This is a genomic window from Metabacillus sp. cB07, assembly GCF_016839225.1.
Taxonomy (GTDB): domain Bacteria; phylum Bacillota; class Bacilli; order Bacillales; family Bacillaceae; genus Bacillus_P; species Bacillus_P indicus.
Genome location: NZ_CP069296.1, coordinates 858,169 through 973,511 on the forward strand (window position 1 = coordinate 858,169; position 115,343 = coordinate 973,511).

General features: G+C 45.6%; 93 protein-coding genes and 2 riboswitches (2 of these 95 only partly in view). Of the genes, 58 read left to right on the forward strand and 35 right to left on the reverse strand.

Translation table 11 applies throughout. From position 1 onward, the window contains the following. From JOJ89_RS04380 to JOJ89_RS04390, 3 genes are all read right to left on the reverse strand, one after another. Positions 1–42 carry the start of a tryptophan transporter gene (locus JOJ89_RS04380; RefSeq protein WP_029283695.1) on the reverse strand. 480 nt of this gene lie to the left of the window's left edge, so only the first 42 of its 522 coding nucleotides appear in the window; its start codon is at positions 40–42; the stop codon falls past the left edge of the window. A gap of 116 nt (positions 43–158) precedes the next feature. After that, positions 159–1,235 carry a 3-phosphoserine/phosphohydroxythreonine transaminase gene (serC, locus tag JOJ89_RS04385; RefSeq protein WP_203289681.1) on the reverse strand — a complete coding sequence of 359 codons (1,077 nt, stop codon included), beginning with the start codon at positions 1,233–1,235 and terminating at the stop codon, positions 159–161. A 138-nt stretch (positions 1,236–1,373) separates the two neighbouring features. Continuing rightward, a complete protein-coding gene (locus JOJ89_RS04390; RefSeq protein ID WP_029567313.1) occupies positions 1,374–1,796 on the reverse strand; it encodes an HIT family protein in 423 nt (140 codons plus the stop codon). 1,082 nt (positions 1,797–2,878) lie between these two features. On the opposite strand from JOJ89_RS04390, the gene JOJ89_RS04395 reads away from it, so the two are divergent. Genes JOJ89_RS04395 through JOJ89_RS04405 form a run of 3 tightly spaced genes read left to right on the forward strand, consistent with a single transcriptional unit; the run spans position 2,879 to position 5,573 of the window. Then, positions 2,879–3,616, forward strand: coding sequence for an ABC transporter ATP-binding protein (locus JOJ89_RS04395; RefSeq protein ID WP_203289682.1), 738 nt, complete (start codon positions 2,879–2,881; stop codon positions 3,614–3,616). Then, positions 3,613–4,842: an ABC transporter permease gene (locus JOJ89_RS04400; RefSeq protein ID WP_203289683.1), complete on the forward strand. Its 1,230-nt coding sequence runs from the start codon at positions 3,613–3,615 to the stop codon at positions 4,840–4,842. The genes JOJ89_RS04395 and JOJ89_RS04400 overlap by 4 nt, the downstream gene beginning before the upstream one ends. Positions 4,843–4,862: 20 nt before the next feature. Then, positions 4,863–5,573, forward strand: a complete 711-nt coding sequence (locus tag JOJ89_RS04405; protein WP_203289684.1) for an EcsC family protein — start codon at positions 4,863–4,865, stop codon at positions 5,571–5,573. A gap of 102 nt (positions 5,574–5,675) precedes the next feature. Here JOJ89_RS04405 and JOJ89_RS04410 read toward each other — a convergent pair whose 3' ends face one another. Continuing rightward, positions 5,676–6,875 carry a M20 family metallopeptidase gene (locus JOJ89_RS04410; RefSeq protein WP_277987854.1) on the reverse strand — a complete coding sequence of 400 codons (1,200 nt, stop codon included), beginning with the start codon at positions 6,873–6,875 and terminating at the stop codon, positions 5,676–5,678. A gap of 135 nt (positions 6,876–7,010) precedes the next feature. Between JOJ89_RS04410 and JOJ89_RS04415 the strand changes: the two genes are divergently transcribed. Beyond that, a complete protein-coding gene (locus JOJ89_RS04415) occupies positions 7,011–7,661 on the forward strand; it encodes a phosphatase PAP2 family protein (RefSeq protein WP_203289685.1) in 651 nt (216 codons plus the stop codon). A 159-nt stretch (positions 7,662–7,820) separates the two neighbouring features. On the opposite strand, the gene JOJ89_RS04420 is transcribed toward JOJ89_RS04415, so the two are convergent. Further along, complete coding sequence (locus tag JOJ89_RS04420; RefSeq protein WP_029283710.1) at positions 7,821–8,327, reverse strand: antibiotic biosynthesis monooxygenase family protein; 507 nt, start codon at positions 8,325–8,327, stop codon at positions 7,821–7,823. A 134-nt stretch (positions 8,328–8,461) separates the two neighbouring features. Between JOJ89_RS04420 and JOJ89_RS04425 the strand changes: the two genes are divergently transcribed. The 9 genes from JOJ89_RS04425 (at position 8,462) to JOJ89_RS04465 (ending at position 21,565) form a co-directional block, all read left to right on the forward strand. Further along, positions 8,462–10,603 (forward strand): transglycosylase domain-containing protein, encoded by a 2,142-nt coding sequence (locus JOJ89_RS04425; RefSeq protein WP_203289686.1) that lies wholly within the window; start codon positions 8,462–8,464, stop codon positions 10,601–10,603. Positions 10,604–10,790: 187 nt separating this feature from the next. Next, positions 10,791–11,849: a uroporphyrinogen decarboxylase gene (gene hemE / locus JOJ89_RS04430; protein WP_203289687.1), complete on the forward strand. Its 1,059-nt coding sequence runs from the start codon at positions 10,791–10,793 to the stop codon at positions 11,847–11,849. A 66-nt stretch (positions 11,850–11,915) separates the two neighbouring features. Further along, positions 11,916–12,854: a ferrochelatase gene (hemH, locus tag JOJ89_RS04435; protein ID WP_203289688.1), complete on the forward strand. Its 939-nt coding sequence runs from the start codon at positions 11,916–11,918 to the stop codon at positions 12,852–12,854. An 81-nt stretch (positions 12,855–12,935) separates the two neighbouring features. Next, on the forward strand, positions 12,936–14,357 hold the full coding sequence (gene hemY, locus JOJ89_RS04440) for a protoporphyrinogen oxidase (protein WP_029567319.1): 1,422 nt from the start codon (positions 12,936–12,938) through the stop codon (positions 14,355–14,357). Positions 14,358–14,414: 57 nt separating this feature from the next. Then, positions 14,415–14,930, forward strand: a complete 516-nt coding sequence (locus JOJ89_RS04445; protein ID WP_029283719.1) for a GrpB family protein — start codon at positions 14,415–14,417, stop codon at positions 14,928–14,930. 287 nt (positions 14,931–15,217) lie between these two features. Next, the gene (locus tag JOJ89_RS04450) at positions 15,218–15,790 is read left to right on the forward strand and encodes a TetR/AcrR family transcriptional regulator (RefSeq protein WP_029283721.1); all 573 of its coding nucleotides are present in this window, start codon (positions 15,218–15,220) and stop codon (positions 15,788–15,790) included. A gap of 75 nt (positions 15,791–15,865) precedes the next feature. Continuing rightward, positions 15,866–18,217 (forward strand): YhgE/Pip family protein, encoded by a 2,352-nt coding sequence (locus JOJ89_RS04455; RefSeq protein ID WP_029283723.1) that lies wholly within the window; start codon positions 15,866–15,868, stop codon positions 18,215–18,217. 157 nt (positions 18,218–18,374) lie between these two features. Further along, the gene (locus JOJ89_RS04460) at positions 18,375–19,388 is read left to right on the forward strand and encodes a LacI family DNA-binding transcriptional regulator (protein ID WP_029283725.1); all 1,014 of its coding nucleotides are present in this window, start codon (positions 18,375–18,377) and stop codon (positions 19,386–19,388) included. A 122-nt stretch (positions 19,389–19,510) separates the two neighbouring features. Further along, positions 19,511–21,565 carry a catalase gene (locus JOJ89_RS04465; protein WP_481825265.1) on the forward strand — a complete coding sequence of 685 codons (2,055 nt, stop codon included), beginning with the start codon at positions 19,511–19,513 and terminating at the stop codon, positions 21,563–21,565. A 315-nt stretch (positions 21,566–21,880) separates the two neighbouring features. Here JOJ89_RS04465 and yhfH read toward each other — a convergent pair whose 3' ends face one another. After that, entirely contained in the window at positions 21,881–22,015 is a 135-nt protein-coding gene (gene yhfH, locus JOJ89_RS04470; RefSeq protein WP_081870260.1) for a protein YhfH, read from the reverse strand. Positions 22,016–22,207: 192 nt separating this feature from the next. Between yhfH and JOJ89_RS04475 the strand changes: the two genes are divergently transcribed. The 10 genes from JOJ89_RS04475 (at position 22,208) to JOJ89_RS04520 (ending at position 35,005) form a co-directional block, all read left to right on the forward strand. Next, positions 22,208–22,948, forward strand: a complete 741-nt coding sequence (locus JOJ89_RS04475; protein WP_203289689.1) for an MBL fold metallo-hydrolase — start codon at positions 22,208–22,210, stop codon at positions 22,946–22,948. 12 nt (positions 22,949–22,960) lie between these two features. Continuing rightward, positions 22,961–23,950, forward strand: coding sequence for a lipoate--protein ligase (gene lplA / locus JOJ89_RS04480; RefSeq protein ID WP_029283731.1), 990 nt, complete (start codon positions 22,961–22,963; stop codon positions 23,948–23,950). 613 nt (positions 23,951–24,563) lie between these two features. Beyond that, positions 24,564–26,120, forward strand: coding sequence for a fatty acid--CoA ligase family protein (locus JOJ89_RS04485; RefSeq protein WP_203289690.1), 1,557 nt, complete (start codon positions 24,564–24,566; stop codon positions 26,118–26,120). A 17-nt stretch (positions 26,121–26,137) separates the two neighbouring features. After that, entirely contained in the window at positions 26,138–26,908 is a 771-nt protein-coding gene (locus JOJ89_RS04490) for an enoyl-CoA hydratase-related protein (RefSeq protein WP_203289691.1), read from the forward strand. Positions 26,909–27,190: 282 nt separating this feature from the next. Further along, positions 27,191–27,742 (forward strand): helix-turn-helix domain-containing protein, encoded by a 552-nt coding sequence (locus tag JOJ89_RS04495; RefSeq protein WP_203289692.1) that lies wholly within the window; start codon positions 27,191–27,193, stop codon positions 27,740–27,742. Between the two features lie 17 nt (positions 27,743–27,759). Next, positions 27,760–28,479, forward strand: coding sequence for an AzlC family ABC transporter permease (locus tag JOJ89_RS04500; protein WP_203289693.1), 720 nt, complete (start codon positions 27,760–27,762; stop codon positions 28,477–28,479). Further along, the gene (locus JOJ89_RS04505; RefSeq protein WP_203289694.1) at positions 28,469–28,774 is read left to right on the forward strand and encodes an AzlD domain-containing protein; all 306 of its coding nucleotides are present in this window, start codon (positions 28,469–28,471) and stop codon (positions 28,772–28,774) included. Before JOJ89_RS04500 ends, JOJ89_RS04505 begins: the two co-directional genes overlap by 11 nt. A 77-nt stretch (positions 28,775–28,851) precedes the next feature. After that, positions 28,852–30,117 carry a M48 family metallopeptidase gene (locus tag JOJ89_RS04510; protein ID WP_029567324.1) on the forward strand — a complete coding sequence of 422 codons (1,266 nt, stop codon included), beginning with the start codon at positions 28,852–28,854 and terminating at the stop codon, positions 30,115–30,117. Positions 30,118–30,410: 293 nt separating this feature from the next. After that, positions 30,411–31,694 carry an isocitrate lyase gene (gene aceA, locus JOJ89_RS04515; protein WP_203289695.1) on the forward strand — a complete coding sequence of 428 codons (1,284 nt, stop codon included), beginning with the start codon at positions 30,411–30,413 and terminating at the stop codon, positions 31,692–31,694. 122 nt (positions 31,695–31,816) lie between these two features. Beyond that, the gene (locus tag JOJ89_RS04520; protein ID WP_203289696.1) at positions 31,817–35,005 is read left to right on the forward strand and encodes a DEAD/DEAH box helicase; all 3,189 of its coding nucleotides are present in this window, start codon (positions 31,817–31,819) and stop codon (positions 35,003–35,005) included. A 106-nt stretch (positions 35,006–35,111) separates the two neighbouring features. On the opposite strand, the gene JOJ89_RS04525 is transcribed toward JOJ89_RS04520, so the two are convergent. Together JOJ89_RS04525 and JOJ89_RS04530 are read right to left on the reverse strand one after the other, a co-directional pair. Beyond that, entirely contained in the window at positions 35,112–35,948 is an 837-nt protein-coding gene (locus JOJ89_RS04525; RefSeq protein ID WP_203289697.1) for an alpha/beta fold hydrolase, read from the reverse strand. 284 nt (positions 35,949–36,232) lie between these two features. Further along, entirely contained in the window at positions 36,233–36,466 is a 234-nt protein-coding gene (locus JOJ89_RS04530; protein WP_203289698.1) for an IDEAL domain-containing protein, read from the reverse strand. Positions 36,467–36,716: 250 nt separating this feature from the next. On the opposite strand from JOJ89_RS04530, the gene JOJ89_RS04535 reads away from it, so the two are divergent. Then, positions 36,717–37,280: a competence protein ComK gene (locus JOJ89_RS04535; protein ID WP_203289699.1), complete on the forward strand. Its 564-nt coding sequence runs from the start codon at positions 36,717–36,719 to the stop codon at positions 37,278–37,280. Here the strand turns inward: JOJ89_RS04535 and JOJ89_RS04540 are convergent, their stop codons facing one another. Further along, positions 37,281–37,643 (reverse strand): YhjD family protein, encoded by a 363-nt coding sequence (locus JOJ89_RS04540; RefSeq protein WP_029283756.1) that lies wholly within the window; start codon positions 37,641–37,643, stop codon positions 37,281–37,283. A 180-nt stretch (positions 37,644–37,823) separates the two neighbouring features. On the opposite strand from JOJ89_RS04540, the gene JOJ89_RS04545 reads away from it, so the two are divergent. After that, complete coding sequence (locus tag JOJ89_RS04545) at positions 37,824–38,441, forward strand: TVP38/TMEM64 family protein (protein WP_203289700.1); 618 nt, start codon at positions 37,824–37,826, stop codon at positions 38,439–38,441. A gap of 21 nt (positions 38,442–38,462) precedes the next feature. Beyond that, the gene (lepB, locus tag JOJ89_RS04550; protein WP_203289701.1) at positions 38,463–38,969 is read left to right on the forward strand and encodes a signal peptidase I; all 507 of its coding nucleotides are present in this window, start codon (positions 38,463–38,465) and stop codon (positions 38,967–38,969) included. A 75-nt stretch (positions 38,970–39,044) separates the two neighbouring features. On the opposite strand, the gene JOJ89_RS04555 is transcribed toward lepB, so the two are convergent. Further along, positions 39,045–40,280, reverse strand: a complete 1,236-nt coding sequence (locus JOJ89_RS04555) for an MFS transporter (protein WP_203289702.1) — start codon at positions 40,278–40,280, stop codon at positions 39,045–39,047. 99 nt (positions 40,281–40,379) lie between these two features. On the opposite strand from JOJ89_RS04555, the gene JOJ89_RS04560 reads away from it, so the two are divergent. Beyond that, entirely contained in the window at positions 40,380–41,273 is an 894-nt protein-coding gene (locus JOJ89_RS04560; protein ID WP_029567326.1) for a LysR family transcriptional regulator, read from the forward strand. Between the two features lie 26 nt (positions 41,274–41,299). Here JOJ89_RS04560 and JOJ89_RS04565 read toward each other — a convergent pair whose 3' ends face one another. Further along, positions 41,300–42,424, reverse strand: a complete 1,125-nt coding sequence (locus JOJ89_RS04565; protein ID WP_051865818.1) for an MFS transporter — start codon at positions 42,422–42,424, stop codon at positions 41,300–41,302. Between the two features lie 199 nt (positions 42,425–42,623). Between JOJ89_RS04565 and addB the strand changes: the two genes are divergently transcribed. The 5 genes from addB to JOJ89_RS04590 all read left to right on the forward strand — a co-directional run bounded on the left by addB (position 42,624) and on the right by JOJ89_RS04590 (position 54,739). Then, the gene (gene addB / locus JOJ89_RS04570) at positions 42,624–46,121 is read left to right on the forward strand and encodes a helicase-exonuclease AddAB subunit AddB (protein ID WP_203289703.1); all 3,498 of its coding nucleotides are present in this window, start codon (positions 42,624–42,626) and stop codon (positions 46,119–46,121) included. Further along, positions 46,118–49,825 carry a helicase-exonuclease AddAB subunit AddA gene (gene addA, locus JOJ89_RS04575; RefSeq protein ID WP_029283771.1) on the forward strand — a complete coding sequence of 1,236 codons (3,708 nt, stop codon included), beginning with the start codon at positions 46,118–46,120 and terminating at the stop codon, positions 49,823–49,825. Before addB ends, addA begins: the two co-directional genes overlap by 4 nt. A 72-nt stretch (positions 49,826–49,897) precedes the next feature. After that, positions 49,898–51,079 (forward strand): exonuclease SbcCD subunit D, encoded by a 1,182-nt coding sequence (locus JOJ89_RS04580; protein WP_029283773.1) that lies wholly within the window; start codon positions 49,898–49,900, stop codon positions 51,077–51,079. Beyond that, a complete protein-coding gene (locus tag JOJ89_RS04585) occupies positions 51,076–54,420 on the forward strand; it encodes an SbcC/MukB-like Walker B domain-containing protein (protein WP_203289704.1) in 3,345 nt (1,114 codons plus the stop codon). Before JOJ89_RS04580 ends, JOJ89_RS04585 begins: the two co-directional genes overlap by 4 nt. 16 nt (positions 54,421–54,436) lie before the next feature. Further along, complete coding sequence (locus tag JOJ89_RS04590) at positions 54,437–54,739, forward strand: hypothetical protein (protein ID WP_029283776.1); 303 nt, start codon at positions 54,437–54,439, stop codon at positions 54,737–54,739. A 34-nt stretch (positions 54,740–54,773) separates the two neighbouring features. On the opposite strand, the gene JOJ89_RS04595 is transcribed toward JOJ89_RS04590, so the two are convergent. The 6 genes from JOJ89_RS04595 to JOJ89_RS04620 form a co-directional block, all read right to left on the reverse strand. Continuing rightward, positions 54,774–54,992, reverse strand: a complete 219-nt coding sequence (locus JOJ89_RS04595) for a spore germination protein (RefSeq protein WP_029283778.1) — start codon at positions 54,990–54,992, stop codon at positions 54,774–54,776. Between the two features lie 44 nt (positions 54,993–55,036). Then, entirely contained in the window at positions 55,037–55,426 is a 390-nt protein-coding gene (locus JOJ89_RS04600; protein WP_029283780.1) for a spore germination protein GerPE, read from the reverse strand. Then, complete coding sequence (locus JOJ89_RS04605; protein ID WP_029283783.1) at positions 55,423–55,599, reverse strand: hypothetical protein; 177 nt, start codon at positions 55,597–55,599, stop codon at positions 55,423–55,425. Before JOJ89_RS04605 ends, JOJ89_RS04600 begins: the two co-directional genes overlap by 4 nt. Next, entirely contained in the window at positions 55,596–56,219 is a 624-nt protein-coding gene (gerPC, locus tag JOJ89_RS04610) for a spore germination protein GerPC (RefSeq protein ID WP_051827424.1), read from the reverse strand. The genes JOJ89_RS04605 and gerPC overlap by 4 nt, the downstream gene beginning before the upstream one ends. 88 nt (positions 56,220–56,307) lie before the next feature. After that, the gene (locus tag JOJ89_RS04615) at positions 56,308–56,520 is read right to left on the reverse strand and encodes a spore germination protein GerPB (RefSeq protein ID WP_029283787.1); all 213 of its coding nucleotides are present in this window, start codon (positions 56,518–56,520) and stop codon (positions 56,308–56,310) included. A gap of 13 nt (positions 56,521–56,533) precedes the next feature. Then, positions 56,534–56,755, reverse strand: a complete 222-nt coding sequence (locus JOJ89_RS04620; protein ID WP_029283789.1) for a spore germination protein — start codon at positions 56,753–56,755, stop codon at positions 56,534–56,536. 261 nt (positions 56,756–57,016) lie between these two features. Between JOJ89_RS04620 and JOJ89_RS04625 the strand changes: the two genes are divergently transcribed. Both JOJ89_RS04625 and JOJ89_RS04630 read left to right on the forward strand, forming a co-directional pair. After that, the gene (locus JOJ89_RS04625; RefSeq protein WP_203289705.1) at positions 57,017–59,140 is read left to right on the forward strand and encodes a type IA DNA topoisomerase; all 2,124 of its coding nucleotides are present in this window, start codon (positions 57,017–57,019) and stop codon (positions 59,138–59,140) included. 397 nt (positions 59,141–59,537) lie between these two features. Next, positions 59,538–60,692 carry a DUF418 domain-containing protein gene (locus JOJ89_RS04630; protein ID WP_203289706.1) on the forward strand — a complete coding sequence of 385 codons (1,155 nt, stop codon included), beginning with the start codon at positions 59,538–59,540 and terminating at the stop codon, positions 60,690–60,692. Here JOJ89_RS04630 and JOJ89_RS04635 read toward each other — a convergent pair. After that, positions 60,689–60,856, reverse strand: coding sequence for an aspartyl-phosphate phosphatase Spo0E family protein (locus JOJ89_RS04635; protein ID WP_081414267.1), 168 nt, complete (start codon positions 60,854–60,856; stop codon positions 60,689–60,691). The two genes, JOJ89_RS04630 and JOJ89_RS04635, sit on opposite strands and share 4 nt — an antisense overlap. 311 nt (positions 60,857–61,167) lie before the next feature. On the opposite strand from JOJ89_RS04635, the gene JOJ89_RS04640 reads away from it, so the two are divergent. After that, on the forward strand, positions 61,168–62,073 hold the full coding sequence (locus JOJ89_RS04640) for a fumarylacetoacetate hydrolase family protein (RefSeq protein ID WP_203289707.1): 906 nt from the start codon (positions 61,168–61,170) through the stop codon (positions 62,071–62,073). A 47-nt stretch (positions 62,074–62,120) separates the two neighbouring features. Here the strand turns inward: JOJ89_RS04640 and JOJ89_RS04645 are convergent, their stop codons facing one another. After that, positions 62,121–63,311, reverse strand: coding sequence for an ornithine--oxo-acid transaminase (locus JOJ89_RS04645; RefSeq protein ID WP_029283797.1), 1,191 nt, complete (start codon positions 63,309–63,311; stop codon positions 62,121–62,123). A gap of 182 nt (positions 63,312–63,493) precedes the next feature. Between JOJ89_RS04645 and JOJ89_RS04650 the strand changes: the two genes are divergently transcribed. Continuing rightward, positions 63,494–63,850, forward strand: a complete 357-nt coding sequence (locus JOJ89_RS04650) for a YisL family protein (protein ID WP_029283799.1) — start codon at positions 63,494–63,496, stop codon at positions 63,848–63,850. Positions 63,851–63,885: 35 nt separating this feature from the next. On the opposite strand, the gene JOJ89_RS04655 is transcribed toward JOJ89_RS04650, so the two are convergent. Next, positions 63,886–64,452 (reverse strand): DUF2777 family protein, encoded by a 567-nt coding sequence (locus JOJ89_RS04655; RefSeq protein ID WP_203289708.1) that lies wholly within the window; start codon positions 64,450–64,452, stop codon positions 63,886–63,888. A 194-nt stretch (positions 64,453–64,646) separates the two neighbouring features. Between JOJ89_RS04655 and asnB the strand changes: the two genes are divergently transcribed. The 7 genes from asnB to JOJ89_RS04690 all read left to right on the forward strand — a co-directional run bounded on the left by asnB (position 64,647) and on the right by JOJ89_RS04690 (position 74,156). After that, positions 64,647–66,497, forward strand: a complete 1,851-nt coding sequence (asnB, locus tag JOJ89_RS04660) for an asparagine synthase (glutamine-hydrolyzing) (RefSeq protein WP_029283803.1) — start codon at positions 64,647–64,649, stop codon at positions 66,495–66,497. 80 nt (positions 66,498–66,577) lie between these two features. Beyond that, entirely contained in the window at positions 66,578–67,459 is an 882-nt protein-coding gene (locus tag JOJ89_RS04665) for a hypothetical protein (protein ID WP_029283805.1), read from the forward strand. 157 nt (positions 67,460–67,616) lie between these two features. After that, positions 67,617–69,140, forward strand: a complete 1,524-nt coding sequence (locus JOJ89_RS04670) for a phytoene desaturase family protein (RefSeq protein WP_029567334.1) — start codon at positions 67,617–67,619, stop codon at positions 69,138–69,140. Continuing rightward, positions 69,137–70,612: a phytoene desaturase family protein gene (locus JOJ89_RS04675; protein ID WP_203289709.1), complete on the forward strand. Its 1,476-nt coding sequence runs from the start codon at positions 69,137–69,139 to the stop codon at positions 70,610–70,612. The genes JOJ89_RS04670 and JOJ89_RS04675 overlap by 4 nt, the downstream gene beginning before the upstream one ends. Next, the gene (locus JOJ89_RS04680) at positions 70,605–71,438 is read left to right on the forward strand and encodes a phytoene/squalene synthase family protein (RefSeq protein WP_029283810.1); all 834 of its coding nucleotides are present in this window, start codon (positions 70,605–70,607) and stop codon (positions 71,436–71,438) included. Before JOJ89_RS04675 ends, JOJ89_RS04680 begins: the two co-directional genes overlap by 8 nt. 145 nt (positions 71,439–71,583) lie before the next feature. After that, positions 71,584–71,690: riboswitch (SAM riboswitch) on the forward strand. 68 nt (positions 71,691–71,758) lie between these two features. Then, positions 71,759–72,574, forward strand: a complete 816-nt coding sequence (locus JOJ89_RS04685) for a MetQ/NlpA family ABC transporter substrate-binding protein (RefSeq protein WP_203289710.1) — start codon at positions 71,759–71,761, stop codon at positions 72,572–72,574. Between the two features lie 127 nt (positions 72,575–72,701). After that, positions 72,702–74,156: a protein adenylyltransferase SelO gene (locus tag JOJ89_RS04690; RefSeq protein ID WP_203289711.1), complete on the forward strand. Its 1,455-nt coding sequence runs from the start codon at positions 72,702–72,704 to the stop codon at positions 74,154–74,156. Positions 74,157–74,216: 60 nt separating this feature from the next. On the opposite strand, the gene JOJ89_RS04695 is transcribed toward JOJ89_RS04690, so the two are convergent. From JOJ89_RS04695 to JOJ89_RS04715, 5 genes are all read right to left on the reverse strand, one after another. After that, positions 74,217–75,695, reverse strand: coding sequence for a phytoene desaturase family protein (locus JOJ89_RS04695; protein WP_203289712.1), 1,479 nt, complete (start codon positions 75,693–75,695; stop codon positions 74,217–74,219). Positions 75,696–75,713: 18 nt separating this feature from the next. Further along, positions 75,714–76,373, reverse strand: coding sequence for a lysophospholipid acyltransferase family protein (locus JOJ89_RS04700; protein WP_203289713.1), 660 nt, complete (start codon positions 76,371–76,373; stop codon positions 75,714–75,716). Continuing rightward, positions 76,366–77,127 (reverse strand): carotenoid biosynthesis protein, encoded by a 762-nt coding sequence (locus JOJ89_RS04705; protein ID WP_203289714.1) that lies wholly within the window; start codon positions 77,125–77,127, stop codon positions 76,366–76,368. The genes JOJ89_RS04700 and JOJ89_RS04705 overlap by 8 nt, the downstream gene beginning before the upstream one ends. A gap of 142 nt (positions 77,128–77,269) precedes the next feature. Beyond that, positions 77,270–78,553, reverse strand: a complete 1,284-nt coding sequence (locus tag JOJ89_RS04710) for an ammonium transporter (protein WP_203289715.1) — start codon at positions 78,551–78,553, stop codon at positions 77,270–77,272. A 230-nt stretch (positions 78,554–78,783) separates the two neighbouring features. Further along, positions 78,784–80,136 (reverse strand): MATE family efflux transporter, encoded by a 1,353-nt coding sequence (locus JOJ89_RS04715; protein ID WP_203290257.1) that lies wholly within the window; start codon positions 80,134–80,136, stop codon positions 78,784–78,786. Positions 80,137–80,267: 131 nt separating this feature from the next. Here JOJ89_RS04715 and JOJ89_RS04720 point away from each other — a divergent pair, with 131 nt between their 5' ends. Continuing rightward, positions 80,268–81,131, forward strand: a complete 864-nt coding sequence (locus JOJ89_RS04720) for a helix-turn-helix domain-containing protein (RefSeq protein ID WP_203289716.1) — start codon at positions 80,268–80,270, stop codon at positions 81,129–81,131. Positions 81,132–81,730: 599 nt separating this feature from the next. Next, positions 81,731–82,051 carry a 2Fe-2S iron-sulfur cluster-binding protein gene (locus JOJ89_RS04725; RefSeq protein WP_029283830.1) on the forward strand — a complete coding sequence of 107 codons (321 nt, stop codon included), beginning with the start codon at positions 81,731–81,733 and terminating at the stop codon, positions 82,049–82,051. A gap of 107 nt (positions 82,052–82,158) precedes the next feature. On the opposite strand, the gene JOJ89_RS04730 is transcribed toward JOJ89_RS04725, so the two are convergent. Beyond that, on the reverse strand, positions 82,159–83,928 hold the full coding sequence (locus tag JOJ89_RS04730; protein WP_203289717.1) for an alpha-glycosidase: 1,770 nt from the start codon (positions 83,926–83,928) through the stop codon (positions 82,159–82,161). A gap of 391 nt (positions 83,929–84,319) precedes the next feature. Here JOJ89_RS04730 and JOJ89_RS04735 point away from each other — a divergent pair, with 391 nt between their 5' ends. The 5 genes from JOJ89_RS04735 (at position 84,320) to JOJ89_RS04755 (ending at position 90,774) form a co-directional block, all read left to right on the forward strand. Next, positions 84,320–85,624: a sugar ABC transporter substrate-binding protein gene (locus JOJ89_RS04735; RefSeq protein WP_203289718.1), complete on the forward strand. Its 1,305-nt coding sequence runs from the start codon at positions 84,320–84,322 to the stop codon at positions 85,622–85,624. A 210-nt stretch (positions 85,625–85,834) separates the two neighbouring features. After that, positions 85,835–87,136, forward strand: a complete 1,302-nt coding sequence (locus JOJ89_RS04740; RefSeq protein ID WP_029283836.1) for a carbohydrate ABC transporter permease — start codon at positions 85,835–85,837, stop codon at positions 87,134–87,136. Further along, entirely contained in the window at positions 87,136–87,972 is an 837-nt protein-coding gene (locus JOJ89_RS04745) for a sugar ABC transporter permease (protein WP_029283838.1), read from the forward strand. Before JOJ89_RS04740 ends, JOJ89_RS04745 begins: the two co-directional genes overlap by 1 nt. 104 nt (positions 87,973–88,076) lie before the next feature. Continuing rightward, a complete protein-coding gene (locus JOJ89_RS04750; protein ID WP_203289719.1) occupies positions 88,077–89,612 on the forward strand; it encodes an alpha-amylase family glycosyl hydrolase in 1,536 nt (511 codons plus the stop codon). 115 nt (positions 89,613–89,727) lie between these two features. Continuing rightward, positions 89,728–90,774, forward strand: coding sequence for a LacI family DNA-binding transcriptional regulator (locus JOJ89_RS04755; RefSeq protein WP_203290258.1), 1,047 nt, complete (start codon positions 89,728–89,730; stop codon positions 90,772–90,774). A 43-nt stretch (positions 90,775–90,817) separates the two neighbouring features. Here JOJ89_RS04755 and JOJ89_RS04760 read toward each other — a convergent pair whose 3' ends face one another. Then, positions 90,818–93,202, reverse strand: coding sequence for a penicillin acylase family protein (locus JOJ89_RS04760; RefSeq protein ID WP_203289720.1), 2,385 nt, complete (start codon positions 93,200–93,202; stop codon positions 90,818–90,820). A gap of 133 nt (positions 93,203–93,335) precedes the next feature. Between JOJ89_RS04760 and JOJ89_RS04765 the strand changes: the two genes are divergently transcribed. From JOJ89_RS04765 to JOJ89_RS04775, 3 genes are all read left to right on the forward strand, one after another. Then, entirely contained in the window at positions 93,336–94,271 is a 936-nt protein-coding gene (locus JOJ89_RS04765; RefSeq protein WP_203289721.1) for a nucleoside hydrolase, read from the forward strand. 125 nt (positions 94,272–94,396) lie between these two features. Beyond that, positions 94,397–98,626, forward strand: a complete 4,230-nt coding sequence (locus JOJ89_RS04770; RefSeq protein ID WP_203289722.1) for a tetratricopeptide repeat protein — start codon at positions 94,397–94,399, stop codon at positions 98,624–98,626. Between the two features lie 309 nt (positions 98,627–98,935). Further along, positions 98,936–99,871: a manganese-dependent inorganic pyrophosphatase gene (locus JOJ89_RS04775; RefSeq protein ID WP_203289723.1), complete on the forward strand. Its 936-nt coding sequence runs from the start codon at positions 98,936–98,938 to the stop codon at positions 99,869–99,871. A 98-nt stretch (positions 99,872–99,969) separates the two neighbouring features. On the opposite strand, the gene JOJ89_RS04780 is transcribed toward JOJ89_RS04775, so the two are convergent. From JOJ89_RS04780 to JOJ89_RS04805, 6 genes are all read right to left on the reverse strand, one after another. After that, positions 99,970–100,107 (reverse strand): YjcZ family sporulation protein, encoded by a 138-nt coding sequence (locus JOJ89_RS04780; protein WP_081414020.1) that lies wholly within the window; start codon positions 100,105–100,107, stop codon positions 99,970–99,972. A gap of 189 nt (positions 100,108–100,296) precedes the next feature. After that, on the reverse strand, positions 100,297–100,485 hold the full coding sequence (locus tag JOJ89_RS04785; RefSeq protein ID WP_342824565.1) for a hypothetical protein: 189 nt from the start codon (positions 100,483–100,485) through the stop codon (positions 100,297–100,299). A 436-nt stretch (positions 100,486–100,921) separates the two neighbouring features. Next, positions 100,922–101,791, reverse strand: a complete 870-nt coding sequence (locus JOJ89_RS04790) for an SDR family oxidoreductase (RefSeq protein ID WP_029282714.1) — start codon at positions 101,789–101,791, stop codon at positions 100,922–100,924. A 136-nt stretch (positions 101,792–101,927) separates the two neighbouring features. Then, positions 101,928–105,341, reverse strand: coding sequence for a methionine synthase (gene metH, locus JOJ89_RS04795; RefSeq protein ID WP_203289724.1), 3,414 nt, complete (start codon positions 105,339–105,341; stop codon positions 101,928–101,930). Further along, positions 105,334–107,187: a bifunctional homocysteine S-methyltransferase/methylenetetrahydrofolate reductase gene (locus JOJ89_RS04800; RefSeq protein WP_203289725.1), complete on the reverse strand. Its 1,854-nt coding sequence runs from the start codon at positions 107,185–107,187 to the stop codon at positions 105,334–105,336. The genes metH and JOJ89_RS04800 overlap by 8 nt, the downstream gene beginning before the upstream one ends. An 85-nt stretch (positions 107,188–107,272) precedes the next feature. Further along, positions 107,273–107,373, reverse strand: a riboswitch (SAM riboswitch). 160 nt (positions 107,374–107,533) lie between these two features. After that, the gene (locus tag JOJ89_RS04805) at positions 107,534–108,025 is read right to left on the reverse strand and encodes a YajQ family cyclic di-GMP-binding protein (RefSeq protein WP_029282708.1); all 492 of its coding nucleotides are present in this window, start codon (positions 108,023–108,025) and stop codon (positions 107,534–107,536) included. 99 nt (positions 108,026–108,124) lie between these two features. Between JOJ89_RS04805 and JOJ89_RS04810 the strand changes: the two genes are divergently transcribed. The 4 genes from JOJ89_RS04810 (at position 108,125) to JOJ89_RS04825 (ending at position 113,408) form a co-directional block, all read left to right on the forward strand. Beyond that, complete coding sequence (locus tag JOJ89_RS04810) at positions 108,125–108,982, forward strand: CvfB family protein (RefSeq protein ID WP_203289726.1); 858 nt, start codon at positions 108,125–108,127, stop codon at positions 108,980–108,982. A 143-nt stretch (positions 108,983–109,125) separates the two neighbouring features. Beyond that, on the forward strand, positions 109,126–110,031 hold the full coding sequence (locus tag JOJ89_RS04815; protein WP_203289727.1) for a nuclease-related domain-containing protein: 906 nt from the start codon (positions 109,126–109,128) through the stop codon (positions 110,029–110,031). Positions 110,032–110,785: 754 nt separating this feature from the next. Continuing rightward, a complete protein-coding gene (locus JOJ89_RS04820) occupies positions 110,786–111,745 on the forward strand; it encodes a BMP family lipoprotein (RefSeq protein ID WP_203289728.1) in 960 nt (319 codons plus the stop codon). Positions 111,746–111,755: 10 nt separating this feature from the next. Next, positions 111,756–113,408 (forward strand): methyl-accepting chemotaxis protein, encoded by a 1,653-nt coding sequence (locus tag JOJ89_RS04825; RefSeq protein WP_203289729.1) that lies wholly within the window; start codon positions 111,756–111,758, stop codon positions 113,406–113,408. Positions 113,409–113,452: 44 nt separating this feature from the next. On the opposite strand, the gene JOJ89_RS04830 is transcribed toward JOJ89_RS04825, so the two are convergent. Continuing rightward, on the reverse strand, positions 113,453–113,584 hold the full coding sequence (locus JOJ89_RS04830) for a DUF3941 domain-containing protein (protein ID WP_203290259.1): 132 nt from the start codon (positions 113,582–113,584) through the stop codon (positions 113,453–113,455). Positions 113,585–113,639: 55 nt separating this feature from the next. Next, positions 113,640–114,500 carry a DegV family protein gene (locus tag JOJ89_RS04835; RefSeq protein WP_203289730.1) on the reverse strand — a complete coding sequence of 287 codons (861 nt, stop codon included), beginning with the start codon at positions 114,498–114,500 and terminating at the stop codon, positions 113,640–113,642. A gap of 204 nt (positions 114,501–114,704) precedes the next feature. Here JOJ89_RS04835 and JOJ89_RS04840 point away from each other — a divergent pair, with 204 nt between their 5' ends. Further along, a protein-coding gene (locus JOJ89_RS04840; RefSeq protein ID WP_029282694.1) for a YitT family protein crosses the window boundary here: on the forward strand, positions 114,705–115,343 show its 5' portion. 204 nt of this gene lie beyond the right edge of the window; the window shows 639 of its 843 coding nt (coding positions 1–639); its start codon is at positions 114,705–114,707; the stop codon falls past the right edge of the window.

Consider the following 115,343-nt stretch of genomic DNA (forward strand, 5'->3'; position numbering starts at 1 on the left):
TGCGACAAATAAAGATAACACCACTAAAACTCTTGTATTCATTTCTCAACTCTCCTCAGTCTAAGCTCTTTTTTTCGGCCTCCCCAATAATGACCTCTGTCTTATTGCGGGAGAACTTAAAAACAGTATAACAGGTATTTCTTCCCTTGTAAAAAAGATTATCTGTGTTTTTTCTGGAATTCCGTCATGAATTCTGCAAGCGCTTCGCAGGCTTCAAGCGGTACGGCGTTATAAGCGGAAGCACGGCATCCTCCAATGGAGCGGTGCCCGTTTAAACCGGAAAATCCTCTTTCTTTTGATTCCTTAAGAAACGCTTTTGTTAATTCTTCATTTTCCAAAGTAAACGTAATGTTCATGTTCGAGCGGCTTTCTTTTTTCGCATGGCCCCTATAAAATCCTCCGCTTTTGTCAATGCATGAATAGATGATTTGCGCTTTACGCTCGTTCAGCTCTTCAATGGCTGCAAGGCCGCCTTGTTCTTTCATCCACTCAAGCACTAATGAAAGCATGTAAATGGCAAAAGTGGGAGGTGTATTATAAAGCGAATTCTGCTTCGAGTGAGTCGCATATTTCAAAATGGAAGGGATCTCTTGATTGGCATTCTCAAGCATCTCTTTTTTCACGATCACAACTGTGACGCCTGAAGGACCGAGGTTTTTTTGCGCCCCTGCATAGATAAGGGAAAATTGGCTGACATCGATTTTCCTGCTCATAATGTCGCTTGACATATCCGCTATTAAAGGAAGTTTTGTTTTCGGAAAGCTCTTCCACTGTGTGCCGTAAATCGTATTATTGGATGTGAGGTGGACGTAGCTTCCTTCAGAAGGATCCTCAAATTTTTCAGGCACAAAGGTATAACGGTCGTCTTTTGAAGAGCCGATAACAGCTGTTTCTCCCAGCTTTGCCGCTTCTGCAAGGGCCTTTTCAGACCAGACGCCGCTCATCACAAAGTGAGCCGGTGAACCGCTTTTTAAAAAATTCATCGGAATCATCGCAAATTGAAGGCTCGCTCCGCCCTGCAGGAACAGAACTTCGTATTCTTCAGGAATGTCCATTAGCTCCCGCATCAGTTGGGAAGCTTTGTTATGTACATCTTCATACGGTTTGCTCCTGTGGCTGAGTTCCATGACCGACATGCCTGTACCTTTAAAATCAATAAGTTCGCTTTGGGCTTTTTCCAGAACTGCAAGCGGGATGGCAGCAGGTCCGGCATTAAAATTGTGCGTTCGTTTCATGAAAAATGTCACTCCTCACTTTGTCGCGGTGCATGATTAAAAATTCTATTTTTATATCCTAACATGAAATACGAAAGACGAGTCGGAATTTTTAAAAAATATTTCAGGGCGTGAAAAAACCCGCTGCATAAGCGGGTTTTATAGAAGACCTTCCTGAATAGCAGAAGCAATTTGCTTCAAGTCATCAGGCGTATAATCTTCCGTATGGGTTTTCCAGACCGCTCCAAAACCGTCGCCTTTTCCGTAGCGCGGAATCAGATGAATGTGATAGTGAAAAACGGACTGTCCGGCTTTTTCGCCGTTGTTGTTCAGGATGTTCATGCCAACAGGCTGAAACTGCTCTTTAATGGCATTCGCAATTTTAGGAACGGTTTCAAACACATTGCGGGCAATATCTGGCGTTAGTTCATAAATGTTTTCCTTATGTACTTTCGGAATGACCAAAGTATGGCCTTTTGTAACCTGGCTGATGTCGAGAAACGCAACAACATGTTCATTTTCAAAAACTTTTGCACTAGGAATTTCCCCGTTTACGATCTTGCAGAAAATACATCCGCTCATTCCATTCATCCTTTCGTGGGTACGGTTTGCTTATCCATATAGTACCATAGCTGGCTGCGCGGATTCAAAAAAAGAGAGGGGATTCTAAATTGCTTTTGCCGCACAAATTCTGGTGGGAGAAGAAAGGAAAGTGTTCTATAGAGTGTTTAGCTGCACAAACTCAGGCTGAAGAAGGGAGGAAAGTGTTCTAAAAAGTGGTTAGCAGCACAAACTTCGGTTGGAGAATAGCGAAAAGTGTTCTAAAAAGGGTATAGCAACATTAACCCTGGCTGGAGAAGATAGGAAAGTGTTCTAAAAAGGGTTTAGAAACATTAACCCTGGCTGGAGAAGAGAGGAAAGTGTTCTAAAAAGGGTTTAGAAACATTAACCCTGGCTGGAGAAGAGAGGAAAGTGTTCTAAAAAGGGTTTAGCAACATTAACCCTGGTTGGAGAAGAGAGGAAAGTGTTCTAAAAAGGGTTTAGAAACATTAACCCTGGCTGGAGAAGAGAGGAAAGTGTTCTAAAAAAGGTTAAGCCGCACAAACCCTGGTTGGAGAAGAAAGGAAAGTGTTCTAAAGGTGGCAATGAAGCAAAAACCTCAAAAAAGAAACAGGATGATCGCAATGATCACCCTGCTCTGCAGAGGAGGAAGAGCCGGCGCAGCTTAATGGCAAGACTCGCAGATCCCTTTGTCATCTCCCTCATTTGCTTGGAAATGAAGGATAAAAAAGAGTGAATTTGTTAAACATGGTTCAAAGCAACCATCTCCCAGTTAAGAGTATCAGTAATGAGTCTTAACTAATCAATAACTGTCTTTGACGAACACCTCATTCGGAAAATGAATTTATACAGAGCATCTATTACTGAAAGTAACGGCCCGCAAACACCTCATCTCGAAATGGAAATATTCATGATGTTAACTAGCTCATGGATTCCTTCACTAAACTGTCTTTAACAAACACCTCATTTGAATGAATGTCTGTGACAGCTCCTCACCTCTACATCCATTATGATGTCCAGGTAAATCACAATTATGCATGCGAAATTAGCAAAATGTCCGGCGGATTTGGTAAGATAAAAGAAAACGGCGAAGGGACGAAACGATGAGCTTATTACAAGTAAACCAGCTAACGGGAGGCTACACGCGAAACCCCGTTTTAAAAGATATATCGTTTGAAATTGACAAGCAATCCATTGTGGGCCTGATTGGGTTAAACGGTGCCGGAAAGAGCACGACGATCCGACATGTGATCGGGCTTATGGAGCCTCATAAAGGGGAGATTTCCATCAATGGCATTTCGTTTCAGGATGAGCCTGAGGCTTACCGCAGCCAGTTTTCATTTATTCCTGAAACCCCGATTCTATATGAAGAATTAACCCTTTACGAACATCTTGAACTGACGGCCATGGCATATGGATTAAGCCGCGAGACATTCAAAAAACGTCTTGATCCGCTTCTTAAGGAATTCAGAATGGAAAAAAGGCTGAAATGGTTTCCAAGCCACTTTTCAAAAGGGATGAAGCAAAAAGTCATGATTATGTGCGCTTTTTTAGTTGAGCCTGAACTGTACATCATTGACGAACCGTTTGTAGGCTTAGATCCTCTTGCCATCAATGCGCTTCTCGAAATGATGAACAAGGCTAAACAGGAAGGAGCCGGCATTCTGATGTCAACGCACATCCTGGCTACAGCAGAAAGATACTGTGATTCCTTCATCATTTTACATAACGGCAAAATCCGTGCAAAAGGCACCCTTTCAGAGCTTCAGAATGAATTCGGGATGAAGGGTGCATCGCTTGATGACTTATATATTCAGCTGACAAAGGAAGATCAGCAATGAAAAATCTCGACCAGATATGGAAAACCCGGCTTGAGGCTCATGTAAAAGAAGTGCAGTCTTATACTAAATATATGTTTAATGACCATCTCATTTTTGTCCTGGTTTTTTTAGGTGCAGGAGGGGCGCTGTCCTACCAGGAATGGCTTAAGACCATGCCGGAAGATTTTCCGGCCCTGCTGATTTTGACCGTTGTGTTTGCACTGATTATCACAGCTTCCAGCGTCCGAACGCTGTTGAAGGAAGCAGATCTCGTTTTTTTACTGCCGCTTGAAGTGAAAATGGCGGACTACTTCAGAAAAGCGACGGTTTACAGCTTTTTCAGCCAGCTGTACATCTTTTTTATTGCAGCGATTGTATTCGCTCCGATGATTTTCCGGGCAGAAAATTTTACAGGAACAGACTACCTGTTCATGTGCCTGCTGATTCTTCTTGCAAAAGCATGGAATTTGCTGATGAGTTTCAGAATATCTTTTTATACTGAACAGTCTGCAAAAGCAGCGGATCTTGCCGTTCGTTTTGCTTTGAATGCAGCAGCCGTCTATTTCATCCTGTCTAAAGCTTATTTATATGCGATCGTTGTCTTTGCGGTCATGGCCGTTCTCTATCTGTATTTTAAAAAAGCAACAGCAGCAAAGGGCATCAAATGGGAAGCGCTTATTGACCGCGAGCTTGAGAAGAAGCAATCCTTTTACCGGATTGCCAACCTCTTTACAGATGTGCCGAAGCTTAAGAAAAAGGCCAAGCGGAGAAAGATGCTTGACGGCCTGCTTACGCTGATTAAATACAAACAGGAAAACATGTATGCCTACCTTTATACACGCGCCTTTTTAAGGTCGGGTGACTTTCTGGGCATCTTTTTGAGGCTGACTGTCATCGGAAGCATCATTTTGTTTATCATTCCGACGAATCAGTTCAGTGTCCTTGCGATTGCTATTTTGGTCCTGTACTTAACAGGTATCCAGATTCTCGGTTTGTATAAGCATTTTGATATGCTGTCGCTGCCGGACCTGTATCCCGTCAGCAGGCAGCATAAAAAAGGGAAGTTCCTGAAACTCCTCTTCAGCATCGTTTTATTCCAGCATCTCATTCTGACGGTGGTGTCACTGACTTCCGGTAAATGGATGCCTTCCATTATCCTTTTAGGAGCGGGCATCGCGTTTGCTTACCTTTTTGTATATCTGTATGTAAAACCGAGGCTGGCTAAAATGGATGCCAGCGTATATTAAAGCAAAGGCAGCTGATAAACATGCTTTATGAACAGCAGCTTGAAGAGGATCTCTTTCAATGGAAAAAGAAATTGTTGAGAAAGTCCTCCAGGTTTGAGCGGCTTTCAAAAAAAACGCAAACCAAAATCAACGCGCATATTCCTGCAAAAATACACACGATTATTACAGAAAGCATTAAAAAAATGGTCGGAGCAACGCTTGCCGGATCCAATTTGACAACGACAGAAAAAAAGCTTGAAGGCATCTCGCTTGAAGAGCGGGAAAATAAGGTGCGCCAAACCATCTCTGCCTTTCAGAAGGCGGCGGCTGTTGAAGGAGCGGGGACAGGTGCAGGCGGACTGCTTGCTTCTGCAGCCGATTTTCCTTTGCTGCTGGGGATTAAAATGAAGTGTCTGTTTGAAATTGCCACACTTTATGGATATGACCCAAAGCAGGTTGAAGAGAGGATCTTTCTGCTTTATGTTTTCCAGCTTGCCTATTCAAGCGATGATCACCGCAGAAAAACATTCGATCTGATTGAGAACTGGGAAGAGCGGAAGGAAACGGTTAAGGACATCGACTGGCAAACCTTCCAGCAGGAATACAGAGATCACATCGATCTTGTCAAACTGCTGCAGGTCATGCCCGGAATCGGAGCGGTAGTCGGAGGCGTTGCCAATTATCATCTTGTCAGGCACCTCGGGGAGACTGCCATGAATTGCTACAGACTGAGAAGACTCGGCACAATCTAAATGGATTGTGCTTTTTTTTATGGAATAGCAGGGCATTCGGTCTTTCGCCGAAGACGGTTTCGGGCATATAAAAAACGGCGCCGAAGCACCGTTTCAATTACTTTATTTCCCAGCCGCAACAGGAGCTTGTTCTGCCTGATATTGAAGGATGGCAAGGCTGAAGGTTTTGGCAGCAATCAGCATCGCTTTTTCATCGATATCAAATTTTGGATGGTGATGCGGATAGGCTGTATCTGAATACGTCGGCTTTGCGCCTGTGAAGAAGAAGGTTCCTTTTACGTGTTGAAGGAAGTAGGCAAAGTCTTCTCCGCCCATTTGCATCGGGCTTTCTTCTACAACCCCCACGCCAGGGACGTTTCCTGCGAGGTTTGCCAGGAATTCTGTTTCCTCGCGGTGGTTCACAACGGCAGGATAGCCTCTGTCAAAAGTATACTCATAGGCAGCATCATATAGGTCACAGGAAGCTTTCACCGTCCGTTTAATTTCCTGCTCGATCTGAGTGCGGATTTCTTCATTAAACGTTCTGACCGTTCCGATTAATTCAGCCGAATCGGCAATAACGTTAAATGGATTTTCTGCGATAAATGAACCGACAGAAACGACGGCTGATTCTACAGGATCGACTTTCCGGCTCACGATTTGCTGGAGGTTCAGCACGAGCTGGGAGCCAATGACAACAGCATCCTTCGTTTTTTGCGGCTGTGCTCCGTGTCCCCCTTTTCCCTGCACCTTAATCTGGAAGCGGTCTGCAGCTGCCATAATCGGTCCGGTCCGGTACTGAATTTTGCCAGCAGGCTCGCTTGCCCATAGATGGGTGCCAAAAATGACATCGACGCCATCAAGGCATCCGTCCTCAATCATCGCTTTTGCACCGCCGGGAGCGTACTCCTCAGCATGCTGGTGAATAAACACCACATTTCCTTCAAGATTCTCTTTGTGCTTATGCAGCACTTTTGCCAAAACAAGCAGTGTCGCTGTATGGCCGTCATGTCCGCAGGCGTGGGTGACACCGGGAACCGTTGATTTGTAGGAGACATCCTTTTCATCCTGGATCGGCAGGGCATCAAAGTCTGCGCGGAGGGCAATTGTTTTCCCAGGCAGTCCGCCTTTTACCACCGCTACAACGCCGTTTCCTCCCACTCCGGTTCTGGGCTCAATGCCGAGCTTCTGGTAATATTCTGCTATGTAGGCTGCTGTCTTGAATTCCATAAACGAAACCTCGGGATGCATATGGAGGTAGCGTCTGATTTCAACCATTTCCTCATAGGCTGCATCGAGTTCTGAACAAATCTCCTGAAACAAATCACTTCATCCTTTCTTTTTTGAAAAATATATATTCGCCAAATGATTCATAAGATAAAATAAATTCTGATATTAGGTCAATTTTAGGGAAGTTGTTTGAAAATTACAAGATTAAAATCTGAAAGGTGTGAAAAGGTGAAAAAGATTTCGATTATGGGAGGATGTCTTCTGGCAGCTCTCATTCTGTACGGACTTATCCACACGGCTTTTATAAAACCTGCAGATGACGGAGCCTCGCAATTTGCACAATACATTCAGCAGTCAGAAGGCATTCTTGCTTTTTTTGAGAGAATAGGCTATCTTGCTTCAAAGCCTGGCATCATCAGTCTGCTTGCAATAGCTATTGTTGTTCTTTCTCTTTTATTCAGACATTATCTTCAACCGCTCATGTTTGGTTTGGCGGTGTACCTTGGAGATGTTTTAAACAAATTTCTTAAAAGCGTGACGGCAAGAGAACGTCCGCCAGAGCCCCTTCATCTTGAAGAAGGGTTCAGCTTTCCGAGCGGCCATGCCATGGTAGGCGTCATCTTTTATGGTCTTTTTGCCTATATGATTATTGAAAAAATCAATTCTCCTGCTCTTAAAAAAGGAATCTGGGCAGCGGTTGTTTTGTTAATGGCCTTGATTGGGATCAGCCGCGTCATCACCAACTCGCATTATGCCACAGATGTGATTGGCGGGTACTGCATCGGCCTCGTTTTTCTCCTTGGGACCATTCTCATTTATGAATGGGCAAAGAATCTGCTTGCTGCTGCAAAAAAGAAAAAAGGCGGCGTTTCTGTATAAAAAAACAGGCATTCTCACGTTGGGAATGCCTGTTTTTTTATTTTTGATTGTTATCGGAAAATGAAAGAAGGGTAAAGGAATTGTGTCATTTCCAAGGAAATAGTGTCGCAATTTAGGCATGAAAAACTCCTCCATACATAGGTCGGAGGAGCGGTTCTTTTAGTGTTCTTTTACAACCTGATAGGTCGTCACGTAAGAAGGTCTCGGGAAAATCGGCTTTTGATCCACGCCCTCGCTTGTTCCGCGCTTTTTATGGGCTTTTGCGTAGGACTGGGACTGCTGCCAGTTTTTAAACGATTCTTCTTTATCCCATAGAGTTAAGATGACGTATGTGTCATCTTGAACAGGTCTCAGGACGCGGATGGCCGCAAATCCCGGTTCGTTTTCGATCATGCGGGCACGTTCTTTGAAGCGCTGTTCAAAAAGCGGTCTGCCTTCGTCTGTGACAGGAATATTGTTCAAAACGGCATAGCTGCCGGTCTTGAAATCTCCCACTCCATCAAGCACTTCGTATTTTTTAGGCTCTTTAAAAAGGGAATCTGATTCGCTTTCATGAAGAAGGATGCCCTTATCCTCATTCTGCATCAGCAGCATGTTTTCATCTGTGTGTTCTGCTGCGGTTTTTGCCAAGTATTCCGGAGTTCCAAATGTGACATAAAAGTTCATTTTACATACACCTCTTTTTGTTTCATTATAACAATGACTGGACAAAGAAGGCTATTATGAGCCTCTGCTTACATATTCAACCCTTTTTTTAACAATACTAAACATGTATAAATCTACGGAACGCAGGTGACAGCATGCGAAAAAAAGTCATTCTTTCTGCTCTGGCAGCTCTGCTGACAGCTATTATTGCTCTGGCAGTTTATCTCCTCATCCTTGTCATTGGAGATTATTCCATTGATGAAAAAAAGCTTGTGATGGATTCTACGACTACACTTGTTGATCCTGAAGGCAGCAAGGTGGCGGAACTGTATTTGCAGAACAGGGAGCCTGTCTCGGTCAAAGACATTCCCGTTCATGTCCGCGAAGCGTTTATAGCTGTTGAGGATAAACGGTTTTACGAACATAACGGAATAGATTTAAAAGCCATTTCAAGGGCTTTGTACAGGGATTTTCTTGCCGGCGGGAAAGTGGAGGGCGGAAGCACCATTACCCAGCAGCTTGCAAAAAACACATTTTTGACTTCTGAAAAATCTGTGCTCAGGAAAGTCAAAGAAGCCGCCATTGCCATGAGCCTTGAGAATAAATACAGCAAAAGCAAGCTACTTGAGCTGTATTTAAATCAGGTTTATTTTGGCCACGGTGCATACGGTATCCAGAGTGCTTCGCTTTACTATTTTAATAAAGAAGTGAAGGATCTGACGGTTGAAGAAGGAGCGATGCTGGCAGGAATTCCAAAAGCACCTTCCAATTATTCTCCTGTCCTTCATCCGGATAGAAGCAAAGAACGGAGGGACACAATCCTTTCTTTAATGGGTGATCAGGGTTATCTGACGGCTGAGGAAGTTGTCAGATCACAGGGGAGAACGCTCGGCCTTTCGATTTCTGAGGAATCTGAGACTCCATGGCTTATCTCATATATCGACATGGTAATGGATGAAGCAGAAGAAAGATACAACCTCTCAAATGAAGAACTGATGCGGGGTGGATATACAGTCACAGTGCCGCTTGATGCAGGCATGCAAAAGACCGCCTACGAACTGTTCCAGAAAGATGCGTATTTTCCAGGAACGACAAAAGGCGCAGAGGGAGCATTTGTCCTGATTGACAACAAGACCGGCGGTGTGAAGGCTGCCATTGGCGGCCGAAACTACGTGCAAAAAGGGTATAACCGCGTAACGACAAAGCGTCAGCCCGGGTCTACGTTCAAGCCGATTGCCGTTTATGCTCCTGCCATGGAGGAAGAAGAATTCGGTCCATACTCCCTGCTTGAAGACAAGCCCGTCTCATATGATGGCTATCAGCCAAAAAATAACGACCGCAAGTATGATGAAGAGGTTACGATGTACGATGCGATTACAGCCTCCAAAAATGCTCCGGCTGTGTGGACATTAAATGAAATGGGTGTCTCAACCAGCAAGAAGTATTTGGAAAAATCCGGCCTGCCCATCGAGGACAACGGCCTCTCCATTGCGCTTGGCGGACTTAAAAACGGTGTAACCCCTCTTCAGATGGCAAACGCGTACAGAGCTTTTGCGCAATACGGTGTATACAGTGAGCCGTATTTTATCCAAAAGATTACAGACCGAGATGCTAAAGAAGTTTCGGCACCAGAGCACCTAAAGAAGCGGATTTTTTCCGCACAGACCGCCTGGAACATGACGAGAATGCTTGAGGAGGTAGTAAACGAAGGGACAGCAAGCATCGGAACTTATGACGGTGTACTTGCAGGAAAAACAGGCACAACTTCATTTACCGATGTAGATGGTGCTGTAAAGGATGCATGGTTTGTCGGATATACTCCGTCTGTATCCGGAGCTCTCTGGATGGGATATGACCGCACGGACAGCAAACAGTACCTAAAGCAGGGCAGCTCCTATCCTACACGTCTCTTCAAAGAAATCCTGAGTGAGTCCGGCAAAGACCTGAAAACGGCATTCCAGATGCCTGACGGCGTTGAAGATCTTGAAGAGCCGATCAGACTGAAGAATCTGGGTGAAGTAAAGGCAGGGTACACGTTTAAAGCGCTTGGCCTTTTCACCGTGACATTGAAATGGGATGCGCAGAAGGATGACCGCGTCATCTACAGAATCTATGAGACAAGCGGAAGCAAAGACAAGCTCGTAGGGTTCGTCAAGGGTGAGGATTCGTATGAGATTCCTTATTCCAATCTCTTTTCAAACGCAGTGTATAAAGTCGTTCCATACAACGAGCAGACAGACCAGGAAGGCGAAGGGTCAGATCCTGTCAAACCCGAGCTTTTTACATCAGGTCTATGAGCAGCATGCAGATTCCGCATGCTGCTTGATTACGTCAATTTTTTGACATTTAATTGTGAAATCTATACAACAAGGTGTGAAACAGTTATAGTGTAAGAAGCAAAAACATAGGGAAGGCGCGGTTTGCCTGCGCAGCGCTGTTTCTATTTGGGGAACAGCTTACATAGAAAGGTGGATTTGAGGATTTATGACGGATTTGCAGTTTAATGATACATTCCTTAAGGCGTGCAGAGGGGAAAAAACAGATCACGTTCCGGTATGGTATATGAGACAGGCAGGTCGTTCGCAGCCTGAATACCGTGCGATTAAAGAGAAATACAGTCTGTTTGAAATCACGCATCAGCCTGAGCTGTGTGCCTATGTGACCAGATTGCCGGTGGAGCAGTACGGCGTAGATGCAGCGATTTTATATAAGGATATCATGACACCGCTTCCATCAATAGGGGTAGATGTTGAAATCAAGTCCGGCATCGGACCGGTCATTGACAATCCGATCCGCTCTTTCGCAGATGTTGAAAAGCTTGGAGAAATTGATCCTGAAAGCGATATTCCATACGTACTTGATACGATCAAGCTTCTGACGCAGGAGCAGCTGAACGTGCCGCTGATCGGATTTGCGGGAGCTCCCTTCACGATGGCAAGCTACATGATCGAGGGCGGACCGTCAAAAAGCTACAATAAAACAAAAGCATTTATGTATGCAGAGCCAAAGGCATGGTTTGCTTTAATGGACAAGCTTGCAGAAATGACGATTGTCTACTTAAAGGCTCAAATTAAGGCCGGGGCAAAAGCGTTTCAAATTTTCGATTCGTGGGTAGGAGCGTTAAATGAAGCAGACTACCGCTATTATATAAAACCTGTGATGGAGCGCATTTTTTCCGCAATGAAGGAAGAAAATGTGCCAATGATCATGTTCGGAGTAGGGGCAAGCCATCTTGCACGCGACTGGCATGACCTTCCGCTTGACGTTGTCGGACTGGACTGGAGACTTCAGGTCGATCAGGCAAGAGAAATGGGTCTGACGAAAACGCTGATGGGGAACCTTGATCCGGCTATTCTTCTTGCACCATGGAACGTCATTGAAGAGCGCGCCAAGCATATTCTTGACCAGGGAATGAAGCAGGACGGTTATATTTTCAACCTCGGACACGGTGTTTTCCCGTCTGTTAATCCGGACGTTTTAAAAAGACTGACAGCTTTCATTCATGACTATACAAAAAATGCCAAGAGTGCGCGGAGCATCTAATTTGGAAACCTGACCTCAGGAATGGCAAAATAAGAATCAGAACGAATCCAAAAGAGGTGTATGAAAATGACAAAGAAAACAATGGGTCTTCTTGTAATGGCATACGGAACGCCATATAAAGAAGAAGACATTGAACGCTATTACACACATATCAGACACGGCCGCACGCCTGCTCCTGAGATGCTGCAGGATTTAAAAGACCGCTACGAGGCAATCGGCGGCATTTCGCCGCTTGCTAAAATCACGCTTGATCAGGCCAAATCACTGGAAGAGCATTTAAATGCCGTTCAGGACGAAGTTGAATTCAAAATGTACCTTGGACTGAAGCACATCGAACCATTCGTTGAAGACGCGGTGAAACAAATGAAAGAAGACGGCATTGAAGAAGCTGTCAGCATTGTTCTTGCGCCACACTTCTCAACATTCAGCGTCAAGTCCTACAATGGACGGGCAAAGCAGGAAGCCGAAAATCTCGGAGGACCGGCTATTACGTCTGTTGAAAGCTGGTACCAAGAGCCTAAGTTTATTGATTACTGGGCGAAAAAAGTAAAAGAAACCTATGCGCAGATGACAGAAGACGAACGCGAAAAGGCTGTTCTGATTGTATCTGCCCACAGCCTTCCTGAAAAGATTATCGCTGCAGGCGATCCATACCCTGAACAGCTGCAGGAGACGGCAGACCTAATTGCAAAAGCAGCCGGCATCACGAATTATGAGACTGGATGGCAGAGTGCAGGCAATACGCCTGAGCCATGGCTTGGACCTGATGTTCAGGATCTGACAAGAGACCTTTTTGAACAGAAAGGGTACCGGACATTCGTATACATTCCAGTTGGATTTGTAGCAGATCACCTTGAGGTTCTGTATGACAACGACTATGAATGCAAAATTATTACAGATGAACTGGGTGCAAATTATTACCGCCCTGAAATGCCGAATGCGAAGAAAGAGTTTATTGACTGTCTTTCAACCGTCGTTCTTAAAGAACTCGGCATGAAAAAGTAGAAATGAAGCGGAGTTTCAGCAAGTGAAGCTCCGCTCAAATATGTGATGCACAAAAGTAAACAAAAAAGAAGGCGATAAACAATGACTGGCAAAAAGAAAAAAGTTGTCATCATTGGCGGGGGAATCACAGGATTATCCGCGGCATTTTACATGCAAAAAGAGATACGCGAACAAAACCTGCAGGCTGAGACGGTTCTTATTGAATCAAGTCCCCGGCTTGGCGGAAAAATTCAGACGGTTCATAAGGACGGCTTTATTATTGAGCGCGGACCGGATTCTTTTCTTGAGCGAAAAACAAGCGGACCTCAGTTTGTAAAAGACGTAGGACTGGGTTCAGAGCTTGTCAATAACGCAACGGGGAGATCATACGTACTTGTAGGAGACCGGCTTCATCCGATTCCGGCCGGTGCTGTTATGGGCATTCCCACACAAATTATGCCGTTTGTCACAACAGGCCTTTTTTCCGTTCTTGGAAAAGCACGGGCTGCAGGCGACTTTATCATGCCTGCCGGCAGAGAGCAGGGCGACCAGTCATTGGGTCACTTTTTCAGAAGGCGCCTTGGAAATGAAGTGGTTGAGAATCTGATTGAACCGCTGCTTTCAGGGATTTATGCCGGAGATATAGACAAGCTGAGCCTCCTGTCGACCTTCCCGCAATTCCATAAAGTAGAGCAGGATCACAGAAGCCTCATACTGGGAATGAAAAAAGGGCTTCCTGCATCAAACCAAAAGCATGAGCCTTCCAGAAAGAAAGGCATTTTCCAGACCGTCAAAGGCGGACTTCAAAGCTTGGTCGACGCTGCCGAAAGCAAGCTGACAGATACGCGGATACTAAAAGGAATCAAAGTCGAGGCCATTGAAAAATCAGGTGCCCAGTATTCCTTAAAGCTAAGCAGCGGCGAGAGGATGGAAGCTGACGCTTTAATTGTGACCACGCCTCATCAGCACACTGCAGGCATGCTTCCGGACAAGGAAAACTTTCAGTACATGCAGGAAATGCCTTCTACTTCTGTTGCAACAGTAGCCATGGCTTTCCCCGAGGATGCTGTCTCGATTGAAGGAAACGGCACGGGATTTGTCATTTCCAGAAACGGCGATTATACCATCACAGCCTGCACCTGGACCCACCGCAAGTGGCCGCATACCGTTCCGAAGGGAAAAGCCCTTATCCGTGCTTACGTAGGAAAAGCAGGCGACCAGGCGATCGTTGAACAGCCGGACCACGAAATCATCTCAGCTGTCCTGGAAGATTTGAATAAAATCATGAAATTGGATCAAAAACCTGACTTCACCGTCGTTTCAAGATGGAAACAGGCCATGCCCCAGTACAACGTGGGCCACCAGGAAGAAGTCCATAAAATGAAAGAAAAAATCATGAACAACTACCCGGGCATGTTCCTGGCCGGTGCCTCCTATGCAGGAGTCGGCATCCCCGACTGCATCGACCAGGGAAAATCAGCCGTCTCGCACGCATTGGATTATTTGAAAAAGGCAACTCTTTAAAAAGGGTTGTTTTTTTATATGCACTATTACTGGATTAGCTCAATCAAGGAGAAAAACGTGGATAAAGAAATTATTATAGAAGAATACAGCATGAATTGGTCGAGGCAATTCGAACAAGAAAAGAAAAAGCTTAACGATATTCTAAGGGACAGGGTTCAATCCATTGAACATATAGGAAGTACAGCCGTTGAGGGCCTTGGAGCCAAACCTGTCATAGATATTGCTGCTGGAGTAAATAATCTGGAGACAGTTAGTGAATTTATCAAACCTTTAAAACAATTAGAGTATGAATTTGTTTACCATAAAGAGTTTCCAGAACGACGTTTTTTTAGAAAAGGCCGGCGGAGAGCAGGTACACACCACTTGCACTTTTATGAATTTGAAGGAGAGCACTGGAATAATCAGCTTTTGTTTAGAAATTACTTAAGGGGAAATCCTGATGATGCAAGAAAATATTATTACCTTAAAATGTACCTGGCAGAAAAGTACCGATTTGACAGAGTTGCTTATACGGAGAATAAAGCTTCTTTTATCCAAAATATATTGCAAAAAGCGAGGCCCTCAGAGATATAGCAAAGCACAAAACTCCAGTGGACTGCAGCGGAGGGCACTTGACTCCTGCGGGAAATAGAGGGCACTGAAGATCCCGCAAGCGCAGCGAGGAAGCTTCAGGCACTCCCCGCGGAAAGCAAGTGACCGGAGCGGAAGGGAACGGGTATAATTTCTAACACATGAAGCATGAAAATATTGACTCGAATTTCTCTGTAACAGCAGTTGCTTCTTTAAAAAATGTATGATATATTTCTTTTTGTACTAAATGACCAAAAATGTCATTCGGTCATTTTTAGGAGGTGAGAGGGTTGAGCGTGGACCGCAAACAGCTTATTTTAGAAGCAGCAACAAGATCATTTACCCACTATGGCTATAAGGCAACGACAATGGATTCTGTTGCAAAGCTCGCAAATGTGGGAAAAGGAACGATCTATACCTTCTTTAAAAACAAGGAAGAGCTGTTTGATGAGATTGTCTCATCTTTGCTGACGGAAATGCGGGTTGCTGCTGAAGAGGCAATGGATGAAGATCTTCCATTTTTTGAAAATGTTCATCGTGCCCTGTACAATCTGCTTGAATTTCGAAAAAAGCATCAATTCACGATTAAAATTTTTCAGGAAAGCACTGATGTCGGCACACCTGCCGTTCAGGAAGTCGTTCAGAGGCTTGAAAAAATGATCCTGCAGTTTATCGCTGCCAAAATAGAAGCAGCTGTAAATAAAGGAGAACTCCGGGAGTGCAATCCTGAAGTAACAGCATTCGTGATGCTGAAACTATATATTTCTCTCATTTTTGACTGGGAAAAGCACCATGAACCGCTTGAGAAAGAAGAAATTGCGCATTTATTTGAATTATACTTACTCAAAGGATTATCAACATAGATGGTCCTATCTTTTTGGGAAAAAGTGACCAATTGAACAAATTGGTCAATATGTATTAAATTAGGAGGAAATGCAATGAGTTTAATGGCTAAAGAGTGGAAAGCGTTAGTTTCCAACAAAAAAGTGCTGATTCCGGTCCTTGCTGTTTTATTTATCCCGCTCATGTATGCAGGGATGTTCCTTTGGGCGTTCTGGGATCCGTATGAGCAGCTAGATCAGCTTCCTGTCGCCGTAGTCAACGAAGATACTGGAGCTGATTATGAAGGAACAGAGCTTCAAATTGGATCTGAGCTTGTTGATAATTTGAAAGCAAATCCAAAGTTCAAGTGGGAATTTGTTTCAAAGGATGAGGCTGTGAGAGGCCTTGAAAACGAGCAGTACTATATGATGATTGAAATACCCGAGAATTTTTCAGAAAATGCGACAACACTGATGGACGAGGATCCTCAGTCACTTGAGCTGAAATATGTTCCGAATGAAGGCTTTAACTTCTTGTCAGGGCAAATTGGCGGAACAGCCGTTGCTCAAATTAAAGAAGAAGTCTCAAATACCATTACGAAAACCTATGCGGAAAGCATCTTTGAAAACATTGACAAACTTGCAGACGGACTTGGCGATGCAAGTGAGGGAGCAGGCAAGATTGATGAGGGTGTCATCGACCTGAAAGGCGGTTCAGCTGAACTGAAAGAAAAGCTTGAGCTGCTTGCAGGAAAATCGATTACGTTTAAGGACGGATTGAATGACGCTTCTGCCGGAGCAAAGAAACTGGCAGACGGCGCCCAAAAGCTAGACAGCGGTCTGGGACAGCTTCAGGACGGGAGCGGGAAGCTTTACAGCGGATCAATGAGCGCTGAAAAAGGAGCTGCCCAGTTGAACGAAGGTCTTGGAACGTCTCTGTCCGGAATGAAAGAGCTTCAGAGCAATGTTCCGAAACTTACTGCCGGGGCAGAAGGAATCAGTGCCGGAGCGGGTGAATTATCCGGAGGCCTTAACCGCCTTTCTGACGGAAGCACGGCATTAGCTGCCGGAGCAGGTGAATTATCTACAGGGCTGGATAAGCTTTCTGCCGGTAATCAGGCTGCCTATAAGGGAGCCGGAGAACTCTCTGCAGGCCTGACACAGCTGAATGACCAGCTGGCAGTCATGCTGCCGCAAATTGAGAAGCTTCCTCTTCCGGAAGCCGAGAAACAAAAATTGATTGAAGCAGCAAAAGGCGTCAGCCAGCTTTCTGAAGGAAGCAAACAGCTGGAGTCAAGTCTTGGCCAGCTTTCTGCGGGCGCTGCCGATGCACAAAAGGGAGCAGCTACTATTGCAGATAAAAGTGCAGAGCTTTCAGCAGGAGCCGGAAAGCTTCAGGAAGGTGCTTCCAAGCTTTCAAGCGGTTCTTCTGAACTTGCAGCAGGCCAAAAGAAAGCAGAAGAAGGCATCAATCAGCTTGTGGCCGGACAGGAAAAACTGTATGCGGGCTCAGGCGATCTATTGAGTGGTCAAAAACAATTAACAGAAGGACAAAAGACTTTTAATCAGGAATTCGCGAAAGCTAAAGCCGGCTCCGCTGAACTTGCTGCCGGCAATAGTGAACTCGGCTCCGGAATTTCAAAGCTTGCTGAAGGATCAGGTGCGCTTCAGGACGGCACAAACAAGCTTGCTGACGGTGCCGGAAAAGTGGACGAAGGCGTTGGCAAATTGTCTGAAGGGACAGGCGAGCTGTCATCAAAACTTGGTGACGCAGCAGAGGAAACAAAAGATGCCGGCGGCTCAGATGAAACCTATGACATGATTTCAGAGCCGGTAAAAGTAAAAGATGAAAAAATCAACGCCGTTCCAAACTACGGAACAGGTTTTGCGCCATACTTCCTGTCACTCGGACTATTCGTTGGGGCCCTGCTGCTTTCCATCGTATTCCCGTTAAGACAGGCAGCAGGAACGCCTAAGAGCGCAATTGGCTGGTTCATGAGCAAGTTTGGTGTTCTGGCAGCAGTCGGAGTTATCCAGGCCTTGCTTGCCGATGCGGTTTTACTCTATGGACTTGATATTGAAGTACAAAGTGTTCCTTTGTTTATTTTATTCAGCATCATCACAAGCCTGGCATTCCTTACACTGGTTCAATTCTTTGTAACATCACTCGGAGATCCGGGAAGATTTGTGGCTATTATTATCCTGATTCTTCAGCTTACTACAAGCGCCGGAACATTCCCTCTTGAATTGATTCCAGAGCCATTGCAGATCTTTAATGCATGGCTGCCGATGACCTATACGGTTTCAGGTTTTAAAGCGGTCATCTCATCAGGTGATTACAGCTTTATGTGGCAGCAGGCAGGTATCCTCGGCATCTTCATTGCAGCGATGATTGCCGGAACGATTGCCTACTTCTTCATGGCCATCAGAAAAAACAAGAACAGCTTAACAGAGAAAGCTGCAGCATAATCTTAAACACCCGAAGCGAAAAGCTTCGGGTGTTTTTTGCAATGGAAAAATCTATAAAACTATTATTGAAAGCCCTTACATTTTAACATATAATAGAAAAATGAGAACGATTTCACTGTGTGTACGCTGATCGTTCGCAAGATGAGGAGGAGTGAACGTGTCTACAATCGAGGATGTGGCCAGACTTGCAGGACTTTCAAGGACCACTGTTTCCCGGGTCATCAACAATCATCCGTACGTTTCCGATTCGAAGAAAAAGGTTGTCTTAGAAGCAATGGATGAGCTTGGTTATGTTCCGAATTCATCTGCAAGAAGTCTTCGAAATCAAAAAACTGAAATTATTGCCGTTTTTATACCGCGGGTGCTGAATCCCTTTTTCAGCCAATTTATCGAATCACTTGAAATGGCGTCGTCAGCCAGGAACTATCAGCTGATCGTGTGCCAGACTCAATATTCCAAATCAAAAGAGCTCACCTATTTAAACCTTCTTAAAACAAAGCAGGTGGATGGTGTGATACTGGCATCCCTGGAGAATGACTGGAGCAAAATCGAGCCATTCACCGATTACGGTCCGATTGTTCTTTGCAATGAGTTTGAAGAGGACGCATCTGTGCCGATGATCAGGCTCGATCAGACATTTGGCGGATACATAGCAACCAAGCACCTGATTGAACAGGGACACACCCATATCGGCTATTGCTGCGGCGGGCACAGAAGCAACGTTGCCAAAGAACGGGAAAGAGGCTTCAGGCAGGCACTGATGGAAGCGGGATTAACGTTTGATGAAAATGCCGCATTCCGGAATGCCTTCAATATCGAAGACGGAAAACGTGTTTTTCATGAGCTGGCTGCTTTGGAGAATAGGCCGTCCGCTCTTTTTACCGGAGCAGATGAAGTGGCCGCAGGCGTTATTTCTGAAGCGAAAAAAAACGGCTGGAGCATTCCTTCTGACCTTGCAGTTGTGGGATTTGATAACCAGGCCATCACAGAACTGCTCGATCCTATGATTACAACCGTTCAGCAGCCTGTCTGCGAAATGGCTCAAAAAGCCATGGACATCATGATTGAAAAAATAAACAGAAAATCATACGCTGCCAGGGAAGTCTATCAGTTTCCGCTTAAACTGATTATAAGAGATTCAACGGGCGGCAAAAAGCTCGCAAACGTTTAATAGAGTAAGGCACCAGCCAGAGGCTGGTGCCTTTTTATGTGCATGCGCCATGAATGTTTACTGGAAAGAAAATAGTGGTAATTCAAAAGGGTGACTATTACTGTACGGAAGGGATGAGAAATTTGGACAAGCAGAGTAAAAACAGCAAGGATGAGCAGCTGGAAGCATACCGGGTTGATGATAAAGACGGGAACATGACCACCAATCAGGGGCTTAAGGTTTCAGATGACGAGCATTCTCTAAAAGCTGGCGATCGCGGGCCCACACTGATGGAGGACTTTCATTTCCGGGAAAAGATGACCCATTTCGACCACGAGCGGATTCCGGAGCGCGCTGTCCATGCAATGGGCTACGGGGCACACGGGTATTTCCAGGTATACGAGCCGATGAAGGAATTTACGATGGCGGGATTTTTGCAGGATCCTTCGGTTAAAACACCTGTATTCGTACGGTTTTCAACGGTGGCTGGCTCAAAAGGGTCTGCAGATACAGTCAGGGATGTCAGGGGATTTGCCGTGAAGTTTTATACGGAAGAGGGAAACTATGATCTGGTCGGGAACAATATCCCAGTCTTTTTCATCCAGGATGCGATTAAATTTCCGGATCTCGTCCATGCGGTAAAGCCGGAGCCTCATAATGAAATGCCCCAGGCCTCATCTGCGCATGACACGTTCTGGGACTTCATTGCCAACAATCAGGAATCGGCACACATGATGATGTGGGCGATGTCTGACCGGGCGATTCCCCGCAGCTACCGGATGATGGAAGGATTCGGCGTACATACATTCAGGTTTGTCAATGAGGAAGGAAAAGCACGATTTGTAAAATTCCACTGGAAACCGAAGCTCGGCGTGCATTCTCTAGTATGGGACGAAGCCCAGAAGCTTGCCGGAAAAGATCCTGATTTTCACAGAAGAGATCTTTACGAATCCATCGAGAACGGTGACTATCCAGAATACGAGCTTGGAGTTCAGATGATTGAGGAAGAGGACGAATTCAAATTCGACTTTGATCTCCTTGATGCAACGAAACTATGGCCGGAGGAAATCGTACCCGTTAAAATCATCGGTAAAATGACGCTCGACCGCAATCAGGATAATGTGTTTGCCGAATCGGAGCAGGTTGCGTTCCATCCGGGACATGTCGTGCCGGGCATTGATTTTACAAATGACCCGCTGCTGCAGGGACGCCTCTTCTCATATACAGATACACAGATTACAAGACTGGGCGGGCCAAACTTCCATGAGATTCCGATCAACCGACCTGTCTGTCCGTTTCATAACAACCAGCGGGACGGCATGCACCGCATGACCATTAACCGCGGGCAGACGGCATACCATCAGAACTCGCTTGCCCAAAACGCTCCGCGTCCTGCTGCGCGGGAGCAAGGCGGATATGTCCACTATCAGGAAAAAGTGGATGGACGGAAGATCCGCCAGCGCAGCGAGAGCTTTAAAGATCATTTTTCACAGGCAAAGCTGTTCTGGAACAGCATGTCAGAAGTGGAAAAGCAGCATATGATCACTGCCTTCCGCTTTGAGCTCGGCAAAGTAAAAAGCAAGAGCGTACAGCAGCAGGTCGTTAATATGATCAGCTGCATTGACAGCAGACTTGCTGGTGAAGTAGCTGAGGGAATCGGCGCTTCGGTTCCGAATGAGCAAACGGAGTCAGGCGTCACACTTGAGTCGCCTGCACTCAGCCAGGAAAAAACGGTCAAAGTTCCCGATACACGTAAAGTGGCAGTGCTTGCCGAAGACGGATATGATGCCGCTTCTCTTAACGAATTCATTGGAAAAATGAAAGAAACAGGCATGATGCCTGAAGTCATCAGCCACACGCTGAGTCCGCTGAAAAGTGAGGGCGGCGAAGAGCTTGAAGTTGATCATACCTTCCTCACAAGTGATTCCATTCTGTTCGACGCCTTTTATGTAGCGGGCGGGCAGAAGAATAAAGAGCTCCTGCTCGGCGAAAAAGACGCCGCAGCATTTCTAAAAGAAGGATTCAGTCACTTTAAGCCAATCGGAGCTGCCTATGAAGCTGCAGAAGTACTTGAAGCAGCGGGAATAGCTAATGGTCCCGGCGTTATTGTAGCAGAACAATCACAAGATCCGTCGGTATTCTCTGATGCATTTATCAGTGCAGCAGCCGAGCACCGTCATTGGGATCGGGAAGTTTGAAGGTGAAGACACTGAGAAATCAGTGTCTTTTTTTCATTTACATAGGTTTTTTCAGCACTTTATTGGCCATGGATTATAGAGAAAGTGCTGTTAGCGGAGATTAAGAGCACAAACGTGGTTATGGAAAAAGGAGAAAGTGTTGTAAAAGGCAGTTAAGAACACAAACGTGGTTATAGAACAAGGAGAAAGTGCTGTAAGCGGCGGTTAAGCGCACAAACGCGGTTATAGAAAATCGAGAAAGTGCTGTAAAAGTTCGCAAAAAAAAGAAAGGACAATGTATCCTTTCTCAAAAATATAGGTATAGGATCGGTATGGTTACAGGCTGCCGACGTTCATGCACTTATCGCAAGTATTGCCGTAGCACTCGTGCTGCTCTTCAATCTTTTCCCCGCACTCAAGACATTTTTTCGCCGGCAGGTTTTTGAAAAATTCAGTCATTTTAACTAACATTGGTATCCCCTCCAAGTTGTTATTACATTCATTGTATTATAACAGATAGGGGTATGTCAACATCTGTTTTGTAACAATGTGCTTCTTTTCAAAAAATGGGCTGCTGTCTGCATGTTTATAGGGGCCTCAGCTTGCGCTAGCCAGCGGAAAATGGGTATATTGTAAGATAGGAATGAGCGAGGGAGGATTCACATGAAAATAACGGTTGTTGGTTTTTGGGGAGGATTTCCTGCTGTTAATGAAGCTTCTTCCGGATACCTGTTTGAATCAGATGGTTTCCGGCTCTTAGTTGATTGCGGAAGCGCGGTTTTATCCCAGCTGCAGAATTACGCCAAACCGGAAGAACTCGATGCGGTTATTCTGTCTCATTATCATCATGATCATATTGCTGATGTAGGTCCGCTGCAATTTGCAAGACTTGTTGGATCCTTTATGAATAAAAGCGTTAGGACGCTGCCTATATACGGCCATTCAGCTGATGCAGAAGCATTTGCAGGGCTTACATACAAAGAAGTAACTGCAGGGAAAGCCTACAATCCGGAAGAACCAATCCAGATTGGACCGTTTACCATCCGTTTTATAAAAACAAAGCATCCGGTAGACTGTTATGCGATGCGGATTTCGGATGGTTCAGCAGAAGTAGTTTATACGGCTGACTCAAGCTATAGAGAAGAGTTTGTGCCATTTTCAAAAGATGCGGATCTTCTGATGTGCGAATGCAATTTTTACGGAGATATGGACGGCTCGTCTGCCGGGCATATGAACAGTCTTGATGCCGGCAGACTTGCTGAGCATGCTTCTGTAAAGGAACTGATTCTGACTCACCTTCCTCATTTCGGAGAAGTGTCAAATCTCGTAAGTGAGGCCGAAACGATTTACAAAGGTCCTGTCCGTCTTGCAGCATCCGGCCTGCAATGGACAAAGGGCAATTAGGAGGAAAAGTACATGCTGTTTATTGATAATAAAGGAATAACGGATCCGAGAATCAATCTGGCCATAGAAGAGTATTGCCTGAAAAATCTCGATCCTGAGCAATCTTATTTGCTTTTTTACATTAACGAACCTTCCATTATCATCGGAAAAAATCAAAATACTATTGAAGAAATCAACACAAAGTATGTGGAGGAGCAGGGTCTTCATGTTGTGCGGAGGCTTTCAGGCGGGGGTGCGGTTTATCATGACCTTGGAAACCTGAACTTCAGTTTTATTACAAAAGATGACGGAGACAGCTTTCACAACTTCAAAAAATTTACTGAGCCTGTTACACGGGCATTGAAGCGTCTTGGTGTAGATGCAGAGCTGAGCGGCCGCAATGATATCCTTGCTGAAGGCAGAAAGATTTCAGGAAATGCCCAGTTTTCTACAAAGGGCAGAATGTTCAGCCATGGAACGCTGCTGTTTGATTCGGAAATGGAAAACGTCGTGTCCGCGCTGAAAGTGAAAAAGGACAAGATCGAATCAAAAGGAATTAAATCCATTCGCAGCCGTGTGGCAAACATCAGTGAATTTCTTGAAGAGAAGATCACGATTGAGGAATTCAGAGAACTGATTCTGCGCTATATTTTTGATACAGACGGCGAAATTCCGCAATACGTTTTAACGGAAGCGGATTGGGAAAACATCCATGCTCTTTCTGAGGAACGCTATCAGAACTGGAACTGGAATTACGGCAAATCGCCATCCTTTAACCTCCAGCATTCCCACCGCTTTCCGATCGGACAGATTGACATCCGTCTGGAAGTGAAGAAAGGCAAAATCGAAAACTGCAAAATCTTCGGAGACTTTTTCGGAGTGGGTGATGTTGAAGAAATCGAAAACCTTCTCACCGGCCTGCAATATGACCGTTCTTCCATAGAAACGGCTTTGAGGGACACAGATATCAAACATTATTTCGGCAATATTGAAAAAGAACAATTTATTGAGCTTATTTATTGAGCGTGAAGGGCGTCCTTTTTTAGGGCGCTTTTTTATTAATTGATGGGAAATATGCTGCTCAGATTATCTCCTCGGCACGGCCTTGGTTGTCCTGGAATGGAAATAACCCTTCATCGAGATCCACTCTGTGCGAATGTCACAAAGCCGCGTGGAAATGACCCTTCATCGAGATCCACTCTGTGCGAATGTCACAAAGCCGTGTGGAAATGACCCTTCAGCATAATCAAATCTGTGCGAAGGTCACAAAGGCGCTTGGAAATGACCCTTCATCGAGATCCACTCCGTGCGAAGGTCACAAAGCCGCGTGGAAATGACCCTTCATCGAGATCCACTCTGTGCGAATGTCACAAAGCCGTGTGGAAATGACCCTTCAGCATGATCAAATCTGTGCGAAGGTCACAAAGGCGCGTGGAAATGACCCTTCAGCATGATCAACTCTGTGCGAAGGTCACAATCCGTCATAGAATCTCCCGCGTTCACAATTCATCAAATTTCTCCGAGATCCGCCAAGCCGTTTGTTGAGAATTTTTCCGTCATAAAATATAATAGATTTATAGTTTTAAATTTTTTGAAAATGAATGGCTGTTCATTCATTTTTACAAGGGGTGGGAGAATGAATTTATTATCACAGCTGTCTCTGTCTGCACAGAAGTATGGAGGCAAGCCGGCGTTTATTTTTGAAGGGAAAGAAACGTCGTACGGGGAACTTGATGTGCTGATCAGCAAATTCGCTGACAGTCTGCAGCAGCTTGGGGTCAAAAAGGGGGATCATCTTGCGCTTGTTCTTGGCAATTCTCCGTATTACGTTATTTCTCTGTACGGGGCAATGCGTGCGGGGGCGACGGTCATACCAATCAATCCAATCTACACACCGGATGAAATCGGGTACATATTGAATAACGGTGATGTAAAGACAATTGTCACACTTGATGTGCTGCTGCCGCTTTTTGAAAAGATGAATGGGGTTCTGCCTCAGGTCGAGCACATTATCTCATGTGAAACACCGCCTTCAGAAGCAAAGAGCGGGCTTGACGTGTCTTCGCTGTCCATCAGCCCAAAATTGAAATCGTTTACAAGAATTGTGACTCAAGCTGGCGCAAATCCGTCTGAAGTTGCGCTTGAGGACGATGATACCGCTGTTATTCTCTATACATCAGGCACGACAGGAAAACCGAAAGGCGCTATGCTGACGCATAAAAATCTGTACAGCAATGCACGTGATGTAGGCTCATACTTAAAAATGAACGACGGGGATAAAATCGTAGCGACTCTTCCGATGTTCCACGTTTTCTGCCTGACGGTTTCGCTGAACGCGCCGCTGATCAGCGGGGCAACACTGCTGATTGTTCCGCGCTTTAGCCCTGCTGAAATCTTCAAGCTTGTGAAAACGTATGAAGCAACTGTTTTTGCAGGAGTACCGACGATGTATAATTTCCTTCTTCAGCATGAAGGCGGAGACAAAGAGGATTTGAAAACCCTCAGATTGTGCATTTCCGGCGGAGCTTCGATGCCGGTCGCTCTTTTAAAAGGCTTTGAACAGAAATTTAATGTGGTTGTGTCGGAAGGCTATGGTTTATCGGAAGCTTCTCCTGTCACCTGCTTTAATCCGCTGGACCGTCCGAGAAAGGCCGGATCTATTGGGACAAACATATTAAACGTTGAAAATAAAGTGGTGAATGAACTTGGTGAAGAAGTGCCTCCGGGGCAGGTCGGGGAACTGATTGTCAAGGGACCGAATGTCATGAAGGGATACTATAACATGCCTGAGGAAACCGCCCATACGATCCGCAACGGCTGGCTTTATACAGGGGACCTGGCGACGATGGATGAGGAAGGCTATTTCACAATCGTCGACCGCAAGAAAGATATGGTGATTGTCGGCGGGTATAATGTGTATCCGCGCGAAGTGGAGGAAGTTCTCTACAGCCACCCGGGTGTAGTGGAAGCTGCGGTTGTCGGCGTGCCTGACCCGAATCAGGGAGAAGCGGTGAAATGCTTTGTTGTTGTAAAAGACAAATCGCTGACAGAAGAGGGGCTGAAAGGGCACTGCCGTGAACATCTTGCAAAGTATAAAGTCCCTTCCTCCATCGAATTCCTGGAGGAGCTTCCAAAGAACACGACTGGAAAAATTCTGCGCAGAGCGCTTAAGGATCAAGTTCTTCAAAAATAGCCGGGGGGAAGCCTGTTTTGACAACTATTCTGTATACGGTAGAAAAAAATCTTGCAGTCGTCACGCTGAACAGACCCGAGGTGTTCAACTGCTTCAACTATGATACGCTGCTTCAGCTTGAGGAAGCGGTGGAGGATATCCGGACAAACGAAGAAGTGAGGGCCGTTATTTTCACAGGATCAGGTGAGAAGGCTTTTTGTGCCGGGGCTGATTTAAAGGAACGAAAAACGCTGACTGATCAGCAGGTTAAGCGGAATCTCTTTAAAATAGGAGAAGTTTTCACAAAAATTGATTCACTTCCTCAGCCGACCATTGCCGCCATCAACGGTTATGCATTCGGGGGCGGCATGGAGCTTGCTCTGTCATGTGATTTCAGAATCATTGCTGATGGAACGTCAGTCGGCCTCACAGAGACTGGACTTGGAATTATTCCGGGTGCAGGCGGAACACAGCGTCTTCCAAGAATCATCGGGGAGGCGAAGGCGCTGGAGCTGATTTTGACTGCCAGGAAAATCACGTCCGAGCAGGCAGCAGCCTATGGACTTGTCTTAAAAACGGCTCCGAATGCGCTTGAAGCTGCTAAGGAGCTTGCTTTTGAAATTCTCAAAAATGCGCCAATTGCCCTGCAGCAGGCAAAGTTTGCCGTCAAACAGGGAATGAATGCGGATCTTCAGACCGGCCTTCATATTGAACGCAAAGCATATGAAGTCACGATTCCGACGGAAGACCGTCTCGAGGCATTAGCCGCGTTCAGCGAAAAAAGAAAACCCGTTTTTAAAGGAAAGTAAGAAAAAGCAGCCTGCGGGCTGCTTTTTTTGTTGTTTAGCAAATTTTTAAAGAATAGTAGGCTGTGGATAACATAATAAGGTTATCATCGTCCAGCTCCAGCGCCTAGATCCTCCGTCAGAACAAATCCGTCAAAAAAGGCGGGACTTTTCCGCCGGATTCTTATCTGCCTATCGGATCTGAACAAGTCGCTTGCGCTTTAGTTATTATGTCTGAATATTTCCTATTGTTCAAAATATTATACAAATGTATACTATAAAAAACATTAACGAAAGGAAACAGATATGAAATCCTTGCAGGAGCAGATTGGCTACAACTTAAAAAGCATCCGTAAAATGCGGCAGTACAGTCTTGATCAGCTTTCGGCCGCAACAGGAGTGAGCAAGGGAATGCTTGCCCAAATTGAAAAAGGGCAGTCAAGTCCGACCGTCAACACGCTGTGGAAAATTGCAAATGGTCTTGGGGTTTCTTTTTCATCTCTTGTTGAGGAGGAGAGCTCCGGAATCTCTGTTGTCCGCAGAAAGGATAAGACCGCTTTGCAGGACGTGAACGAGAAGTATCATGTTTTTCCTTATTTCCCTTATGACCAGCAGAAGAAATTTGAAGTGTTTCTGCTTGAGCTTCTGCCGGGCTGCAGACATGTTTCGCAGGAGCATTTGAGCGGAGCGGAAGAGTATTTGTTTGTCAGTGAAGGGGAAGTGGCTGTTACAATCGGAACCGATCATTATGAGTTGAAAAAAGGAGATTCAATCAAATTTACAGCTAACCGGGAGCATGTATATGAAAACAGGACAGAAGCCGTTTCAGCATGCTTTCTGCTTATCTATTATCCATAAGGAGAGGAGTCATCAGGATGGCGGAAACAGCGTTTATAAGAAAACAGACGCACTTTTCAGAGGGAATGGCAGCGGGGCTCAGCATTGCGATTGGGTATATGCCTGTGGCTTTGACATTCGGCCTGCTTGCGGGGGATACAGGTCTGATCCTTTCTGAAACGGTGATGATGAGCATTTTTGTGTTTGCAGGTGCTGCACAATACATATCGCTCAGCCTGCTTGCGGCGGGCACGGGCATGTTTGAAATTGTGTTTACGACGTTCATTGTGAACATCCGGCATTTCTTAATGTCAGCCTCTCTGAATGAAAAGGTGGAGGAGGACAGCCTTTGGAAGAAGGCGCTTTACTCCTTCGGTATTACGGATGAAACCTTTTCCGTAGCTTCGGTGAAAGAGGGAACGGTATCTGCGGGATATATGTTCGGGCTTATTTTTATTTCATACTCAAGCTGGGTTGTTTTTTCAGGCGTCGGCCATCTGATTGGCGCCAATCTCCCGGAAACCCTGCAGGAAAGTATGTCCGTCGCCCTGTATGCAATGTTTATCGGCCTGCTCGTCCCGTCAATGAAAAAGCAGCGGAAGGTCGTTTTTTTAGCAGGCGCGGCCGCCATTTTTAATTCCTTGTTCTATTTGACAGGATCTCTTTCGACAGGCTGGTCAATTGTCCTGTCCACCCTGTTATCTGCTGTGTTAGTTGAACTTGTTTATTCAAAGGGGGCCAAGCCGCATGATGAGTAATATGCTGATGATCATCTTCGGAATGGCCATTGTCACCTATCTTCCAAGAATGATCCCTCTTGTTGCGCTGAGCGGTATAGATCTGCCGCCTTTTGTTCAGAATGTATTGCGGAATGTTCCGTTTGCAACGCTCGGAGCCCTGATTTTGCCCGGTGTCTTTTTTATACAGGAGGATATTTGGTTCGGGGCAGTTGGCGCAGCGGCTGCATTTGCAGTCGCCTATTTTGGTGTGAATGTCATTATTGTCGTCATGAGTTCCATTTTAACCCTTATCGTGTACGGGCTCCTGTTTTAATCCGGACGAATAAGTTCTAACTCTGCCGCTTTCACACTACACTAGTACAAAGAGCTTGTTCGGGGGAGGACAACATCATGCGCAAATGGCTTACTGTATCAGTCCTGATTTATTTCTTATACGGCCTGTTTGTCTACTGGTATATCTATATGGGAGCGGACTCGACACTTCCGGCACAGTTCCAGGGCGGTTCAGCCGACCCGAATACGTTTATGAACAGCAGGGAGCTTACCCTTTCACAGGATTACTCTAAGCTGAGGGATTTTATGTTTTTTACAGCCGCGCCCTTTGAATGGTTTATCTTTTTTGTTGTCCTCGTTACCGGATTTGCAAAAAAGATGCAGCGCTGGGCCGAAAGTATTTCCAGGTTTTTTATTCTCCAGACGGCCGTGTTTGTTTTCGCGCTGTCTCTGCTTGTAACGCTCTGTGCTTTTCCACTTGAATGGCTGCGCTATAAAATTTCGCTGTCCTATCACATTACGACCCAGACCTTTTCAGGGTGGATGAAGGATCAGCTGATTGATTTCTGGGTGAACTGCGCATTTATGGTGCTGATTGTCGCCGTATTGTACGGCCTGATCAGAAAATTTTCAAGAAAATGGTGGCTGTTTGCGTGGATTCTCTCTGTACCGTTCAGCCTGTTCCTGATGTTCATCCAGCCGGTCCTGATCGACCCGCTGTACAATGAGTTTACGCCGCTTAAAAACAAAGAGCTTGAAACGAAGATCCTCGCGATTGCAGAGGAGGCCAATATTCCTGCAGACCATGTGTTTGAAGTGAACATGTCTGAGAAGACAAATGCTCTGAACGCATATGTCACAGGAATTGGAGACAACTCAAGGATCGTTCTCTGGGATACAACGTTAAATAAATTGAGCGAGGATGAAATATTGTTCATCATGGCCCACGAGATGGGGCACTATGTGATGAAGCATATTTATATCGGGATAGGCGGCTATCTCGTGCTCACCTTGCTTGGTCTTTATATGATCAACAGGCTCATGAACTTCTCCATCAGGCGTTACGGGCACATTCTGAAGCTTGACGGAAAAAAACAGCTTGCCTCACTTCCGCTATTACTTATGCTGCTCGGAATGCTGAGTTTTGCCTCGGATCCTTTTTCAAATATCATATCGCGCCACCAGGAAAAGGACGCAGATCTGTATGCTATTGAAATGACAGAGAATACCGAAGCTGCCGTGAGCACATTCCAGGAACTGACCCGGGCAGGTTTAAGCCAGGTCAATCCGCCGGCTCTTGTGAAAGTGTTCAGATACAGCCACCCGACCATTTTAGAAAGAATCAACTATCTTGAAGAATGGGGCAGCGGGAGGGAAGAATAATAAGAAACTGATTATTACTTTTAAAAAATCCGAACTGGTTATTGGTTCGGATTTTTTCGTTTAGAGTGATACTTCCTCCTGCTTTCCTTCTGTTATCATACAGCGGAAGACTGCCTCCGCTCCTTTATGAATCGTACAAAACCCAGTTATATCAACCTTTCAGTCAATTAATTTAAAAAAATCAAAAAAATTAAAAGAAAAAGATTCCATTTTCAATCAATCTGTTATATATTAATACTATAAAATACAAACTGTATTATAACAAAACGTACAGACTATTGGAGGGACTGGAAATGACAAACGAAAGAGCGCGAAAACTGGAAGAAAGCTGGGCAATGGATGCGAGATGGAACGGAGTAGAAAGACCGTATTCGGCGGAAGAAGTGATTCGTCTGCGCGGATCGATCGATATTGAACATACTCTTGCACGCAGAGGTGCAGAAAAATTCTGGAATCTGCTTCAGACGGAAGACTATATTCATGCACTGGGAGCATTAACCGGCAATCAGGCCGTTCAACAAGTAAAGGCAGGATTGAAAGCGATTTATTTAAGCGGCTGGCAGGTTGCCGCTGATGCAAACCTTTCAGGCCATATGTATCCTGACCAAAGCCTTTATCCGGCAAACAGCGTTCCGGCCGTTGTAAAACGAATCAACCAGGCCCTTCAGCGTGCAGATCAGATTCAGCATATGGAAGGAGAAGGAGACGTGGATTGGTTCGCTCCAATCATTGCAGATGCTGAAGCAGGTTTTGGCGGACAGCTGAATGTATTTGAACTGATGAAAGGCATGATTGAAGCGGGAGCAGCCGCTGTTCATTTTGAAGATCAGCTTTCTTCTGAGAAAAAATGCGGTCACCTTGGAGGAAAAGTGCTTCTTCCTACACAAACAGCTGTGAAGAATTTGATTTCTGCCCGCCTTGCAGCAGATGTATCGGGTGTACCGACAATCATTATTGCCCGGACGGATGCTGACGCAGCAGATTTGATTACGAGCGACGTTGATCCTGAAGATCAGGCATTTATTACAGGCGAGCGCACGGCGGAAGGGTTTTTCCGGACAACAGCCGGCATCGATCAGGCTATTGCACGCGGACTTGCTTATGCGCCATATGCCGACCTTATTTGGTGCGAAACGTCAGAGCCGAACCTTGAGCAGGCTCAGAAGTTTGCGGATGCCATTCATGCGAAGTTCCCTGGAAAGCTTCTTGCTTACAACTGCTCACCATCCTTTAACTGGAAAAAGAAGTTGGATGAAGAAACAATTGCCAAGTTCCAAAGAGAAATCGCGAAAATGGGCTATAAATTCCAGTTCGTTACTCTTGCCGGATTCCATGCCCTCAACTACGGCATGTTCGAGCTCGCCAGAAAATACCGCGACAACGGAATGGCAGCCTATTCAGAGCTTCAGCAGGCTGAGTTTGCTAGCGAACAATACGGCTACACAGCGACAAGACATCAGCGTGAAGTCGGAACAGGCTACTTTGATGAAGTGTCACAGGTTATCACAGGAGGCACATCCTCCACAACTGCGCTTAAAGGTTCAACAGAAGAAGAGCAGTTTACAGCACAGTCCTAAAAAAAAAGCTGCTGCATCCATCGGGATGCAGCGGTTTTTTTATGCCTTTGTTCCCTCTCTGTTAAAATGGTAGATATAGAACAGTATGCAAGATCGAAATTTAACTTTGAGGAGCCTTTGCCTTGAATAGGAAGCTGAACAAAAAAATGATTGAAAATCTCTGCGGCCGCGTCTCCTTGAAAAGCGGGGATTCGCTGCGCCGCTCCAATAAAGTAAAGTTCCGTGAGTATCATGAAGATCGCTGTCATGCGGTGGTTAAAAGTACGGAAGATTTCTGTGTTTCGATAAAGGTGGACACAGGCGGCGGCCTTCAGGCAGTCTGCAGTTGTCCGAAGCTACTCTCCTTTAATCAGGAATGCCAGCATATTGCGGCGGTATTGCTTGAGATTATGGAACATCAGAAACAAGGGACGGTTCCTCCGGTTCTGAGCGAAGGAGAGGCCCCCTTTAACCCAGACTATGCGCTGACGGAGGAATTGCTGACGGCCTTTAAGGAGCGAAAAGACCGTAAAACGGAGGCGCAAAATTATTTTGAAACGCGAACCGTACAGCCTGCCGTGTTTACGTTTAAGCCGGTATCAAGGGAAGACGGAGGGATTTTGTTTGCACTGGAGATTACGGTTGGACCGGTAAAAATCGTGAAACCGAGGGCTTTTCTTGAACAGCTTAAAAGCGGACAGTCCTTTCAGCTTGCGCCCGGCTTCCTGTTTGATCCCGAGTCTCATTGTTTCACAAAAGAGACGGATGCTGTCTTTCAGCAGCTTGTCAGGATCGTACGGAATGAGAGGACTGAGGAAGGCCCTCAGATTCTCCTCTCTCCTATTTCATGGAATCTGCTCCTGCCGGCCCTTATAAAAGCGCCCAATATAGAGCTTGAGGTCAACGGAGAGATTTATTCGGGACTTCATTTGTCAGAAGGCATCCTGCCGCTTCAATTTGATTTGTATGAAGAAGGATCAGGATATGTGCTGAGAGTGAACGGTCTAAAGGAGCTGCTCCTGTTAAAGCCTTATGAATCGGTGTTTGCCGCAGGGACATGGTATGACTTAGAACCTGAAAATTTCGAGCGCTTGGCCGAACTGAATCGGGTCATCCTTGCATCCGGAAAAAATACGGTCCCAATCCCGCCGCAGCAGGTCAGCCTGTATCTGGAGAAAGTGGTGCCGGGGCTCCGGAAACTCGGGGATGTGGCCATATCGGAAACGATTTCCAGGCGGTTAGCGGAAACTTCGCTTACAGCGAAGCTATATTTAGACCGGGTGAAAAACCGGCTGCTTGCGGGACTTGAATTTCATTACGGAAACATCGTTTTTAATCCCTTGGACGAACAGGAGGTACGCTCTCTGCAGGTGATAATCCGGGATGTTGAAAAGGAGGATCTGATTCTTAAACTAATGGAGGAAAGCTCATTTGCCCGGACGGACAGCGGCTATTATCTCCAAAATGAACTACTGGAATATGAGTTCCTGTATCATGTCCTGCCGAAGGTTGAGAAGGTTGCCAAAGTGCTTGCAACAACTGCTGTCCGGAGCCGGATATTTAAAGAAGCAGCCCCGCCGAGAATCAAGGTGGAGGCGCATAAAGAGCGGACGAACTGGCTGGAATTCAAGTTTGAAATGGATGGAATTTCCGAAAAGGAAATCCGCAATGTGCTGGCGGCTCTCGAGGAAAAGCGGAAGTATTACCGGTTGAGGAGCGGGGCGCTGCTTTCCCTTGAAAAACGAGAATATGAGGAGATTTACCGGTTTTTAAATGCGGCACCGGTACAGGCGGAGGACTGGGAACAAGAGCTTGAAATGCCTCTGATCAAAGGACTTCAGCTTCTCGATTCGGTTCCTGTTTCCGGCACTATGACGCTCGGTGATTCGGTTCAGCAGCTGCTTAATGGACTTCTCCACCCGGACGAGAAGGAATTTGCGGTTCCAGGGGAGCTGGAACCGGTGCTGAGGGATTATCAAAAGACCGGATACAGGTGGATGAAATCTCTTGAGAAGTACGGATTTGGAGGAATTCTGGCAGATGATATGGGTCTTGGGAAAACCTTGCAGAGCATCACGTATATTGTTTCGGTTCTTCCTGAAATCCGCCGGCTGAAAAGGCCAGTCCTGATTGTTTGTCCATCCTCCCTTCTGTATAACTGGAAAAACGAAATTGAATCCTTTGCACCGGAAATCAAAACCATGATTATCGATGGCAGCCGGACAGAGAGAGCGGTGCACGTTCAGGACCATGCAGCGGCAGATGTTCTCATTACATCCTATCCGCTCATCAGACAGGACATCCATGAGTATGAAAAACTGCTTTTTTATACGGTTTTTTATGATGAGGCCCAGGCCTTTAAAAATCCGCTCACCCAAACGGCAAGAGCGGTGAAAAGAATTCAGGCCTCGCATCGGTTCGCGCTGACAGGCACACCTGTTGAGAATTCGAGGGAAGAGCTATGGTCAATCTTTCATGTTGTCTTTCCGGAGCTGTTCATGGGATTAAAGGAATACAGCACGCTCACAAGAAAAAAGATCGCAAGGAGAATCCGCCCTTTTCTGCTCCGCAGAATGAAGGAGGAAGTACTGCCTGAGCTTCCGGAAAAAGTCGAATCAATGGAAATCGTCGAGCTGCTCCCTGAGCAGAAGAAGCTGTACGCAGCCTGCCTGGCAAAGCTTCGCGAGGATACCCTGAAGCATTTGGATAAAGACACACTTCAGAAAAATCGGATGAAAATCCTGGCCGGAATCACAAGACTTCGGCAAATCTGCTGCCATCCTTCTCTGTTCGTTGATGGATACAGCGGAGGGTCGGCAAAATTTGACCAGCTCCTCAAGATTCTGGAGGAGGCCGGTCATTCAGGAAGAAGAGTGCTTATTTTTTCCCAGTTTACCTCTATGCTCGATCTGATTGGCAGAAAACTCGCGGTACAGGGTTTGCCCTATTTTTATCTCGATGGTCAAACGGCAATGCCGGAAAGGGTTGACCTGTGCAGACGCTTTAATGCAGGGGAACGGGATCTTTTTCTCATTTCGCTGAAGGCGGGTGGCACGGGTTTAAACTTAACGGGTGCAGATACCGTCGTTCATTTCGATACTTGGTGGAATCCGGCGGTAGAGGAGCAGGCAGCAGACCGTGCGCACCGGATAGGCCAGACTAATAAAGTGAACGTAATCAAGCTCATCACGCGCGGAACGATTGAGGAAAAAATGAACGAGCTGCAGGATAAAAAACGGCAGCTTATTCATGAAATTGTGGATAGCGATGAAAAAAGGCCGTTTACCTTGACCGAAGAGGATATCCACGATTTGCTGAGGATTCATACATGACACATCCTCAGTCTGCAATATGTGTTATTTGTGTGTTACAAGCGGCAAAGCAAAAACCAGTCTGGAAATCAAACTGGTTTTTTTGCTCATGATGACTCTTCCGCCTTTAAGAATTGAGGAAGCGGATTAAACCCTGGTTAAATTCCTCGGCGTGCGTAGCGTTAAATCCATGAGGGGCGCCTTCAATCACCACAAGCTCACTCCCTTGAACCATTTCATGTGTACGCTTGCCGCTCACTTCAAGCGGGACCGTTCCGTCTGAGTCTCCATGAAGAATCAGAGTGGGAATGTTTATTTTTTTCAGGTCGTCCCGGAAGTCAGTTTTGGCGAAAGCTTTGATGCAGTCAAGGGTTCCCTTCGGGGACGCCATGGCGGCGATATCCCGGTTGTAGAGACGGAATGGCTCGCTGACAAGGTCTGTTCTATCGCCTGCTGCAAAGAAATTTTTGGTGAACGTATCGAGAAATGCGATTCGGTCGCCCTTTATTCCGTCTTGGAATTCTTCGATCGCCCCGTCATCCAGGCCGCCGTCCGGATTATCCTCTGCCTTGTACAGATAAGGAGGAACGGCTGCGGCGAACACTGCTTTGCTCACACGTTCTGTTCCATATGTGCTGATATAGCGCGCTACTTCTCCGCCGCCCATTGAGAATCCGACAAGTGTGGCTTCACGGAGATCTAAATGCTGAAGCAAACCGTTCAGGTCGGCTGCGAATGTATCATATTCATAGCCGCTATAGGGCTGAGAGGATTTTCCAAATCCCCTGCGGTCGTATGTAATAACCCTGTAGCCGGCATCAATGAGAGCGGGCACCTGGCTTTCCCATGAGCGTCCGCTCAGCGGCCATCCGTGAATGAGTACAACCGGTTTTCCGGTTCCATGATCTTCATAATAAATTTCAATTGGAGCATCGTTTTCATTGCCAACTTTAAGCATCGCCATACTAATCCCTCCAAACAAAATGTGAATGACACATAGGCACTGAGAAAAGACGGCTCGTGTCATCCTTTAGTATGTGATACCCGGATCTTTTTTGGTTCAATCTTTTCAATGTTTGTTTAAAGAACACAGGGCCCTGTCCGAACCTTGAGATGAAGGAAAGAAAGTTCATATCCGTCCGCTAAGGAAGCAGATAACTTTCTTCATAAAACAGAAAAAGGTAAATTTGAGCTTGTGCTCAAATTTACCTTTTTCATTTTCGGAGCCAGTTATGATCTTAGCCTCTTTTAAATAATCAGTCTCAATTCTGCATATTCTTTTGCCAGTTTAAAAAACAGCGGTTTGTCATTTCGGTCTAAGGACTCATCGATCTTTTCCTGAAGGAGGGACAGTTTCCGGGCCAACACAGCTTCATCCAACACCATTTGAATGTAAATATCAAGTACGGTTTCCTGTTTCTTTTCCATCTTGAGCGTGTTACGGGACTTCATGATCTCGGTATACGTTTTCCTGTTTTTCAAGAAAGATCACCCCTGATGCCTTTTTTTAATTATATGGATAAAGAGCCTAGAAATCAACTAAATATTTAAAATTTTTAGAAAACTTATTTCACCAAATTATGCACGTTTTCCCTTTTTAGAAAAAAAGCACTATGTCATTGGGAACAGAGCCGTAATAATGTAAAAATATTGTAAAAATGTAGAAATGCAGAGGGGGATTGTGCTAGATTAAAAGTAGTTCTTTACTCCTATTAAAATTGAGGTGAAAGCGATGGAAAATAAGTTTATGAAGGACTACATAGCAAACCGGTTCACGATGGCCATTCTTCCTGATCCGCATATGGGAAAGCTTTATTCAAGGGTGATTGAGACGGAGAAAGAGATTGCCGTTAAACTCAGCCCGCAGGAGATTGTAGGCAAGAGCTGCATGTACTTCGGCAGCAGCTATGAGGGAAGAAAGGCGGGGACACGGGACCTTATGGGAATTACACATAAGCCGCCGATTGTCATTGACCCCGGAAACTATATGTTCTTTTTTCCTACACTGGCCTCAACCAGGAGTCAGTGCGCCTGGATATCGCACGCCCATATCCAGCATTATACGGCTTCGGATTTTGACAATACAGAAGTGCTGTTTACGAATGGACTGATTGAAACCATACCGGTTTCCTCTTCGTCATTTGAAAATCAGCTTTACAGAACAGCTCAGCTGCGGACCATTATTACGGCAAGAATTGAAGAAGAGCACCGCAAAATGAATATGCTGATGTTTCCAAAGGAAAAGCAGACAAATTTCATTTACGAACAGATTATCCGTGAACTCAACAAACACTAATCAGGCTTTTACCGCTTTAAACAAATATTCTTCCATCAGCTCGCATACCTTATTGCGTATTCTCGGATTAAAATAGTTGTGCTGCTCTTCGTAGCCTCTGAAGATAAAGGAATACATCGTAAAAGCTTCATCCCTTTTCACTTCACTTACTTTGATGCTGTTTTTTTTCAGCTCGCGGCGCACTGCAGCAAGGTCTTTCTGTGCAAGCTTCAGTGATTCCTCCACGAGATTCAGATAGGGCTGCTGCAGCTTGAATGGACTTTTTTCAATGATTAACAGATCCCTGCTGAAGATGGAGATGGTCATGGGGAGGTAGATGGACATCTCAATCGCATCACGCAGGTCTGAGGGAATTCTTGTCATCGCAAAAACCTCGCTTCAACATGATAAAAAGAACGTATGTTCGGTTTTATTTTACTTTATCAGTATACGAAATGCAAGCTGCTTTTATGCAGGCAGTTCCTGAAAAAATGCTCAATGTTTAAAGTCTCTGCACAAACGTGTAGAATATGAGCATAGAGAAAGATAGAAGGAGCTTGCAGGATGGAACTTCAGGCAATACTGGATTATTTTACAATTGAAAGAATGATGGAATTCTTTAAGGATTACAAATCGTTTGGACCGGTGCTTGGCATTGGGCTTCCTTTGCTTGAGGCATTTCTTCCCTTTTTGCCTCTGGTTGTGTTTATTGTAGCGAATGCCAATTCGTACGGGTTATGGTTCGGCTTTTTGTATTCCTGGATTGGAAGCTGTCTCGGAGCGCTCATCCTGTTTTTTCTTGTAAGAAAGTACGGGCAGGAGCGGTTTTTCAGATTTATAAGCCGTCATCAATCTGTGCAGAAAATGATGGGATGGATTGAAAGGCATGGATTCGGACCTTTATTTATCCTGCTGTGCTTTCCATTTACGCCGTCTGCTGCCGTCAATGTGGTGGCCGGCCTGTCGAAGGTCAGCATCTGGCAGTTCTGTCTTGCTGTGATGTCCGGGAAGCTCGTGATGATTTTCCTGGTCAGCTTTATTGGATATGACCTGCGTGCCATCATCACGCAGCCCGAAAGAACGCTTATCGCTGCGGTTGTTATTTTTCTGCTCTGGCTGATCGGCAAGCAGGTGGAAAAGCGCCTGAATGTCAGAATGCTTGAGAGGAAACGAGGCCATTAATTTTTTTACGGGGGAGTAAAGATGAGAAAAAGATACTGGTTTTTGTCTGCCGTCATCACCTTTTTGCTCATACTTACTATAAAAAATCTTCTATTTGTCGACTACAGGGTGGAAGGGGTTTCGATGCAGCCTACTCTGACTGCGGGCCACCTTCTGTCTATTAATAAAGTAAACCACCGGTTATTTGACCTGAAACGATTTGATATTGTTGTCTTTCAGCCTCCAGGGGAAAAAGAGGCCTACATAAAGAGAATTATCGGTTTGCCGGGAGATGAGCTGGAATATAAGAACGACAAGCTTTACATTAACGGAAAAGCAGTGAAAGAACCTTATCTGAACCCGGTCAAAAAAGATCTGAACATGGGAAAGTTGACCGGCAATTTCACGCTTGAGGAGATTACGGGCAAAAAAACGATTCCAGAAGGCTGTCTTTTCGTTATGGGTGACAACCGTCTTGTCAGCAGGGACAGCAGACAGTTTGGCCTGATCAGCACAGATTATGTGATTGGGAAGGCTTCAAAAGAATAGGGAAGTCCTCAGTAAGAGTGCACGATCATGATCATGCACTTTTTTTTTGCGGACATCCATCTCGAATTATCCTTTTCAGGCTGTTTGTTCTTCTTTTCGCTTATATACTCGGTTTCCTTCAGACTTCCTGTACTCTTTTTTTGAAATCCATGCCAGAAACAAACTCAAGCATGAACAGAAGTAAAGGAATGTCGTTCCTTTTTCTATTACAAGATAAGCAGATAGCGGTCCTAATGCAGCTCCGAGGTCAGCAGCCATAGAGTATTTTGTTATAATGGCTGTCTTTTGCTTCATTGCGGAAGCAGCATCAGATACTAATACATCGGTTAACGTTGTAATAATGGTTGAGCAAATCAGGAGAAGCACGATGATCGATGCCCAAATGAAAAACGGAAGCTGACAATTGATAAGCGGAAATAAACAGCCTGTCATGAGTAATGCAATGAACAAAAGAGGATGCCTGCCAAGTTTTCCGTCAGAAACATGACCTATAAATGGAGCAAGAAACGGTTCCCATGTCCATCTTAAGCCAAGCAGCAGGCCCGATGCGGCTCCAGAAGCAATCATCAGGCCATCTGTTATAGGAACGTGCATTCCGTATTGCCTGGTCAGGTAATAGCTTACAGTAGAAGCAAATACGCCCTGAAGCAGAAACGCCGCGATCAATCCCCTGAGGAGAGAGAGCCTAATTGTCCTTTTGCTAAAATCAACCTTTTCGATTTTTTCTGATTTTTCTTCCCTTGGCCGTAATAAGGCAGGAGTTAACAAAAAGACCAATGGGACTGAGAGCAAACAAGCTGCTGCAAATACAAGGCACGTTAGTTTCATCCCAATTTGATAGCACAGTAAACCTCCAAAAATCATTCCGGCAAGGCTTCCCAGCCGGTAAGTGCCATTATAGATCCCCATGAATTTCCCTTTATTTGATTCGGAGGATAATTGCACCACAAGCAATTGTCCGGAAAGACGGAGCAGTGCCCAGGCAAACCCCCATATACACCGGAGAATAAACCAGCATAGAAAACCGTTCAGAGAGAAAAAACCGATATTTGTCAGAAAGGTTAATAGAATCGCGAGCAGTAAAGCGTGCTGAAGTTTTAGCGTTTTTACCAATAAAGCTGCAAACGGATTGAGAGGAATTCGAATGAAACGGTTTACCGACAGCAGAACTCCAGCTTCAATAAGCGAAGATAATCCTGCTTCCTTAAAATAAAGAGGCAAAGCGATATAAAACATGGAGTCCGTGAGTAAGCAGATGCCTGTAATTAAAGCTGTAAAAATGATGTTTGAGCGGTTTGGTTTTTTTGTCATGATGTACCTCTCTTTCATCATTACTCTAAAGGATGTAAAATAATAAGAAAAATATATATATTTTATCAATTGATAAGTTTTAATTATGGGAGAGTTTTAATGAATCTAAATGCTTTAAGACATTTTGTCAGTGTTGTAAAAACTGGCAGTGTCACAGGGGCAGCGAGGGAGCTGCATATTAGTCAGCCGGCCATTTCCATGCAGATTAAAAATCTGGAAAAAGAACTTGGCCACACACTTTTTAAAGCCAGGGGCAGGGGAATTGAGCTGACAGAGGCGGGGGAAGTTGTCTATCAGCAGGCTGTCAAACTGTTTTTGGCCGAAGAAGAAGCAGAAAGAATAATTGAACAGTATACGAGCGGAGTCACAGGGAATATCAGGGTCTTTGCTACGAATTTTCCGGCAAGCTACTTAATGCCCGGATGGATTGCCGGTTTTAAACAGCTTTATCCGGAAACTGGTATTCAGATATTTTCCGGAAACACAAAAAGTGCCTTGGATAAGCTGATGAAAAATGAAATTGATTTTGCGGTCATCGCAAGCCATTCTTCACTGCCTGATGAAGCCGATATTGTTCATCTGCTTGATGATGAGCTATTCTTTATCGTTCCCTGGAATCACCCTTTAGCATCAAAAAGGGCTGAATTTGAAGATCTTATGGAAGAAGATTTTATATTAAGGGGAGAAGGAAGTTCTACAAGGGCTTTAGTAGAATCATTATGTCAGATAAAACAGGTGCAATTGCAGAGGACACCCGTTCAAGTTGAGAGGCTAGAAGAAGCAATCGGGATTGTTGCATCTGGATATGGGATTACGCTCGCACCGCGATTGGCCATTTCCCCATATATGGACAGAGGTCTCCTAAGTGTTGTGAAGGTAAATGATCTGTATCTTACAAGGAGAATAAAACTATGTAAAAAAAAGGGGAATCATTTTTCCCCCGCGGTAAAAAACTTCATGAACTATATTGTAAATAACAGCCATAAAAGCTGATAGACCGTTTCCAATGCTAAAACGATTCAATCATTCCCTGACCCAATAAACGTAACCGCAGCAGCAATCCCGTAAAAAACAGAAAACCCAAGCAGCATGCTCTGAAAAGACAGAACTCCCGCAAGCAAAGGCCCTATGCTTGCACCTGCTAGCAAAATAAAGGAATACAGGGAGACGGCTGTTGCCCGGTCACTTCCTGCGGTCTCTCCAATCATGGAAATAACGGCCGGTATACAAACAGAAAGGGAGGCTGTGAACAGAACAGATAAAGCGGCGGACATGTAGAGGCTCCCGCTTGCATAGTTCAGCAGAAAAGCCAGAATGATCAACAGCATAGCGTACCTGACAGCAGCTGTTTTCCCGAACCTTCCGATCCACTTTACGCTGAATAAGGAAAACAGCGCTCCGGCAAGTCCTGCTGCTTTACACCAGAACAGGACTTCTTCAGAAACAATCCCCGAATAGGCACGGTGAAACCCCTCATAATAGGAGACAAATGACATCAGCATGGCAAACGTCAGGATATAGCACAGAACAAGCTTAGGATTGCGGAAAATGGACCGGAACGACGAGATCAGGTTCTTTGCACCGCTCTGATGTTTCCTGCCGTCCAAAAGCCATGCCAGACATCCTGTAAGCAGGGCATAGGCGACGGCGAAAAAGAGAAAAACTGTTCTCCAGTCATGCGAAATGGCGATGGCAGAGCTGATCAGCTGCCCGATCATGCCGGACATTAAAAATCCCATATTAATCAGGGAGATGAGCATGGTTGCCTCTTTTTCCCTGAACGATTCAAAACAATAGGCATAGGCAACAGGGGCAAAGCATCCGAGACAAAACCCCTGCAGGGATCTGAGCGGAATAAATGTGGCGGATGAGGAGAACGCAAGCATGGCGGTTGCTGCAATTGCGAGGGCAAAGCCTGCGATCAGGACGTTTTTCTTTCCGGCTTTTTCTGTGAGCGGCCCGAACGTAAAAAGGCCGGCCGCATAAAAGAATGTAAAAAAGGTGCTGCCGAGAACGGCTTCATTGAAGGAAAGGCCTGTATCCTCCGATATAGATGCATACAGGGGAATCAGCACATAGATGCTGCTTGCTACCATAATGGCCGTCACGAGAAAAAAGGCCGAGAGCAGATGGATTCTTTTCATCAGACTGCCTCCTTTAAAAACAGCCTATGCATATGCCGCCATAGCGGTCACGGGGCTTCTGCAAAACTTGGAAGTCCCGGGAGAATGGCATTCCTTATTGTTTTCAAGTAAAATAGACAGATAGATAAAAGAGAGTGAAACGGAACAGAAAGGCGTATGAGTGAATATGCCTTTTTTTACATAGAAAGGGGTTCTGACGGTGGGTGTCAGGTTTATTTTGGGAAGGTCGGGAAGCGGAAAAACACACCGTATGCTGAATGAAATCCGTTCAGAGCTTTTCAGGGAGCCTGAAGGGGATCCGGTGGTCTATCTTGTGCCCGATCAGATGACATTCGGCATAGAGTATGAGCTTGCTAAAACGCCCGGGCTTGGCGGCATGATGAGGGCGCAGACGTTCAGTTTCAGCCGTCTTGCGTGGAGGATTCTTCAGGAAACAGGAGGGATCAGCCGCTATCATATTACCGGGACAGGCATTCAGATGATGCTGAGAAAGCTGATTGAGCAGCACAAGCAGGACTTCAGGCTGTTTGCAAAAGCAAGCGGCAAAAGCGGTTTTATTGACCATATGGAAGCGATGATTACGGAGCTTAAACGCTATTGCCTCACGCCGCAGGAGATGGAAGAAAAAATAAACGGGATGTCAGTCAACGCCACGAAACAAGAGCAGGCGCTCGCTGACAAACTTCATGACGTTGTTCTGCTGTATAAGCAGATGGAAAAGGAACTGAGCGGCACATACGTCGATTCAGAGGATTATCTGCGTCTTCTCGCGGAAAAAATTCAGTATTCATCCTATATTCAGAGGGCTGATATTTACCTCGATGGTTTTCACAGCTTTACGCCTCAGGAATACATGGTGATCAGTGCGTTAATGAAACATGCAAAGAGTGTAACGATTGCGCTGACAGCAGACAAGCCGTTTCATGAACACCTGCCGCACGAACTCCATCTTTTCAGGATGACAGGCATGACCTATCACAGGCTGTCTGTTCTCGCCGCTGATAACGGTGCCGAAATAGAGGATGTGACGGTGCTGAACGAAATGCCGCGATTTGCAGAGCGGCCGTCCCTTGCCCATCTGGAGCGTTTCCTTGAGTCAAGGCCGGTGAAGCCCTATGAGGGAGAGACACATGCTGTACTTGCACAAGCTTCCTCACGAAGGGCGGAAATTGAGGGCATTGCGAGAAAAATAAGAGGGTTTGTCATGGATGATGGCTACCGGTATAAGGATCTTGCTGTTTTAATCCGGAATATTGGAGACTATCAGGATGTTATTGAACAGGTATTCAAAGATTACGAGATTCCTTTTTTCATTGATCAAAAGCGATCGATGCTGAATCATCCGGTCATAGAATTGATCCGCTCTGCTCTTGAAGTGCTTAATGGGGGATGGCGCTATGAGGCTGTGTTCAGGGCGGTTAAAACCGAGCTCCTGTTCCCTGCTGAAACCGATAAGCGAAGCATGAGAGAAAAAATGGATCAGTTTGAAAACTATGTTCTTTCCTATGGTATTCAGGGCAGCAAATGGACGAGCGGTGAACGGTTTGTCTACCGCCGCTATTATTCTCTTGATGATGAATATGTCAGAACAGATGAAGAGAATGAAACGGAAGAGATGATTAATGAGCTGAAAGATATCGTTGTACCGCCGATCCAAACGCTCGGTGAACGGATGAAGCGTGCGAAAGATGCAGCCGGTAAGGCAGAGGCTCTTTATTTATTCCTCGAAGAACTCCATATTCCATATAAACTCGAACAGATGAGAGCGGAAGCAGAGGAAGCGGGGAGACTCGTTGAGGCGAGAGAGCATGCTCAAGTGTGGAGCGCGGTCATCGGTATGCTCGATGAATTTGCTGAAATGATGAATGAACACCGCGTCTCGCGCAGTCTGTTCGCAGATATGATTGACACAGGTCTTGAAGCGATGAAATTTGCACTTGTGCCGCCTGCGATGGATCAGGTAGTGATTGCAAGCCTGGAACGTTCAAGGCTGCTGAATGTGAGCGTTGCGTTTGTTGCAGGAGCAAATGACGGTATTCTGCCAGCAAGGCCGATGGAAGAAGGCGTCCTGACGGAGGAAGACCGCATCTCCCTTCATCATCAGGGGATTGAGCTTGCCCCGACTGCACGGGAGCAGCTGCTTGATGAAACCTTTGTTTTATACATGGCCCTCTCAAGTGCATCCCGCGAGCTGTATATCTCATATCCTCTCGCAGATGAAGAAGGAAAGGCGATGCTGCCTTCCATCATCGTGAAACGATTAAGAGATTTATTTCCTGACATCAAAACAGAGATTTTCATCAATGAGCCGGAAGAGCTATCAGAAGAGGAACAGCTTTCATTTATCGTAAATGAGGAAGTCACACTTTCATATTTAACCTCTCAGCTTCAAAACTGGAAAAGAAGCTATCCGATCAGCCCGGTCTGGTGGGATGCCTATACACATTTTGCAGAAAAAGAGGATCGGGCTGCGCTGTCAAAAGTGACAGGAAGCCTGTTTTACCGGAACGAAGCGGAAACACTTGAAAAAGGAATAAGCAGAGAGCTTTACGGTGAACACATTCAGGGAAGTGTATCCCGGATGGAAATGTTCAAAGCCTGTGCATTCTCCCATTATGCTTCACACGGCCTGAAATTAAAGGACAGGCAGCAGTTCCGTCTTGAGGCCCCTGATATCGGACAATTGTTCCACTCGGCGCTCAAACTGATTTCAGACCGGATGCAGCAGCTGAAAATCGGCTGGAAGGACCTGTCTCATGATCAGTGCTCCCTTCTTTCCCGGGATGCCGTTGAAACACTGGCGCCAAAACTTCAGCGCGAAATTCTGCTGAGCTCAAACAGGCATCATTATTTAAAAAGAAAGCTCGTCACCATCATTACGAGGGCATCCTCCATCTTGAGCGAGCATGCAAGGGCAAGCGGTTTTGCCCCGGCAGGCCTTGAGCTCGGATTCGGAAAAGGCGGCCCGCTGCCGCCAATCCGCTTCAAGCTTGAAAATGGATGCACAATGGAGCTTGTCGGCCGGATTGACAGAGTGGACAAAGCGGAAAGTTCAAAAGGCGTTCTTCTCCGGATTGTTGATTTTAAATCGAGCGACAAAACGCTGAATTTATCCGAAGTGTACTACGGGCTTGCTCTGCAGATGCTGACGTATCTTGATGTCATCATTACCCATTCAAAATCGTGGCTTGGCGTCGAGGCGACTCCTGCGGGTGTTCTTTATTTCCATGTGCATGACCCGATGATCCAGTCTTCAGCCATGCTGCCGCAGGATAAAATCGATGAAGAGATTTTCAAAAAGTTTAAAATGAAAGGCCTGCTTCTTGGAGATGAGGAGGCTGTGAGGCTGATGGATCAGACACTGGATTCCGGCCTCTCAAAAATCGTCTCGGCCGGCCTTAAGAAAGACGGCGGATTCAGGTCAGATTCCGCGATTGCAAGCGAAGCGGAATTTGATCTTCTCAGAGGCCACGTCAGATCCGTTTTTCAATCGATTGGAACGGACATTACGAACGGGAAAACGGACATTTCTCCTTACAAGCTGAAGGATAAAGTACCGTGTACCTTCTGTTCATTTAAATCGGTCTGCCAGTTTGACCAGTCGCTTTCAGAAAATCAGTACCGTGTTCTGAAAGATGACAAGAATGATGTGATTTTAAAACGGCTTCAGAACGAAGCGGGAAGGGAGGAATCATGATGCTGCAAAAACCAGCAGACAGCCAGTGGACAGACGACCAGTGGAAAGCCATTGTCTCAAGCGGACAGGACATCCTGGTTGCTGCAGCTGCCGGCTCAGGAAAAACAGCGGTGCTTGTCGAACGAATCATCCGTAAAATCATTTCAAAAGAAAATCCCGTGGACGTTGACCGTTTGCTTGTTGCCACGTTTACGAATGCATCTGCAGCTGAAATGAGAAACCGGATCGGCGAAGCGCTTGACAAGGCGCTGAAGGAAAATCCATCATCCCTCCATTTAAGACGCCAGCTGTCACTGCTGAACAGGGCTGCCATTTCCACCTTGCATTCGTTCTGTTTGAATGTTGTAAGAAAGTATTACTATTTAATTGACCTTGACCCGGGATTCCGGATTGCCGATCAGACGGAAGGCCAGCTTCTGATCGATGAAGTGCTTGATGATCTGTTTGAAGAGCAGTACAGCATACCGGATAACGAACGCTTTTTTGACCTTGTTGACAGGTATACAACAGACAGAAGCGATACAGACCTGCAGACACTGATCAGAACGCTGTATGATTTTTCCCGCTCCCATCCGAGTCCTGCAAGCTGGCTTGAAGGGCTGTCTGATATGTACGGCGGAGAAGAACCGCTTGAAAATCTGCCGTTCTTCCCGTATCTGGCTGAAGACATCTCGATGCAGCTGACGAGCAGTCTTGAAAAGCTGAAGCGGGCGCTTGCCCTGACTGAAAAGCCCGGCGGTCCGGCACCGAGAGCAGAAAATCTGACGGATGATATCAGACAGGTTCAGGGGCTGCTTGAGGTAAGAGGGTCATGGCACGATCTTGCTGAGAAAATCAAGCTGATTTCTTTCTCACGCGCCAAGGCATGCAGAGGGGCTGAATACAGCAAAGAGCTGCTTGAACAAGCGACATCGCTCCGCAATTCCGCAAAAAAGCAGGTCGAACAGCTGCAGGAAGAATTGTTTGCGCGCTCTTATGAAAGCCACATGAATGACCTTAAGGAACTAAAGCCTGTAATCGAAACACTGATTGGGCTTGTTCATCAGTTCGGAATCCGTTTTGATGAGATGAAAAAACAAAAAGGCATCGTTGATTTCTCGGACCTTGAGCATTATTGCCTGCAGATTCTCGGTGTGCCGGATGAGCACGGCCGTCTGCAGCCGAGCGAAGCTGCGCTTGATTACAGGCAGCAGTTTGCAGAGGTGCTTGTTGATGAATACCAGGACACAAATCTTGTTCAGGAAACGATTCTGAAGCTTGTTTCAAAAAGCGGGCCGGGAAACCTCTTTATGGTAGGTGATGTCAAGCAGTCCATTTACCGTTTCCGCCTTGCAGAGCCGTTTCTGTTTTTAAGCAAATACAAGACGTTCAGTAAAGACGGGCACGCACAAGACGGCCTGAGAATTGACCTGTCGAAAAATTTCAGAAGCCGTGCGGAAGTGATAGACGGCACCAATTTTCTCTTTAAACAGGTGATGGGAGAAAAAGTGGGAGAGGTCGCCTATGACGAAGCCGCTGAGCTGAAGCTTGGCGCGTCCTATCCTGAGTCTGAAACGATGAGTGCGGAACTTTTGCTTGTGGACCGCGGAAAAGAAGAATCAGATGATGCTTCTGAAGAAGATGTTTTTGCTGCAGAGGATTTGGAAACCGTTCAGCTCGAAGCAAGAGTGATGGCCAAAAAAATCCGGGAAATGGTTCAGACAAAATATCAGATTTATGACCGAAAGCTTGGAGGCACGCGAAATATCGCATACAAAGATATTGTCGTTCTTCTCCGTTCCATGCCGTGGGCGCCGCAGATCATGGAAGAGTTTAAGCAGGAGGGGATTCCTGTTTATGCCAATCTCTCAGGCGGTTATTTTGAAGCGGCGGAGGTCGCTGTCATGATGTCGCTGCTTAAGGTCATCGATAACCCGTATCAGGATGTTCCTCTGGCGTCTGTTTTAAGGTCTCCTGTTGCGGGCCTTGGCACGAACGAACTTGCTGTTATCCGCACCTATTCAAAAAAGGGCACTTATTTTGAAGCGCTGAAGGTGTTTCTTTCTGAAGCTCATGGCTCTGATGCGGCTTTAAGAGATCAGCTTCAAGGATTTTATGATCAACTCCAGGAGTGGAGAGAACGGGCGCGGATGGGCTCTGTTTCAGAGCTGATCTGGCAGCTGTACAGAGATACCAAGTTCTTTAACTACGTCGGCGGCATGCCGGGCGGCAAACAGCGCCAGGCGAATCTGCGTGCCCTTTATGACAGGGCAAGACAGTATGAAGCGACTTCGTTCAGGGGACTGTTCCGGTTCCTGCGCTTTATTGAACGGATGCAGGAGCGCGGAGATGACCTCGGTGCAGCAAGGGCACTGGGCGAGCAGGAGGATGTTGTCAGGCTGATGACCATCCACAGCAGCAAAGGGCTTGAGTTCCCGGTAGTTTTCACAGCCGGTCTCGCCAGACAGTTCAATATGATGGATATGAACAAAAAGTATTTGCTGGATAAGGAGCTTGGCTTTGCCACGAAGCTGATTAAACCGTCACTCAGAATCAGCTATCCGACACTGGCGCTTTCAGCCATGAAGAAAAAAATGAAGATTGAGCTGCTTTCAGAAGAGCTAAGAGTGCTGTATGTTGCGCTTACCCGTGCAAAGGAAAAGCTCTTTTTAATCGGAACAGTTAAAGATGCAGCAAAATCTCTTTCAGACTGGCAGACAGCGCTGGGTCAGGAAGAATGGCTGCTGCCTGATTTTGAACGGGCGCAGGCAAAGTCCTACCTGGACTGGATCGGACCGTCGCTTGTCCGCCACAAAGACGCAGAAATGCTGAGAGAGCAGGCAGAGGGGGTACCGCACCTTCTTTCGCATCCTTCCCGGTTTGAAATCACGATGGTGAAAGAAACAGACCTCTATGATATCCGGGCAGAAGAAAAGAAATACGATGAGGACATGCTCACAGCCCTGAAAAAACTGGAGCCGATCGCAGAGCAGTCAGCATACCGCGATCAGATTGAAAAACAGCTCTCATGGATCTACCCTCATCAGTTTGCCTCTGTGTTCAGATCCAAGCAGTCTGTTTCAGAAGTGAAGAGGCAGCAGGAAACGCGGGATGAATTCAGCGACTTCCGGATTCTCGAAAATCAGCAGGATTCATATATGTTTGACCGCCCTAAGTTCATGCAGAAGAAAACCCTCACAGCTGCCGAAAAAGGGACAGCCATGCATGCCGTCATGCAGCAGCTGAATGTCAGAGAGCCTGTGACGGAAGAAAACACAGCATGGAAAGTAAATGAGCTTGTTGAAAAAGAAATCCTCACAAGAGCGCAGGCGGACAGCATCAATATTGCTGCCATTGTTCATTTTTTTGAAACAGATATCGGCATGCGTCTTCAAAAAGCAGACCGCATCGAACGGGAAGTTCCCTTCAGCTATGCCCTGCCGGCTGAAGAGCTGTACGAGGCAGCAAGCGGTGAACAGGTGCTCATTCAGGGGGTTATTGACTGTCTGTTTGAAGACGAAGAAGGAGTCGTGCTGCTTGATTACAAGACAGATGCGATTCACGGCAAATTTCCGGGAGGGTTCGAGCAGGCAAAGCCTGTTCTTGCAAGCCGCTACAGCGTGCAGCTTGACCTCTACGGCAAAGCCATTGAAAAAATAACGAAAAAACCTCTATCTTCAAAGGTGCTGTATTTCTTTGACGGAGGGCATGTGCTGGAAATGTAAAGAAAAAGAACAATAACAAGCTCAGGGTGCGCCTCTTGGCGCAGCTTGAGCTTTTTTAAAGGAGAGAAGCTTATGAGAATTCTGCACACAGCAGACTGGCATCTTGGAAGGACGCTTGAAGGAAGGAGCCGCCTTGAAGAGCAGGCCCAGTTTTTAGATGAGCTCTCCCTGATCGCGGCGGAAGAAAAAGCGGATGCCATAATTATGGCTGGAGACGTATTTGACACAGTCAATCCGCCCGCAGCGGCTGAACAGCTCTTTTATGAGAGCATCTCGAGACTTTCGGACAAGGGAAACAGGCCTGTCGTTGTGATTGCAGGAAATCATGACAATCCGGAACGTGTTCAGGCTGCTTCGCCTCTTGCAGATACCCAGGGGATCTACTTGGTTGGCTACCCGACAGCGGATGTACTGACAATTGATGTGCCGTCTGCCGGCCAGACGATGGCGATGGCTGCTCTTGCCTATCCTTCTGAGGCAAGGCTTAAAGAGGTTCTGTCAGACACCCATGATGAAATTCTGCTTCGCAATTCATACGACGAGCGCATCAGAGATTTGTTCGCCGTGATGGCGGGAAAGTTTAGAAAAGAAACAGTAAATCTTGCGATGAGTCATATTTATGTCGCAGGCGGGAGCTCGACTGATTCGGAAAGACCGATCGAAGTGGGCGGGGCCTATACGGTCGCTGCCTCAAGTCTTCCGGAACTTGCTCAGTACACGGCGCTTGGCCATCTTCACCGTCCTCAAACGCTGAAGCGGGCAAGTTCTGCCGCCAGATATTCCGGCTCACCGCTTGCTTACAGTTTTTCTGAAACGGGCTATGCGAAATCCGTCACGATGGTGGAGGCCGATCCGGGAGGACAGGCACAGGTATCCGAGATTCTGCTCTCAAGCGGAAAGCCTCTTGTGAAATGGAAAGCCCAGGAAGGCCTGCATCAGGTTCATCAGTGGCTGGATGAAGGGAAGGACAAGCTTGCCTGGATTGATCTTGAGGTTCACCTGAAGGATACACTTTCTCTTGAGGAAATTCACAGGCTGAGAAAATCACATCCGGGCTTTGTTCATATTCGTCCGGTTTTTGAAAAGAACATGAACGAAGAAATCCGTGAAAGCAGGGCGAACCTGCCCATTGACGAGCTTTTTACGAGATTTTATGAAAAACAGACCGGTGGGGCAAAGCCTGACGGGGAAACGATGAAACTTTTTCTCGATATGGTTCATGATGAGACGAAAGAGGAGGAGGACAGAGGATGAAGCCAATCGCACTTACTATCTCGGGGCTTCACAGCTTCAGGGAAAAACAGACCGTTGATTTCAGTTCTCTCTGCGAAGGCGGCGTATTCGGCATTTTCGGCCCGACCGGAAGCGGGAAATCCTCGATTCTTGACGCCATGACACTTGCTCTGTACGGAAAAGTGGAGCGGGCGGCAAACAATACCCACGGAATCATCAATCATGCCGAGGATACTGTTCATGTGTCGTTTACATTTGAACTGGAAAATGCAGAAAGCCTGAAACGATATTCAGTTGAAAGGATGTTTAAGCGGACGGATGAGCACCGGGTGAAAACCGCGCTGTGCAGAATTCTTGAGCATGGCGAGGAAACAGCGGTCCTTGCGGATAAAGCGGCGGAAGTGAATGAAAAAGTACATGCTCTTTTAGGCTTGACCATTGATGATTTCACCAGGGCAGTCGTGCTTCCGCAGGGCAAGTTTGCAGAATTTTTATCTCTCAAGGGAGCTGAAAGAAGGCAGATGCTCCAGCGGCTTTTCCACTTGGAACAATACGGGGAAGAGCTTGTCAAAAAGGTCAGAAAACGGCTGACGGATGCCAGGGGAGAGCAGAACGAGATTTCAGCCGAACAGGCTGGTCTTGGAGATGCATCAAAGGAAGCCGTTAAATTTGCGGAAGAAGAGCTTAAAGGTGTAAATCTCCTTTTAGAAAAAAGGCAGAAGGAATATGAAGAAACAGTCAGGCACCATCAAGAGCTTGAGGAAGTCCGGGCACTTCAGCTTGAACAGGAAAGCTATGAAAAAGAGCTTGCAGAGCTTGAAAAAAAGAAAGCGGACATCCAACAGCTTGCAGCAAAACTCGACCGCGCAGAAAAAGCTGATCTGGCAAAACCCTACGCGGAAGCACTGCAGACGGCTGAGCGGGAAAAAGAAGGCAGCAGAAGGATAAAGGAAGAATCTGCAGCAGAATGGCAAAGACAAAAGCAGTCCTATGCTTCTGCGGCAGCCGCCTATGAAGAGATCCGGAAACAAAAGGCAGCCGAAGAGCCGGCGCTTGCTTCAAGAAAAGAACAGCTCCTGCAGCTGCTTGCTCTGGAAGAAGAACTGCAGCATGAAATCCGGCTGCTGGAAGAAAAGGCCGCACAGAACAAACGCCTGACAACTGAACTTACAGAAAAAGAGGAAAGTGCGGCGCGGGCAAATGAGCTTCTGAAAAAAGCTGTTCAAAAGCAAAACCTTCTAAAAGAGCAGATGGAGCAAAATACAGTAACAAGCAAAGAAAGAGAAAGAATACGGGCTGCGTCAGAACAAAGGATGTTCCTTACAAATGCCGAGTCGGTCGTTACTGAATGGAAGAATAAAACTGAGCAAAAGAAGCAAAAAATCCTGCAGTCAGATGAAACCATAATGCAGGCAAAGAAGAAAATGCATGAATATGAAGACAGTATGAAAGCTCTTTATGAAAATGTGCAAAGGGGCTATCATGCAAGCTGCGAAGTGCTGAACCAGCACAAAAAGCATGCAGAGACGAGAAGACAGCTGCTTCAGGAGGAAAAGAAAAACGTTCAAAGAAACATGGCAGAAATGCTCGCAAAAAGCCTCACCACTGATGAGCCGTGCCCTGTATGCGGATCTGTTCATCACCCTGCGCCGGCTGACTTCAAAGCCTTGGAATCTTCAGATGGATCAAATCTTGAAATGCTTGAAAAGCAGGCAGATAAAGATGCGCTTCTTACGCTGCAATTGGAGAATGCAAAAGAAAAGTGGGAAGATCTCTCAAAAGAAATGATTTTATCCTATTCGTTTTTATCATCTGTCTTAACTGAACTTGAAGACGGTAATGATGAAATGGATGTGTTGACAGAATCAAAATCATTAACCCAGGATTTTCTTCAAATGAAAGAACAGTATACAAAGCTCCATTCAACCGTAAGGAAGCAGAATGAAGCTCTCCGTCAGCTTGAGTTTACGCATGGCAGTCATGTTGCTGAGCACAAGGAAGCAGCAGAAAAATGGCAGCAGGCAGAACATAAACACAATGCTGCACTCGAAAAATGGTCAGAAGCGTTTGGTGACCTTACAGCTGACCATGCAGCAGAAGAGCAAAGGCTGATAAGGGAGAAAGATGAACAATTTGAAGAGCTGAAAACCAGGGTTGCAAAAAGCATTGATTTCATTGAAGAAAAAGAAAAGGAAATAAAACAGCTTGAGACAGAATGCCAGCAGCTGAGCATCAGCCGCGCAGAGCTGACGGCCTATTTAACAAGCATGAGGCAAACTGCGGCTGAAAAACAAAAACGGATTGAAAAAGAAACAGGAGATAAACATCTCTCCCTTCAGCTTCGGGAAAATGAGGCCATGCAAAAGGAGCTTTATGCCAAGGAACAAAGCCTCTATAAATCCTTTCAGGAAGCGATGGAGGCTGTGCAAAAAGCAGAAAGCAGCAGTGCGGCTGCAGAAAAAACGTTTGAGCAGGCTGAAGCAAGAATGCGCGATGCGGCTGAGAAATGGGAGCAGATCAAACAGCAGACACCTTTCAAAGATGCTTCGGAGGCTGCCGCTGCTTTTATGCCGCAAGATGCTAAGCAAAGTTTGAAGGAAGAGTTTGACGTCTATCAGGATAAAAAGAAACAAGTCATGGCAGACTTTAAACGTGTGGAAGCGAAACGGAAAAACCGTTCTGTCAGCTTGGATGAATGGGAGTCCATAAAAGAGCTGAAAGCAGAAACGAAACAGCTGGCAGATGCTGCCTCAGAAGCCCGCGGAGCTGCCGCAAAAGCTCTTCATATCCTGAAGGATAAGCACGAAAGATACATGGAACTGGAACAAAAACGTCTTGAGCTTGAAGAGCTTGCAGCAAGACTTGAAAAGCTGCAGACTGTATTTAAAGGGAATGCGTTCGTTGAATTCCTGGCAGAAGAACAGCTTCACCTTGTGAGCGAAGATGCTTCTGAGCGGCTTGGGCAGCTTACAAGACAGCGCTATGCCATTGAAGTGGATTCATCAGGCGGATTTGTCATGCGTGATGATGCAAACGGAGGAGTAAGGCGTCCCGTTTCAAGCCTTTCAGGCGGAGAAACATTCCTGACCTCCCTGGCACTGGCGCTTTCTCTGTCATCTCAGATCCAGCTGCGGGGAGAATACCCGCTTCAGTTCTTTTTCCTTGATGAAGGTTTCGGGACGCTTGATGCAGATTTGCTTGATACAGTCATAACGGCTCTTGAAAAACTGCAGTCCAATAACCTTTCCGTCGGCGTCATCAGCCATGTGCAGGAGCTTCGTGCAAGACTTCCGAGGAAGCTTGTCGTAACACCTGCAGAGCCGACAGGAAGCGGCACATCGGTCCAGCTTGAACTGATGTAGAGAGGATAGGTTGATAATGGCAAAGAAACAACTTGGAACATGCGAGCTGTGCAAAAGGCAGGAGGTTGAAACAACAGAACATCATTTAACCCCGAAGGAAATGGGCGGCACCTTCATGCCGACCGCGATGCTCTGCATTCCGTGCCATAAACAGATCCATGCCCTCTATACAAATGACGAACTGGCTGTAAGGCTGAATACCATCCAGGATTTAAGAAGCGATCCGAAAATTTCGAGCTTCATCAAATGGATCCGCAAGCAGCCGTCCTCAAAGCTTGTCAGGACAAAAAAATCAAATGAGCGGAAGAAACGGAAATGAAAAAAGACGTGCCGGAGAGTTGGCACGTCTTTTTCTAATTATTGGCTACAATATTCTGATCATTTACATCTGGGTCTAACGAGTTGGTTGCACTTACGATGTTGTTGACTATGATAAAGTCGCCTGTATTTCCGCCGCCGGAACCGGAAGCTGTCTTTGATGAGCTTTTAGGAGACAGATAAAAGGAATCACCAAAGTTTACGACACCGCCGCCGACAGAGTTAATGCAGATCGGACCGATGATTGCTGGCATGAACGAACACCCTTTGTCTTTCTGTCATACTTTCAGTCTATGCATTATGAATCGGAACGTTCATTCCTGCTCCGCAATTGTCTGATGTGCTTCACCCTTGATTCGCCGTCAATTGTATTGGTTGACCCGAAATGGACAACCCCGGCAGAGGATATAGAGGTAACTTTTACAGCACCGACACGGATGACCGGACATTCATGAAAAAATGCAGTCTGGACATTTTCGTATATAAGCGGCCGGGGAAGGTTTTCAGAATAAATATTATACTGTTTCAGGTCCCCTTCATTTCCGAAATCAATTTCTTCTTCCCTCTGTACGGCATAAACCTTTATACGCGGGATAATATCAACGCTGTCGCCGACTTGAAATACCGAACTGATCCCCACCGAATCAATGTACGCCCCATTGACGATGGATAAACGATTCTGGATCATGCCGGGGCAAGCGGTACAAAAGGACCGATGATCAGTGATTCAGGCGGCGTATCAAAAACCGATGACATGGTGATGCAGTTTGCATCTCCGATGAGAAAGACGCTTGAACTCGCAACAGCTGTTACCCTGATGGCACCAACTGAAATGTCCTTGTTTACAACCGTGAATTTCATGTTTCGCTTTCAGCTCCTTCTTGGGGCAGGGCCTGGATAAAGTAGGTGATTGAACGTTCAACCTCCTGTTTTACTTTAGCCGTTATTTCTTCAATCTGTTTTTCAGCAGGGACAGACTCGCTGTATCCTCCCTGCTTCAAATAGAATCTGATCCGGCTGTCGATCTGTTTGCGGATATCTTCAATGATGAATTCTTTATGAGCATCATCAAGCTGGTAGTTGTTCTGTTCGGCAAGTGTTTCAATGTATTTTGCGACATCTTCAGTCAGGAAGACGAGCAAATTGGACTGAACCGCCTCAAATATCTCTTCGTCGCGTTTTGGATTTGACGTTTGGTTATTTACTTGAAGACCGTTCTGCTCTACTTCAAACTGTTCAATCTGGTCAGGAACAGTTGGATTCAGCCCGATATTAAGCGTACCTTCAAGTGTCTCCACTTTTAATTGATCAAATTTATATTCAATCTTTTCAATCGTTGTACTGGGGCGTTTTTTTAGTTCTTCTATTTCTTCCATCATAGCGGAAACAGAGGCCTCAAGCTTTTGAATCTTCTGGTCTTGAGCTTGAACCATTCCATACAAATGCTGAATGCACTGCATCATCGACTGGTCATAGTACAATTCATTCACCCCGTTTCTTTAGATCACGTGCAAAGCGATTATGGGCTATTATATGCACGCTGCAGATATGGGTGAATGCCTATTTGAATTAACTCGGTGCAAGCGGAACAAGCGGGCCTTCAGACTGAGAACCTCCGGGGCTGATTGCAGGAGGAGCGGGCGTCGTGAAAGCCCCGGTGTTATAGAGATTTGCAAGCGGCTTGATGATGCCTGCGCTTCCAATCTGCAGAACGGAAGAGTTGCTGACGGCATCCACTTTCAAAAAATTAATTTGAATGGTCTGGTTAATGTAAAAATTCATTTTTTCACCCCGTTTATGCATTGCCGACAATCGGCTGGTCAACCACGTCATTATCGTAAGCGTTCGTCACACTGTTTTGATTGTAGATGTTCAGTCCGTCACCTGTATTAAAAGATCCTGCCCCGGCAAAGGTTTTGACCTCGCTGTAAGGTGAGATGGTAATGCAATCCCCGACGTGAACAATGCTGCTTGTTCCGACGGCATTCACTTTAAATGCTCCCACAATGGCTGGCATATTCAACATCCTTTGCTTCATTCAGGCAGTAAGGCACCTGTAAAATATCGTATGAAAAATAGGCAGACTTGTGATAAAAGCGGAGTTTTTCCTGCAGCGCGATAATTGATTTTTCATCCTTTATTAATCAGGGAAAAGACGTTTTGACAGCTTTCACTGAAGCTGCAGCTATTTCTTTTTAGAGCAAAATGATCCATACTGGATAAGAATACAAGAGAAGCAGATTCATTGTTTCTTAAATGAAATGAGGTCCATGCAAACATGTCCCAAGTGGTCATTCTAGCTGAAAAACCAGATCAGGGCCGCAAGCTTGCAGCCCCTTTTCCTTCTGTGAAAAAAGAGGGATATTTAGAGATTAAACCGTGCCAGGTATTTCCGGACGGCGCAAAAATCACGTGGGCAATCGGCCACCTGGTCGAACTTAAAAACCCCGATGAATACAAAGACGAATGGAAAAAATGGCGGTTTGAAACACTGCCGATTATTCCAGATCATTTTTCATATAAAGTCAGCAAAGGGAAAGCGAAGCAGTTTAAGATTGTCAAAGAGTTATTAAAGGAAGCAGATGAAATTATCATCGGCACTGACCCTGCCCGTGAAGGGGAAAATATTGCAAGACTTCTGATCATGATGGCCGGTGCAGAAAAAAAGAGCGTGAAGCGTCTTTGGACAAGTTCATTAACAGAAAACGCCATCATGAAAGGATTCACAGAGCTTTACGACGGGAGCAAGACCATCCATCTTTACCATGAAGCCCAGGCGAGGCAAATCTCTGACTGGCTTGTTGGCTTAAATGCGAGCAGGCTGTATACCCTTCATCTTCAGAAGAAAGGGATAAGGGATGTCTTCAGTGTGGGAAGAGTGCAGACTCCGGTTCTGAAACTGATCTATGACAGGCAAAAGGAGATTGAAAACTTTAAGCCTGAACCTTTCTTTGAGCTTCAGGCTGCATTTGAAGTGTCCGCAGGAAACTATACCGGAAAGCTGAAGGGGCGCTTTAAAAGCCCGGAAGAATTGTTTTCTGCTGTTGGTCCTGAAATTGTAAAGGGAAAAACGCTTTATGAAGCGACAGTGAAAAGTGCAGAAACAGCGGAGAAAAGAGTACCGCCGCCAAAGCTTCACAGCTTATCAACCCTCCAGGCAAAATTGAATAAACAGAGAAAAATGAGTCCAAGCGGGGTTCTGAAAACAGCACAGTCTCTTTACGAAAAAGGGTATATTTCGTATCCGAGAACAGACTCCCAGTACATAACAGAAGAAGAATTCGGATACATCAAAGCGCGAATCGGCCAGTATCAGGAGACCCTGTCCCTGTCATTTACCCCTGCTAGACTGTCGCCTTCAAAACGATTCGTGGATGCCAAACGCGTGAGCGATCACTATGCCATCGTGCCTACTGAAAAAAGGGTCACGCAAGCTGCATACAATTCCTTCAGCGGTGAACAAAAGGCTGTATACGAAGAAGTGATCAAAACAGCTCTCGGCATGTTTATGGAGGATTACGTCTATGATGAAACAACCATTCTGACGTCCATCGGCAAAAATGATTTTATCAGCAAGGGAAGAACGATGAAAAAGCCCGGCTGGAAGACGCTGTACCAAAAAGAGACTGACAGCCCGGAAGAAAAAGCAGATCTTCAAATGCTTCCAAAAGTGGCGGCGGGCGAGCCCGCAAAAGCGGAAATCGGAGTGAAGGACGGCATGACACAGCCTCCTAAACCGTACACCCAGGGACAGCTGATCACGCTCATGAAAACAGCCGGCAAGCATGTGGAAGACAAAGAGATGAGAGAAGCGCTGAACAGCACAGAAGGCCTCGGGACAGAAGCAACGCGCTCCGGAATTATTGATACGCTTCTTATGAGGAAGTTTATTGAAGTGAAGAAAAATGAAGTTTTTGTCACGCCGAAAGGGGAAGTTCTTTGTGAAGCCGTTGACGGCACCCTGCTCTCAAAGCCTGAAATGACGGCAAAATGGGAAGTCTACCTCAAAGGAATCGGAAGCGGCGAAAAATCCAAAGAAGTCTTTATCGAAACGGCCAAAAAATTCTGCTACACCCTGATCAGCCAGGCAGGCGAGAGTATGGCTAAACTCGAGGTCGCCATTCCGCCCCAGCAGGAAACGCGCGCTGCAATCTGTGCCTGCCCCGCCTGCCAAAAGGGCAGCATCATGGACAGAAAAACCTTCTACGGCTGCACAGAATACAAAAGCGGATGCAAGCAGACCTTTCCGAAAAAACTGCTCGGAAAATCCATATCCGCCGCGCAGATCAAAACACTGTGCCAAAAAGGGAAAACCAATAAGCTCAAAGGCTTCAAAGGTAAAAAGCCGTTTGATGCAAGTCTTGTCCTGAAGGATGGGAAGATTGAGTTTTCGTTTGAATAATCCGTTTGCCGCGCGTCCTCTTCAGGAATCAAGGGCGGTGAATATCTGAACCGTACCTTCAAACCCTTGGAGACTGAGCTTGGCGGCACTGTAAGCGGGAGTGGTGCCTTCAAAACCTGGCAATCAGATATTGAGGGTACTAAAGAGCGGGAATGGTGCCCTCAAAATCAGAAACTCGGAAATAGAGGGCACTAAAAACGCAGAATAGAACCCTCAAAAATTGAAAGTGGGAAATAGAGGGCACTAAAAACGCAGAATAGAACCCTCAAAACCTGAAAGTGGGAAATAGAGGGCACTAAAAACGCAGAACAGTACCCTCAAACCATTGAAATCAGAGCTTGAGGGCACTAAAAATACACAATGGAACAAAAAGAAAAATCACAGGAGGGAAGTCATAATGGATCCACTTACAGCAGTCCCTGAGAAGGACAGGCTGCATACGCTTGATATTCTGAGAGGCTTTTCGCTGCTTGGCATCCTGCTTGTGAATATGAAGTCTTTCTATGAGCCTGCTCTTTATGAGACGAGTCTTGTGAGCGGCAGCGGGTCTGACCGGATTGTTGAGCAGCTGATTTCGTTTTTTGCTCAGGCAAGCTTTTATCCGCTGTTCTCATTTTTATTTGGAGCGGGAACGGTGATTTTTTATGAGAGGGCATTGAAAAAGGGGCATTCGTTCAATGTGTATTACTCAAGAAGGCTGATTGGGCTGCTGATTATTGGCCTCCTGCATGCTTTTTTGATCTGGCATGGGGACATTCTGGTAAACTACGCCTTGATTGGGTTTTTATTTCTGTTATTTATCAAGTGGAATTCCAGGGGGCTCATCAAGTGGGGGCTATTCATCCTGCTGCTTCCAAATGTGCTGATTACTTTTGCTCTTGTTGCGGCATATGCAGCAGATCCGGAGATGCTCAGTCACTACAAATCGGAGGAAGCTGTTCAGCAGTCAGCTGACGCGTACCAGACAGGGAGCTTTTTTGACATTACTCAGCAGAGAGTGACAGACTGGCTGTATGTAAATAACTTTGAGAATGCATTTTTTCTTGTGATATCCATTTTACCGCTTTTCATGCTTGGTGCTGCCGCCTATAAGCGTGGCTGGTTTCATAAGGATCTGTCGTCTGAATGGAAACGGACGGCACTTATAACAGGAACTGCCGCAGTTCTATTAAAAGGTGCACCCTTATATTGGGAGGAGAATTTGCTTACTCAGCATCTGCAGCTGTCATTGGGGGGTCCGGCACTGACCCTGTTTTATGTTTCGGTGATTCTGCTGCTGCTGAATAACTATTCTTTCAAGCTTGGCGCTCTTAAGGCAGCGGGACGGGCATCTTTAAGCAATTACCTGATGCAGTCATTGGTCTGTACATTTCTTTTTTATTCCTATGGTTTTGGCTTGTACGGAAACATTTCAGCAGCCGAAGGTGTCATGATTGCAGCGATTCTCTACTCGGTGCAGCTGATTGTCAGCTATTATTGGTTTAGAACATTTCGGTTTGGTCCGGCAGAATGGCTCTTGAGGAAGTGGATTTACTTGTTCAGCAGAGGTTAGTTTACTGCCGTCTGCAGTTCACCTTCCATCTGCCGCTTGATTTGTTCTAAGATGAGCTGGTCGAGCTCCTGGCTGCGGCGCACCGTTTCAGAAGAATTCATTCCATGTTCTTTTGCTGCTTCAAAAAGCTTTTGTCTGTGCACTTCGATTTCATTCACTGCCATGATTTTCCTCCAACTTTCATGGTTTAATAGGAAGGTTTTTTTGAGAAATGGAATTCCAAAAAGGCTTGTTCCAAACGGGTTACACTTATTATACACAGGGTTGTACAAAATGGTTTGATTTCGCTAAAATAACAAAAAACATTACAGGTTTCTACAAAGCGGGATAGGTTTCGATCTGTTTTTCATTGGTCTTATGCCAAAGAAAAATGCTGCCGGACAGACAGGCGTTTTTTTAGAGGAAATGTGTCATTCTTTATCGAATAAGATACATTATCAGGCAGTTTAGATTAAAGAGATAACGGGGGGTAACAATGAAACTTGCAACAGCTCAGATTGGCGGAAGGACCTTCATCGGACTGATTATGGAAGAAAACAAGATTCTTGATATTCAAAGGGCAGAGAAAAAGTGGTTTGACATGGAATCAGCCCCGCAGTCAATGATTGAATGCATTGAAATGGGAGAAAAGTTTTTCAATCACCTGAAACAGCTGCAGATGTATGTGAAAAAGGCGGATGAGACAGAATCCTTTTTATATTCTCTGACGGATGTTACATGGCTTCCTCCTATTGCTTCTCCGCGGAAGAACATATTCTGCGTGGGCAAAAATTACAGGGAACATGCGATTGAGCTTGGGAGCGAAGCGGATATTCCTGAACATGTGATGCTTTTTTCAAAAGCCCCTACAGCCGTAACGGGCCATGGCCAGAAGATAGACCCTCACCTTCATTTGACAAGTGAGCTCGATTACGAGGGTGAGCTTGCGGTCATTATCGGGAAAAAGGGGAAACGGATTCCGGAAACTGAGGCAATGGATTATGTATACGGTTATACTGTATTAAATGACATTACCGCAAGGGATCTTCAGTCAAGGCATAAACAGTTTCTTCTTGGAAAAAGCCTGGATACATCCTGTCCGATGGGACCGTATATTGTCCACAAATCGGCGGTTCCTGATCCTTACGCACTCTCTCTCGTCACAAAAGTGAATGGTGAAATCAGACAGGAAGGGCATACGAAAGACATGATCTTCTCTATTGAAAATGTGATCTCGACCATTTCACAGGGCACGACACTTGAGCCCGGCGATATCATTGCAACCGGAACACCTGCAGGAGTAGGGAAAGGGTTTAAGCCGCCAAAATATTTAAGCCCGGGAGATACTGTTGAAATATCAATTGAAGGCATCGGAACGTTAAGCAACACGATTGCTGAATAAAATGCAAGAAGCACATCGGTTTCGGTGTGCTTCTTTGCTCTGCTCTATTATGAGAGAACCTTTTTCACTTTTTCAATCGCCCAGTCCAGATCTTCTTTTGAAATGACAAGCGGCGGTGCAAACCGGATGACCGTATCATGTGTCTCTTTGCACAGAAGGCCTTCTTCTTTCAGCTTCTCGCAGTAAGGGCGGGCAGCTTCAGTCAGCTCAAGGCCGATGAATAGACCTCTTCCGCGTACTTCTTTAATGACAGGATTGCTGATTTCGCGAAGCTTCTCCTGCATATACGCGCCGAGTTCAAGTGAGCGCTCAGGAAGCTTTTCCTCTGTCAGAACGTCAAGTGCAGCGATGGAAACAGCGCATGCAAGAGGGTTTCCTCCGAACGTTGAACCATGTGAACCCGGCTCAAATACACCAAGGACATCTTTGTCTGCAGCTACGCAGGAAATAGGGAAAACCCCGCCTCCAAGTGCTTTTCCGAGAATGTACATGTCAGGCTTAACGTCTTCCCAGTCGCAGGCAAAAAGCTTGCCGGACCGGCCAAGGCCTGCCTGGATTTCATCTGCAACATAGAGAACGTTTTGTTCTTTGCAAATGTCAAAAGCAGCTTTCAGGAAGCCTTCTTCAGGAATGTGGATGCCTGCTTCGCCTTGAATCGGCTCGAAAATGAAAGCAGCCGTATTCGGTGTGATTGCTGCTTTCAGTGCATCAAGATCACCGAACGGAATGACTTTTATTCCCGGAAGCATCGGTCCGAAACCGCGCTTGTATTCATCGCTTGAACTCATTGATACCGCTGTCATTGTACGGCCGTGGAAATTTTCCTCGCACACGATGATCTCAGCCTGATCAGCAGGTACCCCTTTCACATCATATGCCCACCGGCGCACTGTTTTTACAGCGGTTTCAACGGCCTCAGCACCTGTATTCATCGGAAGAACCATTTCTTTACCAGTTAAAGCGGATACTTTCTCATACCACGGTCCGAGCTGGTCGTTGTGAAAAGCTCTGGAGGTCAGGGTGATTTTGTCGGCCTGCTCCTTAAGTGCTTCAATGATCTTAGGGTGGCGGTGGCCCTGATTGACTGCTGAGTAAGCACTGAGCATATCCATATATTTGTTTCCTTCAGGATCCTCTACCCAAACCCCTTCTGCCTTGGAAATAACGATCGGCAGCGGATGATAATTATTTGCCCCGTATTTTTCAGTCAAGCTGATGATTTGTACTGATTTAGACACAATATCCCCTCCTGGTGCGTTTAAGTCTTGTAAAACAGGAATCTAGCATTCCTCAACTACTACAATAGCCTACCTTTTTCAAGAAAACAATAGGCGGGGAGATGCGCTTACATTTCATTTTTTCATGAGATTCATGATATTATATGGATGGATTACCATGTTTAAAAGAGGAGGAATGCCACATGACACACTTGCATATTACGACCTGGGTTGTCGCACTCATTCTATTTTTCGTTGCGAACTCCCTCTTCAAGTCGGGAAAAGAAAAACCGTTTAAAATTGTACACATGACACTCAGACTGTTCTATCTGCTGATTATTGCTTCAGGAATTCAGCTGCTGCTCGGCCTTGGCGCAATCACCGGAGAGTACATCGGAAAAGTCATTCTTGGAATCTATGTCATCGGCATGATGGAAATGATCCTTGTCCGCGGAAAAAAGGGCAAGCCGACACGCATTTTCTGGATTCAGTTTGTCATTGCATTGATTGTTGTTATTCTGCTTGGCCTGCGTCTGCCGCTTGGCTTAAAGCTGTTTTAATGAAAAAGCCTCCGCAACTTTTTGCGGAGGTTTTTTTATGGTTTCAGCTGGGTTAAAAGAGCTCTTGTTCCAGTACATACTGTAAATTCGAATCTGTCTTCATGCTTGTTTCCTCTCAGGAAGTGATGCTGCACGGCGCAGACGGCTTCTTCGTTATCAAACTGGTAGAAGGAAACCCCTTTTTTCTCTTCTGCTTCTTCAAGAAAGACCATCTGATTGTAGCTGTAGATGCAGTCATGAATCGAAAAGGAAAGTTCATTCAGTTTTGACGTAAAGGAAACAAATGAGTCATCAGTAGCTTCCTTCAGCATATAATCAAGCGCATACTGCACCTTTTTGGGAATGCGTAGGGTATCATTTTCACGGAGCTTATGCATCCCCGTCGGAACCGATAGCTGGCCGTTTCCGCTATAAATCCCATGATACCAGCTGTCTTCTAAAAGAATCTCCACTTTTTCATCTTTTTTGAAATGAAGAATCGTCACTTCCTCATGCTCATCATCATAAAATAAGATTTCCTGATCCTCGCCAATCTCAATAAATCCGGTTATGTGCGCTCTTTTTTGACGCTCAAACAGCCGGTGCTTCTGTTTTGACAGCATAACGCAGCCTCCTTTGCCCATGTTCTTATCATTCGTTTTTTCCAAAAGGAGGAAGAATTATGCAGAATGCCTTTATACTTGCCTGAAGAAAACGTGATAAGGACAAATCAACACTTCATAAAGTAAGCATAGGATAGGTACATCTTTGACCGTCTGAGACCTATCAGACAGTAAAAACGGGGAGTGAAAGGCAGATGTGTGGAATAACAGGCTGGGTTGACTACCAGAAAGACCTCAAACAGCAAAAAACTGTCATGAAAGCCATGGCGGAGTGCTTATCCAAGCGCGGACCGGATGATACGAACTTGTGGGGAGAGCAGCATGTTCTGTTTGGACATAAACGTCTCGTTGTTGTGGACCCTGAAGGCGGCAGGCAGCCGATGACAAGAAGCAGGGAAGAAAATGAGTACACGATTTGCTACAATGGGGAGCTTTATAATACAGAAGACATCCGCACGGAACTTCTTAAAAGGGGCTACACATTCAGAGGCCATTCAGATACAGAGGTGCTGCTGACTGCCTATATGGAATGGAAAGAAGAGTGTGTCAATCATCTAAACGGCATTTTTGCCTTTGCGGTGTGGGATGCTGCCCGTGAATCCGTATTTATCGCAAGAGACAGACTGGGAGTAAAGCCGTTATTTTATGCAGAGAAGGACGCATCTCTCATTTTCGGCTCCGAGCTGAAAGCTATTCTTGCACACCCGGATCAAAAGGCTGTGCTAGACCGGGAAGGGATGAGCGAAATATTTGGCCTCGGACCATCCAGAACGCCTGGCATCGGGGTTTTTAAAGGGATAAAAGAACTGCGTCCTGCCCATGCCATGACATTTTCCAAGAATGGAATAAAGGTATGGAGATACTGGAATGTGAAAAGTGCCAGGCATATAGATACATTTGATGAAACGGTAAGCCGCGTCGGGTTCCTTGTGAATGATGCTGTGACAAGGCAGCTTGTATCCGATGTGCCGGTTTGCACCTTTTTATCCGGAGGCCTTGATTCAAGCGCCATTACCGCTATTGCGGCAAAGGCTTTTGAAAAAGAGGGAAAAGGTCCGCTCCACACATTTTCAATCGATTATGAAGATAACGAGAAGTTTTTCAAAGCAAATGAATTTCAGCCGAACTCGGATGCCCCTTGGATTGATAAAATGACAGAAGCTTTCCAGACTGTTCATCACCGGTCTGTTATCACGCAGCAGCAGCTCGTTGACAACTTGACGGAAGCGGTTGAAGTCAGAGACCTTCCGGGAATGGCGGATATTGATTCATCTCTGCTCTGGTTCTGCCGTGAGATAAAGAAAGACTTTGTTGTGGGTCTGTCCGGAGAGTGTGCGGATGAAATTTTTGGAGGCTATCCGTGGTTCCACAGGCCGCAGGATTTATCGGAAGAAGCGTTTCCGTGGATGAGGTCTACGGATGCACGCATGAATCTGCTTCACAAGGACTGGCAAAGCAAGCTGAACTTAAAAGAATACGTGAAAATGAGATATCAGGAGACGCTGAAAGAGACGCCGCTGCTCGACGGGGAATCTGAGACAGAGTCAAAACGCAGACAGCTGTTTTATTTGAACATCCTTTGGTTTATGACGACGCTGCTTGACCGCAAAGACCGCATGAGCATGGGCGCAAGCCTTGAAGTCCGGGTGCCGTTTGCAGATCACCGTCTTGTTGAATATGTCTGGAACATTCCGTGGGAGATGAAGATGCACGGAGACCGGGAAAAAGGCATACTCCGCAAAGCGCTCGAAGGTTCTCTGCCAAACGAGGTGCTCTACCGGAAAAAGAGTCCGTATCCTAAAACGCACAATCCTCATTACACAAAAGCGGTCAAAACGTGGCTGCAGTCTCTTACGCAGAAAAAGGATTCAGCGCTGCATACATTTTTTGATAAAAAGGCGCTGCATGACATCATCGAATCAGAAGGCAGTGCTTTCAAGGCGCCGTGGTACGGACAGCTGATGACCGGGCCGCAGCTTCTTGCCCATCTTGCACAGATCCACGTCTGGTTTGAAACCTACAGAATTGATATTGATGAATCGTAAAAGCCGGCTGAGCCGGCTTTTTGTAATGAAACAAACTCTATTAATTTCCTCTTTATGTTAAAATTAGGAGCGGGGTGAAGATGATGTTTTATAAAAAAATCTTGAGTGCAGTCTTGGCAGCTTTTGGCCTTAGCTTGACATTCCTTCTGTTGAGCCTTATTTCTGGTGCTGTTAATGGTTATTTGGATTATTGGGATGCATGGATGATGATGCCGGTTTTTCTCTTGGCTGCCGGGGGCTTTATTGTGGCTGTTGGGCTGCCTGTGAGCATCGTCTCCTATTACATAGTGCGCAACAAGGGCAAGAGCAGAAGGCTTCTGAACTTTTCTATTCACGTCTTATCTGCTGCGGTTGCCGGCTTTTTTATTTTTCGGGAGGTTTATGGAATTCTCCTGACTGTTTTCGCAGGGTTTTTATATTTTCTGTTTGATGAATGGCTTTTGTATCACAGTAAGCATGAGCCGGTGAAAGGAACGAAATGGGACACTGCATTTGTTGCACTTGTTCTTGTTTGTATTGGAGTCCCCTTATTTATGGCCATATGGAACAGCGGCAGAGAGGAAGATGACGACTTACCGGACTTGTCCAAACCACCGGTTATATCGGTCGTATGGAATGAGAAAACGCTTGAGTCTATCAAGCCCAAATACTGCAAGGTTGAAGTTAAAGGCTGTACTAAGGAAATGGATCCATATTATACAGACAGCCTGAAAGGTGATGTGCTTGATACCTATTATTCAAACACTTTCACGCTGAGTGCTGCTAACAGAGAAGGAGAACCGGAATTTGAGATCTATTATCTCGAAGGAGAAGAAGTGAAGGAGCTCAGACCAGTGAACGGCGTTTATGTTGTGCCTTTGGGACTGAAAGATCAGGTAATGAAGGGAAATGCCGTTTGGGAGAACGAAATCCTGACATTTGAAGCAACGGTGAATATGATAGAAACGAGTCCGGCTAAATAGCCGGGCTTTTTTCTGTGCGTCAAATGATCTGAAAAGCTGCTGAAATCGTTCCTATTAGGGAATAGTAAAAAAAGGGAGAACCTAATTGATTGTGTTTTAATAAATTGAATTGTATAATGTTTGTATAACTGTTGTACAGGAATTAGGAGGAGTAAACATGGCTAAAAAAATCATAGTCATCGGTGCAGGGCCTGGCGGCTTGGCAGCTGCCATGAATTTAGCGAGTCAGGGGTACCAGGTAGACGTATATGAAAAACAGCCATATGTCGGGGGGCGCAATGCTTCCATTGAACTGGACGGCTTCACGTTTGATATGGGGCCGACCTTTTTGAGCATGATCCATATTGCTGAAGAGATTTTTGCTTCAGCCGGGAGAAACCTTCATGATTATATGGACATGATTGAACTTGAAGAAATGTACGAACTGATTTTTGACGATCAGTCCTTAAAAATGACAAAAAATCCGGAAAAAATGGTCGAGAGATTAGAAGAGTTTTCGCCGGGGGACGGCAACGGCTATAACAGGTTCATGAACGATACGCGCAGGAAAATGGCGGCATTGACTCCGATTCTGCAAAGCAAAATGGACCGCTTCAGTCATTACTTGAGCTGGAAGGTCATTAAGGCTCTTCCGCAGCTGACTGTTACGAAATCGCTGTATGATGTTTTATCAGGCTATTTTAAAGACGAAAGAGTCAAATATGCGTTTACGTTTCAGTCTAAATATCTTGGCATGTCCCCATGGGAATGTCCCGGAGCATTTTCAATCCTTTCTTTTATGGAACATGAATACGGAATTTTTCACCCAAGAGGCGGAGTAAACCAGCTGTCAAAAGCAATGGCAGCAGTGCTTAAAGAGCATGGGGGCACGATCCACCTCGGAAAAGGAGTGAAAAAACTGCTGCTCCAAGGCAAGGATGTGAAAGGCGTCATTCTTGAAGACGGAACGACAGCAGCTGCTGATGAAGTCGTCATCAACGGCGATTTCGCCCACGTTATGTCAAATCTCGTTGAACCGGGTACATTAAAGAAATTCTCAAAAGAAAAACTGGAGAAGAAAAAATACTCCTGTTCAACCTTCATGATCTACCTCGGTCTCGATAAAAAATATGATCTGCCTCACCATACAATCGTTTTTTCTGAAGATTATAAGAGAAACGTAGAGGAAATCACGAAAACCCTCAAGCTGTCAGGGGATCCGTCCATCTATATTCAGAATGCGGCTGCAACAGATGATACTCTGGCGCCTGAAGGCAAGTCTGCGCTTTACATACTTGCCCCGGTACCAAACAACTTCAGCAATATTGACTGGGAACAGCATCAGGAAGAGTTCCGGGAACTGGTGTTTGAGACAATTGAACGGAAAACGCAGTTTAAAAACTTGAGAAATCATATTGAAACGGAAAAAATCATTACGCCGAAGAACTGGGAAGAAGACATTCTTGTCTATAAAGGAGCAACCTTTAATTTAGGCCATCAGCTGACACAGATGATGGTGCTCAGACCCCATAACAAATTTGAAGAGCTGAACAACTGCTGGCTTGTCGGAGGAGGAACTCATCCGGGCAGCGGGCTTCCAACCATCCTAGAATCAGCAAGGATCACGACCAATGCCATATTGAACGAAACCAGTCATGCTGTACCAATCAAATCTGAAAAGAAATTGGGGAATGCACTATGAAAATTGCAATAGCGGGCGGCGGCATTGGCGGGCTTATTTCAGCTCTGATGCTCAGGAAAAAAGGATATGAGGTCAGTTTGTTTGAAAAGAGAGACAGACTTGGAGGAAGGCTTGCCTTTACAGAAGAGCAGGGGTACAGGATTGATGAGGGCCCGACAATTGTTCTTTTGCCGGAAATGCTCACATCCATTTTGAATGAAGCAGGAATTAGCCGTGATCAGTACGAATTAATCAATATCAATCCGCTTTATAAACTGCACTTTAAAGACGGGTCTTCGTACACGAAATATAATTCCATTGAACGGCAGATCCAGGAGATAAAGGAGAACTTTCCGGGAAATGAAGAGGGCTTCGTTCAGTTCATGAAAGACATGGAAATCCGCTTCAACCTTGGTAAGGACCAGTTTCTCGAGAAATCCTTTCACGATAAGCGAACGTTCTGGACGCGCAACAACCTGAAAACGCTCGTGCACCTGAAAGCTTATAAATCTGTAAACAACTCGTTAAAAGCCTATTTTCAGGATGAGAGAATCCGGCAGGCCTATTCCCTGCAGACACTTTATATCGGAGGCAATCCGCTTGATTCACCGGCCCTTTATTCGCTCATTTCATTCAGCGAGCATAAGCACGGCATTTATTATCTGAAAGGCGGCTATGCATCCCTAGTTACGGTTCTTGAAAACGCCCTTCTAAATTCTGGCGTAAAGGTGATGAAAAATGCTATTGTTGAAAGAGTAGTAACAAAGGGAGAGCAAGCAGCAGCTCTGATTGTAAACGGAGAAGAAGTCAAGGCGGATGCCTTTGTTTTAAACGGAGACTTTCCAGGCGCATCAAAGATGATTCCAAAGGAGTCAATGCCTGCAAGAAACTATACGGCGTCATCCAGCTGTGTTCTGCTTTACTTCGGACTGGACAAAGTCTACACGGATTCACCTGTGCATCAGTTTTTTATGGGCTCGAATTTTCAGCAGCATATGAAAGAAATCTTTGAAACGAAAGAAGTTCCGTCAGATCCTTCCATCTACGCATTTCATCCTTCTGTAATCGATTCCTCACTTGCACCCGAGGGACACGGCGTTTTATACGCACTTGTGCCGGTGCCATCAGGCAGCTCGATCAACTGGTGGGAACAGGAAGGTTTTGTTGAAAAGGTTATTGATCAGCTTGAAGAAAGAGGATTTCCCGGTCTCAGAAAGTCAATCCAGTGGAAAAAAGTCAGAACACCGGATGACAAAGAAATGGAAGGACTCTTTCAGGGAGGAAGCTTCGGCATCGCTCCGACTTTGTTCCAATCCGGCGTGTTCAGACCGCAGGTTAAACCATCCAAGCTCACAAACGTTTATGCAGCAGGAGCTTCGATCCACCCCGGAGGCGGGATCCCGATCGTTATGCAGGGGGCGAAGCTGATGGTTTCTGCCATCTTATCCGATCATCAAAACAAAGAGAGGGAAGGAGTGAGTCTGAGTGGTTGATTTAAAACAGGCCTATCAGCAATGTGAAGAAGTCATCCGGCATCATTCTAAAACTTTCTATAAAGCTTTTTCGCTTCTGCCTCCTAAAAAAAGAAAAGCAGTGTGGGCTGTATACGCCTTCTGCAGAATCGTCGATGACATCGTAGACGAGGGAGAGAGGCCAAGTGAAGAGTTAATGGAATTCACGGCTGAATTCGACTCTTTTCTAAGAGGGGATTACTCTAAAGATAATTTCATGTGGGTGGCCCTGCACGATACATTCACCAATTACGATATGGATGTGGAAGCCTTCCGGGACATGATTAAAGGCCAGGGAATGGATCTTGTCAAAATCCGCTATCAGTCTATGGAAGAAGTGCTTGATTATTCGTATCACGTTGCAAGCACAGTCGGCCTCATGCTTTTGCCGGTGCTTGCTCCGAAGAAGACAAACGTTCTTCGCGAAGGGGCTATCGCTCTTGGACTCGGCATGCAGCTGACGAACATCCTCAGGGATATCGGAGAAGATCTCGAACGCGGCCGCATTTACGTCCCTGAAGAGGTAATGGCAAAACATAAAATGACCGAATTTGATCTGCAGCAGCAGAAGGTAACCCCTGAATTTATCAGAGTGTGGGAGCATCTTGCCGCAGAAGCGGAAAAGCATTACGATACAGCGATGCTGACTATGCATGAATATCCTTTGCATTCCCGCGCACCTGTGAAAGCTGCCGGACACTTCTACCGTGCAATCCTTAATAAAATCCGCTTGAATGACTACAATGTGTTCGGTGAGCGGAATTTTGTGTCAAGTGAAGAAAAACATGCGATTCTTTCGCAAATCTGATTTTGAACACAGCTCAGCGCTGCACCGTCTTCATCGGGACGGTGCTTTTTGGCAGTCTGTTAATCTCACTATTTTGATTATTCTAAAATAATGATTGACAGAACCCATTACGCAGTATAAGATTACGTTATTCAATTTAATAGCTTGCTTATCAAGAGTGACTGAGGGAACAGGCCCTGCGACGTCCGGCAACCTCCTTAAATGGAACGGTGCTAAATCCTGCAGAATGTCCTTCATTCTGAAAGATAAGTCGTCATACATACGATTCCTCTTTCTGAATGAAGGAGGAATTTTTTTATTCAATCTAGGGGGAAAAAGACATGAAGAAAATGGTGTTGGCATTATTAGTAGCAGGAGCGGGAATCCTGTCTGCGTGCGGCGCAGAAGAAACAAACGGAGAGAAAAAAGAAATTAAAATCGGCGCATCAGCCGGTCCCTACACAGATATGGTGGAACTGGCTATTAAACCCGGTCTTGAAAAAAAGGGATATGAAGTTGAGGTTGTTCAGTTCAACGATTATATTCAGCCCAATAATGCCCTGGGCAATGATGAACTCGATGCCAACCTGTTTCAGCACAAAATTTACATGGAAACATTTGCTGAGCAAAGCAAACTGGAACTTTCGGAAATTATCACAGTGCCGACGGCTCCAATGGGATTGTACTCAGACAAGGTAAAGAAGATTGATGAAGTCAAAGATGGCGCGTCAGTCGCTATTCCGAACGATCCGACGAATGCTGCCAGGGCGCTTCATATTCTGAAGGACGCAGGACTGATTCAGTTAAATGAAGAGGTCAGCCCGCTTCAAGTATCTGAAAAAGATGTGACAGAGAATCCTAAAAAACTGAAGTTCCTTCCGATTGAAGCTGCGCAGCTTCCAAGAGCTGTAGAAGATGCCGACCTATCTGCCGTGCCGGGGAACTTTGCCCTTGCGGCTAAAATGGACCTTGCGGATGCGGTGACTCTGGAGAATATGAATGACGTGCACCGCAATCGTGTTGTGATGAACACAAAAGACGCAGATTCTGAAATCGCCGAAGATATTAGAGCCGTTGTTGAATCAGACGAGTTTGAGAAAGCGATAGACAAAGATTTTAAAGGATTCGGAAAGCCTGAGTGGATGGAAGGGAAATAAATAGAGGAGAATGAAAACAGTCCGTTTTGGGCTGTTTTTTTGCGTCTTTCCTTGAGTATTTCTGCTTCCTCTGAAATAATTGGGTCATAACAAAAGATAACCAACTAAAGAAAGAAAAGGAGACAGGATGAAAAATTCAATCAGCGGATGGAACTTTGACAACAGCTATATGCGTCTTCCGTCACTCTTTTTTGCCAGTCAGAAACCGGCCCCGGCAAGTTCTCCTGAAATTGTGATATTTAATGAAAAACTGGCTGCTTCTCTCGGGCTCAATGCTGACACATTAAAAAAGGATGCGGCCGTTTTTGCAGGAAACCGGATTCCTGATGGTGCAGAGCCGCTTGCACAAGCATACGCAGGTCACCAATTCGGCCATTTTACAATGCTTGGCGACGGCCGTGCGATCCTGATTGGAGAACACCTGACGCCTGATGATAGAAGAATCGATATTCAGCTGAAGGGTGGAGGCAGAACGAAATTCTCCCGGGGAGGTGACGGCCGCGCTGCCCTTGGTCCGATGCTTCGGGAGTACATCATCAGTGAAGCCATGCACGGTCTTGGCATCCCGACGACACGGAGTCTTGCGGTGGTCACAACGGGAGACCCTGTCATCAGGGAATCGTTTTTGCCTGGTGCGGTTCTTACCCGGATCGCTTCTAGCCACATTAGGGTCGGCACCTTCCAGTATGCGGCTAACTGGGGAGGCGTAGAGGATTTGAAGGCCCTTGCCGACTATGCAATCAAGCGGCATGATCCGGAGATTGAAGAAAATGAACACGCCTATCTGTCTTTTTTAAAGAAAGTGATTGACCGGCAGGCTGAACTTATTGCGAAATGGCAGCTTGCAGGATTCATTCACGGTGTCATGAACACCGACAACATGACAATCAGCGGAGAAACCATCGATTACGGACCATGTGCCTTCATGGACGCATATAATCCTGAAACCGTGTTTAGCTCCATAGATGTAAACGGCCGCTATGCATACGGAAACCAGCCTTACATCGGCGGCTGGAATCTTGCAAGGCTGGCTGAATCGCTTTTGCCGCTGCTTCATGAGGATGAGGAAAAGGCGGTTGAGATTGCGCAGGATGCCCTCTCAGGGTACAGTGATTTGTATAAGCAGTACTGGCTTAATGGAATGAGGGACAAGTTGGGCTTGTTTCATCAGGAAGAAGAGGACGAGTCACTCGTTCAGAAATGGCTGAAGATGATGCAGAAGCATCGTGCGGATTACACAAATTCGTTCAGGTCGCTAACGACTGGATCATACGGGGACTCTGCCCTGTTTCAATCAGAGGAGTTTGGAAAGTGGAATCGTCTTTGGCAAGAGAGGCTGGGAAGGCAGCACCAATCAAAAGAGGATTCGCTGCAGTTGATGAAAAACAGCAACCCTGCCGTTATTGCCCGTAATCACCGGGTAGAAGAGGCCCTTGCAGCCGCGGCAGATGGAGATTACAGTGTGACTGAGAGGCTGCTGCGTGTATTGGAAAATCCTTATGCGTACTCCCCGGAACAGGAAGAATACTGCAAGCTTCCTCCAAATGACGATCAGCCTTACAGGACTTATTGCGGGACGTGAGATGATAAAGCGGTGACGAGCTAATAAAAAACTGTTTCCCGTATTCAGGGAAACAGTTTTTTAGCTTCTGTACCTTGAAGCAACAGCCTCTCCGACGTTCAATCCGCTCAGGGTTACCATGGGCGAACCTCCTCCGGGATGGGTGCTGCCGCCGACGAAGGATAGGTTGCGGATGTCTTTTGAAAAATTGGAAGGGCGGAGAAAGGCATCCATTTTTCTGTTGGCTGAAATACCGTAAAGAGCTCCGCGGTATGCTCCAAACGTGTCTGCGATTTCAAGGGGAGTTATGACCCTTTCACAGGCTAGTTGACTCCTGATCTCGAGTCCTTTTGCCTCCAGAATACCATAAATCCGTTCCTTGTAGGCTTCTGCATCGGCAGCAAGCTCGCCCTCTCTTGTAAGAGCGGGGGCATTGACCAAGATGAACAAATTATCTCCTGACGGGGATACGCTTTTGTCCGTATACGAGGAATTGCTGATATAGATGGTCGGTTCGCTGCTGTAGCGATGCTCAGAAAACAGATCACTAAATTCCTCTTTATAATCCTTGGAGAAATAGACATTATGGTGCAGGAGCTCCCCATGTCTTTTTTTCAGGCCGGCCAAAATGACAAATGCAGAGATGGACGGCTGGTAGCTGTCGCGCTTTGAAGCTTTAAATCCCGGACGGTGCTGCTCGTCAACAAGTTCAGGATAAGCCTGAAGCAGGTCGGCATTCATGATGACTTCATCCGCTTGAAAAGATTGTCCGTCTTCAAGCAGAACAGATGATACCTTCTTATTTTTCACTTCGAGCCTGCTTACCTTCGCCCCAAAATGAAACCGCACGCCGAGTGTTTCTGCGGCTGCTTTAAATCCTTCTGCAATTTTCACATTCCCGCCTTCTGCGTAAAAAACGCCCTGGACAAGCTCAAGATAAGCGATCATTGAAAAAGTGGCAGGAGAGATATACGGGGAGGAGCCGATGTATGTCGCATACCGGTCAAACGCCTTTATCAGCTCAGGGTTTTTAAAATATCGGCTGAAAAAGTGATGCATGGACTCGAGCGGACGGACTTTTAGAAGCGCGGTTCCAAGTGAAGGTGAGAGGTAGTCTGCAAACGACTGAAACATTTTTGGGAAAAAGTGCGTTTCAGACAGTTTGTACAATCTTGTAATTTCTTTTAGAAATTCATCATAATGCTGTGCGGCAAACGGATCGATTTTCTCCAGCTGCTCTTTCATGGATGCGGAATTGCTTGTGAAATCAAAGACCGTTCCATCGCTAAATACGTTGCGCGTATGAACATCAAGCTTTTTCATGTTCAGAACGTCACTCATCCTCATGCCTGCCTTTGAAAATACGCGGTCAAAAACCTGAGGCATGGTAATCGTATTTGGACCAAAGTCAAAATGATAGTCTAAAAGGGAAACAGGCATCAGCTTTCCGCCTGCATGCCTGTTTTTCTCCACGACATCCACCTGAAAGCCTTCGCTTGCAAGAGTAATGGCCGCTGACAGCCCTCCAAGACCGGCTCCGATGACGACTGCTTTTTTCATAGGGAAACGTCCTTTCTTCTATAACACATTCTCAAACCCGCTGACGTTCTTTTCAATGACCTGCTGTCTAAGGGAATCGAGTTCTTTTGTAAACAGCTCTTCAAAACAACTGTTCTTTTCTTTACGGGATGTCCCTTTAAGTTCTTTGTATCTTATGGGAGGACAGATCCGGACGAAAAGATCCTGCTTTTTCCGGTCTCCAAAGGAATAGTAAAAGATGACGGGAAGAACCGGTACGTTAGGGTGTTTCTCAAGCAATGAAATAGCCCCGGGCAAAAAGCCGAGAGGGCGCTTCTCAAGATGCATTTCATCCCCCTGCGGGAAAAGACAGACGGACTTGCCCTCATCCAGTTTTCTGCCGGCATACTGAAGAGAAAGCACAATGTCTTTCGGTTTCCCTCGGTTAACAGAAAACGCGCCGAGCTTTTTAAAAAAAGGAAATTCTTTAAGGCCTTTTTCGTGCATCATGATGTAAATATCGTGTTTTATTTTTACCTGGTTGCAGTGTAAAAGAAGAAGACCGTCCCACCACGAACTGTGATTCATGCAGATAATAGCCTGATCCGGCAGCTCGGCGGGACCATCGAGGTAGATCCCGTTAAAATGGCGCTTAAACAGCTGCCTGTTATAAAGGGAAAACAACTTTTCAAAGTAAGGCTTTTTGGCTGCTTCAATCATGAGGGAGCCTCTTTAAAGAATAATAGTAAACCGCAAGCGATGCAGCAGTCAGCACAAGGGTGACCGAAACGGCAAGCCACAGTTTGCTGATCAGCGCCAATAGGATGAACATGGCCTGCATCAGAATAAAAACAAGGACCATCCGGCTGTGCCAGATGCCGCTTACGTTCATTTCACTATGTACAAGAAAGTAGATGACAGCATGCAGAATGAAGGCGACAATAAACCATCCTGCAAAATTGGAAAAGGGAATGTTGTAGTAAAAACTTTCTGCCTGCCATACCCAGTACTCTTTAACCTCGTAGGCGACAGGATCAATGATCAGATCCATCAGAACCGCAAGCAAAGAGCCTGTAAGAACATAAATCAGCACATTCTTCTTATAGGCGATCACTTTGGCAAGTGCATGTGACGAGGCGATCACCATCAGCCATGCAAATCCGATTGCGATGGGAACGCCGATCAGTTTAGGGCCGAAATCCTGCGTGTAGTAGTAGTCACCAAACAATATACCGTACTCAACGCCGAGGTGCTCTGCAAAAATGGAGAAAAAGACGATGATTGCAGAAATGGAAAGTCCTTTTGAAGTTCCGTATGAACGAACAAAATAAATGCCTCCGATCAAGCCTGCAGCTATCAGGAACACCACATTTGCCCATTCAAGGGCGGGAGGAAGGATATCAAAGCTTAAAAGAACTACACCGCACGCATACCAGAAAAGGAAAAAATAATAGATGGACTGATCAATTTTCATTTGTGCACCTCTCTCTCTACTCTGATTATAAGAAACCGCAGGAGGATGCACAAGGAAACGCGCTCTGGCCGTGGGCAGGGGGGGCTGAACAGATTTTTCTGCACAAAAAAAGAGCGGCATCACACCGCTCTAAACCACTCTGTTAAGCTGTTGTTTTTTTCTCAGGTTTGCCTTCTTCTAAAGAAGCGAATGATTCAGGATAGCCGTAGCTGCCGTGCTCACTTATATCAAGACCGATCATTTCTTCTTCTTCTGTCACACGGATTGTGCCCATGGCCTTTTTCATCACAATCAGGATGACGTAAGACACGATGAACGCATACGCGGCACATGAGAGAATGCCGATGGCCTGAACGCCTAGCTGTGTAAGGCCTCCGCCGTAGAACAGTCCCGCAAGTCCTCCGTTTCGCTCAGCAAGCTCCGGAGTAGCGAAGAAACCGGTGGATAGTGTACCCCAAACGCCTGCCGCACCGTGAACGGAGAGGGCAAAAATCGGATCATCAATTTTCGCTTTATCAAACAGCTTCATGCTGAAGTAGACAAGAACACCGGCGATAAGTCCGATGACAACGGCTGCCCACGGGGCCACAAATGCACAGGAGGCAGTGATGGCTACGAGTCCGGCAAGAGCGCCGTTTAAAGTTGTAGGAATATCAGCTTTGCCGGTCATCACCCGCACGGCAATCATCGCTGCGATGGCACCTGCACCAGCTGCAAGCTGCGTGTTTAATGCTACATATCCGAAAAATCCGTCTGATACGCCGAATGTGCTTCCTGCGTTAAATCCGAACCAGCCGACCCACAGGATTAAAACGCCAAGAGCCGTATACACCTGGTTATGGCCGAAAAGCTGGTTCATTGTACCGTCTTTTGCATATTTTCCGAGTCTTGGCTTTAAGACAATCGTTGCAGCAAGTGCTGCCATCGCGCCAGTCAAATGGACAACTGTAGATCCTGCAAAGTCCTGCTTGCCTAAATCCTTAAGCCAGCCCGCTCCCCAAATCCAGTGGGCAACAACCGGATAGATCAATGCAGAGAACAAAACGGCGAAGATAACATATGCGGACAGTTTAGCGCGTTCTGCAAATCCCCCGAAAGCAATTGTCAGTGCGATTGCTGCAAAGGCGAGCTGGAAAAAGAAATCAACGGAAGTGGTCAGCCCGTCAGTTGCAGGAGAAGCATCTCCGTAAAAAAAGTTTGAAAGACCGATAAATTTATTCCCATCCCCATAAATGAATCCATAACCAACTGCCCAGAACACAAGAGACGCAATTCCAACTGTGAAAATCGTCTTGCCCGCAATATGGCCGGCGTTTTTCATCCGGGTAGATCCTGCTTCAAGAAGAATAAATCCTCCTTGCATGAGCAAAACAAGTATACCTGCAATGACGACCCATAAATTATCCATTAGCACGACAGCATCCATTCCTCAACACACTCCTTTTAATAAAAGATAATAAAGACTGATTTTCATGTAAGGAAATATAACACTTGTTGTTATGTTTATTATCATATGGCAAGAGTATGCAGAAAGCAAGCATTTTTCTGAAAATTATAATAAAAAATAAGGACTAATTTCCTGTGTGATTTATGATAGCGATTACAATTCGCGTCACATAAGCTAACGCGAAAAACATCCGGCGAATCCGCCGGATGTCAAGTTGCTGCTTTTGAATGTAAAACAAATCCTTTATTGATCCAGACTCTGGACTTCCATCTTATAAGCATGAGGATGCCTCTCAGCCACTCATCCGCAATAAAAGCAATCCAAATGCCTGCAAGCCCAAGCTCGAACTGAATCCCCAGTACATAGGCAAGCGGAACGCTGATTCCCCACATGGACAAAATACCCATATAAACTGGGAACTTTACATCTCCAGCCGCTCTAAGCGCACTGATGATAATCAGATTAAATGCTCTGCCGGGTTCAAGAATGATGGTCAGCAGAAGAAGAACAGCCCCTGTCTGCAGAATCTCAGTGTTATCTGTGAATATCCCGAACAGGCTGTCAGTGAAAATGCTGAATACGACAGCAATGACGGCCGATGTGCCGATTCCCCAGTACAGCGACTTCATGCATCTGGAGTATGCCTGATCATATTCTTTCGCTCCTGTCATCTGTCCAATGAGAATCTGATTTCCCTGGCTGATCGCGAGACTGAAGAGGAAGATGAACATCATCAGGTTTTGCGCATACACCTTTGTCGTCAGCGCTTCGGCTCCAAGCATGGTAATGAAAATGGTAATGACAATCTGCGATCCGTTGTAGGCAAGATGCTCGCCTGCGGACGGGACCCCGATCTTCAGCAGATTTTTCAGGTGGGCAGCAGGCAGTTTGAAAACATCCAGCGCCTTCGTTTGGAATGAAATCCGCTTTACAAGGAGATAAGAAATAGCAATCAGTCCAGCAAGCCTTGATACAACAGTCGAAAGGGCAACACCCTCCACTCCAAGAACCGGAATGCCGAATGGACCGAAAATAAACAGATAATTCCCAATGACATTAAGAATATTCATGCCGATTGTGATATACATCGTATCCTTTGTGAATCCGTAGCTCTTAAGCACAGCTCCAATGGTCATGATAAGCGCCTGGAGGAAACAGAGCCCTCCGACCATCTTAAGGTAATAGTCAGCTTCTGCCATCAGGGCAGGCGGGATATTCATCATCATGAGCATGTTTTCGCTGAAAGCACTGACCGCTGCACCGATAATCAGGCCGAGAACCAGATTGGCTGCAATGGATACTTGCGAAATCTCAAGGGCGCTTCTGCTGTTGCCGGCACCGACGTTCTGTGTAATCAGGACGATCGTTCCCGTTGCAACAAAACCGAACATTACGATTAATATGTTCAGAATCTGATTAGCGACTCCGACGGCTGCAACCGAGTTGTCTGAATACTGGCTGAGCATCAGGGTGTCCGCATTTCCCATCAGCATGTGAAGAAACAGCTCAATAAAAATAGGCCAGGTAAGAGCAAATAATGTCAATTTTCGATCTTTCTTCAATTGAGGCAAAAAACATCCTCCTTCCCAAAAACTTACGTAAAATCATTACTAGTTTACAGATGATCTTCTATAATAAAAAGAGATGATTTCGATCATTTTTGGAAAAATACGACCTGAAGAGAGAGAGCGCCATGTCCTACATCGGTTTTGACATTCCTCCATTTCCAACTTTTATAAAAGGCGGAGATGCGATTTTCAAAAAGGGATCCAAGCACTTTAAGCGCATTTTCACCGTCTTTGATCTGATCTATGTCCAGTCGGGAGAGCTTTACATAACGGAAAACAGCGAGCCATTTACAATAAAAGACGGCCAGTTCATCATCTTAACTCCAGGCTTTGAACACTATGGACATAAAAGCTGCAAAGAAGATACAAGAGTCTTTTGGTGTCATTTCAAAATGGAAGGTGCTTTTTCACTGTACAGGGATGGGTATGAAAATTGGGCAGAAATCCAGACGCGTGACGGCGATTTTGTCGTTCCGTCCCAATTTCATTTTAAAATTCCGGCTTTCGGAGAATGCCTGCACCGTGATTTTGTTGAAAAAATCTTTGAAAACATTACTCGCCTTGATCATCAGACGCCTGATTTTCCGCTGAGACAGCAGATTTATTTTCAGGAAATCATTCTTCATCTCCAAAAAGAATCACTGAAGATCTCAAGTGCGGCTGAAAAAGTAGTGGAAGACACGCTGCGTTATATCAGGAAACATTACAAAGAAGAAAAGAAGATGGAGGACGTTGCAAAGGAACTTCACTTTCATCCCGACTACATCACAAGATGCATGCAGAAAACAATGGGCGTCACACCTGTACAGTACTTAACCCAGTACCGGATGGAACAGGCGAAGCGTCTTCTGTCGACTACGGATGATAAAATTTCATTCATTGCAAAAGAGTCCGGCATACAGGATCCCGCCTACTTCACAAAAATATTTAAGCGGCTGGAAGGAGTTTCACCACTTGAATATCGAAAGATAGTATCAAGGAAAAAATAAAACATGTATGAATAAGACCGATAATAGGTCAGGATGATACTGAAGTTCCGGTCTTGGGGATAAGTGCCATCAAGCGGGAAACTCTGCGGCTTGGTGGTTGTGATTTCGGAGATAAGTGCCATCAAACGGGAAAGTCTCTGGCTTGATGGTTCTGAATTCTGAGATAAGTGCCATCAAACGGGAGAAACGCTGGTTTGATGGTTCTGAACTCGGAGATAAGTGCCATCAAACGGGAGAAACTGCTGGCTTGATGGTTCCGAACTCGGAGATAAGTGCCATCAAACGGAAGAAACGCTTGCTTGATGGTACCGAACTTGGAGATAAGTCCCATCAAACCAGAAAACCGCTGGCTTGATGGTTCCAATCGCAGAGATAAGTGCCATCAAATCGGAAAACCGCTGGCTTGATGGTTCCGAACTCGGAGATAAGTGCCATCAAACGGGAGAAACACTGGCTTGATGGTTCCGAACTCGGAGATAAGTGCCATCAAACGGAAGAAACGCTGGTTTGATGGTACCGAACTCGGGGATAAGTGCCATCAAATCGGAAAACCCACGGCTTGATGGTTCATCAAAACATAAATCAATGGAGGAATAAACATGCCGACAATTAACGTGCCGGGCCACGGCTCATTTGAAACGGAAATGGGAAAGAAACTTGTTTTAGCGCTTGAGGATAATGGAGTGCACATTCTCCACCGCTGCGGCGGGAAAGCGAAATGCACAAGCTGCCGCGTAGAGATTCTCGAAGGTGATTTTGAAGACTTAACAAATACAGAACGAAACGCGTTTGCGGAAAAAGGAGTGGAGGATCATCTGCGCCTTTCCTGCCAGATCCGCGTGAACGGCGATGTCACATGCAGGCCGATTATGACGGTTGAAAGCAGAGGCATTGATGCGGGGCCAAGGCCGGAAGAATGAAAATTGTAAAACACGTCGGATAACATTTCCCGACGTGTTTTTTACATTTTTGTTATTTTATCTGTCTACCTATTGGGGAGCATATCACACCAGGGTACCTTCATTCCTTACTCCTGAACCAAATAAAACGCCATCTCATAAGGAGGCACTGTCACGGTCAGTTTCTCTGCATGTGCTGCAAATTCTTTTCCGGTGAGCAAGTCTGTCAGCTTCGTGTCTTCGAGGCTGAATGGAAGAGTGGCTGAGAGTTCTTTGTCTGAATTGTTCAGGACGGCTATCATTTTTTGGCTGCTGTTCTGTTTTGTGAAAATGACATGGTTTGTCTCATCGTTTGCTTCAATAAAAGTGATGTCGCCGCCGTTTCCGAATACAGGGTATTTTTTGCGCAGGCTGATCAGTTTTTTGACATAGGTGAACAGTTCGCGGTCCTGCTTGTCCTCTTCCCAGATCATGCATTTGCGGCAGCCAGGGTCCTGTTCTCCGTCCATGCCGATTTCATCTCCGTAGTAAATGCACGGTGTTCCGATGAAGCTCAATTGATAGGCAAAAAGCAGTTTCAGTTTTTCTTTGGACTGGCCTGCTGTTGTTAAAATTCTTGGCGTATCGTGGCTGCCAAGAAGGTTGAAGGCGACCTCGTTCACGTTTTTAGGATAAGAGTGGAGGACGCTTTCCATGATGTGAACAAATTCTTCCGCTTTTACTTTGTTATTAGCGATAAAGTTCATCGTTCCGGTTGTGAAGGGGTAATTCATGACGGCATCAAACTGATCACCCTGAAGCCAAGGCATAGAGTCGTGCCAGATTTCACCCAGTATGTAGACATCTTCTTTTTCAGCTCTCACAGCCTGCCTGAACTCTCTCCAGAATGCATGGTCCACTTCGTTCGCAACATCGAGGCGCCAGCCGTCAATATCGAACTCCCTCACCCAGTAGCGGCCCACTTCCAGCAGATAGCTGCGTACGTCTGGATGCTCGGTGTTCAGCTTAGGCATGCTTTCTACAAAGGCGAAAGCGTCATAGTTTATAGTGTCGTCCTCATTTTTAAGAGGGAACTTTCGGATGTGAAACCAGTCTTTATAAGAAGATTTCTCACCATGCTCAAGAACGTCCTGAAACTGCGGGAAATAGTAGCCGCTGTGATTGAAAACAGCATCAAGCATCACTTTAATGCCGTTATCATGACACGTTCTGACAAGGCGCTTAAAGGTTTCTTTATCACCGAATTGCGGGTCAAGCTCCATGTAGTCGATCGTGTCGTATTTATGGTTTGAATACGCTTTAAAAACAGGGGTGAAATAAATGCCGCTGATGCCAAGCTCCTTCAGGTATCCGATGTTCTGGATGACTCCTTCAAAATCACCACCGAAGAAATTGCCGCTTGTCGGTTCTATGCTTCCCCATTCCAGGGTGCCTTCTGGATTAATAGAAGAATCTCCGTTGGCAAAGCGTTCCGGGAAAATCTGATACCAGACTGTATCCTTCACCCACTCAGGTGCATGGAAGACGTCCGCTTTATTTAAGAAAGGGAAGGCGAAGTACGGAGCTGTATCGTCCGAGACAACATCTTTAATAAATCCTTTCTCCGTATAAATCCATTTTTCATCTCCTGAAGTCAGCTCAAATCCGTATCGCATTCTTCTGTATTCCGGTTCAACTGCTGTAAACCAGTAGTCAAACAGCTCATCCGATCCGCTTTTCTTCATTTCATTTTGCTTAAACGTCCAGCCGTCTTTGCTCCATTCATATGGATCGCCATGCACGAGGCTGACGGTTTCGACATCATTCTTCTTTGTGCGCAGTCTGATGTGCAGTGTTTTTTCATCATATGCATAGGCATATTGATTTTTAGGGCGGTGATATACAGCTTCTTTTAACAAGACATTCACTCTCTTTCTGCGGGCCGTTTTGCAGCGGGGCACAGTATTGTAGGATGCGTGACTATCATCCCATCCTTTTGTGCACCGTCTATAGCCAAATAATAGATTTCTTTTCTATTATAAGGCAATGGGAAAACGTTTGCATTTATTTTAAAAAGGTGTTGACTTTTAATTCTTGCAAACTTAAAATAAAAATTAGTTAGTAGGGAAAACGTTTGCACAAACCTTGGCAGAAACGGCTGAATGATAGAAATGAAAGCCTTTTTTTAAGAGGGTAATAGGAAGCGTTTTCACTGCAAAGCTATGAGACTTTGGTTTCAGTTGTGCTGAAAGTCCTCTGGGCACTAAGTACAATGAAATAGATTACAACAAAATAAAAGGTGGGGAAATTATGAGAAAGTTTTTATCACTTACTCTCATTGCTTTGCTTGTATTCGTCATGGCAGCATGCAGCAAGCCGGGCAGCTCAGAGCCGGCAAAGACAGAAGGCGGCGACAAAGAGGGAGACAAAAAGACAGAAGAAGCAGTAGATTTAACTCCTGAGGAAGGCGCTAAGCTTGTACTTTGGGATAATGCAGATTCAGAAGCTGCATGGGCAACTATGGTAGCAGAAGAATTCACGAAAAAATACGACATTCCGGTTGAAGTGCAGGAAGTTAACCACGTTGACGCTGCCGGCAAACTTGAAGTAGACGGTCCTGCTGGACTTGGCGGAGACGTATTCCACGCACCTCACGATCACGTAGGAAACATGGTTAAAGCGGGTCTTATTTATGAAAACGTTTTAGCTGATGAATATAAAGAAAGCTTCCTTCCAGCTGCAATCAGCGGAACATCTTACACAGATGAAAACGGTGATTCTAAGCTTTACGGATTCCCGATGGCTATTGAAACATATGCACTTTACTACAACAAAGATTTAGTAGACAAGCCTGCAGAAACATTTGACGAAATTTTCGAACAGTCTAAAGGCTTTGCTGGAGACGGCAAATACGGCTTCATGATGGAGCCTGCAAACTTCTACTTTGCACATGCATTCTTCGCTGGCTACGGCGGCTACATTTTCGGCAGCGACAACACAGATGCAGCTGATCTTGGAGTAAACAACGAAGGCGCTGTTAAGTCTGGTGAATTCATGCAAAAAATGAACAAAGAACTTCTTCCGCTTAAAAAAGAAGACATTACTGGCGACTTAATCAGTTCTTTCTTTAACGAAAACAACTTAATGTACCGCATCTCTGGTCCATGGGATATTAAAAACCATGAAGAAGCAGGCATCAACTTCGGTATTGCTCCGCTTCCTAAATTAGACAACGGCGAAACACCAAAAAGTTTCTCTGGAATCAAAGCTTACTATGTAAACTCTTATTCTAAATATCCAAAAGCAGCAACTCTTCTTGCACAATTTGCAACTAGCAAAGAAATGCTTGAAAAACGCTTTGAAATGACAGGACAGCTTCCTCCTCAAACAGAATTGATTGAAAGCGACGCTATCCAAAACGACGAAATCGCTTCAGCTTTCCTAGAGCAGGCTGAATCAGCACTTCCAATGCCGAACATCCCTGAAATGCAATCAGTTTGGGGCCCGATGGAAACGGCTTATACAACAATGTGGAACGATGGAACTGAACCTAAAAAGGCACTTGACGCTGCACGTCAGCAAATTGAGGATGCTATCTCTTCACAAACGAAGTAATAGTCAGTCTGAGCCGATACCTATGGTATTGGCTCAACTTTTATCCTTTATTGGCAGGCAGCAGCCTCTACCTCTATGCCCTGAACATGCATGAGAAAGAGGTGGGGGTCAACTGCCCGTAAATGGGGACAGCAAAGGGACAATGGGGATTTTTTAAAAAAGTTTTCTCAATATACATGATTTTCATACAACGTGAGGAGGCCTGGCATAATGCGCGGACCAGCAAGAATAGGTGCATTACTATCGTTTTTATTAATGGGGCTTGGACAGATTTACCACCGTCAATATTTAAAGGGTATTCTTTTTATCCTTTTGGAAGTTTATCTTCTCGTTTTTTGGTCACTGCCTTTCAGATATGCAATGTGGGGTCTGACAACTCTAGGAGACACACCTCAATCAAGAAATGGATTCCAAGTAGTTCAGGGCGATCACTCAATCTTCCTGATGATCGAAGGAATTATCTTCTTAATTTCATTCATTTTGTTCTTGTGGGTTTACTACCTGAACGTGCGCGATGCCTATAAAGTCGGTCAAGCACGCGAACGCGGCATCAAGCCGAACACAACTAAGCAAACGCTTGCCAACGTATGGGAGAACGGATTCCCTTACATCCTGTTAACACCTTCTATTCTATTTACAATGTTCCTTACCATTCTTCCGCTTCTGTTCGGAGTAATGATTGCTTTTACAAACTACTCAGGTCCAAACCACTTGCCGCCGAAGGCGCTTGTAGACTGGGTAGGATTTGATACATTCCTGAATCTTTTCCAGCTGAAAACATGGAGCACGACGTTCTACGGAGTATTCGGATGGACGGTTCTGTGGGCGATTCTTTCAACAGCGACAACGTTCTTCCTAGGCTTAATCTTTGCTGTATTCATCAACCATAAAGGAATTAAACTTAAGCGCTTATGGCGCTCCATCTACATTCTGCCATGGGCTATCCCGCAGTTTGTCAGCATTTTGATTATGAGAAACATCTTCAACGGAGAATTCGGTCCGCTGAACCAGTACTTAAGAGCGCTTGGTCTTGAAGCAATTCCATGGCTTTCTGATCCGATGTGGGCAAAAGTGACGCTTGTCACAGTTAACATGTGGTTTGGATTCCCGTTCTGGATGGTTCTGATGAGCGGTGTTATGACCACGATTGATAAAGAAATGTTTGAGGCAGCAGATGTTGACGGAGCAACTCCTTGGAGCAAGTTCTGGAAAATCACAATGCCGATCGTTATGTTCTCAACGGCTCCTCTTCTCATCATGAGCTTTGCAGGGAACTTCAATAACTTCAACATTATCTATCTATTAACGCAAGGTAACCCTGTAAACGTTGAATACAGCTATGCCGGCTCTACAGATATCCTGATCAGCTGGATTTACAAAATGACGCTTGAGCAGAGCCAGTTTGCTACAGCTTCGGTTGTATCCATCCTTATCTTTATCGTAGTAGCAACTCTTTCTATCTGGAACTTCAGAAAAACAAAAGCCTTCAAGGAAGAGGATATGATGTCATGATGAACAAAAAACTAACTGATAAACTCGTCGTAGGCGTTATATATGCCATTTTAATTCTAACAGCTATTGCAGTGCTGTATCCTGTGTATTTCATTATTATCGGGTCACTGAATCCAGGGGATTCTCTTTTCAAAACAAAGCTTATTCCAGAGGCGCTTACACTGGATCATTACCGCTATCTGTTTGAAGAGACAAAGTATCTGACATGGTATAAAAACACATTTAAAATTGCCTTTTTCAACATGCTCATCTCAACATTCCTTGTTGTAACGGCAGCATACGCATTTTCCCGTTTCCGTTTTCCGGGACGCAAGCAGGGTCTTATGGCCATGCTCGTTCTGCAGATGTTCCCAAGCTTCATGGGGATGATCGCCATTTACATTCTTCTGCTTCAAATTGGCCTATTGGACAATCACTGGGGTCTGATTCTTGTATACGCAGGCGGATCCATTCCGTTCGGCGCTTGGCTTGTTAAAGGATATTTTGACGGTCTGCCAAGAAGTCTTGAAGAAGCAGCAAAGATTGACGGAGCGAGCCATACAACGATTTTCTTTAAAATCATGATGCCGCTTTCTAAACCGATCCTTGTTTTTATCGCTGTAAATAACTTTATCGGTCCATGGATGGACTTCATCTTTGCCCGATTGATTCTTCGTTCAAATGAAAACAAAACACTTGCTGTCGGATTGTTTGAATTTGTTACAGGAAGAACGAGCACGCAGTTCACAACATTTGCAGCAGGAGCTGTTCTTGTAGCCGTTCCAATTACGATTTTGTTCCTGATCTTCCAGAAGTACATTGTTGAAGGACTGACAGCAGGAGCGAATAAAGGATAAGCAAGAGAACGATTTCATATTGAAATCGCCTTAACAGTTTAATAGTCTTATGTGTAAAGCTGTCCGGTTCCGGGCAGCTATTACACAGTAAGGGGGGCAGAGGGATGTTTAAACGGTTTATAAAAGGACTAGTCATCCCTTTTTTCCTTCTTTCAGGTTTTCCGGCTGTGCATGCCGGAGCAGAGAAGAAGGAGGAAAATCGTTCTTGGCAGGACGAAAGCATGTATTTTATCATGGTGGACCGCTTCCATAACGGCGACTCGTCCAATGATTTTGAAGCAGATCCGAAAAATCCGAAAGCCTATCACGGAGGGGACCTGAAAGGAATCACCGACAAGCTTGATTACATTCAGGAAATGGGCTTTACGTCCATCTGGCTGACTCCTGTGTTTGATAACGAAGAAGGCGGATATCATGGCTACTGGATACGCGATTTCAAGAACGTTGATGAAAACTTTGGGACACTTGAAGATTTTAAGACTCTAGTCAAAGAAGCGCATAAGCGCGACATGAAAGTGATGCTTGACTTTGTTGTCAATCATACCGGCTACAAACACCCGTGGGTGAATGATCCGGACAAAAAAGACTGGTTTCACGAAAAAAAGGACATTGCCAACTGGCAAAACCAAGAGGAAGTAGAAAATGGCTGGCTTTTCGGTCTGCCTGATCTGAATACGGAAAATCCCGAAACGAAAGCGTTTCTGATTGATGCTGCAAAATGGTGGATTACAGAAACTGATATTGACGGGTACCGCCTTGATACAGTGCGCCACGTCCCGAAAGCATTCTGGGAAGAGTTTTCCAAAGAAGTGAAATCAGTAAAGAGCGACTTCTTTTTAATGGGAGAGGTTTGGGATAAAGATCCGCAGTATGTTGCGGAATATACAGAAGCAGGACTTGATTCGGTTGTAGACTATCCTTTTTTTGAGGATGCTTCCAAAGTGTTCTCCAATACAGGGGGCACTGCCGGAATGCTTGCCAATGTGTTTAAAAGAAATCAGATTCTGTACAAGGATCCATTTGTTTTAGGCAATTTTATTGATAATCATGATAACGAACGATTTACTAGAAAAGCACTCGTCAATAAACAGAATCCGGTTACCCGCATTAAAATGGCGCTGACCTATATGTATGCAGCACCGGGTATGCCAATTGTGTATTACGGAACTGAAATTGCGATGGACGGGGGCAATGATCCGGATAATCGCAGAATGATGAATTTCCGTGCAAATGATGAATTGATTAAATATGTTTCAAAGCTTGGAAAGATCCGAAATGAATTTCCTTCTCTAAGAAGAGGAGAGATGGAAGTGCTGTTTGATGAAAAGGGCATGACCATTTTCAAGCGGACATACGAAGGTGAAACAACGGTGGTTGCCGTAAACAATACCGAAGAATCAAGAACGGCTGTTGTTCCGGCTGATGCTCTCGCTGAAAATAAAGAACTGAACGGGCTTTTAACCGGGGACAGGACTGAAGAGAAAAATGGAGAGTACGAATTTATTCTCGACAGAGAGACTGCGGAAATCTATGAGACTGTTGAAAAAACAGGTCCTAATATTCCTCTGATCAGTGTCTTTATTGCCGTTCCTGTATTATTTGCAGGATTTTTGTACCGGAACAGAAGGAAGCGAACATAAGGGAAATGCTTTTCCCTTTTTGCAGATTATGAGTGAATGCGGTTACAATAGCATTCGCAGGTGATTATTTTCCGGAGCCTGAAAGCTCCGATCATGCCAGTAAGAGAGGGATGGGATTGTGGCAACAATAAAAGATGTCGCAAAGTTAGCAAATGTAGCTCCATCAACAGTTTCGAGAGTGATTGCTAATAACCCGCGTATAAGTGAAAAAACAAAAGAGAGAGTTAGAGAAGCAATGAGTGAGCTTGGGTATCATCCCAATTTCATTGCCAGAAGTCTTGCCAATCAGTCAACCCAGGCAATCGGCATCGTGATTCCGGGATCTGCTGACAAAGCGTTCTTAAATCCATTCTTTCCTGAAGTTATCCGCGGTATAAGCAAAGGAGCCCATCAAAAACATTATGCTCTGCATATGTCGACGGGTGAAACGGACGCTGAAATTATGGAGGGCGTCGTGCAAATGGTTGAAGGGAAACGGGTAGACGGCATCATTCTCCTGTATTCTCAAGTAGATGATAAGCTGACTAAATATCTTCTCAGAAAAAAATTCCCGTTTGTCATTGTCGGAAAGCCGTTTAAAGATGTCGAGCACATTACACATGTAGACAATGATAACTACCGTGCAGCGAAAGAAGTAACGGAGCATCTCATTCAGCTTGGCCATCAGCGTGTGGCGTTCATCGGGGGAAATCTCAAGCTTGTCGTAACAGTCGAGCGCCTATTGGGATATGAAAAAGCGATACGCAACGCGGGCCTTGTTTACCGTGATGATTACATCATTCACGCACAGTTTTTAAAAGAGGGCGGACAGGCAGCCGTTCAGGAACTGTTTAACCTGGATGAGCCTCCAACAGCTCTTGTCGTTGCTGACGATCTGATGGCGCTCGGCGTGCTGAATACTCTTGATGATATGGGCATTAACGTTCCGAATGATGTATCTGTCGTCTCATTCAACAATGTTATGCTTTCTGAAGTGTCAAGACCGCCGCTTACAACCGTTGATATCAATATTTTTCAATTAGGCTATGAAGCTTCTAAACATGTTATTCAGCTGGTGGAAGATCCGATGGACCCGATCAAGCGGATTATCATCCCGCATAAGCTGATGAAGCGTCAATCGTGCAGAGAATACGTTTCTGCCAAAAAAACAACGACAATCTAAACAAAAACGGCCTTCAGGGCCGTTTTTGTTTCATCTTCTGTATTCAGTCTCCCGGCACAAGCACAAGCGTCTTTGTCCCCTCAGCCTTTTTAATATCTGTCACGTGATAGGTTCCGTTTACCCAATCATCAAGCTGATCCTTATACCATTCACTTTTCACATGACCTGACTGGCCCGGTCCGACAATATGGTGGCCTTTGCCAAGATCAGCTGCATCGATGACAAACCGCCATGAGGCTCCGTGATTCACTGTCCCTTCCTCGTTATAGTTTGCAGCCTGAACTGTAATCTGGCTGCCTCCCACAGGCTCAGGATATTCCCTGTTAAACAGCCATTTCAGGACGGGCGAAGCGGAAGAAAGCGGATGAGCGAAATAAAGCTGATGATACTCTCCCCACCTCCAGCTGCCGGGATCATTACCGTATTCTTCTTGAATAAAACTGACTGTATTTTGAAATGAAGTGAGAAGAACCTGCTGGAATCCTCCCTGATCCGTAAACCACTGAGATTCATCTCCATTCAGCGCCCGTCTTAAAAGTTCATCCGTTATCCCTTGCTTCCCTTCAAATAAATCATCCATTTTCTCCGGAATGGACTCTTCAAACAGCACGGCTGGAATTTGCTTCATCCATAAATGAAACAAAAGGGGGGCAGCAAGCTCTTTGTCATCAGTCATATTCCAGTCGCCCAGAAGGTCAGCTGCTGCTTGTTCTGTTTCATTTAAACCGGCCGTTCCAAGCTGTTCAAGAAGGGGCTTCAAAAATTCCTCGGCATACAAATTTTTCTTATCCATCTGAAGGTCCTTCATGTCCTGGAGGGAAAGCTTTTCTTTGGACTCCAGAACTTCTTTTATTCTCATATACCTGTAAGGCTGGGCCCAGTGATGGCTGATGTGATAAGGGTAGTCATCGCCGATCACTTTATTGTTTGCGGTGGCAGCAAATCCTTCCTTGGGGTTAACAGTCCGCGGGAGCTCATCATATGGAATAAATCCTTCCCACTCGTATTCATCTGTCCATCCCGGAACAGGAAGCATCCCGTCGCCTTTTTTGCGGATCGGAATTTTCCCGTTTGCTTTGTAGGCAATCGTTCCGTCTTTGCCGGCAAACACAAAGTTTTGGGTCGGCACGTGAAAGTCGGCAAGCGCCCGCTCAAATTCATCCCAGTTTTTCGCTTTATTCATCGAAAGAACGGCCTGAAATTCGGTTGACGGCATAAGAGCCGTCCATTTCATTGCAAGTGCTGTGTCTTTCTTTAAATCATGGGCGAAATCTGAAATAATCGGACCGTGTCTCGTTTCTATTACTTCAAAATCAACCGTTTTTCCGTCTTTAACAGCAATCGGCTCCTTTATGACAGCAGCATCCTCATAGTTTCCGTTGTATAAAAATTGGTTGGGGTTTTCAGGATTGCGTTTTTCGATATATAAGTCCTGCACATCAGGGCCTGTATTTGTCACACCCCATGCGATGTCTTCATTATGACCGAGAATGATTCCCGGAACTCCTGCAAAAATAACGCCGCTTACATTCATGCTGTCATTTTGCAGATGCATCTGATACCAGATGGACGGAGTGCCGAGCGAAAGGTGGGGATCGTCTGCAAGCATCGGTTTTCCGCTTTCACTTTTATCACCGCTTATGACCCAGTTATTGCTTCCGTTAAATTCCGGCGGGATAACGGCAGAAGCAAATCCAGATTCAATATCTAAATCCGAATCTTTGTAGGAAGAGATGATTTCCGGTGCATTCTTCGGATACGTTGGGAAAAGATCCAATGCCTTTTCTTCCGGCAGATTTTCCATAGCCCAGTAGCGAAAGGCCTGTCCCGACCAGTGGCCACCGAGGTCAAAGGCCATATATTTCCCGATTGTCAGGGAATCAGCGGGTGTCCATTCAGCTGGTTTGTAGCCGAGAATCCTGAATTCAAACGGCAGTTTTCCCTCAGCCTCAGCCTCTTTGATGAAGGCATTCACACCGTCTGCAAACCATTGCATGGCCTTTTTTGATGTCTCATCGTAAATTGGATAGGACGCCTCAGCTGCTCTTCTGAGTCCGAGTGTCCTGAAAAACTTGTCTCTTTCGATGGCTGCTTCCCCAACGACTTCGCTGAGTGTTCCGGATGCCTGCCTTCTGCTTAAATCCATTTGAAAAAGTCTGTCCTGTGCCTGAACATAGCCCTGAGCTGTGTAGAGATCTTTATCTGATCCGGCGAGGATATGGGGAACACCATGCTTATCCCTTGTGACGTTCACCTCTGCCGAAAGACCTGAAACGGCTGCCTCACCGGATAAAACAGGAAGACTTCTGCTTATGTAAAGGTTTACAAAAATCAGGACTCCAGTAATCAAAAACAGCAGTCCTATCGTTCCAATCCAAATTCCTTTCTTTTTACCTGCTATCCCTCTGCGGGGAACCTGTGCTTCCATTGTCTCACTCCCAATATGATTTAAGAACTATATACCACCCGGTTCATCAAAAACCCTTTGGATAAAATAGGAATTCTCTAAACGACTTTTCCTTCATATAGTGAACTATCTAATGGAAAAAGGTGACTGATGCATGAGAAAACTTCTGCTGTTTGCCGATCCCGGCATCGATGATTCGCTTGCCATTATTTATGCTTTGCTGCACCCTGACATAGACGTGCTTGGAGTTGTTACAAGCTACGGCAATGTATCCAAGCAGCAGGCAACAGAGAATACCGCCTATCTGCTGGAACTTGCAGGGCGGCAAGATATCCCGGTCATTGAAGGGGCAACCTTCCCGTTAAGCGGTGAATTGTCTGTCTACTATCCAGAAATACACGGAGCGGAAGGACTTGGACCGATCAGGCCTCCAAAAGGAGTCCGGGTGAATCTGAAAAGATTTTCACATGTTTTTGAACTGATTGAAAAGCACCCCGATCTAACGATTGCGGATATCGGCAGGCCCACATCGCTTGCACATGCCTTCAATCTAAACCTTGAAAGACTGCAGCAGGTTAAAGATATTTTCAGCATGGGCGGCGCCTTTTTTGTGCCCGGTAATGTTACGGCGCTTGCCGAAGCGAACTACCACGGTGATCCAGTTGCCGCAAATGTTGTTCTTCAATATGCAAAAAGTGTCCATATAGCACCCCTTAATGTGACGGACCGGGCCATCGTAACAAGAGAGGCTGCTGCTCATATTGAATCTATATCGAAAAACCCTTTTAAAGACCTGATTCCGGCTGTAACGAATTATTACGCTGCTGCTTATGCTAAGCTCAGGCCGCACCAGAATGGCCCGTCGATACATGACGCCTTTGCCCTCTACTATATGATGAATCAGGAAAAAATCTATTCGGTTAAAAAGACAGTATCTGTCTGTGTGCTAGGTGACGCGAGGGGAATGAGCTTTACCGATTTCCGCAATCACCTCACCCCGCCGGGAGCGAAACATACCATTGCACTGAATTTTAACTATCAGGATTTTCTGACTGATTTCATCAAAGTTATGTCATCCGAAATCAGCTGAATACCGTCTGCCTGAACCCGATTTCATGCGGGTTTTTTTACATGAAAAAATGGATTGCAAAAGCCCCTGAACAGAGTATAGTTACCTTATAAAGCGTTTTACAAACTAACGGGCGAGGGGTAAACATGAATCTATCGTACATAGAAGAAATGCTTGAAAAGCAAGAATACAAGGCGGCTGTTTCCCATTTTTCAGAGGCGTATCAGGAAATGGCAGCGGAAAATAGTCTTACAGCTTTCAAATCTTTTATCCGCTGCGGCAGAAATGAAAAGGAAAGGAAGGAATTGCTGATTGCTGCAGAGGAAAGCCTGATGGATCAGCTGAGCTCCATTATGATTCGGGATATGTACCGGACGGCTCCTTCACAGCAGACGGCCATCTGGTACAGTGAACAGCTTGCGGATGAACACAAGCTGATTGAGGCAGAGGAGCTTCTTGTCCAGGTTGAGAAACAGGAGCTGACAGAGGAACTGGCAGAAAAACACTCTTTCTCCATGGCGACAGTTCTCATGCAGATGAGAAGGCTTGGGGCAGCCTATGAGTATATGAAAAAATGTGAAGCGCTGGCGAAGGACAGCATGCATACAAGATGGGGCTATTACTATCTTCAAAGCGGCGATTGGGACAAGGCTGTTACCCATCTCGAGGCGGGGAAAAAGGATAAAAAAGACGGTGTGATTGCCCGTTTGCTTCTCGTTCAGCATTGGGCTCTTCAAGGGGAGGCTGAACGTGCACAGCGTGAGCTCGATGAAGCGATGGCCATGTACCCCGATTATCCAAAACTTCTTATCGAAAAAATCAGACTGTGTTCAAAGCAAAAGAAGTGGGAAGAGATGCGGGAGACGATTCAGCGGCTGAATGAGCTTTCCCCTTACCACGATTACAAAAAAATGACCGAATACTACACGGCCGAATCTTATTACGGAGAAGAAGATTTTGGCGTTCTCGAATCCTACTTGAACAAACACGGCCATTTTAAAGAGAAGTCCTATTTTAAGCATTTTAAAACAGAAGGCAGCTTCAAAAAGAAACATATTGGTTATAAACCGGTCGTGCAAAAGTACAACTATTGCGTTCCTGCCTGTGCAGAGATGGTCTTCAGCATGTACGGGAAAACCGTCAAACAGGATGAAATTGCCGAATCCATTTTTGCCGTAAACGGATCAAAGCTGTCTAAGATGATTGCTTATTTTATAGAAAAAGAATTCCGGTGCACATATTTTCTGGGAAACGAAGAGGTATTTAAAGAGCTGCTGGACCGTGATATTGCCATTATGGTTAATATTGATTACCCTACGGCCTCACATGTGCAATTGATTGTCGGGTATGATGACAGACTTCAGGTTTTTCATGTGCAGGATCCAAACAACAGATATACGCACGAGCTGATGTATGAAGATCTCCAGCGCGAATACGGAAACAACGGGGCGTTATCGCTTGCCATTTCTCCAGTGGAACACTGGGACCTGTCCGGCCTTCTCCCTGACCACGTCCATGAGATGTCTGAAAAACTTTTCACTTTAACCGAAACCTTTCATAAAGAACTCAGCAGAGAAGATCATGATTTCCTGAAATCGAATCTCGGACATATGGCCGTTTCCGCCTACATCATGAAATACTTGCCGGGTGCTGTGGATGAAGAGATCTTAAGCGCTGCTGCAGAAGTCATTTCAAAGCATAAAGAACAGGCGGAATACCACAGTCTTACAGCTGCTATGGCCTATTACAGCGCAAAAAACAATGAACAGGCAGAAAGCTATTTGAACAGCACAAAGTCCCGCCAATATCCGGGGGTCTATTGGTTTACAAAAGGCAGAATCAGCTACGGTTCGGGCAAGTACGATGAAGCCTATTCGGCTTTTAAAGAAGCCTTGAAAAAAGAGCCTGAAGACCACGTTTTATGGACCTACCTGTCGATGGCAGCATACAGCAGAAACCAGTTGGCAGAAGCTCTCAGGTTTTCTGAAATCGCAATGGATATTAACAGCCTGGATCTTTTCACAATCGTCAATCACGGGATCCTTCTGCTTGAAGCAGACCGGCCGGAGGAAGCAAGAAGCCTGCTGCATGAATGCCTGAGGGATAACAAAGATGACGGGTATGTCTGGCTCCAAAGGGCACGCTGCGACGCTGCTCTTAGAAAATACCGGGCTGCACTCCGCGGATTCCAGACCGCAGCTGCCCTTGATCCTGCTGAAGCAGAAGCATTTACTGAGCTTGCGGAACTCTATGATTCCGTTTTTGAGGATGAGGAGAAGGCTCTCCTCGTTCTTGAACAGGGAATAGAATCAGCAGAAGACAAGACAGAGCTTCTTCATGCAGCAGGCGGAATCCGGGAGCGCAGAGAGGAGTATCAACAGGCAAGGGTTCTATATGAGACGGCGGCCGCACTTGATGAAAAGGACGCATTTGCACGGATCTCTCTGGCTGCCATTTCCAAAGAAGAAGGCGACACGGCCCGTTTCTTTAAAGAAATTCAGTCACATTATGATTCCTTTCAGCAAGACAGCGAGTTTCTATTTAACGCCGGAAAACTGATGTTTGCTGCAAGCGGAGATATGGATGAAAACGAGGCATATGAAGAACTTGCTTTGTCCTATATGGAAAAAGGAATCTCCTGTGCAGATGAGAATGTCGGAGAGGCGATCGAGATCTATACAGGTATGATTGCTGAAACACCGCATTACCGGAGAGGCCTTGCCTTTTTTGAGCGCTTAAAAGGAGAGATAAGGGAACCGGTTATTTTAAGCCACTCAGGTTATCTCCACGAAATGCAGGGCTCGCTTGATAAAGCAAGAAAATTATACAGGCAGGCAGCTGCCCTTTGCGATGAAGACGTTCTTCCGTTTTACCGTCTTGGCGAGGTTGCCTTTAAGCTTGAGGAGTACGCGGAGGCGGAGCGGTATTATAAAAAAGTTCTTGAGCTTGACCCAGAGCATTCACAGGCGATGCTCGATCTTGCATCTGTTGCAAATCGCAGAGAAGATAAGACTTCAGAAAAAGAATATCTTCTGTCTGCTTTTCATGCAGACCCTTATTGCCTATCGGCAGATGTTCTGCTGAATCTAATGGAAACAAAAGCAGAAGCAGAGTCCTTTAAACAGGACCTATTGAAGCTTGAAGGAACAGTGGAGGAGGCATTCCTTCACCATTCTCTTTCACATGTCTATGCAAAACTCGGTAATGCTGAGAAAGAGGAACAGCACCTCATGCAGGCTCTTGAACTTGATCCGGACCAATTGCAGGTTCAGCATCATTATGCAGCATTTCTGATCAGGCGCGGGAAAACAAAAGAGGCAAAGGCTCTGCTTTTCAAGCTGATCCTTGACCACCCTGATACCAGGACGCTGTATGACACACTGATTGATCTGATGATGGAAACAAGAACGATACAAAAGCTTGAAGGAGAATTGAAAAAACTGAAGGCTTCAAAAGAAGAAAAAAGCATCATTTACATGCAGGCAGCCGTTTCTTATGAAAGACACTTAAAAGACATGCAGGATGCATTCGAACAAGCGGAGGAGCAAAAAGGCTGGCTGAAGCGGATTACAGGCATCTCAAAAGCAAGTTTAAAACTTGGAGTCCTTCTTCATCTGTACGAAGAGGCAGTAAAGCTTGACAGGGAAAATATAACTGCCGTCATATGGTTTGCTGATCTAAACCTTCAGCTTGGTCTTAATGAAGATGCCATTAAATTGCTGCAGCAGTCACTGCGCCATTCATTTGAACCTGCCGCTGCCTATAAGCTTGCAGGCCTTCTTGTTCAAGAAGCGGCTGCTGCAGGCGAAAAGAAAGCAATCCGCTTCCTGTCAGAAGCATGCGGTCTCCTTGAAGCACTGATTGAGGACGATGAAGATGCAGACTATTACAGCCTCCTTGGCATGGCCCTGCTTGAATTCGGAGACTTTGAAGAATCAGAAGGTGCGTTTAAACGGGCTTTGGAGATTGATCCGGAAGTGGAAAAGGGACATTTCCATCTGGCAAGACTTTATACGGAAGCGGAAAAGTACAGGCAGGCAGAAGCTCACATCAGGCAGGCAATGATGATCAGTCCTGACGACCACGACAACTACAATCAGCTCGGCCTCATCTACAGACATCAATTCAAGCTGAAGGAAGCTCTTGAAGCCGTTGAATCGGCAATAGCACTCGAGCCTGAGGATCTTCTCTGCCTTTATAACAGAGCATGCTACCTTGCCTCGATGAAACGGTTCAAAGAAGCAGCAGAGCAGCTCGAAGCTCTGTACGACCTCGATGAAGACCTCATCTTCACTGAAATGGCCGAAGAGGATGAAGACCTCGAGCCGCTGAAAGAAGCAGGATATTTCCCGGTGAACAAAGCAGCCGGCAGATAAATCCCTCCACTTGAAAAAGAGGGCGGAAAGCGGTCATAATAAACTAGAGAATGTTTAAAACTCCAGTGGACTGAAGCGGAAGGCGCTTGACTCCTGCGGGATGAAGAGGGCACGGGAGACCCCGCAAACGAAGTGAGGAGGCTCCCGGGGCTCCCCGCGGAAAGCAAGTGACTGGAGCGCAAGGGAACGGGTACGATTTAGAATTTACAATGATCATAAAAACAACAATCCATTAAAGACATTTTTCTGTTAAAATAAGAGAATGTATGCTGATTCAGCAAAAACAGATAGAATAAAGGAGTTTTTCAGATGGAAAAAGTATTGATCTTTGGTCATAAAAACCCGGATACAGATACGATTTGTTCTGCAATTGCGTATGCTGATCTTAAAACAAAGCTTGGCATGAACGCAGAGCCTGTCCGCCTTGGTGAAATCAACGGCGAAACAGAATTTGCTCTGAATACATTTGGGGTTGAAGTCCCAAGACTGATCGAAACAGCTGCAAATGAGACAAGCCAGGTCATTTTAGTCGACCATAACGAGCGCCAGCAAAGCATCAGTGACATTGACCAGCTGCACGTTCTTGAGGTCATTGACCATCACCGCATCGCTAACTTTGAAACAAGCGATCCGCTTTATTACCGCGCGGAGCCTGTAGGATGCACAGCTACCATCCTGAACAAGATTTACAAAGAGAACGGCGTTAGCATTCCTAAAGAAATTGCGGGCCTTATGCTTTCTGCCATCATCTCTGATTCATTATTGTTTAAATCACCGACCTGCACAGAGCAGGATGTAGCAGCTGCGAAAGAACTTGCTGCTATTGCCGGCGTTGATCCGGAAGTATACGGTCTTGATATGCTGAAAGCAGGAGCTGACCTCAGCGGCAAAACAGTATCAGAACTCATTTCTCTTGATGCAAAAGAATTCTCAATGGGCGATTACAAAGTTGAGATTGCACAGGTAAATGCGGTAGACCCTAACGACATTCTTGTTCATAAAGAAGAAATCGAAGCGATGGTTTCAGCGGTTATCGCTGAAAAAGAATTGGACTTGTTCGTATTTGTCGTAACAGATATCTTAATCAATGATTCCGTTGCGATTGCCCTTGGCCGTGAAACACGTGCGGTTGAACAGGCATACGATGTAAAGCTTATTGATAACATGGCGGTGCTTAAAGGCGTTGTTTCCCGCAAAAAGCAAATTGTACCTGTTTTAACAGAAGTTTTGACGAACGCACTATAAGAAGAAAGAAGGATGCTCCTTACTAAAAGGACATCCTTTTTTTGTTCCAGTATCTCTGACCAAAAGAAAAAACGGCTTGCTGAGCAAGCCATTCAGTCTTAGCAGTGGTAGCCAGGTCCAGGACCATAACCAGCGCCGCCGACAAAAGAAGCACCAATGATAATCAGCAAAATAAACAATACGATAATTAGCGCGAATCCATTATTGTATCCGCCGCCGCATCCATCTTTACTCATGGTTGTGTCTCCTCCAATCATGAAATCGTGAGCTTTTCTCTTGCTCAAATTTAGGGTATGCGGAAGGGAGAATTATGTTAGCCTATTTATCTGCTGCACGCTGATCTCTCTGACGGAGAGAAAGCGGAGAGAGATTGGAGAAACAGCACAAAAAAGACCGGAGAAAAAGATCTCCGGCCTTGAATTCAGCTACTTATTAAATAAGCTTTTGACGCCGTGGAAAATTAAAACGAAAGAAAAAACTAAGATTGCTAAAACGCCAACGACTGTCGTAAAAGGTGCTAGGCTTGCAAGGAATGTTCCGGCTAGCGGAAGTTCAACTAGAGCAAAGCCTGCAAGAATGGCTGCAAGGAATAAGAAAATTAATCGATCCATCATTATCCCCTCCTTCCTAATACAGTATATGTAAGCGTTTTCTTAATAGTATAGGTCACATGCACATTTTCTTAAGAATATATATTTTTAACGCACGAAAAAAGCCCGTTTTGGACACGGGCTTTTTAGTGCAGGCGTTAAACTTATTAGATTTTGTAACTTACAGGTCTAAACGGTCGGCTTAGCTTTTCTTCATTGTCCAGCTCCATCGCTCAGCTCCTCTGTCAGAACGGAACTGTCGGTAAAGGCAAAGAGCGCCTTTTCCGCCACTTCCTTATCTGACTCCCGGAGCTAAACGAGCGATTCCGCTTTTCGTGGTGTCCAGCTCCATCAGCCAACTCCTCCGTCAGAACAAAATCCCCCAAAAAGTCAAAACCGGACTTTTCGGGGGATTTCTTTTCTGCCTGTCAGGTCTAAACGGTCGGCTCCGCTTTTCTTATTAACCGTTTATAATCTTCCCGCCATTCACATGAATCATCTGTCCGGTGATGTAGCTTGAGTCGCTGCTTGCAAGGAATACATAGCTTGGTGCAAGTTCATCAGGCTGTCCGGGGCGTCCCATTGGCGTATCCGCGCCGAACTCTGAAACTTTTTCTGCATCAAACGTTGAAGGGATAAGCGGTGTCCAGATTGGACCAGGAGCTACTCCGTTTACCCGGATGCCTTTTTTCACAAGAGACATGGAAAGGGATCGTGTAAACGTTGTAATAGCGCCCTTAGTGGCCGAATAATCAATCAGCTGTTCGTTTCCTGCATAAGCTGTGATGGATGACGTGTTGATGATGCTGCTTCCTTGTTTCAGGTGGGGAAGAGCTGCTTTTGTCATATAGAAAAAAGAGAAAATATTTGTCTTGAAAGTGCGTTCAAGCTGCTCTTTCGAAATTTCCTCAATACCAGCCTGCGGATGCTGCTCGGCCGCATTGTTGACAAGAATGTCAATTTTGCCGAACTTGCTGACGGTTTCATTTACGACCTGTCCGCAGAAAGCCTCGTCTCCGATATCTCCGGGAATAAGCAGGCACTGTCTGCCTTCCTGCTCCACAAGGCGCTTTGTTTCATTTGCATCATCATGTTCATCCAAATAGGAGATGACAACATCTGCGCCTTCTCTTGCAAAGTGGACGGCAACTGACCGCCCGATGCCTGAATCACCGCCTGTGATGATCGCTGTTTTATCCGAAAGCTTTCCGCTGCCTTTGTATTGATGGCTGTCAAACTCGGGTTTAGGATTCATCTGATCTTCATGCCCGGGCTGCACATCCTGATGCTGCGCAGGCATCGTTTTTTTTGTTTGGCTGTTTTGACTCATTTACAATCCCTCCAGGTTTTTATCAAGTTTAGTATGGTGAAAAATCCGATAAGTATGTTGGATATGCTGTTTATATTCCCTGTCAGTCCTCGATAAAACACTTGTTTTTGCGCAAAAAAAAACTGAGACAGAAGTCTCAGTTCAAAACGTTGAAATAACGTGCTTCAGGATGGGCAACGACTATGGCTGTAACAGATGCTTCAGGTTCCATCATGAAGCCTTCTGTCAGATTCACTCCAATGTCTTCAGGACGTATCAGATCAAATAATTTGGCCTGGTCATCAAGGTTTGGGCAGGCCGGATAGCCGAATGAAAAACGCTGGCCCTGATACTTGGCTGAAAAGCGCTGATCCATTGTGAAATCCGGTGGATCAGGGAAGCCCCACTGATCACGGATCAGCTGGTGCGTCCGCTCGGCAAGACCTTCAGCAAGCTCAAGGGCGAGTGCCTGAACAACATGGCTTTTCAAATAGTCGCCCTGTTCCTTAAATCGGTTTGCAATCTCTCTGACTTTCTTTCCTGCCGTAACAGCAAAGAAGGATACATAGTCTCTTGTGCCGCTTTCAGGTCGAACGTAGTCAGAAATGCAGCGGTGCGGCAGTTTTGACTGTCTTGGAAAGTCAAAGGTCTGCAGCTTTTCTTCTGTTGCAGGATCCAGAATGTGCAGCGAATTTCCCTCTGATACAGCAGGAAAGAACTGATAAACCGCAGCAGGTTCAAACCATTTTTCCGCTTCTCCCTGCTTCAGGAGCTCATCAATGGTTTCTTTAAGGGCTACGGCCTTTGGATCATTGTTTTTCAGCATTTCCTTTACTTTACCCTTGAGGCCGAGGTGGTGGCCAATCAGCATCTGCATGTTGACATAAGGGATTAGGTGCTGAAGATTGAAATCTTTGATGATATGGCGTCTGCAGTCCTCAGGTACAAAAACAGGGGACGGTGCAAGCTCTGCTCTTTTTTCAAGCAGTTCTGTCACTGCGGCAGTCGGTTTCTTTTCAGAAAACTGTTCAGACCGCACTTCTTTCTTTTTAAACTGGGCCGGGTCGACTCGGATTCGGTTTGCAAGTGAAAGGCCGTCCATCGCATCCTTGGCATACACCACCGGTCCGCTGTATTGCGGAGCAATCTTTCCGTCTGCAAACTTTCTGGAAAGGGCAGCGCCGCCGACCAGGATCGGAACAGAAATGTCAGCTTCACGCAGATCCTGTGCGGTCAGAACCATTTGCTGGGCTGACTTCACAAGCAGGCCTGAAAGTCCGACAATATCCGGTTTCTCTTTTCTGACAGCTGTAATTAAATCCTGCGGGGTCACTTTAATTCCGAGATCCACTACTTTGTAGCCGTTGTTGCTCAGGATAATATCCACAAGGTTTTTCCCGATATCATGCACATCGCCTTTAACCGTTGCAAGCAGGATTTTTCCTTTTCCGCTGTCATCCTTTTTCTCCATATACTGCTCTAAAAAGGAGACGGAAGCTTTCATCACTTCTGCACTTTGAAGAACTTCGGCGACGATCAGCTGGTTTGTATTGAACAGCTCTCCGACTTCAGCCATTCCAGCCATGAGCGGACCGTTAATGATATCAAGAGGTGCATCATATTCCTTAAGGGCGATTTCAAGGTCTGAAATCAGTCCTTCTTTTGTGCCCTCTACAACATATTGGGCGAGACGCTGCTCAAGCGGGAGGGACTGTACAGGTTTTTTGGCTGTCTTTTTCTTTCCCCGGTAATGATTTGTAAAAGCGGCCAGTGTTTCGTCATTTGTGTTAAAAAGAAGAGTCTCCGCCATTTTAACTTCTTTTTTCGGAATGGAAGCAAAACGCTCAAGCTTTTCCGTGTTGACAATCGCATAGTCGAGACCCGCCTGTGTACAGTGATACAGATAGACGGCATTCAGCACTTCGCGTCCTACAGGCGGCAGGCCGAAGGATACGTTGCTGACGCCAAGCATGGTCAGACATTGCGGAAGGCGCTCTTTGATCAGGCGGATGCCCTTAATCGTTTCTTCAGCAGAACCAATGTACTGCTCGTCTCCTGTGCCGACAGGGAAAACGAGGGGATCAAAAATAATATCTGACGGACTCAGGCCGTGCTTTCCAGTAAGCAGGTCAAATGAACGGACCGCAATATCAAGCTTCTCTTCAGCTGTAAGAGCCATGCCTTTTTCGTCTATAGTTCCCACAACAACAGCGGCACCGTATTTATGAATCAGCGGAACAACAGCGTCAAAGCGCTCTTCGCCGTCTTCCAGGTTAATCGAGTTGATGATGACTTTTCCCTGGGAATAAGATAGTGCTTTTTCAATGACAGCTTCATCGGTTGAATCGATGACAAGCGGCGCCTTTACTTTTTTGGTCACTTCTTTTATGAATGCTTCCATATCTTCAAGTTCGTCGCGGTCAGGGTCTGCAAGACAAATATCAATGACATGTGCTCCGTTTTTAACCTGTGCTCTTGCAATTTCAGATGCTTCTTCAAATTTCCCCTCGGCAATCAGGCGCTTGAACTTCCTTGATCCAATGACATTGGTCCGTTCCCCGACAAACAGGGGTCTCATGGAGTCGTCATAAATAAGCGGATCAATACCGGAAACGGTATGTGCCGGATCACGTTCCGGGACGGTGCGCGGATTCAGTGCGCCGACAGCATCTGCGATAGCCGTGATATGTGCAGGTGTGGTTCCGCAGCAGCCGCCGACAATATTGAGCCAGCCCTGTTCTGCAAAACCTTTCACTTTCTGCGCAAGCGAACGCGGTGATTCATGGTATTTTCCTTCCTCATCAGGAAGGCCGGCATTCGGGTAACAGCTGACGGCTGTATGAGCCATTCCAGACAGCGTCCTGATATGGTCTGTCATAAACTCAGGTCCTGTCGCACAGTTCAGGCCGACAGAAAGAGGCTGCATATGTTCAAGAGAAATAAAGAAAGCTTCAATGTCCTGGCCGGCAAGAGTCGTGCCCATTGGCTCAATCGTGCCTGATACCATAAGGGGAATTTCTTTTCCGGTCTTCTCAAACGCACGCTTGATGCCTAAAAAGCCGGCTTTTACATTCAGCAGGTCCTGGCTCGTTTCAAGGAGAAGCAGATCGGCTCCGCCTGCAAGCAGTCCCAGTGTCTGTTCTTCATAGTTCTCAATCAGTTCGTCAAATGTGGCTCCTCCCGTAACAGAGAGCGTTTTTGTTGTCGGTCCCATTGAACCTGCTACAAAGCGGGGCCATTCGGGTGTTGAGTATTTTTCAGCTGCTCTTTTCGCAATTTCAGCCGCTTTTTTATTCAGTTCAAAGGCAAGGTGTCCAAGATCGTATTCATCCAGGACGATTTTCGTAGCCCCGAACGTATTTGTCTCAATAATATCTGCTTTTGCCTCAAGATAAGCTTCATGGATCGATTGAATGACCTCAGGTGCAGTTATAGTCAAATATTCGTTGCACCCTTCATAAGGTTCTCCGCCGAAGTCATCTGCAGAAAGATTGGCGTCCTGAATCATGGTGCCCATCGCCCCGTCAAGAACGAGGATTTTTTTCTCAAGCTGTTTTCTTATATCAGACATGCGTAATCTTCCTTTCGGTGGCCTCAGACTCTTTTTTATGGATATAATTCGTTAGTTCCACTGTCAGTTCATAATTCAAAAACGGTGTGATCAAGTAAATGCCGTTGAACAGATCAAACGCAGCATCAATCAGGTTTTTGGCAATGGCCAGACCCTCCTGATAGGATTTTTCCTTATCATCTCCGGCATTGGCCATTTTTTCACGGATGCTGTCAGAGAGGGTGATGCCAGGTATCTCATTATGAATAAATTCAGCATTCCGGCTGCTTGTGAGCGGCATAATGCCGATATAGACGGGTACAGTTAAGTGTTTTGTTTCTTCATAGACATCAATCAGCTGTTTTTCGGAATAGATCGGCTGGGAGATAAAATAATCAGCCCCGCACGCGATTTTTTTCTCGAGCCTTTTAACGGCTTTATCAAGATACTTTACATTTGGGTTAAAGGCGGCGGCTACAGAGAAGTTCGTCTTTTCGCCAAGCGGTTTTCCTGAGTAAGAAAGCCCGTCATTAAATTGCTTAATCAGACTGATCAAATCAAAGGAAGAAAGGTCATAAACAGAAGTTGCCCCCGGGAAATCCCCGATTTTGGACGGATCTCCTGTTATGGCTAAAACATCTGTTAAGCCAAGAGTGTGGAGCCCCATTAAATGTGACTGCAGTCCGATTAAGTTGCGGTCTCTGCAGGTGATATGAATCAGTGAGCGAATCCCGTGAGTCTGCTGGACAATGGATCCCATGGCTGCATTGCTGATTCTTGGTGAAGCAAGGGAATTATCCGCAAGTGTTAAGGCATCGATTCCAGCCTCCTGCAGGGCCTTTGCTCCTTTCAAAAATTTATCAATCCCGAGCTTCTTCGGCGGGTCAAGCTCTACAATGATGGAGCGTTTTTCTTTGACAATATCCTGCAGCGGAGGATACTTTCTCTCTGCAGCTGAGGCAATAGAGATTTCTTCTTTCCTTGCTTTCACCTTCTTTTCAGTCACCGGAGGCAGTCCTTTAAGAGCAGAAGCCATTGCCCTGATATGATCAGGAGTCGTTCCGCAGCAGCCTCCTATTAATCTCGCACCCTGGTTTCTAAAAGCAAGTGCGCTTTCAGCGAAGTATTTTTCACCGGATCCGTAAACAAGTCTGCCTTCCTCAATGGTCGGGAGGCTGCTGTTTGGATAAACGGACAGGAAGGCCTTTTCTGGAAGAGGAACTTCCTCCAGAGATGAGAGCATATGATACGGCCCAAGCCTGCAGTTCAGCCCGACAACATTCGCCCCGAGTTCCTCAAGCTGGGACAGACCGTCAGAAAGAGGAGTGCCGTCCTGGAGAACGCCGATTTCATGGAGGGAAATGTTCGTTATGATCGGCAAGTCAGTTTCTTTTCTTGCAATCTCGAGAACCGTCTTCATTTCTTCAAGATCATAATACGTTTCAAGCAGGAGGCCGTCCGGTTCTTCGTTCAGCAGAAGATAAAGCTGCTCCCTGAAATTTCGCCGCAGGTCTTCTGGCGAATAAGCCCCCTTTTTAAAAGCACGGACCCCGCCGATTGTGCCGAGAACATAAGCTGAGGTGCCTTCCGCAGCTTGCTTTGCAATTTGCACAGCCTTGCGGTTAATGGCGCGCACCTCATCTTCAAGCCCGTATCTGGACAGCTTGATATAATTGGCCCCGTACGTATTTGTCTGAATGACATCAGCGCCGGCATCAAGATACGCCTTATGAACATTCAGAATGTCATCCGGTTTTGACAGGTTCAGTTCTTCAAAACACCGGTCCACACCGTGGGAATAAAGCAAGGTGCCCATTGCTCCGTCCCCGATCAGAATTTTTGTCTGCAAGTCAGTTAAAAGTGCCAAAGCTATAAACCTCCTAAAATACAGCTGATAATGGAAAAAAGAAAAAAGCCTTCCAAGAAGAAGACTTTTGAGTATGCGCGGCTTCTTCTTATCGTCCGATGGATGCATCGCTGGAATTAGCACCTTGGATTGCGCCAGGTTGCTGAAGCTTCGACGGGCCAGTCCCTCAGCTTCTCTAGATAAGAATCAAAAATATGAAATTGGCTAAATGATATTATATCTAATTTACATGTTTTTTTCGGGAGATTCAAGTGCGAAAAGTAAAAGTTTTCTGAATTGATGAGGAATTCTTATCCCAGTCCGGATAAAAAAAGACCCAGCAGGAAAAACTGCTGGGTCCAAGCGTTTATCTGAAATTAATGAACTGAACATCGATCGGCAGATCCGCACCGCGGACAGCTGCAATCACCTGCTGCAGGTCGTCTTTGCTTTTGCCGGTAACACGGACTTGATCATCCTGAACCTGTGTTTTCACTTTAAGTCCTGCATTTTTTATGATCGCGTTAATCTTTTTCGCATTGTCCTTATCAATACCCTGGACAAGCTTTGCACGCTGGCGGATGGTCCCGCCTGATGCGCCTTCAATTTTTCCATAGTCAATATTGCGCGTCGCCACGTTGCGCTTGATCAGTTTTGAAATGAAAACATCCTTCAGCTGATCCATTTTAAACTCATCATCAGAAACTAAAACAAGCTCCTCTTTTTCAAGCGTAATGCTGCTTTTGCTTCCTTTAAAATCATAGCGTGTACCGATCTCTTTCATCGTCATCGTGATGGCATTTGTTACCTCAGGCATATCCACCTTCGACACAATATCAAACGAACTGTCCTTGGCCATAAGAATCCTCCCAAAAGTTTGTATTATCCTTAGATTATAGTAGAATGTACATGATATAACAACTAACGGCAGTTCAGCTGCAAAGGAAGGAACGAACAAATGAATCCCGGAACGTTTATGACGCTTAAAATAGATGAAAAAGTAGATTACGGATATTATTTAACAGATGGAGAAGACCGAGTGCTGCTTCACAAAACGGAAATCACTGAACCGATTGAAGAATTGGACGAGGTTGAAGTGTATCTGATTGTTGACCATGAAGACCGCCTAGCGGCAACGATGAAAAAGCCGACGATATCAGAAGACCGGTTCGGATGGGTGGAAGTAGTCAGTGTCAGGGAAGACATGGGGGCATTCGTCGACATTGGCCTTTCAAAAGATGCACTTGTCGACAACGATATTCTCCCGGCTTACGTCAGTGTATGGCCAAAAGAAGGCGACAAACTCTACTGTTCCCTGAAAGTGACGAAAAACGGAAGATTTTTCACAAAGCTTGCAACGGAAGATGTCATGCAGGAAAACATCGTCCCGGCTGAAGGAGTCCGGAACAATCAGGCCGTTACAGGAAGAGTCTACCGAATCATCATTGCAGGAACTTTCATCATAACTGAAGAAGGCTACAAAGGATTCATCCACTCCTCCCAGCGCAAAAGAGAGCCGCGTCTTGGCGAACTTGTAATAGGACGAGTTGTTGATGTGAAAGAAGATGGCACCCTTAACGTTTCTCTCCTTCCGTTCAAACATGAGGCATTGGATGAAGATGCACAAGTGATCTGCGATTACATGGAAGAAAGAGGAGGAGCCATGCCCTTCTTTGACAAGAGCGACCCGGATGACATCAAAGAACGCTTCAACATGAGCAAAGGTGCATTCAAGCGTGCGCTCGGCTCACTCATGAAAGCAGGCAAGGTTTATCAGGAAGACGGCTGGACCTATTTTAAAAAAGAACAACAGTAAGCGCATATGCGTTTGCTGTTTTTTTATGGGCAAAATTTGATTTTGGGCTTTTGCCGGGAGGAGGGGAATTGTTTTATGATGGATTTGAAAAAATGAAATTGTCTTATGATGATACTTGAAAAATGAAAGGGGATGTTTATTAGTTGAAGGACTTAAAGGAAAACAGGGAATTGCTTATTTACCGGAGTTTGAACGCCAGATCCGTTTTGGATGAAGAAGCTCTCATCTGCTTGCGGCAGCTTGAAAAAGGGTTCCAGGGAGAAAAGTATTTTGAACAGTGGCTTAAGGAGAATGGAGGGGATGGCATAGTGTTAAGCGATCTGCTCTTTGAAATCGGCGGATCTTTCGTACAAATTGATTCCCTGTTTATCAAGCATGATAAAACGTACGTGTTCAATGTAAAGAACTCGGAAGGTGATTACTTCGCAGAAGGAGAAAGATGGTCCACCCCGGCCAAAAAAGAAATGAAAAACCCTTTGCTTCAGCTCAAAAGAAGCGAAGCCTTGCTCACGCGGCTTCTCCAGGATAAGACCATTAAGTTCCCCCTCGAACCATTCGTCGTCTTTGTAAACCCCAACTTTCACCTGTACAATGCTCCAATGGACCAACCCATCATTTATTATCCCCAGCTGAACCGCTTTGCGGAAAAACTCAATCAAAAGCGGGGCAGATTAACAGGCTTTCATGACATGCTAGCCAAAAAACTGTTGGAATCGCACGTGGAAGAATATCCGTTTTTGCAGCTGCCGGGGTATGGGTTTGAGGGGTTGGAAAAAGGTATTATATGTCCCCAATGTCTATTGCTGTATACCCTCTTTAATAAAAGGAATTTTATATGCTCTAATTGTAAAACAACCGAACCGCTTCTACCTGCAGTATTACGGGCAATAGGAGAATTCAGGCTTCTCTTCCCGGAAAAGAGGATCACTACAGATCAGATACATGAATGGTGTAAGTTTGTTTTATCGAAAAAGACAATACGAAAGATTCTGTTCGCGCATTTTAAACACATAGGGCGCGGGAGGTCATCTCACTTTGTAGATAAATAAGATTAGTGACATTGAAAAAAGGATTTTTCCGTTTGATGGTTCCGATCACGGAGATAAGTGCTACCAAAACAGAAAATCCGCTGCTTGATGGTTCCGATCTCGTAGATAAGTGATATCAAAACAGGAAATCCTTAGTTTGATGGTTCCGATCACGGAGATAAGTGCCATCAAAAAAGAAAATCCTCCGTTTGATGGTTCCGATTACAGAGATAAGTGCCATCAAAAAAGAAAATCCACCGCTTGATGGTTCCGATCACAGAGATAAGTACCATCAAAACAGAAAATCCTTAGTTTGATGGTTCCAATCACGGAGATAAGTGCCATCAAAACAGAAAATCCTCCATTTGATGGTTCCAATCTCGTAGATAAGTGCCATCAAAACAGAAAATCCTCCGTTTGATGGTTCCGATCACGTAGATAAGTACCATCAAAACAGAAAATCCTCCGTTTGATGGTTCCGATCACGTAGATAAGTACCGTCAAAACAGAAAATCCACCGCTTGATGGTTCCGATCACGTAGATAAGTGCCATCAAAACAGAAAATCCTCCGTTTGATGGTTCCAATCTCGTAGATAAGTGCCATCAAAAAGTAAAATCCACCGTTTGATAGTTCCAAACTCAGAGGTAAGTGCCACTAAAAAATACCACCACTCAATACTACCCATAAAAATCTCCACTCCCCCCAAAAAAATAAACTTTCCCCAAAACCCGTCGATAACCTCCTAGTAGAACTTTTTAAGGAGAGAGACATCAATGAAAAAAATACTGATCATGATAGCGTCCTGCATGCTGCTTGCCGCCGGGTGCGGAAAGAGTGAGGCAGTCAGCAGCGCGGATCAAAAAATAAAAGTGGGGATTATGCTCTCGGATGTGGGGCTTGGGGATCAGTCCTTCAGTGATTCGGCGTTTGCGGGTCTGGTCAAGTCCCGTGATGAACTTGGGATTTTGTTTGATTACCGTGAGCTCGAAAAAACGGGCAGTTATGAAAAAGGGATCACTGAGCTTGTTGAAGAGGGGAATGATCTTGTCGTTGGACTTGGGTTTATGGTTCAGGAAGATTTGGAAAAAGCGGCAAAGAAGTATCCGGATCAGCAGTTTTTGCTGATTGATGCGGTTTCTGAGTCTGAGAATATTACCTCGGTAACGTTTAAAGAAGATGAAGGGAGCTTTCTTGCCGGAGTTGTTGCAGCGATGGCTTCTAAAACAAATACAATCGGATTTATTGGCGGCGCTGATGTTCCGCTTATAAACAAGTTCGCTGACGGATTTGCAGAAGGGGCAAGAACGATCAAGCCTGAGATTGTTATCTACACGGAGTATGCAAATGACTTCGGCAATGACATCAAGGGAGGGGTAATGGCAAACAGCATGATTAAAAGAAAGGCGGATGTGCTTTATGCAGCAGCAGGTTTTACGGGCGCAGGTGTATTAAAGGCAGCCCAGGACAGCGGGGTATATGCGATTGGTGTGGACAGCGATCAGTATTTTTATGCAGAAAAGGCTGTTGTGACGTCGATGATGAAAAATGTGGATATCGGCATTTTTCAGCTTCTGAAAGACTATGTCGAGGAACAGAAACTTCCTGAGGGGCATATTGAACTTGGTGTGAAGGATAATGGGGTTCAGCTGGCTCCAATCCGTGTACTGAGCCTGACGGAACAGCAGCAGAAAACGCTTGATCAATGGAAGCAAAAATTAGCAGAGAGCAACTAGGAGGATCACCGTGTCATTAAAGAAAAAATTATTGTTCAATTCTGTCGGCATTATCATACTTGCTACCTTTATGATTGGCTTTATCGTCTTTAACATGCTGATGATTCAAAAAACAAACCAGAATGAAGTTCCTGTGCTTTTGAACGTTGAAAAACTGCAGGGGGAGTTAAACGCATCTAAACAAAGCTTAAACAATTTCGCCTTCTCTCTATCCGATGCGCACAAGGAGGAGGCGCTGCAGTCGCTGAACAGGACGGAAAAGCTTTTAGGAAGCCTAAATCAGACCTTGCAGGATGAAAATGGGAAGGCTGCTTTAAAAAAGGCATCAGCCAAATTCGATGAACTCAACCAGAAAACGCTGCCTGCACTTGAAGAGAAAAATCAGGCAGAAGTGAAACGACAGGCTGTTAGAGTAGACGGGATCTCAAATGATATTTATTTTGTGAATCTCCATGTTCATGACAGATACACCTTTATTCAAGAAGAAGTAAAGGGACAGATTGAGTTTGTCATTTTGTCGGCGGCCATTGGAACGGCCCTTTTAATTCTTGTTTCAAGTGTTCTTGTGATCAGAATGACTTCGTCGATTACGAAGCCTTTAAAAAGCATGTCAGAACAGGCGGCGGCTATTGCACAGGGGAACCTTGCCGTGCAGGCTTTGACCTATAAGGGGAAAGATGAAATCGGGGCATTAAATGATTCGTTTTCAAGTATGGTGAATCAGCTGAAAGGGCTGATCCTTTCCATTGACACTGTAAGCAAACAGGTCGATGGGTTTGCTGAAACCCTTGACAGTGAAACACGTGTTTTAAGCGAAATAAGCGGACAGGTCGTTTTATCAACGGACGAACTGTCCGCCGGATCCCAGTCGATTTCCTCTGATCTTCAAGATGCTGTTTCTCTGATTGAGCGGATGGACGCAGGCTTCAGCGAAAACGTCAACCGCTCCCAAAAGTCTGTGAAATTTGGAGAAGAAGCGGCAGGCGCTATTCAGGAGGGGCAGGGGGCAATCAGCATCCAGAGTGATTTACTTAAAGAAAATGGCGTCATTATGAATCTGATCAACCAATCCACAACAACCTTTTTAGGCTATATGACGAAAATCGAAGATATGACGAAGGTGGTCTCAAGCATTGCAGATCAGACCAATCTTCTTGCGTTAAATGCAGCAATAGAGGCTGCGCGCGCAGGGGAAGCTGGAAAGGGCTTTGCCGTAGTGGCAGCAGAAGTCAGAAAGCTTGCAGAAGAATCGACGAATGCCACCTCCCAAATCTTTGAAATGGCAAGTCTGATGCAATCCGGTATAGCAAACATTTCTGAATCTGTAGCAAAAGGGGTTTCCCTTGCAGAAAAGCAAAAGACGGGCATGGACATCACGACACAGGCTTTTGATGCGATTGATGAAAAAATGAAGAATATTACCCTGGAACTGATTGGCCTTGAAGCAGGTGTGAATCACTCGAAAACATTAGGAGGGAATGTTCTGCAAAATGTTGAAAGCATCAGCGCTGTAGTGGAGGAAACGGCAGCGGGAAGCGAGGAAATATCAGCTTCAACTGCTGAGCAGCTTGCTGCTTTTGAAAAAATGGCTGAAGGGGTTTCAGAGCTGAGAAAGCTGACCTTTGATCTCAAGCAAACAGTAACTCAATTTAAATTAAATTAAAAAAACAGCAGCGGATCCTCCCCCGCTGCTGTTTCCATTTCTGATTATAAGTGATCTGTTTTCTTAGAATATTGACGTTCGCCTTGTTGGCGGCTTTTTTCGCGCATCATGTTTTTTTCATGCTGCTTGGCATTGTTGTCTTTTGCTTTTTTGTCGTTATCGCTTGTATGGGGCATCATCAAAACTCCTTTAAAAATGATACGTTTAGGATGCCCTCCTGAGAAAAAAATATTATGAGATCTGTTTGTTTAAGAAAAAGATGGCGATTGTGCCGGGGCCTGAGTGTGCTCCAACGGAACAGCCGACCGTGTTGATGTAGATTTCTTTAGGCTGGAATTCAGCCTGGATCATGGACTTGATTTCATTAGCGGAATCAAGGTCATCGCCATGGCTTATCCCGATTGTCTGATTGCTTAAGTCTGTGCCGCGTTCTTTCATGATTTCAATGACACGGCGGAATACTTTCTTTCTTCCCCTGATTTTCTCAAGAGGAATCAGTTTTCCGTCCTCAACGTGCAGGAGAGGTTTTATGTTCAGCAGGCCACCGACAAATGCGGATGTTTTGCTGATGCGGCCGCCCCTTGCGAGATAGTCGAGATTATCGACTGTGAAAATGTGTTCTGTATGCACGCAGAAGTCCTTTACAGACTCTGTGATTTCGTGTAGAGTTTTTCCTTTACCGGCGAGTTCAGCTGCGTATTTAACAGCAAGGCCAAGGCCGAGTGATGCACATTTAGAATCTACAATGGCAAGCTCAAAATCAGGATATTCTTCTCGTACCTCATTGCCGATCATGACCGCAGTCTGGTATGTCCCTGAAAGCTCTGAAGAAAAGGCTACATACAGAGCAGGCACTTTCTTTTGGGCAAGAGAGGTAAAGACCTCTTTGACATCCAAAGGAGAAATTTGCGTTGTTTTCGCAACTTTTCCTTCTCTCATTGCATCGTATACTTCCTTCGGTGTAATGGTCAGAAGGTCGCGGTAATCATGCTCATCAATATGTACGCCCAGCGGAAGCAGCGTGACTCCGTTCTTTTCGTAAAACTCAAGCGGCAGGTCGCTTGCGCTGTCTGCGAGGATGTGAACCGTCATTTTTGCACCTCATTTCACGTGATTTTTCCAATTTGCGTGAGAATAGTCTCATTTTGATTGATCTTATAGTAAAAGTAGCACTTAGCCAAATAGAAGTAAAGAACAACGAAAGCCCTGAAAGACAATATTTGTATTGGTCTGCAAGAAAAAAGGGTAAATCAGAAATACTATTAATATCTTATAGCCCGGGAGGATTTTCTGCAAATGGTTTATGAAGAAGTCAAAAAAGGAATAATTGTGATTTTCGGCGCGTTGCTGAACGCTGTCGGCCTTAACCTGTTTATGATTCCTGCGGATGTATACGCCAGCGGATTTACAGGGATTGCCCAGCTTTTATCAAGCGTTTTGATTGAATATACGCCGCTTAACATATCGACCGGGGTACTGCTGCTCCTGCTGAATATTCCTGTAGCGATTTTAGGCTGGCAGAAGGTGGGAAAATCATTTACTCTCTACAGTGTGCTGAGCGTCGCAGCGACAACCTTCTTTCTGTCTATTGTCCCGCTTTATCCGCTGTCTGAAGACATCCTGCTGAATGCAGTATTCGGAGGCGTGATTGTAGCAATCGGAGTCGGAATTACGCTTAAATACGGGGCATCAACCGGAGGACTTGATATTGTTGCCATGATTCTTTCACGCATGAAAGACAAGCCCGTGGGAACGTATTTCTTCATTTTGAACGGAATCATCATCTTTACAGCCGGTCTGCTTTACGGGTGGGAAAAAGCACTCTATACACTTGTCACTCTCTACGCTTCAACGAGGGTCATCGATGCTATCCATACCCGTCATGAAAAACTGACAGCCATGATTATCACGAAAAAAGCTGATGACCTGAAAAAG

Coding starts and splice junctions, on each gene's coding strand:
- serC (WP_203289681.1), bottom strand. CDS start 1,235: ATGAAACGAACGCACAATTTTAATGCCGGACCTGCTGCCATCCCGCTT.
- JOJ89_RS04390 (WP_029567313.1), bottom strand. CDS start 1,796: ATGAGCGGATGTATTTTCTGCAAGATCGTAAACGGGGAAATTCCTAGT.
- JOJ89_RS04395 (WP_203289682.1), top strand. CDS start 2,879: ATGAGCTTATTACAAGTAAACCAGCTAACGGGAGGCTACACGCGAAAC.
- JOJ89_RS04400 (WP_203289683.1), top strand. CDS start 3,613: ATGAAAAATCTCGACCAGATATGGAAAACCCGGCTTGAGGCTCATGTA.
- JOJ89_RS04405 (WP_203289684.1), top strand. CDS start 4,863: ATGCTTTATGAACAGCAGCTTGAAGAGGATCTCTTTCAATGGAAAAAG.
- JOJ89_RS04420 (WP_029283710.1), bottom strand. CDS start 8,327: ATGAACTTTTATGTCACATTTGGAACTCCGGAATACTTGGCAAAAACC.
- JOJ89_RS04425 (WP_203289686.1), top strand. CDS start 8,462: ATGCGAAAAAAAGTCATTCTTTCTGCTCTGGCAGCTCTGCTGACAGCT.
- hemE (WP_203289687.1), top strand. CDS start 10,791: ATGACGGATTTGCAGTTTAATGATACATTCCTTAAGGCGTGCAGAGGG.
- hemH (WP_203289688.1), top strand. CDS start 11,916: ATGACAAAGAAAACAATGGGTCTTCTTGTAATGGCATACGGAACGCCA.
- hemY (WP_029567319.1), top strand. CDS start 12,936: ATGACTGGCAAAAAGAAAAAAGTTGTCATCATTGGCGGGGGAATCACA.
- JOJ89_RS04455 (WP_029283723.1), top strand. CDS start 15,866: ATGAGTTTAATGGCTAAAGAGTGGAAAGCGTTAGTTTCCAACAAAAAA.
- yhfH (WP_081870260.1), bottom strand. CDS start 22,015: ATGTTAGTTAAAATGACTGAATTTTTCAAAAACCTGCCGGCGAAAAAA.
- JOJ89_RS04475 (WP_203289689.1), top strand. CDS start 22,208: ATGAAAATAACGGTTGTTGGTTTTTGGGGAGGATTTCCTGCTGTTAAT.
- lplA (WP_029283731.1), top strand. CDS start 22,961: ATGCTGTTTATTGATAATAAAGGAATAACGGATCCGAGAATCAATCTG.
- JOJ89_RS04485 (WP_203289690.1), top strand. CDS start 24,564: ATGAATTTATTATCACAGCTGTCTCTGTCTGCACAGAAGTATGGAGGC.
- JOJ89_RS04495 (WP_203289692.1), top strand. CDS start 27,191: ATGAAATCCTTGCAGGAGCAGATTGGCTACAACTTAAAAAGCATCCGT.
- JOJ89_RS04500 (WP_203289693.1), top strand. CDS start 27,760: ATGGCGGAAACAGCGTTTATAAGAAAACAGACGCACTTTTCAGAGGGA.
- JOJ89_RS04505 (WP_203289694.1), top strand. CDS start 28,469: ATGATGAGTAATATGCTGATGATCATCTTCGGAATGGCCATTGTCACC.
- JOJ89_RS04510 (WP_029567324.1), top strand. CDS start 28,852: ATGCGCAAATGGCTTACTGTATCAGTCCTGATTTATTTCTTATACGGC.
- aceA (WP_203289695.1), top strand. CDS start 30,411: ATGACAAACGAAAGAGCGCGAAAACTGGAAGAAAGCTGGGCAATGGAT.
- JOJ89_RS04525 (WP_203289697.1), bottom strand. CDS start 35,948: ATGGCGATGCTTAAAGTTGGCAATGAAAACGATGCTCCAATTGAAATT.
- JOJ89_RS04535 (WP_203289699.1), top strand. CDS start 36,717: ATGGAAAATAAGTTTATGAAGGACTACATAGCAAACCGGTTCACGATG.
- JOJ89_RS04540 (WP_029283756.1), bottom strand. CDS start 37,643: ATGACAAGAATTCCCTCAGACCTGCGTGATGCGATTGAGATGTCCATC.
- JOJ89_RS04545 (WP_203289700.1), top strand. CDS start 37,824: ATGGAACTTCAGGCAATACTGGATTATTTTACAATTGAAAGAATGATG.
- lepB (WP_203289701.1), top strand. CDS start 38,463: ATGAGAAAAAGATACTGGTTTTTGTCTGCCGTCATCACCTTTTTGCTC.
- JOJ89_RS04555 (WP_203289702.1), bottom strand. CDS start 40,280: ATGACAAAAAAACCAAACCGCTCAAACATCATTTTTACAGCTTTAATT.
- JOJ89_RS04560 (WP_029567326.1), top strand. CDS start 40,380: ATGAATCTAAATGCTTTAAGACATTTTGTCAGTGTTGTAAAAACTGGC.
- JOJ89_RS04565 (WP_051865818.1), bottom strand. CDS start 42,424: ATGAAAAGAATCCATCTGCTCTCGGCCTTTTTTCTCGTGACGGCCATT.
- addA (WP_029283771.1), top strand. CDS start 46,118: ATGATGCTGCAAAAACCAGCAGACAGCCAGTGGACAGACGACCAGTGG.
- JOJ89_RS04580 (WP_029283773.1), top strand. CDS start 49,898: ATGAGAATTCTGCACACAGCAGACTGGCATCTTGGAAGGACGCTTGAA.
- JOJ89_RS04585 (WP_203289704.1), top strand. CDS start 51,076: ATGAAGCCAATCGCACTTACTATCTCGGGGCTTCACAGCTTCAGGGAA.
- JOJ89_RS04590 (WP_029283776.1), top strand. CDS start 54,437: ATGGCAAAGAAACAACTTGGAACATGCGAGCTGTGCAAAAGGCAGGAG.
- JOJ89_RS04595 (WP_029283778.1), bottom strand. CDS start 54,992: ATGCCAGCAATCATCGGTCCGATCTGCATTAACTCTGTCGGCGGCGGT.
- JOJ89_RS04600 (WP_029283780.1), bottom strand. CDS start 55,426: ATGATCCAGAATCGTTTATCCATCGTCAATGGGGCGTACATTGATTCG.
- JOJ89_RS04605 (WP_029283783.1), bottom strand. CDS start 55,599: ATGAAATTCACGGTTGTAAACAAGGACATTTCAGTTGGTGCCATCAGG.
- JOJ89_RS04615 (WP_029283787.1), bottom strand. CDS start 56,520: ATGAATTTTTACATTAACCAGACCATTCAAATTAATTTTTTGAAAGTG.
- JOJ89_RS04620 (WP_029283789.1), bottom strand. CDS start 56,755: ATGCCAGCCATTGTGGGAGCATTTAAAGTGAATGCCGTCGGAACAAGC.
- JOJ89_RS04625 (WP_203289705.1), top strand. CDS start 57,017: ATGTCCCAAGTGGTCATTCTAGCTGAAAAACCAGATCAGGGCCGCAAG.
- JOJ89_RS04630 (WP_203289706.1), top strand. CDS start 59,538: ATGGATCCACTTACAGCAGTCCCTGAGAAGGACAGGCTGCATACGCTT.
- JOJ89_RS04635 (WP_081414267.1), bottom strand. CDS start 60,856: ATGGCAGTGAATGAAATCGAAGTGCACAGACAAAAGCTTTTTGAAGCA.
- JOJ89_RS04640 (WP_203289707.1), top strand. CDS start 61,168: ATGAAACTTGCAACAGCTCAGATTGGCGGAAGGACCTTCATCGGACTG.
- JOJ89_RS04650 (WP_029283799.1), top strand. CDS start 63,494: ATGACACACTTGCATATTACGACCTGGGTTGTCGCACTCATTCTATTT.
- JOJ89_RS04655 (WP_203289708.1), bottom strand. CDS start 64,452: ATGCTGTCAAAACAGAAGCACCGGCTGTTTGAGCGTCAAAAAAGAGCG.
- asnB (WP_029283803.1), top strand. CDS start 64,647: ATGTGTGGAATAACAGGCTGGGTTGACTACCAGAAAGACCTCAAACAG.
- JOJ89_RS04665 (WP_029283805.1), top strand. CDS start 66,578: ATGATGTTTTATAAAAAAATCTTGAGTGCAGTCTTGGCAGCTTTTGGC.
- JOJ89_RS04670 (WP_029567334.1), top strand. CDS start 67,617: ATGGCTAAAAAAATCATAGTCATCGGTGCAGGGCCTGGCGGCTTGGCA.
- JOJ89_RS04675 (WP_203289709.1), top strand. CDS start 69,137: ATGAAAATTGCAATAGCGGGCGGCGGCATTGGCGGGCTTATTTCAGCT.
- JOJ89_RS04685 (WP_203289710.1), top strand. CDS start 71,759: ATGAAGAAAATGGTGTTGGCATTATTAGTAGCAGGAGCGGGAATCCTG.
- JOJ89_RS04690 (WP_203289711.1), top strand. CDS start 72,702: ATGAAAAATTCAATCAGCGGATGGAACTTTGACAACAGCTATATGCGT.
- JOJ89_RS04695 (WP_203289712.1), bottom strand. CDS start 75,695: ATGAAAAAAGCAGTCGTCATCGGAGCCGGTCTTGGAGGGCTGTCAGCG.
- JOJ89_RS04700 (WP_203289713.1), bottom strand. CDS start 76,373: ATGATTGAAGCAGCCAAAAAGCCTTACTTTGAAAAGTTGTTTTCCCTT.
- JOJ89_RS04705 (WP_203289714.1), bottom strand. CDS start 77,127: ATGAAAATTGATCAGTCCATCTATTATTTTTTCCTTTTCTGGTATGCG.
- JOJ89_RS04710 (WP_203289715.1), bottom strand. CDS start 78,553: ATGGATGCTGTCGTGCTAATGGATAATTTATGGGTCGTCATTGCAGGT.
- JOJ89_RS04720 (WP_203289716.1), top strand. CDS start 80,268: ATGTCCTACATCGGTTTTGACATTCCTCCATTTCCAACTTTTATAAAA.
- JOJ89_RS04725 (WP_029283830.1), top strand. CDS start 81,731: ATGCCGACAATTAACGTGCCGGGCCACGGCTCATTTGAAACGGAAATG.
- JOJ89_RS04735 (WP_203289718.1), top strand. CDS start 84,320: ATGAGAAAGTTTTTATCACTTACTCTCATTGCTTTGCTTGTATTCGTC.
- JOJ89_RS04740 (WP_029283836.1), top strand. CDS start 85,835: ATGCGCGGACCAGCAAGAATAGGTGCATTACTATCGTTTTTATTAATG.
- JOJ89_RS04745 (WP_029283838.1), top strand. CDS start 87,136: ATGAACAAAAAACTAACTGATAAACTCGTCGTAGGCGTTATATATGCC.
- JOJ89_RS04750 (WP_203289719.1), top strand. CDS start 88,077: ATGTTTAAACGGTTTATAAAAGGACTAGTCATCCCTTTTTTCCTTCTT.
- JOJ89_RS04760 (WP_203289720.1), bottom strand. CDS start 93,202: ATGGAAGCACAGGTTCCCCGCAGAGGGATAGCAGGTAAAAAGAAAGGA.
- JOJ89_RS04765 (WP_203289721.1), top strand. CDS start 93,336: ATGAGAAAACTTCTGCTGTTTGCCGATCCCGGCATCGATGATTCGCTT.
- JOJ89_RS04770 (WP_203289722.1), top strand. CDS start 94,397: ATGAATCTATCGTACATAGAAGAAATGCTTGAAAAGCAAGAATACAAG.
- JOJ89_RS04775 (WP_203289723.1), top strand. CDS start 98,936: ATGGAAAAAGTATTGATCTTTGGTCATAAAAACCCGGATACAGATACG.
- JOJ89_RS04780 (WP_081414020.1), bottom strand. CDS start 100,107: ATGAGTAAAGATGGATGCGGCGGCGGATACAATAATGGATTCGCGCTA.
- JOJ89_RS04785 (WP_342824565.1), bottom strand. CDS start 100,485: ATGATGGATCGATTAATTTTCTTATTCCTTGCAGCCATTCTTGCAGGC.
- JOJ89_RS04790 (WP_029282714.1), bottom strand. CDS start 101,791: ATGAGTCAAAACAGCCAAACAAAAAAAACGATGCCTGCGCAGCATCAG.
- metH (WP_203289724.1), bottom strand. CDS start 105,341: ATGTCTGATATAAGAAAACAGCTTGAGAAAAAAATCCTCGTTCTTGAC.
- JOJ89_RS04805 (WP_029282708.1), bottom strand. CDS start 108,025: ATGGCCAAGGACAGTTCGTTTGATATTGTGTCGAAGGTGGATATGCCT.
- JOJ89_RS04810 (WP_203289726.1), top strand. CDS start 108,125: ATGAATCCCGGAACGTTTATGACGCTTAAAATAGATGAAAAAGTAGAT.
- JOJ89_RS04820 (WP_203289728.1), top strand. CDS start 110,786: ATGAAAAAAATACTGATCATGATAGCGTCCTGCATGCTGCTTGCCGCC.
- JOJ89_RS04830 (WP_203290259.1), bottom strand. CDS start 113,584: ATGCCCCATACAAGCGATAACGACAAAAAAGCAAAAGACAACAATGCC.
- JOJ89_RS04835 (WP_203289730.1), bottom strand. CDS start 114,500: ATGACGGTTCACATCCTCGCAGACAGCGCAAGCGACCTGCCGCTTGAG.